The following is a 115343-nucleotide window of genomic DNA, read 5'->3' as shown; positions in this document are numbered from 1 at the left end:
AGCCGCCGATCACCAGGCCCTGCATCTGGCCCTGCTCGCGGTCTCGGTGCTGCAGCTGGCCCGCGCCGTGGTCCCCGCGGTCGACGGCTGCTGTGCCCGGCTTCCGCAACCGGCGGAGGCGGTGCTCGACGATCTCGCGCGGGCGACGGCGCTGGCCGACTCCGATCCCGCGACCGCGACCAGCCATGTCGAAGCCGCCCGCCGGCACACGTCGATGCTGCTGGCGAACGCGCGGGAAAGAAACGAAGTGGTGCTGGCCGACGTCGTCCAAGCGTGCGTCGACGACCTGCAGCGGGTGATCGACCTGGGCCGGCGGTGAGGGTGCTCAGATTGAGCCGGTCAAATACTCCTGGACCAGCTTCTTGGGCGCGCGCGTCAGCCAGGCCTCGGTGATCAGCTCCTCGAGACCACGGACGTCGATCTTCGCCAGCTGGACCAGCACAGCGGGATAGCCGTCGAAGTGCGGGGTGGTGAAGTAGATGTCGGGCTCGTCGGCGACCAGCGCGAACTTGACGCCTTCGTCGGACACCCAGACGCCGAGGATGTCGCCCTCGGGCGCGTGGACCCCGTTGGCCACCAGCGCGGCGCGGTCCGACACGCGCAGCGGTCGCTCCCACGCCAGCAACTTCTTGCCGACCCTCCAGTCATGCGGTGACTGCTCGCAGGTGAGTGGCAGCTCACCCACGATCCGGGCGACGTCGTCCCAGGTGGCCACGCATCGATTGTGCTCCCGCTAGGGTGCGGTTGGAGCCATATTGGCTATCGGTCGCCCACCACGCATTCGGAGATATCAGGAGGTCAGTCGTGTCTTCTGCAGTGCATGAGCCGGACACCCGCCGCCATCGCGTCACCCACCGCACCCAGTACCGCTACTCGGACATCGTGACCAGCTCCTACGGCCGCGGTTTCCTGACGCCGCGCGACTCCCAGCGCCAGCGCTGCATCGCGCACCGCCTGACGATCGACCCGCCCCCTGCCGACAGCTCTACCAGCGTCGATGGGTACGGCAACATCAGTTCGTACTTCCATGTCACCGAGCCGCACACCGCCCTGACGGTCACCAGCGACTCCATCGTCGACGTCTATCCGGCGCCCCCGCAGCGCTACCGCAGCGGGCCGGCGCTGCAGCCCTGGGAAGCGGCCCGGCCGGCCGGGCGCCGGGGAGCGCTGGCCACCGAATTCGCCCTGGACCTGAATCCGCCGGAGATCACCGACGAGGTCCGCGACTATGCGGCGCCCAGTTTCGTACCCGAACGCCCGCTGATCGAGGTGCTGCGCGATCTCACGTCGCGGATTTACGCCGACTTCACCTACCGATCGGGGTCGACGACGATTTCCACCGGGGTCAATGAGGTTCTGGAGGCCCGGGAAGGGGTATGTCAAGACTTTGCACGGCTGGCGATCGCCTGCCTGCGAGCCAATGGGTTGGCGGCCAGTTATGTCTCGGGCTATCTGGCCACCGACCCGCCCCCCGGAAAGGAACGAATGATCGGCATCGACGCGACCCATGCCTGGGCCGCGGTGTGGACCCCGCAGGAACCCGGCCAGTTCGAGTGGCTTGGGCTAGATCCCACCAATGACCAGATGGTCGACCAGCGCTACATCATCGTGGGGCGGGGCCGTGACTACGCCGACGTCCCACCGCTGCGCGGCATCATCTACACCGACTCCGAGCGCAGCGTGATCGACGTGGCCGTCGACGTGGTGCCCTTCGAAGGGGACGAACTCCATGCGTGATTTCAATTGCCCCAACTGTGGACAGCGGCTGACGTTCGAGAACTCCACCTGCTTGAATTGTGGCAGTGCGCTGGGGTTCTCACTCGATCAGATGGCTCTGCTGGTGATCACCGACGGCGAGGCCAGCGAGAAGCCCGGCTTCGTCAGCGCCTCCGAGTACGAGCTGTGCGCTAATCGTCAAGTCGCCGTGTGTAATTGGCTGGTGCCCGTCAACAACCCGCGGCTGCTGTGCGCATCGTGTGTATTGACCACCGAACGGCCCAACGATGCCGACTCGGTCGGCCTGGCCGAGTTCGCGGCGGCCGAGGCCGCCAAGCGGCGTCTGGTCGTCGAGTTGCACGAGCTGAGGCTGCCGGTCATCGGCCGCGATGAGGACCCCGATTACGGGCTGGCCTTCCGGTTATTGTCCAGTGGGCAGGAAAAGGTGATGACTGGCCACGAAAATGGCGTCATCACAATCGATTTGGCCGAGGGCGACGACGTGCACCGCGAGCAGCTACGGGTCGAGATGGACGAGCCCTACCGGACGTTGCTCGGGCACTTTCGTCACGAGGTCGGGCACTACTACTTTTACCGCCTCATCACGTCGGACGATTACCTGCGGCGGTTCAACGAGTTGTTCGGCGATCCCGATGCCGACTATCAGGAAGCGCTGGATCGGCATTACAACCAGGGTGCACCGGAGGGCTGGCAGGAGAGTTTCGTGTCGTCGTACGCGACGATGCACCCGGCCGAGGATTGGGCCGAGACGTTCGCCCACTACCTGCACATCCGCGACACCCTGGACACCTGCGCGTGGTCCGGATTCGCGCCGGCCTCGGCGACCTTTGATCGACCACCGTTGGGCCCCAGCGCCTTTGGTGCCATCATCGACTTGTGGCTGCCGCTGTCGTGGTCGCTGAACATGGTGAACCGCTCGATGGGCCACGACGACCTGTACCCGTTCGTGCTGCCGGCACCGGTGCTGGAGAAGATGCAGTTCATTCACGACGTCGTCGAAGAGGTGACGTCGGACGCCACGGCAGCCGTCGCGGGCTAGGCCGGCATCACCCGTCGTTCGTCCGGGCCCCACAGCGGCTGCATGCCGCCGGGCAGGGTCAGCTGCGTCTCGGTGATGACGCCGGCCAGGTCGCGCAACTCGGTGTGGATCGTGGCGAGCAGATCGGCCAGCTCTTCGCGGTGTCCGTCGACGGCTACTTCCAGCTCGGCGGGGTCCGAGCGGCGCAGCAGCGTGCTGATCTCCTCCACGGTCCGCTCCGGACGCGACGACCCAGACGCGCTGGGCAGGTCTTTGAGGTTGGCCCGTAGCCGCTCCAGCTGATAGAGCAGCGAGCGCGGGTTTTTCGGGTCGAACAGCATCAGTTCGGTCACCGCGGCGATGCTGACCTGACCGACGGTGCGGCGCCGGTAGATGACCGACGATTCGCAGGCCACCAGCGTCGACTCGATGATGGTCTGCTCGGCATCCGCGCTGCGGACCGTCGTGAGCGTGGCGCCCAGCAATGCGGTCAGCCACAGGCCACGTTCGATCCGCTTGCCGATGTCCATCATCGTCCAGCCCGCGTCGCGCACCATCGACTCGCCGGCCACCCCTGACAGCGTCAGCATCCCGGCCAGGGTGCGTCCGTGCGCCGACGCGAGCCGGGTGTCGGCCTCGGCCAGCGACTGCGGCGGCTCGGGCCGGTGCGCGAGTCCGCGCTCCAGGTTGGCCAGCACCACCCAGGTGTCGTTGGACATCTGGTCGCGCACCGCCCTGGCGGCCAGGGCGAGGCCCTCCACGGACTGGATCAGAGATCCTGCCCGGTCCGGGTCGAAGGTCAACGCCCACAAGGTCGACGGGACGATCGCGATCATCTCGGCGTGGTCGTTGTCGGCCCCGGTGTCGCTGCCGGTGATGTGGCCCAGGGCGGCCATCAGCACCGGCACGACCTCGCTCTCCTCGGTGTCCTGGTGGTGGCGGTAGACGTGGAAGCGGTCGCGGGCGGCCATCAGCAGCCGGGCCGTGCTTTCCGCCCGCTCGCCGTAGCGGCCGATCCAGAACAGGTCGGACAGCACACGCGGCGAGCTCACGCCCCAGGTGCCCGCGGCGGTCTTGACCGGTTGCGCCTCGGTCGGCAACGTGATGGTCTCCGCTCGCACACGTTCGGTCGGGCGAACCCAAACATCTTTAGCTGCAACAGTTTTCAGCTCATAAGCGGCGGGACCCGGAGCCAGCACGTAGCCGATGCCACCGATCATCGGGGCGTAGCCGCTGCGCTGGGCGACCGTGAACAGCCGCATGCCCACGCCCGCCGACGACAGCACTCCGGCGTGGTCGGTCGGTGCGGAGGAGAATTGGGGCAGCTCCTGGCCGGCCCACTGCCACGGCATGCTCTCGATCTGTGCGGCGAGTCCGGCCAGCTGTGTCGACGAAAGCGTCGGTCCGACAAGGGTTTCCCCGCCGACTGTGGATTTGATCAACAGCGACGAGAGGTTGGCCAGCAGGTGCGAACGTTCCTTTTCGATGCCTCCCCAGTACACCGGCGCCGTGTTCAGCAGCGGGGCTTCGCCGAGCAGTCGCTCCGCCAGCTCGGGCAGAAAGCGCAGCACCCCAGGGCTTTCCAGGACCCCGCTGCCCAGCGTGTTGACGACGGTCACGGTGCCGCGGCGTTGCGCCTCCACCAAACCCACCACCCCGAGCCGGGAATCGGCGCGCAGATCCAGCGGGTCGGCGTAGAGCGCGTCCACGCGGCGAAGAACGACGTCGACCCGCTTCAGCGTCCCCAGCGAGCGCATCCAGAGTTTGCCGTCGCGGACCACCAAGTCGGCGCTTTCCACCAGCGGAAAACCCAGCAGCGTCGCGAGATACGCCTGGTCGAACGCGGTTTCGGAGTAGATGCCCGGGCTGAGCACCACGACCACCGGGTCTTGGGCGTCGTCGGGCGCGGAATCGATCAGCGCCAGCCGCAGCGCCTGCGCGAACGGTGTGTTGGGCCGCGGCGCGATCCGTTCGTAGAGATCCGGAATCGCGTGCGCCACCACGCGCCGATCCGCCAGCGCATAACCGGCGCCCGAGGGCGCCTGCGTCCAGTCGGCGTTGACCTCGAACGAGCCGCTGGGCAGCCGGCTCACATCACAGGCGTGCATGAACAATTGGTGGTGGCCCGGCACTTCGATTCCGCTGGCCGCGCGCACGTATCCGGGGTGGGCGAACACCAGCTCCGGGGGCAGCAAACCGTCGGTGAGCAGCTTGCGCGGCCCGTACAGGTCGGCCAGCACGGCATCGAGCAGCCGCGAGCGCTGCACCAGCCCCGCCTCGAGCACCTCCCAATCGGCCGCGGACACCACGATCGGCAGGGTGTCCAGGCTCCACGGCCGCGGTTCGAGAGCGTGGCCGCTGGCGGGATCGACTTCGGTGTAGGTGATCCCGTCGTTGTCGATGAGGCTGTGCACCACCGAGCGCAGCTGATTCAGCCCGGTCCGGCCACGTTCGGCGACCGTGTCGGCCAGCTCGGTCCAGGCCGGGCGCACGTGTCCGTCTTCGCCGAGGAATTCGTCGTAGCCGGCTCCCAGTGAGCCGGTGGGGCGCACCTCGAACAGTGCTTCCTGGGCGCGCGCGGTCCGGTACCCGGCCAGCAGTCGATCGGCGTCGTAATGCTCGGCCGGAACCGCCGACGGGTCGAGTGCCATCTAGATGCCAGTTTCCGAAGACGCCATCACCGCTGCACGGTACGCACGCGCCGCAGGTCGAGAATGCCCGGCGCGCCGACATCGGTGAATATCCGGGCCTGCTTCTCCCGGATGCCGGGCAGGTCCAATTTGCCCGGGGTGAAGCCGAGAGCCTCGAACCGTCTGGCTCGCCGCGATTCGGCGGCAACGGCGTTGACGGGTGGCTCCTCGTAGGCCATGCCGCCCGGATGCGAGACGTGATAGGTGCAGCCGCCACGCGAGGTGCCCGACGTCAGGTCGATCAGCTCGAACTGCAATGGCACGTCGGTGGTGATCGTCGGATGCAGCGCGCTGGGCGGCTGCCACGCCTTGTACCGCACCCCGCCCACGTGGATGTCGGGGTTGTCGGTGGCCAGCAACGGGACCGGATAACCGTTGCAGGTCACCACGTAGCGGTGCCGGTCGGCGCCGATGATGCGGACCTGCAGACGCTCCACCGAGGAGTCGACGTAGCGGGCGGTGCCCGTCGCGGTGGCTTCCTCGCCGAGGGTGTTCCACGGCTCGATCGCTCCGCGCAGCTCGATCTCGACGCCGTCGAAGACGGCGGTACCGATGCGTGGGAACCGGAATTCGGTGAACGGGTCCAGCCAGCTGGTCTCGAACGCGATACCGTGCGCGCGCAGGTCGGCAGCGACGTCGGCGATGTCGTGAATCAGGAAGTGCGGCAACAGGTATCGGCCGTGCAGGTTAGCCCCGTGCCGGATCAGCGGGGCGCGCAGCGGCTCGTCCCAGAACCAGGCCACCAGCGAGCGCACCAGCAGCGACTGCACCATCGCCATCCGCAGGTGCGGCGGCATCTCGAAACCACGCAGCTCCAGCAGGCCGAGCCGGCCACGCGGGCTGTCGGGGCTGTAGAGCTTGTCGATGCAGAACTCGGCGCGGTGGGTGTTGCCCGTGACGTCGGTCAGCAGGTGCCGCAGCGCGCGGTCGGTCACCCACGGTTTGGCGGCCCCGCCCGCCGAGAGCCGGGCGATCTCGGCGAACGCGATCTCGAGCTCATACAGCGCCTCGGCGCGGCCCTCGTCGACCCGTGGCGCCTGCGACGTGGTGCCGACGAAGCGGCCGGCGAACAGGTAGGACAGCGACGGGTGCCGCTGCCAGTAGGTCAGCAGCGAGACCAGCAGGTCCGGGCGGCGCAGCAGCGGCGAGTCCGCCGGAGTCACGCCGCCGAGCGTGATGTGGTTGCCGCCCCCGGTGCCGCCGTGGCTGCCGTCGATGTCGAACGACTCCGTGGACAGGCGGGCCAATCGTGCTTGCTCGTACAGCGTTTCGAGCTGCTGGCGCTGTTCGCCGAAACTGGCGGTGGGCGCGATGTTGACTTCGATCACGCCGGGGTCGGGCGTGATCGTCGTCGACTGCAGCCGCGGGTCCGGCGGCGGGCCGTAACCCTCGATGACGACTGGGCTGCGGGTTTTGGCGGCCGCGGACTCGATGCGGGCGATGAGGTCGACGAAGTGTTCCAGCGCCTCGGTGGGCGGGATGAACACGTAGAGCAGCCCGTCGCGGGCCTCGGCGACCATCGCGGTCGGCGGCGCGGTGTCCGGGTCTTCCACCGGCGCGGTGGTCGACTCCGCCGGCAAGGTGTGCGACACGGCGGTGGGATCGACGCCGAACGACGGCCGCGGCGGTTTCCAGCTGATCGAATTCAGGGGCAGCCGCAGCCCTGCGGGCGAATCTCCCTCGAGCAGCACGACGCGGCCGCGGCGCAACTTCCAATTCGCGCTGGCCCAGCCCAGGTCGTCGTCGCGGCGGTGCAGTGGCAGCACGAATGCGGCTGGGGCCGTGGTGGTTTCGTCGAGGTGAGCCAGTAGTGCCGCGCGCGCCTGGGCGTCGTCGTCGGCGAGGTCGTCGCCGGGCTGCACCGCGTCGCCCTGCGGGAGGCGGACTTTGACCGCCAGCCGGGCCAACGGGTCCTCGAAGGCGGGCCGCACCTGGGACAGCGGCAATCCCAGGCCTTCGGCGACCTCGGCGAGGATCTTGTAGGCCGTCTCGTTGTCCGCGGTCGTGCTCGTCGGCTGGGCCGCCCAGGGGTCGGCCAGCAGCGCGTCGTCGGTCCACAGTGGCAACCCGTCGGTGCGCCAGTACAGCCCGATCTGCCAGCGCGGCAACGGTTCTCCTGGATACCACCGACCCTGGCCGCGATGGATCAGCCCCTGCGGAGCCCACACCGCTTTGAGCCGGGCGGCCAGCGCGGACGCGCGCTCTCGTTTGTGCGGACCGTCTGCGGCGGTCGTCCACTCCTTGTCGACCTGGTTGTCCACCGACACGAAAGTCGGTTCACCGCCGACCGTCAGCCGGACATCGGCGGCGACGAGCCGCTCGTCGACACCGCGGCCGACCGCGCAGATGGTCTCCCACGCTGCCTCCGCGTAGGGCCGGGTGACGCGCGGATCCTCGTGGATGCGGGTGACGGTGTTGGAGAACTCCAGGGTGGTTTGACACGGGTCGGTGCTGCCGGTGATGGGCGCAGCGCTCGAGGGATGCGGGGTGGCCGCCAGCGGGATGTGGCCTTCCCCGGCGAACAGCCCCGACGTGGGATCGAGCCCGATCCAGCCCGCGCCGGGGATGTACACCTCGGTCCACGCGTGCAGGTCGGTGAAATCTGCCGCGGGCCCCGACGGCCCGTCGAGGGCTTCCACGTCGGAGGCCAGTTGCACCAGATAGCCGGACACGAACCGGGCGGCCAGGCCGACCTGGCGCAGGATCGACACCAGCAACCACGCCGAATCGCGGCACGATCCGACACCGGTGCGCAGCGTGAAATCCGGTGTCTGGACGCCGGGTTCCATCCGCAGGCTGTAGGCCACGTCGGCGTTGACCGCATGGTTGAGCGCGACCAGGAAGTCGATGGTGCGGGTGCCGTCGGGCACCGAGAAGTTCTCCACCCAAGCCCGCGCCAGCTCGCCGGGGCCCGACCCTTCGATGTCCTCGTCGACCGGGCGCAGATAGGGCTTGAGATCGTCGGCGAGCGCCTTGGGGTAGATCAACCCCGAAGCGGGAGGCCATGTTTCGGCCCAGTCTTCGATGAAGAAGTCGAAGGGATTGATCACCTTGAGGTCGGCGATCAGGCCGACGGTGATCGTCAACTGCCGCATCGGGTTCGGAAACACAAGCCGGGCAAGGAAATTGCCGAGCGCGTCCTGCTGCCAGTTGATGAAGTGCTCGGCGGGCTCGACGCGCAGCGAGTAGGCCTCGATGGGCGTGCGCGAGTGCGGAGCCGGGCGCAACCGCACCACGTGCGGGAACACTCCGACCAGCCGGTCAAAGGTGTAGCTGGTGCGATGCTCCAGCGCAACTTTGATGCTCATAACCGCTGATCTCATCACAAGGGCCGCAGCGCCGCAGCGCGCCACGACCGTGCGGAGCCGGGTCGGCTACGCGGACAGCGGCCCCGGTGGCGGGCCGGCGGGCGGTCCGGGCTGGTAGCCGGGCTGCTGCACCGGCACCACCTGACCACCCGAAAGCTTGCGGTAGGAGTACGTCAGGATGAGCGCCACGAGCGGGGCGGCCACCACGAGGCCGACACCGCACAACAGCGCACCGACGATAATCGTGGCCATCGTCACCAACCACACCAGCAGGGCGTTGAGGAAATTCGAGGCGACCAACGAGAAGCCCGAGGCGAACCCCTTGAAGGCGTTCTCCCCGCGATCGACCACGAACAGAATGATGAACTGGGTGAAGATCCCCACGATGATGCCGGGCAGGAAGCACGCGGCATAGCCGACCGAAGTGACGATGCTGACCAGGATCGCGGCGAGAAACGCCATGCCGAGGTTGCGTGGCTTGAAGAACGATCCGATGCTCACCGGCCGGCCGTCCGCGAGGTCGAGGCATCCGGAGAAGAACGCGGCCTGGGCATACGCGGTCACAATCAGGGAGACGACGTAGCCGAGCCCGGCGACGGCCATACCGGTGGGACTGAGATTCGCCGCGAACGCGAAGTCGTAGTCGGAGGAATCGTATGGGGTCACGTTCGAGCTCATGTTCTGGCCCACAAAGTTCAGCGCGGACGACGCGGCGAACAGCAGACCGAAAACCAGGGTGGGAACGATCAGCGCGACGGCGTTCTTGGTGAACGTGTTCCAGGCCCAGCTGAAGGCGTCACCCACGCTGAATTGCGGCTTGGCCGGGCCGCCGTAGCCCGGGGGCGGTCCGTAGCCGGGAGGAGGCGCGCCGTACCCGGGGGGTGCGCCGTAGCCGGGCGGCGGTGCGCCGTAGCCGGGAGGTGGGGCGCCGTAGCCGGGCGGGGGCGCGCTTCCGGGAGGTGGGCCGTAGCCCGGAGGAGTGGGGCTGCCGCCGAGAGGTTCGGCGGAATCGCCTGGGTGTTCGGGGGGCTGGCTCATGTTGTCGTCCTAACGTGCACGCGCGGAACTTGGATTGGACTTTGCCTGCCTAGGCGAGCTGTTGTCCGGGTGGGGGCCCGGTGGGCGGTCCCGCCGGGTAACCGGGCTGCGCCAGCTCAACGACCTGACCGCCGGAAAGCTTGCGGTAGGTGTAGACCTGGATGAGCGCGGCGACCGGGATGGCCGCGATCATGCCCACCCCGCACAGCAGCTCGCCGACCAGCACCACCGCGTACTGCACCAGCCACGACAGCAGCGCAGGGACGAGGTTGGCCCGCGTCGTCGCGATGCTGGCCTTGATGGATTCCACCGGTGACAGCGATCGGTCGACGACGAACGGGATGGCGAACAAGGTGACGAACGCAAAGACGATGCCGGGGATGATGCACAGGATTGATCCGACCACGGTGCCGAGCGCGATCAGCAACGCGACGACGAACACGGCACCGACATTGCGTGGTTTGAAGAACGTGCCGATCGTCACCGGCTTGCCGTCGGCGATGTCCAGGCAGCCGGTCGTCACTCCCGCGTGCATGTAGATCGCGGCGATGAACAGCAGCACGTAGCCGACGACCATGACCGCGATGGACGCCGGGCCGTATGCGATGTCCACGCCGCTGGTCGTCTCGCCGTAGCTGTCGGTGTAGGTGGTGCTCGTGCTCTCACCGAAAACCATCGGCAGCAGCGCGGCGATCAGGGCGAAGATGGTGATCACCGCGACGTAGATCAAGACCGGAACGACCAGTGTGGCGACGTTCTGCTGGAACTTGCCCCACGCCCACTTGAACGCCTGGGCGACGTCGAACTGCGGGGACGCCGGATTCCCGTAGCCGCCGAAACCGGGCGGCGGCGGGTAGCCCGACGGCGGTGCCCCGTAGCCGGGTGGCGGGGGAGGGGGCGCTCCGTAGCCGGGAGGTGGCGCTGCGTAGCCGGCAGGCGGCTGACCGTAGCCCGGCGGCGGCGGCGGGGCGCCATAGCCCGGCGCGGCGTGCTGGGGTGGTGGCGCGTAACCCGGGGGGTTCTGGTCGCCAGCGAAGGGTTCGGCCGGGTCGCCTGACTGTTCAGGGGGCTGGCTCATTTGCCGTCCTAATTTGCTGTTGGAATAGCTTGCTGGGCACGCGCGCGGAACTAGGCAACCCGGAACTTAGCAAATATGCGGCGGGGGAGCGAGGATTGGGCTTCGGATGTTTCGGGGCTTGTTTCGGAGCCCCTTGCCGGGGTCTGTTTCGGATCCCAGCGGCCAATACGCGTACCTGTCCCAGCTGCGTGGTATGCCTGAAGCCGTGTCCGACGGTCTGTTTGACCTGCCCGGCGAATCGCGGACGGCCAACGACGCCCTGAGCGTGTCGGCCGGCGCGCCGCTGGCGGTGCGGATGCGCCCGGCATCGCTGGACGAAGTCGTCGGGCAGGACCACTTATTGGCGCCCGGCTCGCCGCTGCGCCGCCTGGTCGAGGGCTCGGGGGTGGCCTCGGCCATCTTGTACGGGCCGCCGGGCAGCGGCAAGACGACGTTGGCGGCGCTGGTCTCGCGCGCGACCGGCCGCCGATTCGAAGCGCTGTCGGCGTTGTCGGCGGGGGTCAAGGACGTCCGGGCGGTCATCGACAGCGCACGCAAGGCCCTCCTTTCCGGTGAGCAGACGGTGCTGTTCATCGACGAGGTGCACCGATTCTCCAAAACCCAGCAGGACGCGTTGCTGTCCGCCGTGGAGAACCGGGTGGTGTTGCTGGTGGCGGCGACGACCGAGAACCCGTCGTTCTCGGTGGTGGCGCCGCTGCTGTCGCGATCGCTGATCTTGCAGCTGCGCCCGCTGACGGCCGACGACATCCGGACCGTGGTGCAGCGCGCCATCGACGATCCGCGGGGGCTGGGCGGCCAGATCGGCGTGCAGCCCGACGCCGTCGACCTGCTGGTGCAATTGGCCGCCGGAGACGCCCGCCGCGCGCTGACCGCGCTGGAAGTCGCCTCGGAAACGGTCGAGGCGGGCGGCGAGCTGACGGTGGCGGCCGTCGAGCAGTCACTGGACAAAGCCGCCGTGCGCTACGACCGTGACGGCGATCAGCACTACGACGTCATCAGCGCGTTCATCAAATCGGTGCGTGGCTCCGATGTCGACGCGGCGCTGCACTATCTGGCCCGCATGCTGGTCGCGGGAGAGGACCCGCGGTTCGTCGCGCGCCGGCTGATGATCCTGGCCAGCGAGGACATCGGGATGGCCGATCCGACGGCGCTGCAGATCGCGGTCGCCGCCGCACAGACCGTGGCGCTGATCGGCATGCCCGAGGCGCAACTGACGTTGGCGCACGCCACTATTCACCTGGCCACCGCCCCGAAGTCGAACGCGGTGACCACCGCACTGGCCGCGGCGATGAACGACATCAAGGCCGGCAAGGCGGGTCTGGTTCCGGCGCATCTGCGCGACGGTCACTACTCGGGAGCGGCCGCGCTGGGCAACGCGCAGGGCTACAAATACGCGCACGACCACCCGGATGGTGTTGTCGCGCAACAATATCCGCCGGACGAGCTGACCGGCGTCGACTATTACCGGCCCACCGGGCGCGGCGTCGAACGTGAGATCGGCGGACGGCTGGAACGGTTGCGCGCGATCATCCGCAAGAAGGGACGGCCATGAAAACCTTCACCGACGAGGAGATGGGCCAACTCCTGCCTTCCGCGAGGACCTACAGCGTCGTCATCCTCGAGCAAGGCCCGAATTTCGACGACGTTACGACCCCGGCGATCGTGTGGGAGCACGGCCGGCGCAATTTTGGGTTGCGCGACGACGGAGTGCTGGCGGTGGTGCTGCCGGTCACCGACTCTTCCGCTGTCTGCGGCATCGGGGTGTTCGATGCAACGGTCGAGGAGACCGTCGCGATGATGAACGACGACCCGGGGGTGGCGGCCGGCGTCTTCACCTATCAGGTGCATCCTAGCCGCGGATTCCCCGGCGACTCGCTGCCCTGAGCTGTTGCCAGCCGCTCGGCGAACGGCCGCCCTCAGACCAGGTCGGCCACTTTCACGTTGGCGATCGCCAGCTCGAACTCGGCCACGTCGACGATCTCGGCGCCCAGGTCGCGGGCTCGCCGGCTGCGCAGCTCGCTGGCCGCGTCGCTGTTGCGGGCCATCGCCTCGGGGCTGTCGAACGTCGTGCACAACACCGCCCGCCGGCAGGTGGGGTGGTCGACCAGCAGGCTGGCGTTGCAGAAACCCTCGAGGTCCTCCATCTCCGGAACGACGACCAATTGGTAGAAGTCGAGGGAGCGCTCGAGCTGGTCGGGCACGATCTTGACCCAGGTGGCCCGCACCGCGGCACCCTCGTGCGACGGCTGGCGACGGTTCAGGAAGGCCACGCTCCATTCCTGCACGCTCGCGCTGCCGTCGAACATCAACGCGATGTGGTCGCGGATGATGGCCACCCGCTCGGCGCTGGCGCGCATCTCCCGGATGCTCTCCCATGAGCTGGTGGCGATGCAGCGGCCGGATTGCCGATCGACCAACAGCGAAAGGCCGACACAACCCTCAAGCTCCTCCATGGCGGGCACCACGACCTCGCGACAATGCGCGATTCCGGCGTCGATCGACTCGGGTTGTCCCTCGATGGTGAAAGAACGTGCGAACACGGATGGACCCCTAACTTCCTCGGGGCAACGCCCCCTGCGTTGCGTCGCCAACGGCCCCCGGCAAATAACCTTCCTCCTCCCCGCTACCGCTGGCAATGGCTTCCCGCAGTGTTCTCGCCGTGTTCTCCGGCTGTGGCCGCGCTCACAAACGATTGGCTGGTCAGCGTGGTCGCGCCGTACGCTTGATCGGATGCAGACGGATGTGCTCGAGGTGGACACCAGCAGTCGTCGCATCGTGGACCTGACCGATGCGGTGCGCAGGTTCTGCTTCTCCTATGGCGACGGTCTGTGCAACGTGTTCGTCCCGCACGCGACGGCCGGCGTGGCGATCATCGAAACCGGCGCCGGATCCGACGACGACCTGGTCGACACCCTGGAACGGCTGTTGCCCCGCGACGACCGCTACCGGCACGCGCACGGCTCGGCCGGACACGGTGCCGACCACGTGCTGCCGGCGATCGTCGCGCCGTCGGTGACGCTGCCGGTCGCGGCCGGCGAGCCGCAGCTGGGCACCTGGCAAAGCGTCGTCTTGGTCGACCTCAACCGGGACAACCCGCGCCGCTCGGTGCGGTTGAGCTTTCTGGAGGGTTAGCTACCGGGTAGGGGACGGCGCCGGGACCGGTACTGTGAGCGGTCGAAACGCGTCGTTGGACAGCTGATAGGAAGAAGCGGAAAACAAGTGCAGACACACGAGATCAGGAAGCGATTTCTTGATCACTTCGTGAAGGCGGGCCACACCGAGGTGCCGAGCGCATCGGTGATCCTCGACGACCCCAACCTGCTGTTCGTCAACGCCGGCATGGTCCAGTTCGTGCCGTTCTTCCTGGGTGCGCGCACCCCGCCGTACGCGACGGCCACCAGCATCCAGAAGTGCATCCGCACGCCGGATATCGACGAGGTGGGCATCACCACCCGGCACAACACCTTCTTCCAGATGGCCGGCAATTTCTCGTTCGGCGACTACTTCAAGCGCGAGGCCATCGAGCTGGCCTGGTCCTTGCTGACCACGTCCGTCGCTGACGGCGGTTACGGCTTGGACCCCGAAAAGATCTGGACCACAGTCTTTTTCGACGATGACGAGGCCATGCAGCTGTGGCAGGAGATCGCCGGGCTGCCCGCGGAGCGGATCCAGCGACGCGGCATGGCGGACAACTACTGGTCGATGGGCATCCCCGGACCATGTGGCCCGTCGTCGGAGATCTACTACGACCGTGGCCCGGAATTCGGCGTCGAGGGCGGCCCGATCGCCAACGAGGACCGCTACATCGAGATCTGGAATCTCGTGTTCATGCAGAACGAGCGCGGCGAGGGAACCGGCAAGGAAGACTTCGAGATCCTTGGACCGTTGCCGCGCAAGAACATTGACACCGGCATGGGTGTGGAGCGGGTCGCGTTCATCCTGCAGGGCGTGCACAACGTGTACGAGACCGACCTGTTGCGCCCGGTCATCGACATGGTGGCAGCGCGCGCCCCGCGCGGCTACGACGCCGGTCACCACGACGACGACGTGCGCTACCGCGTGATCGCCGACCACAGCCGCACCGCCGCGATCCTGATCGGCGACGGCGTGAGCCCGGGCAACGACGGCCGCGGCTACGTACTGCGCCGGCTGCTGCGCAGGGTGATCCGCTCGGCCAAGCTGCTGGGCATCGACGGCCCGATCGTCGGCGACCTGATGACCACGGTGCGCGACGCGATGGGCCCGTCCTATCCCGAACTCGTCGCCGATTTCGACCGGATCAAGCGCATCGCCGTCGCCGAGGAAACCGCGTTCAACAGAACCCTGGCGTCGGGCTCGAAGCTGTTCGACGACGTGGCCGGCGCCACCAAAGCTGCCGGGGCCAAAGTTGTTTCCGGTTCGGACGCCTTCACCCTGCACGACACCTACGGCTTCCCGATCGAGCTCACCCTCGAGATGGCGTCGGAGGCCGGCCTGCAGGTCGACGAACTCGGCTTCCGGGAGCTGATGGCCGAGCAGCGCCGCCGCGCCAAGGCCGACGCCGCCGCCCGCAAACACGCGCACGCCGACCTGACCGCGTACCGCGAGCTGGTCGACGCCGGCCCGACGGAGTTCACCGGCTTCGACGAGTTGAGCTCGCAGGCAAGAATTTTGGGCATCTTCGTCGACGGCAAGCGGGTCCCGGTGGTCGCGCACGGCGGGCAGGGCGCCGAGCCGGCCGATCGAGTCGAGCTGATCCTGGACCGCACGCCGCTGTACGCGGAATCCGGTGGCCAGATCGCCGACGAGGGGACCATCAGCGGAACCGGAGCCGGCGAGAGCGCCCGGGCGGCGGTCACCGATGTGCAGAAAATTGCCAAAACCCTTTGGGTGCATCGGGTTAACGTCGAGTCCGGTGAGTTCGTCGAGGGCGACACTGTGATCGCGGCGGTGGACGCCGGCTGGCGCAAGGGCGCTACCCAGGGCCACTCGGGCACCCACATGGTGCACGCCGCACTACGACAAGTATTGGGCCCCAACGCCGTTCAGGCTGGATCACTGAACCGTCCGGGCTACCTGCGCTTCGACTTCAACTGGCAGGGGGCGCTGACCGACGAACAGCGCAGCCAGATCGAAGAAGTCACCAACGAGGCCGTGCAGGCCGACTTCGAGGTGCACACCTTCAACGAATCGCTGGAGAAGGCCAAGGCGATGGGCGCGATGGCGCTGTTCGGCGAGGCCTACCCCGACGAAGTGCGGGTGGTGGAGATCGGCGGCCCGTTCTCGCTGGAGCTGTGCGGTGGAACCCACGTGCACAACTCGGCGCAGATCGGCCCCGTGACGATCCTCGGCGAGTCGTCGATCGGCTCGGGGGTGCGCCGGGTGGAGGCCTACGTGGGGCTGGAGTCGTTCCGGCACCTGGCCAAGGAGCGGGCGCTGATGGCGGGGCTGGCGTCTTCGCTGAAGGTGCCCTCGGAGGAAGTGCCCGCCCGGGTGGCCACCCTTGTCGAGCGGCTCAAGGCCGCCGAGAAGGAACTCGAACGCGCCCGGCTGGCCGCTGCGTTGGCCGCGGCGGTCAATGCCGCGGCCGGCGCGGAGCGGATCGGTAACGTCCGTGTGGTGGCGCAGCGGATGGCGGGCGGGATGACGGCGGCCGATCTGCGTTCCCTCGTCGGTGACATCAAGGGCAAGCTGGGCAGCGATCCCGCGGTGGTCGCGCTGATCGCCGAAGGCGAGAACGAAACGGTGCCCTACGCCGTCGCCGCCAATCCGGCCGCCCAAGATCTTGGGCTGCGCGCCAACGACCTGGTCAAACAGCTCGCGATGGCCGTCGACGGCCGCGGCGGCGGCAAGCCCGACCTGGCGCAGGGCTCCGGGAAGAACCCGACCGGCATTGACGCGGCGCTGGAAGCCGTCCGCTCCGAGATCGCCGTGATAGCGCAGGTCGGTTGAGTGGCATTGGCAGAGCATCGGTTGCCCGACCGGCCCGGCGACCCTAACCAGGACCCCGGGCGGGGCCGGCGGCTCGGCGTCGACGTGGGCAGTGTGCGCATCGGCGTGGCCGCCAGCGATCCCGACGGCATCCTGGCCACACCGCTGGAGACCGTGCGCCGGGACCGTTCCGGCAAGCACGTCCGACGGCTGGCCGAACTCGTCCGCGAGCTGGAAGCCGTCGAGGTCGTCGTCGGGTTGCCCCGGACGCTGGCCGACCGCACCGGGCCGTCGGCGCTCGACGCGATCGAGATGGCCGAGGCGCTGGGACAGCGAGTGGCGCCCACGCCGGTCCGGCTTGCCGACGAGCGACTGACCACCGTCAGCGCGCAGCGTGCCCTGCGTGAGGCGGGAGTGCGGGCCAAGGAGCAGCGGGCGGTGATCGACCAGGCGGCGGCCGTCGCGATCCTGCAGAGCTGGCTCGATCAGCGCCGGGCGACGCTGGCCCAGTCGGGGGATGTCATCGATGGTCGATAGCGCACGCGACGAACGGGCCGAGCCGGCCGCGGTCGGCCCACCCCGGCAGCGGATGAGCCGGATGGCCCGCATCCAGGCCGAGCGCGGCCGTCGACGCCGCCGCTTCACCGGGCGCATCGTGCTGGGCGTGCTCGTCGTGATCGTGGTGGCCGCGGTGTTTGTCGGCTCCAAAATGTGGCACACGATGTTCGGCGCCGGCGACGACTACAGCGGAGACGGCAAGCGCGACATCGTGATTCAGATACAGGCCGGCGACTCGACGACGATGGTCGGCGAGACGCTGCACAACCAGGGTGTGATCAAGACGGTCCGAGCGTTCATCAACGCCGCGCACGGCAACGCCGCGATCAACTCGATCCAGCCGGGCTTCTACCGGCTGCGCACCGAAATCCCGGCCGATTCGGCCGTCGCGCGGCTGACCGACCCCGGCAACCGGGTGGGCAAGCTGGTCATTCCGGAAGGGCGTCAGCTCGACGACACCACCGACATGAAGACCAACAAGGTCAACCCGGGAATCCTGACGCTGATCTCCCGCGCCAGCTGCGTGGACCTCGACGGCAACACGCACTGCGTCTCGGTGCAGGACCTGCGCGCGGCGGCGGGCAACACCCCGCCCAACGTGTTGTCGGTGCCGGCCTGGGCGATTCAGCCGGTCACCGAGCTGGGCACCGACCACCGCCGCCTCGAGGGCCTGATCGCGCCGGGAACCTTCAACGTCGATCCGTCGGCCTCCCCGCAGAACATCCTGGCCAACCTGATCAGCGCGGGAGCCGCGACGTACATGCAGTCCGGCCTGGTGGACAGCGCACAGGCCATGAAGCTGTCGCCCTACGACATCCTCGTGGTGGCCTCGCTGGTGCAGCAGGAATCCAACTCGCAGGACTTCGCGAAGGTGGCGCAGGTCATCTACAACCGGCTGAACGCCCACCACACACTGGAATTCGACTCGACGGTGAACTATCCGCTGGACCGCCGCGAGGTGGCTACCAGCGATGCCGACCGGGCGCAGAAGACGCCCTGGAACACCTACGTCTCACCCGGTCTGCCCGCCACGGCGATCTGCTCGCCCGGCATCGACGCGCTGCGCGCCGCCGAGCACCCCGAGCCGGGTGACTGGTTGTACTTCGTCACGATCGACGCCCAGGGGACCACGCTGTTCACCAAGGACTACAAGCAGCATTTGGCCAACATCGAGCTGGCTAAGCACAACGGTGTCCTCGACAGCACGCCCCGCTAGCGCGGGCCCGAGAAAAGCGGCCGTCCTCGGGTCGCCGATCGCCCATTCCAAATCCCCGCAACTGCACCTGGCCGCCTATCGCGCGCTGGGCCTGGACGGCTGGACCTACGAGCGCATCGAGTGCGGCGCCGAGGAGCTGCCGGGCGTCGTCGGCGGGTTCGGGCCGGAATGGGTCGGCGTGTCGGTGACCGCGCCGGGCAAGTTCGCCGCGCTGGGATTCGCCGACGAGCGCACCGAACGCGCCGAGCAGGTGGGGTCGGCCAACACCCTGGTGCGCACGCCGCAGGGCTGGCGGGCCGACAACACCGACATCGACGGCGTCAGTGGCGCGATCGGCTCGGCCTCGGGATGGGCGCTGGTCTGTGGATCGGGTGGCACCGCGCCGGCGGCCGTCGTGGGCTTGGCGCAGCTCGGCGTCAGCGGCATCACGGTGGTGGCGCGTAACCCGCAGAAGGCGGCCCGGCTGGTGGAACTCGGAACGCGCATCGGCGTGCCGACCCGGTTCTGCGGGCTGGGTGAGGACGCGTTGAGCGACGAGGTGGCGACCGCGGAGGTGCTGGTCAGCACGATCCCGGCCGACGTGGCATCGCGGTATGCCGGTGCTTTCGCGCCGATTCCGGTGCTGCTGGACGCCGTCTACGACCCCTGGCCCACCCCGCTGGCCGCCGCGGTGGCCGACGCGGGCGGGCGGGTGATCAACGGCCTGCAGATGCTGCTGCACCAGGCCTTCGCGCAGGTGGAACAGTTCACCGGACTGCCCGCCCCCCGCGAAGCGATGACTTGCGCGCTGGCCGCCCTGGACTAGCGTCCCGCGGGTGCGGGCAACGGCGGCGGTGGTGGTGATGATGTGGCTGCTCCTGCTGAGCTGCTATGACCTTCGGCACCGCCGGTTGCCCAACCTGCTGACGCTGCCCGGGGCCGGTGTGATCCTGGTGGCCGCCGGTTGTGCCGGCCGTGGATTGCCCGCGCTGGCCGGGGCCGCGGCATTGACCGGGCTGTATCTGCTGGTGCACCTGATCGCGCCGGCCGGGATGGGAGCCGGCGACGTGAAGCTGGCGATCGGCGTGGGCGGGCTGGCCGGCTGCTTCGGCGTCGCGGTGTGGTTTGTGGCCGCTTTGGCCGCACCGCTGCTGACCGCCGCAGTGGGCGCGGCATTGCACGGCGCCGTGCCGCACGGTCCGTCGATGTGCCTGGCCACCGCGGCCGCGGCAGGATTGGCCCTGCTCGGCTGAGTACTTAGGTGCGGCCCGAGTGTGCGTCCACGGCGTCAGGTGTGCGTCCAGCGTGGCAAAAGCACGCAAAACCCGCCCTGGACGCACCCGCGAAGCCCAGGATGCACGCGGCACCGTGGCGAAACCGGGCCGCGCATCATGGGAGAATGGGACCCGTGTTGCGTTGGATCACCGCGGGGGAGTCCCATGGCCGCGCGTTGGTAGCCGTGGTCGAAGGCATGGTCGCGGGCGTGGAGATCACCTCCACCGAAATCGGCGACCAGTTGGCCCGTCGCCGCCTCGGTTACGGCCGCGGCGCGCGCATGCAGTTCGAACGCGACCAGGTGACCGTGCTGGCCGGGGTGCGCCACGGCGTGACCCTGGGCGGTCCGATCGCCATCGAGATCGGCAACACCGAGTGGCCGAAGTGGGAAACCGTGATGGCCACCGACCCGGTCGACCCCGCTGAGCTCGCCGACATCGCACGCAACGCGCCGCTCACCCGGCCGCGGCCCGGGCATGCCGACTACGCCGGCATGCTCAAGTACGGCTTCGACGACGCCCGCCCGGTGCTGGAGCGTGCCAGCGCGCGGGAGACCGCCGCCCGTGTCGCGGCTGGAACCGTCGCCCGGTCGTTCCTGCGCCAGGCGCTCGGCGTCGAGGTGCTCTCGCACGTCATCGCGATCGGCCCGTCGCAGCCCTACGACGGGCCGCCGCCCGGCCCCGACGACCTGGCGGCGATCGACGCCAGCCCGGTGCGCGCCTTCGACAAGGCCGCCGAGCAGGCGATGATCGCCGAGATCGAGGCCGCCAAGAAGGACGGCGACACCCTGGGCGGGGTGGTGGAAGTCGTGGCGCTGGGCCTGCCGGTCGGGCTGGGCTCGTTCACCAGCGGCGACAACCGCCTGGACAGCCAGCTGGCCGCCGCCGTGATGGGCATCCAGGCGATCAAGGGTGTGGAGATCGGCGACGGCTTCCAGACCGCGCGACGCCGCGGCAGTCAGGCCCACGACGAGATGTACCCGGGGCCCGACGGCGTGATCCGCTCGACCAACCGGGCCGGCGGCCTGGAAGGCGGCATGACCAACGGGCAGGTGCTGCGGGTGCGGGCGGCGATGAAGCCGATCTCGACCGTGCCGCGGGCGCTGGCCACCGTCGACATGGCCACCGGTGACGAGGCCGTCGCCATCCACCAGCGCTCCGACGTGTGCGCGGTGCCCGCCGCCGGCGTCGTCGTCGAGACCATGGTGGCGCTGGTGCTGGCCCGGGCCGCGCTGGACAAGTTCGGCGGCGATTCGCTGGCCGAAACCCGGCGCAACATCAAGGCGTACCAACGCGCGGTCGCCGAGCACGAAACACCGGCCGCGCGCGCCGAGGCGTCCGGGTAGGCGCGCGGTGACCCCCAGGGCGGTACTCGTCGGATTGCCGGGCTCGGGCAAGTCGACCATCGGGCGCCGGCTGTCCAAGGCGATGGGCGTCGGCTACGTCGACACCGACGTGCTGATCGAGCAGCAGACCGGCCGCACCATCGCCGACATCTTCGCCACCGACGGGGAACAGGAATTCCGCCGCATCGAGGAGGAAGTGATACGCGCGGCGCTGGCCACCCACGACGGGGTCGTGTCGCTCGGCGGCGGTGCGGTCACCACGGCCGGGGTGTGCGATGCGCTCGCCGGCCACACCGTCATCTACCTGGAGATCGGCGCCCGCGAAGGGGTGCGACGCACCGGCGGCACCTCCGCGCGGCCCCTGCTGGCCGGCGGAAACCGCGCCGAGAAATACCGCGCCCTGATGGCGCAACGCATTCCGCTGTACCGGCGCGTCGCGACCATCCGGGTCGACACCAACCGCCGCAACCCCGGCGCGGTGGTGCGCTACATCATGTCGCGGCTGCCCCTGCAAACCACCCAACAGCCGGTCACACCCGGCACCCCGAACGCCAGCAAGGCAACCACATGACAGAACCCACCCCACCGGTCACCGTGCAGGTGGCCGTCGACCCGCCGTACCCGGTGGTGATCGGCACCGGATTGCTGACCGAGCTGGGCGAACTGCTCGGCGGCCGGCACCGGGTCGCTATCCTGCACCAACCGGTCCTGGCGCAGACCGCCGAGGCGATCCGCAGCCACCTGGCCGACCAGGGCGTCGACGCGCATCGCATCGAGATCCCCGACGCCGAGGCCGGCAAAGACCTGCCGGTCGTCGGATTCATCTGGGAAGTGTTGGGCCGCATCGGAATTGACCGCAAGGACGCGCTGGTCAGTCTCGGCGGCGGCGCGGCCACCGACGTCGCGGGCTTCGCGGCCGCCACCTGGCTGCGCGGCGTCTCGATCGTGCATGTGCCGACGACCTTGCTGGGCATGGTCGACGCGGCAGTGGGCGGCAAGACCGGCATCAACACCGAGGCGGGCAAGAACCTGGTCGGCGCCTTTCATCAGCCGCTCGCCGTTCTCGTCGACCTGGCCACCCTGGAAACCTTGCCGCACAACGAGATCGTGGCCGGAATGGCCGAAGTCGTGAAGGCCGGGTTCATCGCCGATCCGGTGATCCTCGACCTGATCGAGGCCGACCCGCAAGCCTCCCTTGACCCCAAGGGTGCCGTGATGCCGGAGCTGATCCGTCGCGCGATCGCGGTCAAGGCCGAGGTGGTCGCCGCCGACGAGAAAGAATCCGAGCTGCGCGAGATCCTGAACTATGGCCACACGTTGGGGCACGCCATCGAGCGCCGGGAGCGTTACCAGTGGCGGCACGGCGCCGCGGTGTCGGTGGGCCTGGTGTTCGCCGCCGAGCTCGCCCGGCTCACCGGCCGGCTCGACGACGAGACCGCCGCGCGTCATCGCGCCATCCTGACCTCGCTGGGCCTGCCGGTCAGCTATGACCCCGACGCGCTGCCCCAGTTGCTGGAATACATGGCCGGAGACAAGAAATCCCGGGCCGGCGTGCTGCGGTTCGTGGTTCTCGACGGGCTGGCCAAGCCGGGCCGGCTGGTGGGACCGGACCCGGGCCTGCTGGTGACGGCCTACGCGGGAGTGTGTGCGCCATGACAGTCAACGTTCTCAACGGCCCCAACCTGGGCCGGCTGGGCCGCCGCGAGCCCGAGGTCTACGGCGACACCACGCACGATCAGCTGGCCGCGCTCATCGAACGCGAGGCCACCGCGCTCGGGCTCAAAGCCGTTGTGCGGCAAAGCGATAGCGAAGCCGAATTGCTGGACTGGATACACGCGGCCGCCGATGCGGGAGAGCCGGTGATCCTCAATGCCGGCGGCCTGACCCACACCTCGGTGGCGTTGCGTGATGCCTGTGCCGAACTTCGGGCGCCGCTGATCGAGGTGCACATCTCCAATGTGCATGCGCGCGAGGAGTTTCGGCGTCACTCGTATCTGAGCCCGGTGGCGACCGGAGTGATCGTCGGGCTGGGCGTCGAAGGCTACCTGCTCGCGCTGCGCTACCTGGCGAAGGCTAGCGACTAGTCCTTCTTGCCCCACTGCGAACTCGGCCATTCCGATTCCGGGCCCGCGTGCTTCGGGTCGGATTCGGTGCGAATCACCTCGGTTTTGTCGTCGTCCGCACGGGTCGGAATCACCTCGGTTTTGGCCTCATCGGCACGAGTCGGGATCGTTTCGGTGGGCGCCTCGCGTTCGGCGGTGGCCACCGCCGAGGTCTGGGCCTGGGCTCCCGGGTGCTGCACCGGAACCTCGCCCGTCGGCGCCTCGTCGGCGCTGGCGGCAGCGAACACGTCGGTGTCCGCCCGCTCCTCGTCTGCTCCGGTGCCGCGGTCGGCCGGGGGATTGCGGTCGATCCGCCAGCGGCCGACGGCCACGCCGATGATGCCGGGCAGGAAGACGCACAGCGCGGTGAACGCCGCGAACGTCGTCACCTCGTTGATCAGGCCCCCGGTGTAGAGGCCCTTGTAGAACAGCGCGATGAGCCACGAGACGGCCCCGCTCACAATCCCGGCGAACAGCCCGGCCAGCAGCCAGGTCATCGCCAGATCCGCCCGGCGATCCGGATCCGCGTGGGCTTTCGCGTCGGCCCGGCCGTCCATCACCCCCCACACGCTCACGGCGATGACGAACAGAAGAAGCAGTACGACACTTACCAGCGCGGCCTGTGTCTGCCACGCGTTGATGATCGCCCCCTGAAACAACCGGACAACAACCATCAGCCCAGCGAACGCCAATCCACGCAGCATCCAGTTACTCATGGCCAATCAGCGTAGCGAGTACCGTCGTGAGTCGTGACACATTCCCAGCGTCGAGACAATCTAAAACGCCAGATCGCGGCCAGTGGGCTGGACGCGATGCTGGTCACGGACCTGATTAACGTGCGTTATCTGTCAGGTTTCTCCGGATCCAACGGCGCGTTGCTGGTCTTCGCCGACGATCGCGAAGCAGTTTTGGCCACCGACGGCCGTTACCGCACCCAGGCCGCCGCTCAGGCGCCCGATCTCGAGGTCGCCATCGAGCGGGCCGTCGGGCGCCACCTGGCGGGGCAGGCGGCGCAGGCCGGCGTGTCCAAGCTGGGCTTCGAAAGCAATGTGGTCACGGTGGACGGTTTCGACGCCCTGACCAACGAGGTCGGCGAGCACGGCGGTGCGACCGAGCTGGTGCGGGCCGCCGGAATGGTCGAGGCGCTGCGCGAGATCAAGGATGCCGGCGAAGTGGCGCTGCTGCGACTGGCCTGCGAGGCCGCCGACGCCGCACTCAAAGACCTGGTGGCGCGGGGCGGCCTACGCCCCGGCCGCACCGAGCGTGAGGTGAGCCGCGAGCTCGAGGCCTTGATGCTCGATCACGGCGCCGACGCGATCTCGTTCGAGACCATCGTGGCCGCCGGACCGAATTCGGCGATCCCGCACCACCGGCCGACCGACGCGGTCCTCGCCGACGGCGATTTCGTCAAGATCGACTTCGGCGCGCTGGTCGCCGGTTATCACTCCGACATGACCCGCACCTTCGTGCTGAGCAAGGCCGCGGACTGGCAGCTGGAGCTCTACCAACTGGTCGCCGAGTCGCAGCGAGCCGGCCGGGAGGCGCTGCGGCCGGGCGCCGATCTGCGTGAGGTGGACGGCGCGGCGCGCCAGGTGATCGTCGATGCCGGCTACGGCGAGCAGTTCAGCCACGGCTTGGGGCACGGGGTAGGTCTGCAGATCCACGAGGCACCGGGGATCGGCGCAACGTCGTCCGGGACTTTGCTGGCCGGTTCGGTGGTGACGGTGGAGCCCGGCGTCTACTTGCCCGGCCGCGGCGGTGTGCGCATCGAAGACACCTTGGTCGTGGGCGACCAGCCGGCCGCGGCCGAACTACTGACCCGGTTCCCCAAGGAGCTGGCCATCCTGACGTAGCCGCGGCTCGGGCCCGGATGACTGGGTAGGATTCGGGAAATGGCCTACCTAGCTCTCGTCGCCGTCTACGTAGTCGCCGCATGCACCGCTCTGGCCGGGTTCTGGCTCACCGCCGTGTTGTTCGTCGGCCACGACTACGACGCCACCGGGGTCGTCATGACGGCCGTTCGCAAGGTGGCCGGGCGGGGCCCGATTCTGATCGCGGCCGGCGTAGGCCTGGGTTTGCTGGGCAACCTCGCCGCGAACCATCTGCCCCCGGCGCCCGCCTCCGACCTGGTGGCGCCGTCTCACCCGTCGGACCTGTGCGATCTCAACGACGGCCTTTTCGGCCTGTGCGGCGCCGGCCAGTTGCGCTAGCCGCGCGGTTAGTGGCGCACCGCAGCGCGGGTAAGCTGCATCCGGTGCTGTTCTGCTCGCACCGTTTGCGGCGGAACCCCGCTGCCGGGCAGCCGCCCGGCCTTGGAGAACAAGCCCTGTAAATTGGCCTTCCTGTAGGAGATAGAGCGACCGTGGCATCGACTGCCGACTTCAAGAACGGACTGGTGCTGGTGATCGACGGCCAGCTGTGGCAGATCATCGAGTTTCAGCACGTCAAGCCGGGTAAAGGTCCGGCCTTCGTGCGTACCAAGCTGAAGAACGTGCTCTCGGGCAAGGTCGTCGACAAGACCTACAACGCCGGCGTGAAGGTGGACACCGCCACCGTCGACCGCCGCGATGCCACCTATCTGTACCGCGACGGCTCGGACTTCGTGTTCATGGACAGCCAGGACTACGAGCAGCACCCGCTACCGGAATCGCTGGTCGGCGACGCCGCCCGGTTCCTGCTGGAGGGCCTGCCGGTGCAGGTGGCCTTCCACAACGGCGCACCCCTGTACCTCGAGTTGCCGGTGTCGGTCGAACTCGTCGTCACCCACACCGAGCCGGGCCTGCAGGGCGACCGGTCCAGCGCCGGCACCAAGCCCGCGACCGTGGAGACCGGTGCGGAACTGCAGGTGCCGTTGTTCATCAACACCGGCGACAAACTCAAGGTGGATTCGCGCGACGGCAGCTACCTGGGTCGGGTCAACGCCTGACCATGCCGGACGGGAAATCGCCCAGGCCCACCAAAGGGCGTCACCATGCCCGTAAGCGCGCCGTGGACTTGCTGTTCGAAGCCGAGGCTCGCGGCCTGACCCCGGTCGAGGTGGCCGACGCGCGGATCGCGCTGGCGCAGGCCAACCCCGACGTCAAGGCACTGCACCCGTATACCGTCGCGGTGGCGCACGGCGTCGGCGACCAGTTCGCCCACATCGACGACCTGATCAGCACCCACTTGCAGGGCTGGACGCTGGACCGGCTGCCCGCAGTCGACCGCGCGATCCTGCGAGTCGCGGTGTGGGAGCTGTTGTATGCCGACGACGTGCCGGAGCCGGTCGCGGTCGACGAGGCCGTGCAACTGGCCAAGGAGTTGTCGACCGACGAATCTCCGGGCTTCGTCAATGGTGTCCTGGGCCAGGTCATGCTGGTGACGCCGCAGATCCGGGCCGCGGCCAAGGCCATGCGAGGCAGCCAGGAAACGTGACCCGACTGGAACTCCGCGTCTTCGTCGCCGCCTTCCTGGCTGCGACGGTGGTGCTGGGTGCGGTGATCTGTGCCGCGTACGGGTGGACCATCGTCGCCTCGGCGCTCTCGATCTATGCGCTGGGCGTGGGCGCCTGGCTGTATCACTCGATCGAACGGCTGATCGTCGCCCGCCGCATCAGCACGGTACGAGCGGCGGCCAAGCCGCTGCAGCCGTTGTTGCCGGTGATGGCCGCGATCATGGGTCTCACCCAGGCGGTGGTGCGCTCGCTCACCGACGTCGGCGACCTGCCGGTACGACGGTGGGAGCTGCCTCGGCGGCGAGTCGTCGACAGCGACGAAACCGAGCGCTGACCGACTACCGGCGATCCTGAGCGAAAAGATCGCGCACGCAGGCCAGACCGGATAACAATGAGGACGCGCGCTGATTCGTACGAGTCGTTTAGGTCGGTGTCGGGAAATATTCACTGCGGTAGCCGAGTATCGGACACCATCACAGAACAGGTGACGACATGAATCCCTACAGTGCCTACACGCGACGGCTGCGGGTCTCCGCGCTGGCGGCAGTGGCCAATCCGTCGTATACCCGCATCGACACCTGGAACCTGCTCGACGACGCATGCCGTCACCTCGCCGAGGTGGACCTGGCCGGGCTGGACAAGACGCACGAGGTGGCGAAGGTCAGGCGGCTGATGGACCGCCTCGGCGCCTACGAGCGGTACTGGCTGTATCCCGGGGCCGACAATCTGGCGACCTACCGCTCCCACCTCGACGGCCTGTCCACGGTGCGGCTGGCCGAGGAGGTGTCGCTCGCGGTGCGTCTGCTCAGCGAATACGGCGACCGCACAGCACTTTTCGACACGTCCACCCCACTGGCCGACCAGGAGTTGGTGGCCCAGGCCAAGCAGCAGCAGTTCTACACCGTGTTGCTCGCCGACGACTCGCCGAATACCGGACCCGACTGCCTGGCCGAAGCCCTGCGGGCGTTGCGCTGCCCGTCTGACGACGTGCAATTCGAGCTGCTGGTGGTGCCCAGCGTCGAGGACGCCATCACCGCCGTCGCGTTGAACGGCGAGATTCAGGCCGCGATCATCCGCCACGACGTGGCACTGCGTTCGCGTGACCGGGTGCCGTTGATGAACACCCTGCTGGGCGCCACCGACGATGCGGTCGGACGCGACAGCGGCAGCGACTGCCTCGAATGTGGCGACTGGATCCGTGAATTGCGGCCGCATATCGACCTTTATCTGCTCACCGACGAGTCGATCGCGGCGGGCAACGACGAGGAAAACGACGTCTACGACCGGACGTTCTACCGGCTCAACGACGTCACCGATCTGTACAGCACGGTACTGGCTGGTCTGCGAAATCGTTTCGCCACACCGTTTTTCGATGCTTTGCGGGCGTACGCGGATTCGCCGGTCGGGCAATTCCACGCGCTGCCCGTCGCCCGCGGTGCCAGCATCTTCAACTCCCGGTCACTGCAGGACATGGGGGAGTTCTACGGCCGCAACATCTTCATGGCCGAGACTTCGACCACGTCGGGCGGCCTGGACTCGCTGCTGGACCCGCACGGCAACATCAAGAAGGCGATGGACAAGGCCGCACGCACCTGGCACTCCAACCAGACCTACTTCGTCACCAACGGGACGTCGACGGCCAACAAGATCGTGGTGCAGTCGCTGACCCGGCCGGGCGACATCGTGCTGATCGACCGCAACTGCCACAAGTCGCACCACTACGGCTTGGTGCTGGCCGGGGCCTACCCGCTCTATCTCGATGCTTATCCGCTGCCGCAGTTCGCGATCTACGGGGCCGTGCCGCTGGACACGATCAAGAAGGCGCTGCTGGACCTGGAGGCGGCTGGCCAGCTGGACAAGGTGCGCATGCTGTTGGTGACCAACTGCATCTTCGACGGCGTCGTGTACAACCCGCTGCGGGTGATGGAGGAGGTGTTGGCGATCAAGCCGGACATCTGCTTCCTGTGGGACGAGGCGTGGTACGCGTTCGCGACGGCCGTTCCGTGGGCCCGGCAACGCACCGCGATGGTGGCGGCGGACCGCTTGGAGCAGATGCTGGCATCGCCGGAATACGCTGCGGAATACCGTGATTGGGCCGCAAAGATGGAGGGGATCCCCCGGTCGGAGTGGGTCAACCACCGGTTGCTGCCCGACCCGGCCAAGGCGCGGGTGCGGGTGTACGCGACGCACTCCACGCACAAGTCGCTCTCGGCGTTCCGGCAGGCGTCGATGATCCATGTGCGCGACCGCGACTTCAATTCGCGCGCTCGCGACGCGTTCGGTGAGGCGTTCCTGACGCACACCTCGACCTCGCCCAATCAGCAACTGCTGGCCTCGCTGGACCTGGCGCGCCGGCAGGTCGACATCGAGGGATTTCAGTTGGTCCGCCAGACGTACGACATGGCACTGGTGTTCCGGCACCGCGTCCGCAAGGACCGGCTGATCAGCAAGTGGTTCCGCATCCTCGACGAGGCCGACCTGGTGCCCGAGGAGTTCCGGGCATCGGCGGTCAGCTCGTACCGCGAAGTCCGGCAGGGCGCGCTGGCCGAGTGGAACGAAGCCTGGCGGTCCGATCAGTTCGTGCTGGATCCGACGCGCGTCACCCTGTTCCTCGGCAACACCGGGATGAACGGCTACGACTTCCGCGAGAAGATCCTGATGGACCGGTTCGGGATCCAGATCAACAAGACGTCGATCAACAGTGTGCTGCTGATCTTCACGATCGGTGTCACCTGGTCGAGCGTGCATCACCTGCTCGACGTGTTGCGCCGGGTCGCCACCGATCTCGATCGGGAGCGGGAGTTGGCCAGTGTGGCCGACTGGACGCTGCACCAGCGCCGCGTCGAGGAGATCACCGAGGATCTGCCGCACCTGCCCGACTTCAGCGAATTCGATATCGCGTTCCGCCCGGTGGATGCCTGCGCGTTTGGTGACATGCGGGCGGCGTTCTACGCCGGCTACGAGGAGTCCGACCGCGAGTACGTGCAGATCGGCAGCGCCGGTCGGCGGATCGCCGAGGGCCGCAAGCTGGTATCCACCACGTTCGTGGTGCCCTACCCGCCCGGTTTCCCGGTGCTGGTTCCGGGGCAGGTCGTCTCCAAGGAGATCCTGTATTTCCTGGCGCAGCTCGACGTGAAGGAAATCCACGGTTACAACCCGGATCTCGGGCTGTCGGTGTTCACCGCGGAGGCACTGGACCGGCTGGAGGCCCAGCGCAGCGCGGCGTCCGCCGCGGTCGGGTCGGTGTTCCCGGGCTTCGAGCTGCCCGCGGACACGTCGGTGCTCAACGGCGCGCGCAACGGTGGTCGCGTCCAGCCGGCCGTCACCGAAGACGCCTGACGTTCCGGGCGGCTCACGGTCGCCAGGGGTTAAGCGATCAACGACCTGACGATTTGCCCGCCTCTGAGCGACTCTGCCCGTGCGCGTAGTGCGAGCACGCGTTGATGGATTCGATGCTCGGTGCCGCGCGGCATCCAGCCAGGCCCGTACCGGCCGCGGGCCAATCGCACTACTCGTACATAGCGGATTTCCCAACGCAACGCGTCGGAAATCGACTTCGACGGGCGCTCGCCGGCGTCGAAGTTGTGGTGCGCCAGCGCCTGGATCAATTCGGGGACTGTCGCAGCACCGTGCAGGGCCAGATGCCACGTGAGCACATAGCGGAGTTCAATTCCGCGGAGTCGTAACGAGTTGGTCGTCATCCTCCGAACTGTTCCACTGCACGCCGACATCCTCGGCGTTGTCGCTCGGAGGCGGGCAAAACGTCGTGTCCTGCGTCGCGCGACGGGGCGGCCGGGGCGAAAGTTCGGCTCACCGCGATCACAAAGGCGCCGCTTTTGCGTAGGTGGCGCAATAGTCGAAGGGCCCTGGGTTTTAGCTGGTCGTGCCCGAATGTGAACCGGCGCAATACTCACGGCCGCCGGTCAGGCCCGGATTCGCGCCCCCGAAAATGCCCTTGAGCTGCATTAGCGTGGCGGCGTGGCTGAGGCGATACCCATTCGCGGACCCCGGGCCGACCGTGCCCGCCGGGTCGCCGACGTGTTGCGTCAGCAGATTCATGCCGCCGCCTATCCGGACGGTCTGCCCGCCGAAAGCGAGCTGGCAGCCGAATTCACGGTGTCGCGCAACACCATCCGCGAGGCCTTGGGCATCCTCAAGCACGAGGGCCTGATCGACCGTGGACCCAAGGTCGGCACCCATGTCGCACAACGCAAGTACGACCACCGGATCGACTCACTGCTCGGGCTGAAGGAAACCTTCAAGCACGTCGGCGAAGTCCGCAACGAGGTGCGCGCCGCCATGCTGGTGGTGGCTCCGCCGGCGGTGGCCAGCCGGCTCCAACTCGGGCCTGGCCAGCAGGCGGTGTTCATCGAGCGGTTGCGCTACCTCGGCGACCTGCCGCTGAGCCTCGACCTGACCTACCTGACCCCGGATATCGGCACCCAGATCCTGGATCACCCGCTGGAACAGCAAGACCTTTTCGCGCTGATCGAGCAGGTGAGCGGTGGCCGGCTGGGCTCGGCATCGCTGGCTCTGGAGGCGATCCCGGCCGATGCCCATTCCGCGGCCACCCTGCACGTGCCCGACGGCTCGGCGCTGCTGATGCTCGAGCGCCTCACCAGCCTTGCCGACGGCAGGCCCGTCGACCTCGAGTACATCCGGATGCGCGGCGATCGAATCACCATGCGCGGCCACCTAATAAGGAGTAAGCCATGACGCTGGTCAACAACAACCGAGTCGACGTGCCGGTCACGATCGACGAGTCGCTGTGTATCGACGGCTGCACCCTCTGCGTCGACGTCTGTCCGCTCGACGCGCTCGCCATCGACCCAGAGACCAACAAGGCGTACATGCACGTCGACGAATGCTGGTACTGCGGCCCCTGCGCCGCCCGCTGCCCGACCGGAGCCGTCACGGTCAATATGCCCTATCTACTTCGCTGAAATAACCTACAGCCCAGGATCTTTCATGAAACGACACGCTTTTGCGCTGTTGTCGGTAGCGGCCGTCATCGTCATGGCCGTGTCCGGCTGCTCGCTGGAATCATTTTCGGCGTCCTCCGGTGTGGTCAACGTCGTCATCGGTTATCAGTCCAAGACCATCAACACCGTGACCGCCGGGACGTTGCTGCGCGCCCAGGGCTACCTGGAACATCGGCTCGCCGACATCACCACCCGCACCGGCACCAAATACGCGGTCCGGTGGCAGGATTACGACACCGGGGCCCCGATCACCGCTCAGATGCTGGCCGAGAAGATCGACATCGGCTCGATGGGGGATTACCCCATGCTGATCAACGGCTCCAAGACGCAGACCAACCCGCGGGCGAAAACCGAAATCGTCTCGATCACCGGCTATAACCCCAAGGGCGCACTGAACATGGTTGTGGTGGCACCCGGTTCGTCGGCCGCCACGTTGAACGACCTGGCCGGTTCCAAGGTCTCGGCCAGCGTCGGATCGGCGGGCCACGGCACGCTGGTGCGGGCCCTGGACAGGGGTGGCATCACGGGCGTCGAGGTACTCAACCAGCAGCCGCAGATCGGCGCTTCTGCACTGGAATCTGGTCAGGTACAAGGCCTTTCGCAATTCGTTGCCTGGCCGGGGCTGTTGGTGTACCAGGGCAAGGCCAAACTGCTGTACGACGGCGCCGAGCTGAACCTGCCCACCCTGCACGGCGTGGTGGTGCGCCGATCCTATGCGGCGTCGCATCCGGAGGTGCTGGGCGCGTTCCTGCAAGCGCAACTGGATGCCACCGACTTCCTCAACCAGAAGCCGCTGGAGGCGGCCCGCATCGTCGCCCAGGCCAGCGGATTGCCGCAGGAAGTGGTGTACCTCTACAACGGCCCCGGCGGCACGTCCTTCGACACCACGCTCAAACCGTCACTGGTCGAAGCGCTGAAAAACGATGTGCCATACCTGAAGTCGATCGGCGACTTCGCCGACCTCGACGTGGCGGGCTTCGTTCAGGACGCGCCGCTGCGTGCCGTGTTCGGCGCACGCGGCCGCAACTACGACGCGACTCGGGCCGCGACCGCCAACCCGTCCCTGCTCAACGGGGACCCCGCGCAGGCCAGCGAGCTGTGGCTGGACGGAACCGATACCACCCAGACACTGGCCAATCCGGGCAGCCTGCTGCGGGCCGTGCGGGACGCGACCGCGCACGGTGTCAAGGTCCGTGCCGCCTATGTCCCCGACGCCGAGCTGGGCACCCGGTGGTTCGCCGATAAGGCGGTCTGGGTGCAAGACGGCCAGAACTACCTGCCGTTCGGAACCCCGGCCGGCGCGCATCGCTATCTCACCGCCCATCCCGGCGGCGCCATCGTGAACTACCAACAGGCCCTTGGAGGTTCAGCATGACTGCTTTCCTGACCGGCGATCCGGCCGCACCGGTCACCGGCCACGTCGCCGACGTGGTGCCGGTGGCCGGCACCCCGCGGCGCGTCACGTCGCCTTGGCAGTGGCGGCTGCTGCGGCTCGCCTCGGTCGCCGCCGCGATCGGGTTGTGGCAACTGCTCACCGCCGACAAGGTGCGCCTGCTGTTGCGCTTCGACACTCTGCCCACCGTCACCGAGATCGTCCACGCGCTGGGGCGCCGGCTCGGAACCTACGAGTACTGGCTTGACCTGGCGCAGTCGCTGATCCGCATTCTGACCGGTTTCGGGCTGGCCGCGGTGATCGGTGTCGCAACGGGCGTGCTACTGGGCCGTTCCCGGTTGTTCGCCAACACCTTTGGTCCACTGGCCGAATTGGCCAGGCCCATCCCCGCGATCGCGATGGTTCCGGTGGCGATCCTGCTGTTCCCGACCGACGAGGCCGGGATCGTGTTCATCACCTTCCTCGCGGCCTACTTTCCGATCATGGTCAGCACCCGGCATGCGGTCCGGGCGCTGCCCACGCTGTGGGAGGACTCGGTGCGCACCCTCGGTGGCAACCGGTGGGACGTGCTGAAACAGGTGGTGTTGCCGGGCATTCTGCCGGGTGTGTTCGGCGGCTTGTCGGTCGGCATGGGGGTGGCGTGGATCTGCGTGATCTCCGCCGAGATGATCTCCGGCCGCCTCGGCATCGGCTATCGCACCTGGCAGGACTACACCGTGCTGGCCTACCCGCAAGTGTTCGTCGGCATCATCACGATCGGTGTGCTCGGGTTCGCCACAGCCGCCGCCGTCGAAGTCGTCGGCCGCCGGGTGACCAGCTGGCTGCCGCGTGCCCAGGAGGAACAGCGATGACCGTCGGTATGAGTCTTGAACTGGATCGAGTTCGCTTGTCCTACACCGGAGATCCGGTGATCGACGGGCTGAGCCTGTCGGTGCGCCCGGGCGAGATCCTGGTGCTGACCGGTCCCTCGGGATGCGGCAAGTCGACGGTGCTGCGCGCCCTGACGGGCCTGCTGCGCCCCGACGCCGGCCGCGTGCTGGCCGACGGTGCCGACGTGACCACGACGTCGGGCGACCGCGGCATGGTGTTCCAGGACAACGCCTTGCTGCCGTGGCGCACCGTGCGGTCCAACATCGAGTTGGCCCTGCGGCTTCGGGGTGTGCCACGATCCGGGCGCCGCGCGGAGGCAGACCGCTGGATCGCCGAACTCGGCCTCACCGGCTTCGGCGACTACTTGCCCAAGAGCCTGTCCGGGGGCATGCGACAGCGCGTCCAGCTGGCCCGCGGCCTGGCGGGGACGCCGCGTGCGGTGATGATGGACGAGCCGTTCGGCGCGTTGGACACCCAAACCCGTACGGCCATGCAGCGACTGCTGATTGACACCTGGAGCGCACATCCGACCACGATCGTCTTCGTCACCCACGACGTCGACGAGGCGCTGCTGCTGGGTGACCGCATCGCCGTGCTGGGCAAGGCCGGTCAGCCGCTGCGTGCCCTGATTGATGTGCCGGACCCGCGAGTCGACCGGCAGCGCACCGCGCTGCGTACCGAAGTGATTGCGGCCCTGGATCATTCGGCGGTCGCGGCATGATGGAGATTCCAGACATGACGCCGGTGCGTCTGGACTGTGACGTGCTGGTCATCGGCGGTGGGACCGCCGGAACGATGGCGGCACTGTCGGCCGCCGAGAACGGCGCGCAGGTCCTGCTTTTGGAGAAGGCCCACGTGCGGCACTCCGGCGCGCTGGCGATGGGCATGGACGGGGTCAACAACGCCGTCATCCCGGGCAAGGCCGAGCCGGAGGACTACGTCGCGGAGATCACCCGTGCCAACGACGGTATCGTCAACCAGCGCACCATCTATCAGACGGCCAGCCGCGGATTCGCGATGGTGCAGCGACTCGAGCGCTATGGGGTGAAGTTCGAGAAGGACGAGCACGGCGAGTACGCGGTGCGCCGAGTGCACCGTTCGGGTTCCTACGTGTTGCCGATGCCCGAGGGCAAGGATGTCAAGAAGGCGCTGTACCGGGTGCTGCGGCAACGGTCGATGCGCGAGAAGATCCAGATCGAGAACCGCCTGATGCCGGTGCGGGTGCTCGTCGCCGACGGCCGTGCCGTCGGGGCCGCGGCATTGAACACGCGCACCGGCGAATTCGTCGCGATCGGCGCCAAGGCGGTGATCCTGTCGACCGGGGCGTGCGGCCGGCTTGGACTGCCCGCGTCCGGCTACCTGTACGGCACCTACGAGAACCCGACCAACGCCGGCGACGGGTACGCGATGGCCTACCACGCGGGCGCCGAACTGTCCGGCATCGAGTGTTTCCAGGTCAACCCGTTGATCAAGGACTACAACGGCCCGGCCTGTGCGTATGTCGCGAACCCATTCGGCGGCTACCAGGTGAACGCGGACGGTGAGCGGTTCGTTGACTCCGACTACTGGTCGGGGCAGATGATGTCCGAGGTCAAGAGCGAAATCGACTCCGCACGCGGGCCGATCTATCTCAAGGTGTCCCACTTGCCGGACGAGACGCTCACCGCGCTGGAAAACATCCTGCACACCACGGAGCGGCCTACCCGTGGCACCTTCCACGCCAACCGCGGCCACGACTATCGCACCCACGACATCGAGATGCACATCTCCGAAATCGGTTTGTGCAGTGGACATTCCGCATCCGGAGTCTGGGTCGATGAACACGCCCGGACCACGGTGCCGGGGCTGTACGCCGCGGGAGACCTGGCGTGTGTCCCGCACAACTACATGATCGGGGCTTTCGTGTTCGGCGACCTCGCCGGCGCGCACGCCGCCTCGACACGCTCGGAAGTGGCTGCGCCACAGCAACTCCCGCAGGATCAACTCGCCGAAGCGCACGAGCTGATCTACCGGCCGCTGCGACACCCGGACGGGCCGCCGCAGCCGCAGGTGGAGTACAAGCTGCGACGGTTCGTCAACGACTATGTGGCCCCACCGAAGACGGCGGCCAAGCTGTCGATCGCGGTGCGCACCTTCGACCGGATGCAAGACGAGATCGCCGCGATGGGGGCCCGCAATCCGCACGAGCTGATGCGCGCGGTCGAGGTGTCGTTCATCCGGGACTGCGCCGAGATGGCCGCGCGATCCTCGTTGACCCGGACCGAATCCCGTTGGGGCCTCTACCACGAACGCGCCGACATGCCGGTCCGCGACGACAGCGAGTGGGGCTATCACCTGAATCTGCGCAAGGGTCCTGACGGACAGATGCGCTTCCTCAAGCGTCCCGTGGCCCCGTACCTGGTGTCGGTCCCTGAGTTGGACGGTTTGCCGCCGGTGGACCAGACGGTGCACGAGGTGGCGCAGCCGCCACTGGTCGGCGGCAAGGCCCCGGCCACTGCGGGCTCACGAATCGCAACGGCGGCAACCACATTCGATCCGCCCTCACCGCGGATCGCCGAGGTGCTCGCCCTCGAGGAGCCGACGATCGCCGATCTGCAGCCGTATCTGGCCGACGCCGATCCCGGAGTGCGCCGCACCGCCGTGGCGACGCTCACCGAGTACATTCCCGACGGTTATGCGCCCGCGCTGTTCGCCGCGCTCGACGACGCCGACCCCGGGGTGCGCCGCACCAGCGCCGAGGGGATTCGCGAACTGGTCGAGGTACTGCCTGACCCGGGCGGCGCCGAGCCCTATCTGCGGTCGGTCGACACGGTGGTGCGGGCGGCCGCGGTCTACCTGCTGTCCGCACGCCGCGCCGGTGCGGCCGGCCAATACCGCCGCGCGCTCGACGATTCCGACCACCGGGTGCGGATCGAGGCGGTGCGGGCGCTGGTTTCGGTCGACGACGTCGACGGGGTCCAGGCGGCCACCCGCGACGAGAGCCGCGAGGTCCGCATCGCCGCTGCCGCCGGCTTGGCCACGATGCGCGCCGGCGGCGCGGCGGTCAGCGCGTTGATCGCCGATGCCGATCCGCTGGTGCGCGCGGCCGCACTCGCGGCTCTCGGCGAATTAGGCTGCAGTCAAGACGATTTCGCGGCTGTTGAGCGCGCATTGGAGGCGCCGGCGTGGCAGATCCGCGAGGGCGCGGCGCGTGCGCTCAAGGGTGCTGCGACCGAACTCGCGGTGCCGAGACTGGCCGATGCGCTCTGCGATGCGCACCTCGACGTGCGCAAGGCGGCCGTCCTCAGCCTGACCCGCTGGGCCGACCAGGCCGCGGCCCGTGACGCGCTCGGCATCGCGCTGAAAGACAGCGACGCCGACGTGCGGGCCTATGCGCGCCGGGCGTTGGAGGCCCAGAACACGTAGCCGGCAACAGCGCACGCTCAGCGCAGGGCCATGCCGTAGAGCAGGGCGTCCCGCGGCTCGGGTCCGATGGTGGGGTAGACGGCGTGGCGTTGCAGCCGGGCCTCGAGGGCGAACCCGGCTCGCTCCAGCAATTGCGCAGACCGCAGATTGTCGACCGCGCAGGTCGCCCAGACGCGCAGCAGCTCGGGGTCGGCGCGCAGCGCGGTCAGCAGCATGTCCAGCACCTCGGACATCAGACCCTTGCCCCACCATTTCCGGCCGAGGCAATAGCCGATCTCGACCGAATCGAGCGCCGAGCGCCGGCAGCTGGTCAGCCCGATGACCTCACCGCTGTGCCGCAGCTCGACGGCCCAGGTTCGCTCTTCGTCACTGGCGTTGAGTTTCTCGGCGATCACTCGCCGCGTGGTCGCCACGTCGGGGTGTGGAGACCACAGCAGATATTTCGTGACCGCACGATCGCGGGCGACCCGTTGGTACAGCGCCCCGGCGTCCGCGAGCGTGGGCAACCGCAGGATTAGGCGCGGGCCGACGATGCGATCGGGCGGGTGGTCGGCCACGGTGCTAAAGGTCGAGCGCTTGATAGGTGCGGCGGACGAATTTCGGTTGTACCGCTTGCAGTTTCGCGAGCGTGGTGTTACCGGCCACGGCTGCCGCAACGTCTGCGGACATGTCCGGCATATTCTGGACCAGATACAGCAGAACCAGATCGGCGGCCGGGTCGGCCTGCCACCACGTCCCGTACGCACCGGGCCAGCTGAACGTGCCGAGCCCGCCCGGCCCGAACAGCGCGGCGCTCTTGGCCGGATCGGTCACCACCGACAGGTTGAGCCCGAACCCGCGGCCCACCCAGTACGGCGCGCCCAGGAAGTTGTGTCGCTTGTGTTCGTCGGTGAGCCGGTCGGTCCGCATGAGGCGCACCGATTCGGGCGATAGGACCCGCACGCCGTCGACCGTCCCGTCGCCCAGCAGCATCCGCACGAAACGCAGGTAGTCGTCGGCTGTCGACAACAATCCGCCGCCGGCGTTGGGGAAGCTGGGCGGCGTGATGTGCGGCGGCCCCATCACGTCATGGTGCAGCCGGCTCTGTCCGTCGAGCCGGTACATGGTCGCCGCGCGGCGGCGGCCTTCCGGGGACACCGCGAACCCCGTGTCGGGCATGCCGACCGGGCCCAGCACCCGTTCGTCGAGGACCTGGTCGAACGGTTTGCCCTCGATGCGCGCCGCGATGACGCCGAGCAGGTCGATGGAGTGGCTGTAGGTCATCCGTTCGCCGGGCTGATGCACCAGCGGGAGCTTGGCCAGCTCGCTGACCCACACGTCCGGACCCTGATTGAACGGCAGCCGCTGGTAGGCCCGCGAGATCGGCCCGGATACCGAGAACCCGTAGGCCAGTCCGCTGGTATGGGTCAGCAGGTCCTCGATCAGGATCGCCCGGTTGACCGGGTGCGTGCGGTCCAGCGGACCGCGCGGGTCGTCGAGCACCCGCAGGTCGGCCAGCTCGGGTACCCAGTGCGTGATCGGTTCTTTGAGCGTCAGCTTGCCCTCGTCGACCATGCTCATGATCGCGGCGACCGTGACCGGTTTGGTCATCGACGCGATGCGAAATAGTGTGTCTCGCTGCATCGGCAAGCCGGCGTCGACATCGCGGTAGCCGATCTCGTTGACCTGCAGGACTTCTCCGTGCTGCCATACCACCGTCACCGCACCGGCGAGCAGGCCGGCATCACACGCCTCGCGGATGGAGGTCTGATTGCCATCGAGATTCACCCGGTCAGGGTAGCCCGCGCCCAGTTAGCCGTGCTGCGCGCGTAGGTCGCAGGACCCCTGTTGGTGCTCCGGATGTTGGGGCTGAACAAAGGAACGAAGGTGACGGCGGGTCTGGTGATCCGGCGGCCCGGCGTCACCGTCGGTATGTTTGCCCCGGGTGTAGTCGCCCTGCCACTGGACTTGCTCACCGGCGTTGAGCCGCGCCAGCTGCTCGGTTTGCTTTGCCGTACTGCGGGAATCGAGAAACACCTGATACTTGCGGTGTAGTTCCGCATCGGACTCGATGCTCTTGAGTTCGGGGGCGAATTCTTCGAGCTCGCCGCGGCGTTGCGGGACGATCATGCAGATCGGCTCGTCGACCTCGAATCGCACCGGCATCAGTTTGCGGGTGAATTTCCAGCTCATGCTGAAACTCGCGCTTGTCCAGTCGGTTTCGACGATGCCCTCCAGCGCGCAGAGGGCGTCTTTCGGATAGTTCGCCGGCCCGCGGACCAACAGGTTGTAGCCGGGGGGAGTGCGAAACAGCATGGGCAGATGCCAGGTCAGGATCCCGTTGCCGAAGTGGCTGGTGGGCAGCAGCTGACCGGTGTTGCGCTGATGGGGTGCGATGATCACGTCCACCCCGTCTTCCTGCCCCATCCAAGTGGCGGTGAACGCGCACGGATTGCGCAGCTCCCAACCACTTTGGTTCGCGATCAGCATCGGCAGACACCGATTCGGCCAACCGGTCCGGGTCTTCGACATCTCGGGCATCCACGTCCGGCTGATCGGTGCCGGACCAATCGGGGGCGCGTTGTCACGGGTAGTGAACCCGATCAACGGACGAGGCGTGCCGTTGGGCGTGTCACTCACGTGCGCCAGACTATGAGGGCAACCTGGGAGTTCCCCAAAACCGGCGTTAAGCCTGGTCATCGCCGGACAACACCGGCTGTCGGCGCTCTACTGCGGCTTCTCGCCGGGTGGGAGTGCAAAGGGACGAAGGCGGCGACGGGTCTGATGATCCGGTGCCCCGGCTTCTCCGTCTCGGTGTTTGCCCCGGGTGTAGTCACCCTGCCAGTCCACTCGTTCGCCGGCGGCCACCCGTGCCAGTTGCTCGGCATGCTTTGCCGCGTCACGTTCGCGAAGAAACAACTCGTGTTTGCGCTGCAGCTCTGGATCGGCTGCGATGGGCCTGATTTCGGGAGCGAACTCTTCCAGCTCCCCGCGGCGCTGCGGGACGATCATGCAGATCGGCTCGTCGACCTCGAATCGCACCGGCATGGATTTGCGGGTGATTTTCCAGTTGATACTGAAACTAGCGCTGGCCCAGTCGGTTTCGACGACGCCCTCCAACGCGCACACGCCGTCTTTCGGGTAATTCGCCGGTCCGCGGACCAACAGGTTGTAGCCCGGGGGAGTGCGAAACAGCATCGGCAGACGCCAGGTGAAGATGCCGTTGCCGAAATGGCCGGCTGGCAGGAACTGATTCGCGACGTAGCGATCGGGTTCGATCATGACGTCCATACCCTCTTGGGCTATCCAGGTGGCGGTGAAGGCGCACGGATTGCGCAGTTCCCAACCGCTCTGGTTGGCGATCAGCATCGGTAAACACCGACTGGGCCAACCCTTGTCCGCCTCTGACTGCGCCGTCATCCACGCCCGGCTCGCCGGTGCCGGGGTGATCGGGGGCGCGTTGTCGCCGGTGATGAATCCGATCAGCGGGCGGACTGGCCCATCGGCGTTGTCACTCACGCGAGTCAGATTAGCTGCGAACCCATCGTCATGCCCACGGCGAGTCGGCGCCGGAAAAAGGGAGCCGGGGGCAACGTCCCGGCACGCCATCTCGAGGCCAAAGTTTCATAACGGTTTCGGTTGCGCAAAGTTGCTGCAGCTACCCCGCGATGCGCGGGCCGATATCGCCTGTTTGGGCCTTAGTGTGGCTGCTATGGCCGGACTGAACAATCACGTGAAGCGCTGTCGCACAGCGCTTCACGCAGCCGTGTCGGCAGTGCTGGTCGCCAGCCTCGGACTCGCCGTCACCCCCGCGGCTCACGCGGCTGCGGCCATGGCGACGTTGCAGGTGGAACATACCTGGCAGACCGGTTTCATCGCCCACTTCACCGTCACCAACCCGAACATGTCGCCGATGGCCGACTGGCGGATTGACTTCGACATGCCCGCGGGACAGTCCGTCTTGCACGCGTGGAACAGCACCGTCACCCAATCCGGCACGCACTATGTGGTCACGCCCGCGAATTGGGATCGCGAGATTGCACCTGGTGGTACGGCCACGGGTGGTTTCCGGGGCGCACTGAGCGGTACCTACACCCCGCCGTCGAATTGTGTGGTCAACGGGCAATATCCCTGCACCGTCGGGTAGCCGCCGAGCATCATTCGGCGGTGGGTGCACTGGCCGCGTACTCGGCGGCCGGACGCCGATCGGCCGCGACTGGGCGAGCGGGCCGCGGCGCGGCGTGGGTGCGGACCTGGCGGGGCCACCAGAACCAGCGTCCCAGCAGTGTCGCCGCGGCCGGCATCATGAATGAGCGCACGATCAGGGTGTCGAACAACAACCCGATCATGATCGTGGTGCCGATTTGGCCGACAACGCGCAGATCACTGGTCCCCATCGCGCCCATCGTGAACGCGAACACCAGGCCGGCGGTGGTGACGACGCCGCCGGTGCTGCCCATCGACCGGATCATTCCCGTCTTGAGCCCGGCGCCGATTTCTTCCCGGAACCGCGCGGCCAGCAACAGGTTGTAGTCCGATCCGACGGCCAGCATCACGATGATGGCCATCGCGAGCACCAGCCAGTGCAGCGGCATGTGCAGCATGTGCTGCCAGATCAGCACCGACAGGCCGAACGACGAGCCCAACGAGATCGTGACCGTACCCACGATCACGGCGGAGGCGACCACACTTGCGGTGATCGCCAGCATGATCATGAAGATCAGACACAGTGACGCGATCGCCGCGATCATCAGGTCATACATGGACCCGTCGCGTTCGTCTTTGTCGGTGGACGCCGTGCCGGTCAGATAGATGTTGGCGGCCGCCAGGGGAGTGCCCTTCACGGCCTCGTCGGCGGCCTGCCGGATGCCGTCGATATGTGAAATGCCCTCGGCCGTCTCGGGATCGCCCTTGTGCGTGATGAAGAACCGCGCCGAGCTGCCATCGGGGGACAGGAACATGCTCAGACCCCGCTTGAAGTCCGGATTTTCGAACGCCTCGGGCGGAAGGTAGAAGAAGTCGTCGTTTTTGGCGCCGTCGAAGGCCTGTCCCATCACGGTCGTGTTGCGGGTCAGCGCGTCCATCTGGGTGATCAACCCCGAGAAGGTGCTGGTCGCGGTCTGAGCGAGATCCTTGACGGTCTGCATCGCCGCGATCAGCGGGGGCATCTGCGCCAGCATCTGCGGCATGATCCTGTCGAGTTGATCGGTGTTGACTGCCAGGTTGCCGACGTCTTCGCTAAGCCGGTCGATGCCGTCGACCCCGTCGAACAACGACCGCAGCGACCAGCACAGCGGAATGTCGAAACAGTGTCGCTCCCAATAGAAATAGCTTCGGACCGGCCGCCAGAAGTCTTCGAAATCGGAGAGGTGATCCCGCAATTCACCGGTGGTGTCCCGCATCCGCCTGGTGTCGCCTGCCATGCCGTGCGTCACGTTCGCCAGCTGCCGTGTCAGGTCCTGGATGTGCAACGAGACATCGATCATGTGTTGCAGCTCGTTGGTCATTCGGGACATGTCGGCCACCCGATTCCGCAGGTTCTTGAGGTTCTCGATCGTGACGGCACTTTGCGCGCTGATCTGGAACGGGATCGAGGCGTGGTCGATCGGCGAGCCCAGCGGCCGGGTAATGCCTTGCACCCGTGCGATACCCGGCGTGTGGAAAATGGTGCGGGCAATACGGTCCAGGACGAGCATGTCCGTCGGGTTGCGCAGGTCGTGATCGGCCTCGATCATCAGCAGCTCGGGCTCCATGCGGGCCGGCGCGAAGTGCCGGTCCGACGCCTGGAAGCCGATATTCGACGGGGTATCGGCCGGCAGGTAATAGCGCCCGTTGTAGCCGGTCTGGTAGCTCGGCAGGGCGATCAGACCGATCAGCGACACCAGGATCGAGGCGACGAGCACCGGGCCGGGCCACCGGACGACGATGGTACCGATCCGGCGCCAACGTCGGGTGCTCACAGTACGTTTGGGATCGAACGTTCCGAATCGGCTGGCGACGACGATGACGGCGGGCGCCAGGGTGAGCGAGGCAACGATCACCACCAGGACCGAGATCGAACACGGCCATCCGAGAGTGTTGAAGACCGGCAGCCGAGTGAAGCTCAGACAATACATCGCCCCCGCGACGGTCAACCCGGACCCCAGGATCACATGCGCCGTCCCGCGGAACATGTCGTAGTACGCGGCTTCTCGGTCCATGCCCGCAGTGCGGGCCTCCTGGTAGCGTCCAATCAGGAAGATGACGTAGTCCGTTGACGCTGCTATCGCAAGTGCCACAAGCACATTCACGGCGAACGTGGATAGGGCGATGACGTCGTTGTTGGCCAGGGTGGCGATGACGCCCTCGGCGGTGAGCAACTCAACACCCACCGTCAGCAGCACGAACAGCACGGTGGTCACCGAGCGATACGCGATGAACAGCATCAACGCGATCACGACCACGGTGATCAGGGTGATCTTTTCCAGGCTGCGGTCGCCGTAGGTGTGGGTATCGCCATTGAGCGGACCCGGTCCCGTCACGTAGGCCTTGATCCCGGGCGGTGGCGGCACGCTGTCCACGATGTGTTCGACGGCGACGACGGATTCGTTGGCCGCCGAGCTGCTTTGATCGCCGGTGAGGTACAGCTGGACATAGGCGGCTTTACCGTCGGCGCTCTGCGATCCCGCCGCGGTCAGGCTGTCACCCCAGAAGTTCTCCACATGCTCGACGTGAGCCCTGTCTTCGGAGAGTTTGGCGATCAGCGTGTCGTAAAAGCGATGCGCGCTGTCGCCCAGCTTGTCTCGGCCCTCCAGCAGCACCATTGCCGTGGTGTCGGAATTGAACTGCTGAAAATTCTTGCCGATGCGCTTCATCGCGATCAGCGACGGCGCGTCGTGGGCACTGTACGAGACGGCATGTGTTCCGGCGACTTCCGACAGCACTGGTGTGGCCGTGTTGAGCACGGCGCACAGCGCCACCCAAAACAGGATGATCGGCAGCGCCAGCCACCGGATGGTCCGGCCGGCCGCAACCCCCCGCGCACCGTCGCTCATGCGGATTTCACCAGGCAGCTGGTCGCAGCGTTGTGCGAACTCACCGTAAGCTCGTCGCGCACAACGCCATTGACGGTGATTCGGCATCCGAGACGGGCGCTGTCGCCTTGCGCCACAACATTGGCCACCACAGCACTGAGCGTGGTATCGATGCGCAGCGTCCATGGCACCGCTGCGTTTTCGACCTCCTGCGGCTGCGCGTCGGCATCCAGATAATGGATGCTCGCCGTCGCGCCTGGCGGGCCGAAGATCTCGTAGACGACGTGCTTGGGATTGAACGCGACGATCGCGTCTGCATTGCTCTTGCTTGAATCATGTTGATGTGAGCCGAAAACGCCGTGCAACCGGGAAACGATGATGGTACCGACCGCCATTACGACAACCATGACGATCGGTACCCAGATGCGTCGAAGAATGCCGGTCATGTGACCTTCACGGGGGTCACCGCACGCAGGGCCCGGGCGAATCCGCTGGCGAGATCCGCCATGTCGGCCCGCACCCAAACCAGCAGCGATTCACCTTGGGCGAAGCGGGGATTGAGGTCGAGATAGAAGCGCACATCGGGGTCGTGTTCGAGTCGCTGCAATCGCGAGGGGTCATGGGGCGCGGCCGACCGCACCACCCACGGGTTCTCGCTGACCTGCACGTAGTGCCTGCGCGGACTCAGTGCTCGCACCAGCGTCTCGACGTCGACCGGTGTCGGTCGCCTGCGGCTGGGGTAAATCGTCGGCATCGTCACTGCGAGCCGGCGGTAGGCCGCCGGGGTGCTGGCCCGGGTCAAGTAGGCCAGCGGTACGTGCGGTTCGCGCAGCCGGGCGCGGATGCCCTGGCCGAGGAAGAACAGCGAGGCCGATGGCCCGCCGCGATACTTCGATCGGAAGAATCCGCCGCCTCCCAGCACTGCGTGGGTGCGGCCGGCGTGCTCGATGCGGTCGATCGCGGCAAATGCAAAACCCGCGAGTTCGTCACGCGCCCCGTAGAAAAGCGCAAGGCGAACCCGGGCGGTGCCGAAGATCAGATCGTCGATTTCCTCGGGTGTGTGGCCGTGCAGGGTCTCGCTGTAGATGTTGTAGAGCTCGTCGGCCAGCGCACGACGGCGCGCGCTCTGCAGGCATTCCGATCGCAGGTATTCGCGCCGTGCGATGCGCTCGGCCGCGGGGGGAACGTCAGGAGTAGTGGTCTGCGCACAATCGATCGGGCCGAGCGATGCCGGGGGACACGACTCATTAGCACGCGAACTCGCGCTGCGCATGGAAACTCCTATTCGGATTTAATAAATGGCAGGCAAGTGCGGGGACTGCCCGCCTGCGCTAGAAATCTTTGCATTAGGGCGGAAGGTTTGCAACTGATAACTCTTGGTGAATTCACGCCGTCGCGTCAATGAAATCGACTGCGGAATCTGCTCATATCGGCTTTTGTCACGCCGCGCTCGCACATGCTTCGAAGCCGGGTAATGCCAGCTAAGCCTGGCGAATGACAGCGTGGCGGCCGGCCGTACGGCATCCTTGGACGCAATGATTAGCCCGCTTAAACTACTTGTCGATCATTGGTAACCGGGTATTCCGCTGGTATTGCCCTGAGTGGCTCCGAATTGTCACTATTATACGTAGATTCAACAGATTCGCTATTGATGTGAATTTCGCGATATCGCGATTATTCGGTGCAGCGCGGATAACCATTTTTGTTTCGGCGAGGTAGCGCGGTCATCACAGGCCGTCCTGCAGTACCGGGCGCGTCCCCTGTCGTCGGGCGAGTCGCGAAATGCTACGCTCCCCGACAGTCGACATCCTTTAACGATCCGTCCGGAGAGGCGGAGAAGGAGGTCAAGGTTTCGCATGAGTGCCGCGGGTGATTCCGCGTCCGGCCGCGAATTGATGTCGGCGGCCGACGTCGGTCGAACGATTTCCCGTATCGCCCACCAGATCATCGAAAAGACCGCACTGGATGGTCCCGACGCGCCACGCGTGGTGCTGCTGGGAATCCCGACCCGCGGGGTGAGCCTGGCCGCGCGGCTGGCCGCCAACATCGGTGAATTCTGCGGCGTCGACGTCGGTCATGGTGCCCTCGACATCACTTTGTACCGTGACGATTTGATGACCAAGCCGCCCCGGCCGCTGGAGGTCACCTCGATCCCGGCCGGTGGCATCGACGACGCATTGGTGATTCTGGTCGACGACGTGTTGTATTCCGGTCGCTCGGTGCGCTCCGCGCTGGACGCGCTGCGCGACGTCGGCAGGCCGCGAGCCGTGCAGCTGGCGGTGCTGGTCGACCGCGGCCATCGCGAGCTGCCGATACGCGCCGACTACGTGGGTAAGAACGTGCCGACCGCGCGCAACGAGAGCGTGCACGTCCAGCTGCGCGAGCACGACGGCCGCGACGGCGTCGTCATTGGGAGGGACTCCGAATGAAGCCAGAGTCATGACCAGACATCTGCTGGCCGCCGGCGACCTCAGCCGCGACGATGCCACCGCGATCCTGGACGACGCCGACCGGTTCGCACAGGCGCTGGTCGGGCGCGAGGTCAAGAAACTCCCCACCCTGCGCGGGCGCACCGTCGTCACGATGTTCTACGAGAACTCCACCCGCACCCGGGTGTCGTTCGAGGTGGCCGGGAAGTGGATGAGCGCCGACGTGATCAACGTCAGCTCGTCCGGGTCGTCGGTGAGCAAAGGGGAGTCGTTGCGCGACACCGCATTGACGCTGCACGCGGCCGGTGCCGACGCACTGATCATCCGGCACCCGGCCTCCGGTGCCGCGCACCTGCTGGCCGACTGGACCGCGCACTCCAACAGCGAACACGGTGGCCCGTCGGTGATCAACGCCGGCGACGGCACCCACGAACATCCGACACAGGCGCTGCTGGACGCGCTGACCATCCGCCAGCGGCTCGGCCAGATCGAGGGCCGGCGCGTGGTGATCGTCGGCGACATCCTGCACAGCCGGGTTGCGCGCTCCAACGTGATGCTGCTGGCCACGCTGGGCGCCGAGGTGGTGCTGGTGGCGCCGCCGACCCTGTTGCCGGTCGGTGTCGACGGCTGGCCGGCCACCGTCTCCTATGACTTCGACGCCGAGCTGCCCGCCGCCGACGCCGTGCTGATGCTGCGGGTACAGGCCGAGCGGATGAATGGCGGGTTCTTCCCGTCGGTGCGCGAATACTCGGTGCGCTATGGCCTTTCGGACCGGCGCCAGGCCATGCTGGGAAGCCACGCGGTGGTGCTGCACCCCGGCCCGATGGTGCGCGGCATGGAGATCGCGTCCTCGGTCGCGGACTCGTCGCAATCCGCGGTACTGCAACAGGTTTCCAACGGCGTGCACGTGCGGATGGCCGTGCTGTTCCATGTGCTGGTGGGGGCGGAGGACATCGCGGCATGAGTGTGCTGATCCGTGGGGTTCGGTTGTACGGGGAAGGCGACCGCGTCGACGTGCTGGTCGATGACGGTCAGATCGCCGACATCGGGCCGAAACTGCAGATCCCCGACACGGCCGACGTCATCGACGCTACGGATCACGTGCTGCTGCCGGGATTCGTCGACCTGCACACCCACCTGCGCGAGCCCGGCCGCGAATACGCCGAGGATATCGAAACAGGTTCAGCGGCAGCCGCTTTGGGCGGATACACGGCGGTGTTCGCGATGGCGAACACCACGCCGGTGGCCGACAGCCCGGTGGTCACCGATCACGTCTGGCATCGCGGCCAGCAAGTCGGCCTGGTGGACGTGCACCCCGTCGGCGCGGTCACCGTCGGGCTGGCCGGAGCAGAGCTCACCGAGATGGGCATGATGGCCGCGGGTATCGCACAGGTGCGGATGTTCTCCGACGACGGCAACTGCGTGCACGATCCGCTGATTATGCGTCGCGCCCTGGAATACGCCACCGGGCTGGGCGTGCTGATCGCCCAGCATGCCGAGGAGCCGCGGCTGACCGTCGGGGCGGTGGCGCACGAAGGGCCCGCGGCCGCCCGGCTCGGACTCGCGGGATGGCCCAGGGCCGCCGAGGAATCGATCGTCGCGCGTGACGCGCTGCTGGCCCGCGACGCCGGCGCTCGGGTGCACATCTGTCATGCCTCCACCGCTGGCACCGTCGAACTTCTGAAATGGGCTAAGGGCCAAGGTATTTCGATCACCGCCGAGGTGACACCGCATCACCTGCTGCTCGACGACACCCGGCTGGCCGGCTACGACGGGGTGAACCGGGTAAATCCGCCGCTGCGTGAGGCGTCCGACACGATCGCGTTGCGTCAAGCGCTGGCCGACGGGGTAATCGACTGTGTGGCCACCGATCATGCCCCGCACGCCGAACACGAGAAGTGTTGTGAGTTCTCCGCTGCCCGCCCCGGCATGCTCGGGCTGCAGACGGCGCTGTCGGTGGTGGTGCAGACGATGGTGGCGCCCGGGCTGCTCAGCTGGCGCGAGGTCGCCCGGGTGATGAGTGAAAACCCGGCGCGCATAGTCGGATTGCCCGATCACGGCCGGCCGCTGGAGGTGGGGGAGCCGGCCAACCTGACCGTGGTGGACCCCGATGCGACCTGGACGGTCACCGGTAGTGATCTGGCCAGTCGCTCCGCCAACACGCCTTACGAGTCGATGACCTTGCCCGCCACCGTGACGGCCACGTTGCTGCGCGGAAAGATCACCGCTCGGGATGGGAAGAGCCCGGCATGAACTCTGCAACGCTGGTGGGGTCGCTGATCTTCGCGGCAGTGCTGGTGGTGGTCATCGCGGTGGTCATCCAGCTGATGATGGTGGGCTGGCGCCGGCGGGCGCAGCGCCAGCAGGATCTGATCGGCACCCTGCCCGACATGCCCGACGAGGTGGGCGCGGCGAGCACCACACTGCGGGGCGTCTATGTCGGGTCGACGCTGGCCCCGGAACCCAATGAGCGGGTCACGGCCGGTGATCTCGGGTACCGCAGCAAGGCAGTGCTCAGCCGCTACCCCGAGGGCATCCTGCTGGAGCGCATCCGCGCCAATCCGATTTGGATTCCGCAGAACGCGATCTCGGAGGTGCGCACCGAACGCGTAATGGCCGGCAAGCTTGCCTCCCGGAGTGGGATCTTGGCCATCCGCTGGCGGCTGCCGTCGGGCGTCGAAATCGACACCGGGTTCCGGGCGGGCAATCGCGACGAATACGACGGGTGGCTGGAGGATGCAGCGTGACGGGTAAGGCGCAACTGGTACTCGAGGACGGTCGCGTCTTCACGGGTTGGCCGTTCGGCGAGATCGGCCAGACCCTCGGAGAGGCCGTGTTTTCCACGGGCATGTCGGGCTATCAGGAGACGCTGACCGACCCTAGCTATCACCGGCAAATCGTGGTGGCCACCGCGCCGCAGATCGGCAACACCGGGTGGAACGGCGAGGACGCCGAAAGCCGGGGCGACAAAATCTGGGTTGCCGGTTACGCGGTCCGCGACCCGTCGCCGCGCGCCTCCAACTGGCGTGCCACTTCGACTCTCGAGGACGAGCTGATCCGCCAGCACATCGTCGGGATCGCCGGCATCGACACCCGGGCGGTGGTGCGCCATCTGCGCAGCCGCGGCTCGATGAAGGCCGGGGTGTTCTCCGGTGACGCGCTGGCCGAGCCGGACGAGTTGCTGGCGCGGGTGCGCGACCAACAGTCGATGCTCGGCGCCGACCTCGCTGGCGAGGTCAGCACCCCGGGCGCCTACGTCGTAGAACCCGAAGGGCCGCAGCGATTTACGGTTGCCGCCCTAGACCTCGGAATCAAAACCAACACGCCACGCAACTTCGCCCGGCGCGGAATCCGCAGCCACGTGTTGCCGGCGTCGGCCACCTTCGCCCAGATCGCCGAGATCAAGCCGGACGGGGTGTTCTTGTCCAACGGTCCCGGTGATCCAGCTACCGCCGACCATGTCGTCGCGCTCACTCGCGAGGTGCTGAACGCCGGAATCCCGTTGTTCGGCATCTGTTTCGGCAATCAGATCCTGGGCCGGGCGCTCGGCCTGTCCACCTACAAAATGGTCTTCGGACACCGGGGCATCAACATCCCGGTCATCGACCACGCCACCGGGCGGGTCGCGGTGACCGCCCAAAACCACGGCTTCGCACTCGAGGGTGAGGCCGGCCAGCGGTTCGACACGCCGTTCGGCCAGGCGATCGTCAGCCACACCTGCGCAAACGACGGAGTAGTGGAGGGTGTCAAACTGCTTGATGGACGGGCATTTTCGGTGCAATACCATCCGGAGGCTGCCGCCGGTCCGCACGACGCGGAGTATCTCTTCGACCAGTTCGCCGAACTGATGGCTTACCAAGACAACGGAAGGGGCCGCTAGTGCCACGTCGCACCGACCTCAACCACGTGCTGGTGATCGGCTCCGGACCGATCGTCATCGGTCAAGCCTGCGAATTCGACTACTCGGGCACTCAGGCATGCCGGGTGCTGCGGGCCGAAGGCCTGCAGGTCAGCCTGGTGAACTCCAACCCGGCCACGATCATGACCGACCCGGAGTACGCCGACCACACCTACGTCGAACCCATCACCGCCGCCTTCGTGGAAAAGGTGATCGTCCAGCAGGCCGCGCGCGGCAACAAGATCGACGCCCTGCTGGCGACCCTGGGCGGGCAGACCGCGCTCAACACCGCGGTCGCGCTGTACGAGAACGGGGCGCTGGAGCGCCACGGCGTCGAGCTGATCGGTGCCGACTTCGACGCCATCCAGCGTGGCGAGGACCGGCAGATGTTCAAAGACATCGTCGCCAAGGTCGGCGGTGAATCCGCACGCAGCCGAGTGTGTTTCACGATGGACGAGGTCCGGGAGACGGTCGAGGAGCTCGGTCTGCCGGTCGTCGTGCGACCCAGCTTCACGATGGGCGGCCTGGGCTCAGGCATGGCGCGCTCGGTCGAGGAGGTCGATCGAATGGCCGGCGCCGGCCTGGCCGCCAGCCCCAGCGCCAACGTGTTGATCGAGGAATCGATTTACGGCTGGAAAGAATTCGAGCTCGAGCTGATGCGCGACGGCAACGACAACGTCGTCGTGGTGTGCTCGATCGAGAACGTCGACCCGATGGGTGTGCACACCGGGGACTCGGTGACCGTCGCGCCGGCCATGACGCTGACCGACCGGGAATACCAGCGGATGCGCGACCTGGGCATCGCGATCCTGCGTGAGGTCGGCGTCGACACCGGCGGCTGCAACATCCAGTTCGCGATCAACCCCGCCGATGGCCGGCTGATCGTCATCGAGATGAACCCGCGGGTATCCCGTTCCAGCGCACTGGCTTCCAAGGCCACCGGCTTCCCGATCGCCAAGATCGCCGCCAAGCTGGCCATCGGCTACACCCTCGGCGAGATCGTCAACGACATCACCAAGGAAACGCCCGCCTGCTTCGAGCCCACCCTGGACTATGTCGTGGTCAAGGCGCCGCGGTTCGCCTTCGAGAAGTTCCCGGGAGCCGACCCCACCTTGACCACCACGATGAAATCCGTCGGCGAGGCGATGTCGTTGGGCCGCAACTTCGTCGAGGCGCTCGGCAAGGTGATGCGCTCGCTGGAGACCGATCGGGCCGGCTTCTGGACCACCCCGGACCCCGACGGCGACGTCGAAGAGGTGTTGACCCGGCTGCAGACGCCGACCGAAGGCCGGCTGTATGACATCGAGCTGGCCTTGCGCCTTGGTTCTTCGGTGGAGCGGGTTGCCGAGGCCAGCGGGGTAGACCCGTGGTTCGTCGCGCAGATCGGCGAGCTGGTGGCGCTGCGCGCGGAGCTGGCAGCCGCCCCGGTGCTCGAATCCGATCTGCTGCGCCGCGCCAAGCACAGCGGGTTGTCAGACCGCCAGATCGCAGCGCTGCGACCGGAATTGGCCGGGGAGGGTGGCGTGCGCTCGCTGCGTGGGCGCCTTGGCATCCACCCGGTGTACAAGACGGTCGACACCTGCGCCGCCGAGTTCGAGGCCAAGACTCCCTATCACTACAGCAGCTACGAACTCGACCCCGCCGCCGAGACCGAGGTCACCCCGCAGACCGAAAAGCCCAAGGTGCTGATCCTCGGCTCGGGACCGAACCGGATCGGGCAGGGCATCGAGTTCGACTACAGCTGTGTGCACGCGGCAACCACGTTGAGCCAAGCCGGTTTTGAAACCGTGATGGTCAACTGCAACCCCGAGACGGTGTCCACCGACTACGACACCGCCGACCGGCTCTACTTCGAGCCCCTTACCTTCGAGGATGTCCTCGAGGTTTTTCGCGCCGAGGCGGAGTCGGCCAGCGGCGGTCCGGGCGTGGTGGGCGTCATCGTGCAACTCGGCGGTCAGACCCCGCTCGGGCTGGCTCAGCGGCTCGCCGATGCCGGTGTTCCGATCGTGGGCACCCCGCCGGAGGCCATCGACCTGGCCGAGGACCGCGGTGCCTTCGGCGACGTGCTGACGGCGGCCGGACTGCCGGCCCCGAAGTACGGCACCGCAACGACTTTCGCGCAGGCCCGCCGGATCGCCGACGAGATCGGTTACCCGGTGCTGGTGCGGCCGTCCTACGTGCTGGGCGGGCGCGGCATGGAGATCGTCTATGACGAGGAGACGCTGAAGAGCTACATCACCCGCGCCACCCAGTTGTCTCCCGAACACCCGGTGCTCGTCGACCGCTTCCTCGAGGACGCGGTCGAAATCGACGTCGACGCACTGTGTGACGGCTCCGAGGTGTACATCGGCGGCATCATGGAGCACATCGAGGAGGCCGGTATTCACTCCGGTGACTCGGCTTGCGCGCTGCCGCCGGTCACGCTGGGCCGCAGCGACATCGAGAAGGTCCGCCGGGCGACCGAAGCCATCGCGCACGGCATCGGTGTGGTCGGATTGCTCAACGTGCAGTACGCGCTCAAGGACGATGTGCTCTACGTCCTGGAGGCCAATCCGCGGGCCAGCCGTACCGTGCCGTTCGTGTCCAAGGCCACTGCGATCCCGCTGGCCAAAGCGTGTGCACGAATCATGTTGGGCACCACCATCTCCCAGCTTCGGGAAGAGGGATTGTTGGCTCCGACCGGGGACGGGGCCAACGCCGCCCAATATGCCCCGATCGCGGTCAAGGAGGCGGTGTTGCCGTTCCATCGGTTCCGCCGTGCCGACGGCTCGGCCATCGATTCGCTGCTGGGTCCGGAGATGAAATCCACCGGCGAGGTGATGGGCATCGACCGCGACTTCGGCAGCGCCTTCGCCAAGAGCCAGACCGCCGCCTACGGCTCGTTGCCGGCCGAAGGCACTATTTTCGTGTCGGTCGCGAACCGCGACAAGCGGTCGCTGGTGTTCCCCGTCAAGCGGCTGGCCGATCTGGGCTTCCGGGTGCTGGCTACCGAAGGGACCGCGGAGATGTTGCGCCGCAACGGAATTCCCTGTGACGAGGTGCGCAAGCACTTCGAACCACCGCAGCCGGGACGGCCCGAGATGTCGGCGGTCGACGCGATCAAGGCGGGTGAGGTCGACATGGTGATCAACACGCCGTACGGGAACTCCGGTCCGCGCATCGACGGATACGAAATCCGTTCCGTCGCAGTGTCGGTCAACATTCCCTGTGTGACGACCGTGCAGGGTGCGTCGGCCGCCGTGCAGGGCATCGAGGCCGGCATCCGCGGTGACATCGGGGTGCGTTCACTACAGGAGCTGCACAGCATGATCGGACTCGGCGGTGCAACCGAAAAGGACACTCGATGACCGGGTTTGGCGTCCGGCTGGCCGAGGCCAAGGCGCGCCGCGGGCCGTTGTGTCTGGGGATCGACCCGCACCCCGAGTTGCTGCGGGCCTGGGAACTGCCCGCCACCGCCGACGGTGTGGCCAAGTTCTGCGACATCTGTGTGGAGGCCTTTTCCGGCTTCGCCGTCGTCAAGCCGCAGGTGGCCTTCTTCGAGTCGTACGGCTCGGCCGGCTACGCGGTGCTGGAACGCACGATCGCCGCGCTGCGCTCGGCCGGGGTGCTGGTGCTGGCCGACGCCAAGCGCGGGGATATCGGCACCACGATGGCGGCCTACGCCGCGGCCTGGGCCGGCGATTCACCGCTGGCCGCCGATGCCGTGACCGCCTCGCCGTATCTGGGGTTCGGCTCGTTGCGCCCGCTGCTGGAAGCCGCCGCGGCGCACGACCGCGGGGTGTTCGTGGTGGCGGCGAGTTCCAACCCGGAGGGCGCGACCGTGCAGCGTGCCACCTTCGACGGCCGCACGGTGTCCCAACTGGTCATCGACCAGGCGGCGGTGGTCAACCGGTCGTCGAACCCGAACGAGCCCGGATACGTCGGCGTGGTTCTGGGCGCCACGGTTTTCGAGGCGCCCGACGTCAGCGCGCTGGGCGGGCCGGTGCTCGTTCCGGGCGTCGGTGTGCAGGGCGGCCGTCCTGAGGCCCTGGCGGGCCTGGGTGGGGCCGCTGCGGGCCAATTGCTGCCCGCGGTGGCACGCGAGGTGCTGCGCGCCGGACCGAGCGTCTCGGACCTGCGGGCGGCGGGCCAACGGATGCTGGACTCCGTCGCTTATCTCGGTGTGCAATAGCGCGTCGGCCGGCGCCCCGGTTAACAGCGTCGGAATCTTTCCCCACTGACTTCCGCCCGACTACCAGGTGTTTGTCCGCGCCGCGACACGCGCGACACGCCATGGCAAATCGTGATGCCCGGCACGAGGCCCTGCGGCTATCCGTCGGCGCCGATTACCACCCTCGGTCACCTGGCCGCCGATACCGTATCGCACGGGCATAAACCGCAGCTAGAGGCCATGATTTGGATGCTCGCGCCGGGGACCCGACGGCCGCCGACGTGCCGAGTCCGGGAGCTCCCAGCGATGCCGAAGCATGCCGCTGAGAGCAGGTGTGGGCGCGGCACAAGCTGGGCATTTAACCTCTTAACCAGGGGGTCGGGTTAGATTTCGTCAGGAAGCGTGAGTACGGTCGTCTCCGCTGGGCCCAAGTACCCGGCAGAGACACGAGATTGATCTAGATACGGAGGAATCGTGGCCCTTCCCCAGTTGACCGACGAGCAGCGCGCGGCCGCGTTGGAGAAGGCGGCTGCCGCACGTCGAGCACGAGCTGAGCTGAAAGACCGTCTCAAGCGCGGTGGCACCAACCTGACCCAGGTGCTCAAGGACGCCGAGAGTGATGAAGTCCTGGGCAAGATGAAGGTGTCTGCGCTGCTTGAGGCATTGCCGAAGGTGGGCAAGGTCAAGGCGCAGGAAATCATGACCGAGCTGGAGATCGCGCCGACCCGCCGTCTGCGTGGTCTGGGCGACCGTCAGCGCAAGGCCCTGCTGGAAAAGTTCGGCTCCGCTTAGTTCGCCGACGATGCAGGCCGAAAGGCCTGAGGAGAAGGCGGACCAGCAAGCACGACCGACCTGCGGCGATGCAGGCCAGTTGGCCTATGGGCGTGCCGACTCAGGGGCGTCGGTGAACGTCGACGAAGGACCGGACGCCGAGCACCGCGCACGTCCTGCGCCATCCGGCACGGGGCGTGTGGTGGTGCTGTCCGGTCCCTCAGCGGTCGGCAAGTCAACAGTGGTCCGGTGCCTGCGAGAGCGGGTACCGAACCTGCATTTCAGTGTCTCGGCCACGACGCGGGCGCCGCGGCCGGGTGAAGTCGACGGCGTCGACTATCACTTCGTCAGTCCGGCCCGTTTCCAGCAACTCATCGACGCGGGCGCCCTGCTGGAGTGGGCCGAAATCCACGGTGGCCTGCAGCGATCGGGCACCCCGGCGGCGCCGATCCGGGCCGCGACGGGCGCGGGTTTTCCGGTGCTCATCGAGGTGGACCTGGCCGGCGCCAGGGCGATCAAAAAGGCGATGCCGGAGGCCATCACCGTGTTCCTGGCCCCGCCCAGCTGGGCGGATCTGGAGGCCAGGCTGCGCGGGCGTGGCACCGAAACACCGGAGGCCATGGCGCGCCGGCTGGAGACCGCACGCGAGGAACTGGCAGCTCAAGACGACTTCGACCGGGTCGTGGTCAACAGTCAATTGGAGTCTGCGTGCGCGGAATTGGTATCCTTGCTGGTGGGAAACGCGTCTGGGGCGGCTTGAGCCGACTCGCCAGACGCGATCAAGAATCAAAGTTTCCAGCTGTGTCAACCGCTCTTCAACGAGACCGAGCGCCAGGAGAAAGTCTTACGTGAGTATTTCGCAGTCCGACGCGTCGCTGACCGCCGTGGATCAATTCGATCCTTCGGCGGGCGGACAGCGCGCCTACGACACCCCGCTGGGCATCACCAACCCGCCTATCGACGAATTGCTCGACCGCGTGTCGAGCAAGTACGCGCTGGTGATCTACGCGGCCAAACGCGCCCGGCAGATCAACGATTACTACAACCAGCTCGGCGAGGGCATCCTCGAGTACGTCGGCCCGCTGGTCGAGCCGGGGCTGCAGGAAAAGCCGCTCTCGATCGCGATGCGTGAGATCCACGCCGACCTGCTCGAGCACACCGAGGGCGAGTAACAGGACAGGGCCGGGCGCTGTGGTCAGGTCTGAGAGCCGCTTCAACGAGGAAGGGCCGGCGTAGGTGGATCGCAAGCGGATCGTCGTCGGTGTCTCCGGTGGTATCGCCGCCTACAAGGCGTGCACCGTCGTCCGGCAGCTCGCCGAGGCGGGCCATGAGGTCCGCGTCATCCCGACCGAATCCGCGCTGCGCTTTGTCGGCGCCGCCACGTTCGAGGCCCTGTCCGGGCAGCCGGTGCACACCGGCGTCTTCACCGACGTCGCCGAGGTGCCGCACGTCCGGCTCGGTCAGCAGGCCGACCTGGTCGTGGTGGCACCGGCCACCGCGGACCTGTTGGCCCGCGCCGTCCATGGCCGCGCCGACGACCTGCTGACCGCGACGCTGCTGACGGCGCGATGTCCGGTGCTGTTCGCCCCGGCGATGCACACCGAGATGTGGTTACACCCGGCCACCGTCGACAACGTGGCGACATTGCGCCGTCGGGGCGCGGTGGTGCTGGAACCGGCGTTTGGGCGGCTCACCGGCGCGGACAGCGGCAAAGGACGGCTTCCCGAGGCCGAAGAGATCACCACGCTGGCCCAGCTGCTGCTCGAGCGCGGCGACGCGCTGCCCTACGACCTGGCCGGTCGCAAGCTGCTGGTGACCGCCGGCGGCACCCGCGAGCCGATCGATCCGGTTCGCTTCATCGGCAATCGCAGCTCCGGCAAGCAGGGCTACGCCGTCGCACGGGTCGCCGCTCAGCGCGGCGCCGAGGTCACGTTGATCGCCGGCCACACCGTCGGGCTCATCGACCCGGCCGGTGTCGAGGTGGTGCACATCAGCTCGGCGCAACAGCTCGCCGATGCGGTGTCCAAGCACGCGCCCGCGGCCGACGTGTTGGTGATGGCGGCCGCGGTCGCTGACTTCCGGCCCGCACGTGTTGCCGCCGCAAAGATCAAAAAGGGTCCCAACGATGCCGACGACGCCCCGACCATCGAGTTGGTGCGCAACGACGACGTGCTGGCCGGCACGGTCCGTGCGCGAGCGCACGGGGAGCTGCCCAAGATGCGGGCCATCGTCGGGTTCGCCGCCGAGACCGGCGACGCCAATGGCGACGTGCTGTTCCACGCGCGAGCGAAGTTGCGGCGCAAGGGATGTGACCTGTTGGTGGTCAACGCGGTCGGCGACGGCCGCGCGTTCGAGGTGGACAGCAACGACGGCTGGCTGCTGGCGTCCGACGGAACCGAGGCCGCGCTGCAGCACGGATCCAAGACGCTGATGGCCAGTCGCATCGTTGACGCCATCGTCACTTTTCTGCAGGGCGAGAGCGGATAGCCCGCTCGATGCGCTCAGCGGATGGTTGCTAGAAAGGTTGCAATCACGACCGGCTTCGCCGGTCGGGCTGCAGACGCTTAAAATAATTTGTCTAACTAACATTTAGGCAAGACGGAAGGATGACAGGGTGAGCGAAAAGGGTCGGCTGTTTACCAGTGAGTCGGTGACCGAGGGGCATCCCGACAAGATCTGCGACGCGATCAGCGACTCGGTCCTCGACGCGCTTCTGGCGGAGGATCCCCGCTCACGTGTCGCGGTCGAGACGCTGGTGACCACCGGGCAGGTGCATGTGGTCGGCGAGGTCACCACGACCGCCAAGGCGGCGTTCGCCGACATCACCAACACGGTGCGCGCGCGCATCCTCGAGATCGGCTACGACCACTCCGACAAGGGCTTCGACGGCCTGACCTGCGGTGTGAACATCGGCATCGGCGCGCAGTCGCCCGACATCGCCCAGGGCGTCGACACCGCCCACGAGGCCCGCGTCGAGGGCGCGGCGGACCCGCTGGACTCCCAGGGCGCCGGCGACCAGGGCCTGATGTTCGGTTACGCGATCAACGACACCCCGGAGCGGATGCCGCTGCCCATCGCGCTGGCCCACCGGCTGTCGCGCAAGCTCACCGAGGTCCGCAAGAACGGGACACTGCCCTACCTGCGTCCGGACGGCAAGACGCAGGTCACCATCGCCTACGAGGACGACGTCCCGGTCCGGCTGGACACCGTGGTCGTCTCCACCCAGCACGCCGACGGCATCGACCTGGAGAAGACGCTGGACCCCGACATCCGTCGGCACGTGCTGCAGACCGTGCTCGAGGAGCTGGGCCACGACACCCTGGACTCGTCGGGAACGCGGGTGCTGGTCAACCCGACCGGCAAGTTCGTGCTCGGCGGGCCGATGGGCGACGCGGGCCTGACCGGCCGCAAGATCATCGTCGACACCTACGGCGGCTGGGCGCGCCACGGCGGGGGCGCCTTCTCCGGCAAGGATCCGTCCAAGGTGGACCGGTCGGCGGCGTACGCGATGCGCTGGGTGGCCAAAAACATCGTCGCCGCCGGGCTGGCGGAGCGCGTCGAGGTGCAGGTGGCCTACGCGATCGGCAAGGCCGCCCCGGTCGGGCTGTTCATCGAGACGTTCGGCACCGCGACCGTCGACCCGGTCAAGATCGAGAAGATCGTGCCCGAGGTGTTCGACCTGCGGCCCGGCGCGATCGTTCGGGACCTGGACCTGCTGCGCCCGATCTACGCGCAGACCGCGGCGTACGGCCACTTCGGCCGTACCGACGTCGAGCTGCCGTGGGAGCAGCTGAACAAGGTCGACGACCTCAAGCGCGCCATCTAGCCCGGCAGGGGGTGATCGGCGTCCAGCGCGGGTAGTCCGTCGATGCTGTGCAGATTGCGTCCGATGGAGCGCTGGTAGGTTTCGGCGCTCGCCTTGGTGTGATAGGTGTCGAGCACCGGCCGTTCGTCGACGAGCTCGTAGTACGGCACCGCGTATCCGCAGGCGTCGGCGATCCGCTCGACGGCGATGACGATAGCGGCCCGCACGCCCGCATGCTGCCCGTCGAAATGTGTTAGCAGACTGGGGAATTCGGCGTCGTCCGGGCGCACCACGCGTCCGGTGCCGAACAGTCGCAGGATCCGCGAGTTTCGGGTGAACGAGCAGAACATCAGGGTGATCCGGCCGTTGTCGCGCAGGTGCGCGATTGTTTCCACGCCGCTGCCGAACAGATCGAGGTACGCCACGCGGTGATCGTCGAGTACCGCGAAGGTGTCGCGATATCCCTTGGGGGAGAGGTTGATTCGGCCGCCTTCGGACGGGGCGGTGGCGACGAAGAACATGGCCTGGCTGTCGATGAATTCGCGCAGCGACTCGTCCAGACGCGAAAACTCCTTGGCCACGCCGCAAGCTTAGCGTCGCCCGTTCAGCGGGCGCGGATCAACCGGCCGTGCGCGATCAGTGAACCGACTTGCTTGAGCCGCTTGCTGCGGACGCTGACGTCGTAGGCCTGGATATGGTCGACGGCGGCCAGGCGCTGCGCCAGGTAGTCGTACAGATGTGCCGGCCCGCGGCAGATCACGACGACCATCAGGTTGTCGGGTCCGCTGACCGTGGCGACCGAGGCGACCTCGTCGTGCCGCACGATCTGCTCGGCCACCGCTGCCAGGTGGCACGGGGCAACCGATATCCAGACGATCGCGTTGAGCATGAAGCCGAGCCGCTCCGGCAGTACGTCGAGATCGTAGGCGAGCGTGCCGCCGGCCTGCAGGGCGCGCAACCGTCGCTTGACGCGGGCCGGTGACCACCCGGTCAGCGCGGCCAGTGCGCTGTCGGCAATGCGGCCGTCGTCGGCCAGCGCATCGAGCAGGGGCTGATCCTCGGCCGTTGGCCCGGTGGGCTGATCCGGCTGCGCTCGGTCCGCTGGCCGCAGCGCGTCGACCTGCTGGGAGTCCAACAGCTGCCCGTAGCCGGTCCAGTGCGCGTACATCGGTGCGCCGAATACGTTGAGTACCAGATCGACCCGCATATCCAGGACGGCCGAGGTGCGAGGCAGCCGGTGCAGCAACCCCGCCTCGGAGCTGTCGAGGGGGGCACGGACCACGCAGACGAGTTCGGTGCCCCCGGACAACGCGTTGACGTGAGTGACCTCGGGCCGGCGGACCAATGCGTCGGCAAGCCGGACCAGGTCATCGGGTTTCGCATGTACCCGGACCACCCATTGGCATTCGCCGTGCACCCGAGGGTTGACCACGCCGACCACGCGCAGCACACCGTCGCGGCGCAGGGCACGGTAGCGGCGTGCCACGGTCTGTTCACCGGTACCCACGACCTCGGCAATGCGCCGGAACGACGCCCGCGGCGACAGCTGTAGCGCATGCAGAATTTGAGCGTCAAGAGCTTGCATTGTGACGAAAAATCTACATATTTCCTGAGCAATTCGCCTATTTCTGACGTCAAACCGGGTTGCTCTGGCCAAATTCAGCGACAGCACCGACGATGAAGTGCACGTTCTTCGAGAAAGTGAGCGCCCCAATGGAATTGACCGGTAACACGATCCTGGTGACCGGCGGCGAGGTGGCGCCGCCACGGGTGCGCACGGAGATGGACGGTACGCGGGGCGACGATGCGATCGACGCCGACGAGTTCGTCACGCAAGTGCTCGCCGGGCTGTCCGCACAGCCTCGCGCCGGCGAAGTCGTGGTCGACGCCGCCCGCGCGGTGCGCTACGCCGAACGCGAGGGCCGCTACGGTCGGACCCTGGCCGCCCTCAATGCCAATATCCACGCGCAGGACGTGCTGTGAAACTGGGAATCGGCCTGCCGAACCACGTCGCCGACGTCGCCGGGCCCGCCATCACCCAATGGGCGCGCCGCAGCGCAGAGCGCGGCTTCGAATCCGTCACGGCAATCGACCGGCTGTTCTACCCGAGCGTCGACCCGCTGATCGCGCTGGCCACCGCGGCCGGCGCGACCGACGAACTGACCCTGGTGACCAATGTCCTACTGGCCCCGATGTATCCGGTGGTTCCGCTGGCCAAGCAACTGGCCAGCCTGGCCCGGGTCTGCGGCGGTCGGCTTGTCGTCGGACTGGGCGTGGGCAACCGGCGCGACGAATACGCCAGCACCGGCGCCGACTTCCACCGGCGGGGCCGGATACTCGACGAACAGATCGAGCGGCTGCGCAGCCTGTGGGCCGGCGCACCGGTTGCCGACGACACCGCGCTATCTCCCGCACCCGGGCGGATCCCGCTGCTGTTCGGCGGCCGGTCCGCGGCCACGGTGCGGCGGGTGATCGCCGCCGGTGACGGGTGGGCGGCCGGGGCCGTGCGCCACTACGACGAACAGGCCGAATTGGCGCAGCGCATCCGCATCGGCTGGCAGGCCGCAGGCCGGCCCGGGCGCCCCTACCTGCAAGCATCGGTGAACTTCGGACTTGGGCCGGCCGTCGCAGCGGGCCGGGACCACTTGGCCCGCTACTACGGATTTATCCCGGAATACGCGCAAGTCAACGTCGCCGATATGGTCTGCTCCGCGGCCGACGCCCGCGATACGGTCAGTCGGTACCGGGACCTCGGCTTCGACCGGCTGCTGTTCCACCCGACGACCGAGGGGCTCGAGCAGGTCGATCTGCTCGCGGACGCGATTCTCTAGAGCCCCCGAGGCGCGGCAGCGCCGGTGAATCGATAGTCGTCCAGGTCGAAGCGACGGCTGCGCCAGTACGCCTCCACCGTGGTGGCCGGACGTAGCGGCACGTCACCGTTCTTGTCGAAGTAGTAGCTGTTGGCCAGTCGGCAGCTGTCCTGCCAGAAGATCTGGCGGTGCCGCTTGCGCATCATCTCGTCGAAGTAGCGGCCGTTGGCGGCTTCGGTCACCTCGACGCGTGTCGCGCCGGTGCGCCGGGCCCGCTTGAGGCATCGCACGATGTGGTGGGTCTGCGTCTCGATCAGCGCGAAATACGAAGAGCCGACGTAACCGTAGGGGCCCATGACGCTGAACATATTCGGGAATCCCGGCACGCTGACGCCCTCATAGGCCTGCAGCCGGTGAGAGTCCCAGAACTCGGTCAGCGTGATGCCGCCGCTGCCGGTGATCGAGAAGGTCGGCATGTTGTCGGCGTCCATCACCTTGAAACCGGTCGCCAGCACCAGCACGTCGATCTGGTGATTCTCACCGTCGGTGGTGGCGACCGCCCCCGGCGTGATCTTGTCGATCGGCTCGGTGATTAGCCGCACGTTCTCACGGTTGAACGTGGCCAGATATCCGTTATGGAAGCCCGGTCGTTTGCATCCGACCGCGTACCGCGGGGTGAGTTGTTCGCGCACGTGCGGGTCGTCGACCTGTTGGCGCAGATATCGGCGACCGGCGTCGCCCATCGGCTTGGCCAGCGGAACCAGCGTGAAGTACTGGGCGGCGATCGTGAAGGTCAGTTCGACGAACGCTTGACTGAGCAGCCGCTGGGCGACCTTACCGCCCGGAATCCGCATCGCGGCGCGCACCGGCGCGGGCAGCGCAACGTCGAACTTGGGGAAGCACCAGATCGGTGTGCGCTGAAATACGGTGAGCTGATCGACAATTGGCGCGATCTCCGGAATGACCTGCACGGCCGAGGCGCCGGTTCCGATGACCGCGACGCGCTTGCCGGTCAAGTCCTTGCTGTGATCCCAGCGTGCGGTGTGCATGGTGGTGCCGTCGAAGGAGTCCACGCCGTCGATGTCGGGCAGGTTCGGCACGGTCAGCACGCCGCTGGCGCTGATCAGGAACCTGGCGGTGACCACGCCGCCCGGATCGGTCTGCACGCGCCACAGCGCCCGCTCGTCGTCGAACTCGGCGGAAATCACCTTGGTGTTCAACCGGATTCGCGATCTGATGGAGTATTTGTCGACGCAGTGTTCGGCGTAGGCCTTCAGCTCGGCGCCCGGCGCATAGGTGCGCGACCAATGCCGGCTCTGCTCGAACGAGTACTGGTAGGAGAACGACGGAATATCCACGCCGATCCCGGGATAGGTGTTCCAGTGCCAGGTGCCGCCGACCCCGTCGCCGGCTTCGATCACGAGGTAATCGGAGAGTCCGGCCTTATCGAGCTTGATCGCGGCGCCGATGCCGGAGAATCCGGCTCCGACGATCACGGTGTGGTAGTCGGGCGCCATCTGCTAGGGGTACAGCGCCTTCCGTAGCGCCGTCAACCCGCGGTCGGTGGCCGCGGCGGCCGCGGGAATCACCGGGGCGAAGTTGACGAAGCCGTGCACCAGGGTCGGCTCGTTGCTCAGCTCCGCCGCCACGCCCGCGGCATTGAGCAGCTCGGCGTAGCGCGCACCGTCGTCGCGCAGCGGGTCGTGTTCGGCGGTGCCGATGAAGGCCGGCGGCAAACCCGACAGGTCCGCGTTGGCCGGCGCAAGCGTGGCCGGCAGCACCGTCGGGTCGGTGACGTCGATCTCCGGGGGCAGATACCAGGCCAGGAAGGCCTCGATCACCTCGCGGTCCAGGATGGGCGCAAAGGCGTTCTCGGTGTGCGACGGCAGCGAAAGATCGGCGGTCACCACCGGATACCACAGCAACTGGAACACCAGGTCCGGCCCGGCGTTGTCGCGGGCCAGCACCGCCAGGACCGCGGCCAGGTTGCCGCCGGCCGAATCCCCGGCCACCGCGATGCGGCTCGGGTCGCCGCCCAGTTCGCCGGCGTGCGCGCCGACCCACTGCAGCGCGGCCCAGGCGTCGTTGACCCCGGCGGGATACGGATGCTCCGGCGCGAGCCGGTAGTCCACCGACACCACGATGGCCTCGGCGCCGACCGCGTGCGCGCGGGCAACGTGGTCGTGAGTGTCCAGGTCGCCCAGACAAAAGCCGCCGCCGTGGAAGAACACGACGACGGGGGAGGTCTCGGCCGGAGTGGGCGGCCAATAGATCCGGACCGCGATGTCGCTGTGCTCGCCGTGGCCGATCGTTCGGTCTTCAATGCGCAGGTCGGGCAGCAATTCCTGCGGCACCTTGAGCATCTTGAGCCGCTCGCGCGCGAGCTCGACACCATCGTCCGCGTTGAACGTCGTCGGGAACAGATCGAGCAACGCTTTGAACGTCGGGTCGATCTCAGGCCGGGCGGTGGGCTCAGTCATTCGTCCACCGTACGCCTGTTGTTCACCTGTACAGCGCATTCCTCAGTGCCGCGAGCCCCCGCTCCGCCCCGGCCGTGGCGGCGGGAACCACGCCCGCATAGCCGAGGTAGCCGTGCACCATCGTCTCGGCGTTGTGCACCTCGGCAGGTACGCCCGCGGCGGCCAACGCCTTGCCGTAGGTGATGCCGTCGTCGCGCAACGGGTCGTAGCCGGCGACGCCGATGTAGGCCGGTGGCAGGCCGGCCAGATTCTTCGCTCGCCCCGGCGCCATACCCACCGGTGGATTGGACAGGTCGAGATCGCCTGCGTACCAACGAGAGAACTGCGCGATGGCCCTGGTGTCGAGAATCGGAGCGGTCGCGTTTTCGGCAAACGACGGCAGCGACTGGTCCCACATCACCGACGGGTACCACAACAGCTGGAACGCAATCGGCGGTCCGCCTTCGTCGCGGGTCTGCTGGGCGAGGGCCGCGGCGATGTTGCCGCCCGCCGAATCCCCGGCAACGGCCAGCCGGGCGGTGTCGGCACCCAGCTCCGCGCCGTGCTCGGCGACCCACCGCGTTGCGGCCCAAGCGTCTTGGACGGCAGCGGGATACGGGTGCTCGGGAGCCAGCCGGTAATCCACGGACACCACGATCGCGTCGGCGCCCACCGCATGCTCGCGGGCGGTGCCGTCGTGGGTGTCCAGGTCGCCGATCACGAACCCGCCGCCGTGGAAGAAGACGACGACGGGCAACAGGGCGTCACCGGAACCGGTTGGCGGCCAATAGATTCTGATGGCGATAGCACCGGCCGAGCCGTCGATGGTGCGGTCCTCGACGCGCAATTCGGGGTGCACCGGCCGGCGCGGCAGATCGCGGAACCGCTGGCGCGCAGCCTCGATGCCGTCGTCGGTGGATAGCCGGAACGGAACCGCGTCGAGTACCTTCAGCAAGATGGGGTCGATAGGAGGTTTCTCGTCGGCTTTGTCAAAGCTGGGCATGGAGGTACCGTACGCACCCCGCGTGCTGGCCGGCTGCTGGGTGGCGGCGTGCTGGGCGGGCATCGGCTACGGCGTGTTCCTGACCGTGGTCGCGGTGCAGTCGCCGCCGGGAACCGTACTCACCGGGCATTGGGTGCTGCAGCCGCCGTTCAAGGCACTGATGGCCGTGTTGCTGACCGTGGCCGCGTTCGCGCATCCCATCGTCAGCGAGCGGCGCTGGCTGATGCCGGCGATGCTGCTCAGCGCCACCGGCGACTGGTTACTGGCAATCCCGTGGTGGACGATGTCATTTGTCTTGGGGCTGGCGGCATTTCTGTGCGCGCACCTGTGCATCATGGGCGCGCTGGCTCCCTTGGTGGTTAAAGAGTCGCTAACGCGGACTCGCATCGCGGTGATGGCGGTGCTGTGCGTGACGGCAATCGCCCTGCTGGTGTGGTTCTGGCCGCATCTGGGTCCGGAGAACTTGACGATTCCGGTGACCGTGTACGTGGTCGTGCTGACCGCGATGGCGTGCACCGCGATAGCGGCCCGGCTGCCGACGATCTGGGTGCCGGTGGGGGCGGCGTGCTTCATGGCATCGGACGCGATGATCGCGATCGGTCGGTTCATCCTGGGCAATGAGGCGCTGGCAGTGCCGACCTGGTGGCTCTACGCCGCGGCCCTGATCCTGATCACGGCGGGATTCTTCTTCGGTCGCGACGTTGCCGCCTCTGACGATGACCGCGAGCCTGTCGAGGGCTGACTGTCGGTGGTCGCCGCTACGGTGTGGCCACGGACGGTAACGATGGTGGTTGACAACACTTTTGGTGACTCGAGCGCGCGATGAACACCGCGCGCGCACCCCTCGAAACCGAACCGATCGCCCGGGTCCTGCCGATGCTGTCGGTACCACACCTGGATCGCGAGTTCGATTACCTGGTGTCGGCCGAGCAGTCCGACGACGCCCAGCCGGGGGTTCGGGTGCGGGTCCGGTTTCACGGTCGCCTGGTCGACGGGTTCGTGCAGGAGCGCCGTAACGACACCGACCACGTCGGCAAGCTGGGCTGGCTCGATCGCGTCGTGTCCGCCGAACCGGTGCTCACCCCGGAGATCCGCCGGCTGGTCGATGCCGTCGCGGCGCGTTACGCCGGGACCCGCCCGGACGTGTTGCGGCTGGCCATCCCGGCCCGGCACGCCAGAGTGGAGCGCGAACCCACCGCGATCGGGCCGCCGCCGGTCGTGGCGTCCGTCGACCCGTCCTGCTGGGCGATGTACCGAAGCGGCGATCAGTTCCTGACCGCGCTGGCCGAGTCGCGGGCCGCGCGTGCGGTGTGGCAGGCGCTGCCGGGGGAGCAGTGGGCGGACCGGTTCGCCGAGGCGGCCGCGCAGACGGTGCGCAGCGGGCGCGCGGCGCTGGCGATCGTGCCCGATCAGCGGGATCTGGACGCGCTGTGGCTGGCCGCGACTACCCGAATCGACGAAGACAGCGTGATCGCGCTGTCCGCGGGCCTGGGACCGGCGGCACGCTACCGGCGCTGGCTGGCGGCTTTGCGGGGTAAGGCGCGGCTGGTGATCGGCACGCGCAGTGCGGTTTTCGCCCCGCTGAACGACATGGGGCTGGTCATGGTCTGGTCCGACGCCGACGACAGCCTCGCCGAGCCGCGGGCGCCGTACCCGCACGCCCGCGAGGTCGCGATGCTGCGTGCGCATCAGGCGCGATGCGCCGCGCTGATCGGCGGTTACGCCCGCACCGCCGAGGCTCAGGCCCTGGTGCGCAGCGGCTGGGCCCACGACATCGTCGCGACGCGGCCGGTGGTGCGGGCCCACACGCCGCGGGTGGTCGCCCTCGACGACACCGGGTACGCCGACGAACGCGACCCGGCGGCGCGCACCGCGCGGATTCCGTCCATCGCGCTGCGCGCCGCCCGGTCGTCGCTTCAGGCGGGGGCGCCGGTGCTGATCCAGGTGCCGCGCCGGGGGTATGTGCCGTCGCTGGCCTGCGGACGGTGCCGCACCATAGCCCGGTGCCGACATTGCACCGGGCCGCTGTCGTTGCAGGAGCGCGGACCCGGGGCGGTGTGCCGCTGGTGCGGCCGCGCCGAGCCGGCACTGCGGTGTGCCCGGTGCGGGTCGGAGTCGGTCCGCGCCGTGGTGGTCGGGGCCCGGCGCACCGCCGAGGAGCTGGGCCGTGCCTTTGCCGGCACGCAGGTCATCACCTCCTCGGGCGACGCGATCGTGGCCGAGGTCGCCGCCCATCCGGCGCTGGTGGTCGCCACGCCGGGCGCCGAACCCCGCGCGGACGGTGGGTACGGCGCGGCGCTGCTGCTGGACACCTGGGCATTGCTGGGCCGACAGGATCTGCGCGCCGCTGAGGACGCGCTGTGGCGCTGGATGAGTGCGGCGGCGCTGGTGCGGCCCCGCGGCGACGGCGGCGTGGTGACGGTGATCGCCGAATCCTCCATTCCCACAGTGCAATCGCTGATCCGCTGGGATCCGGTGGGCCACGCGGACGCGGAGTTGACGGCCCGCAGTGAGGTCGGCCTGCCGCCCAGTGTGCATATGGCGGCCATCGACGGCAGCGCCGACGCGGTGGCCGCCTTGCTCCAAGAAGCCGAATTGCCTGATGGCGCAGAGCAACTCGGGCCGGTCGACCTGCCGCCCGGGGTGCGCCGGCCACCGGGCACACCGCCCGGCGTCCCGGTGATCAGGATGCTGGTGCGCGTCCGCCGGGAGCAGGGTCTGGAGTTGGCGGCCAGCCTGCGGCGCGGTGTCGGCGTGCTCAGCGCCCGGCAATCACACGAACCGGCGCGGGTGCAGATCGACCCGCCGCAAATTGGTTAGCTGCGGTCGACTGGGCCGATCGCTTACCGTAGCGATAGTATTCATGAGCAATAGTTCCTTCCTACGGCATTCGTAGGCTGTCAAAGGCCTTACCGAAGGCTGACAAAAAGCCTGACAAAAGGGGAGCCACGATGTCCACGGAAAACACGATGGAAGCCGGCGAGTCGCTGGACGTGATCACCGACGCGTTGCTCACCGCGTCGCGGTTGCTGGTCAGTATGTCGGCCCGGTCAATTGCGCAGGTCGACGAGAACATCACCATCGCGCAGTTCCGCACCCTGGTGATCCTCTCCAACCGGGGTCCGGTCAACCTGGCCACGCTGGCCAACCTGCTGGGCGTGCAACCGTCGGCCACTGGACGCATGGTCGACCGGCTCGTCGCCGCCGGGCTGATCGACCGTCTGCCGCACCCCACGTCTCGCCGTGAGCTGATCGCGGCCCTGACCAAGCGCGGTCGCGAGGTGGTGCGTCGGGTCACCGCCTACCGGCGTGCCGAAATCGCCGCCATCGTCGAGAAGATGCCGGCGGCCGAGCGTCACGGGCTGGTGCGGGCCCTGACGGCCTTCACCGCGGCCGGCGGAGAGCCCGACGCCAACCTGGACATCGACTTATGAAGGGCCTTAAGCCTTTTCGGCGGTGAAGAGTAGGTATTCCCACCGCATCGTGCCGTCGGCCAGATATTCCTCGGCCAGTTCGATCAGTTGCGCGTCCAGCTCGGCGGCCAGCACCCGATTGCCGCCGATGTTGGCGTAGGCCTCGATCGTCGGACCGTAGTGATTCTTGAAGTACTCGTGAACGGCTGTGGCACAGTCGAATCGGTTGACCTCTAACATGCCCCGCACCGCTGCGACACGACGAATGCGCTCGCTGAGCAATCCGGTGACATAGCTTTCGCGTCCCCATAGGGCGGCCGGAGCAACGGCCGGCGAGAGACTCGGGCGATAGGGCCGGATCGTCGCCAGCATCCGGCCGAAGAAACCGTGTGGGGTCCAGCTGATTACGCCAATCGTTCCGCCGGGCCGACAGACTCGGGCCAGTTCGTCGGCCGCCAGCCGGTGGTTGGGTGCGAATTGCACACCGATCGCCGACATCACGACGTCGAATTCGCCGTCGCCGAACGGCAGCGCATGCGCGTTGGCCTCCCGGTAGTCCAGCGTCAGCCCTTGCGCCGCGGCCCGCTTTCGGGACCGCGCCAGCAGTTCCGGGGTGAGATCGGTGGACACGACGGTGGCACCCGTTTTGGCGGCGGGCAGCGAGATATTGCCCGAGCCCGCGGCGACGTCGAGCACCCGGGTGCCGGGGCCAATGCCGGTGGCGGCGACCAGAATCGGGCCCAGGGGCGCCATCACCTCCTCGGCCATCAACGCATAGTCGCCCAGCGCCCACATGGCGCGATGGGTGGCCGCGAGGTCTTCCGGGATGGTCACGTCGAGAGTCATCAGTCCTCCTGGGTGTTGTGAACAAAGCTGCGCACCCGACGTCGTTGTCGCCGGCGGCGCCTGCCGCCGTGATTATGTCCGCTAGAAACAGTATGCATACGCAACCATCTGTCCGCCAGTAGCCGGGCGGACCGCGGTTCTTAGACTGTCCGGGTGCGTCTTGTCTTCGCCGGCACCCCCGAACCCGCGCTGCCCGCGCTGCGGCGCCTCATCGAGTCACCCCGTCACGAGGTTGTTGCCGTACTGACCCGGCCCGACGCCGCGTCCGGGCGGCGCGCCAAGCCGGAGGCGTCACCGGTGGCCCGCGAGGCGATCGACCACGGCATTCCCGTGCTACGCCCGCAGCGCCCGAACTCGCCGGAGTTTGTCGCCGAACTGTCGGAGTTCGCCCCGCAGTGCTGCCCGGTGGTGGCCTACGGAGCGCTGCTGCGCGACGGCCTGCTCGCGGTGCCGGCGCACGGCTGGGTGAACCTGCACTTTTCGTTGCTGCCGGCCTGGCGCGGTGCGGCGCCCGTCCAGGCCGCGATCGCCGCTGGGGACGCGATCACCGGGGCGACGACGTTTCAAATAGAACCCAGCCTGGACTCCGGACCGGTGTACGGCGTTGTGACCGAGACGATTCGGCCGACGGATACGTCGGGCGATCTGCTTGAGCGACTTGCTATTTCGGGTGCAGTCCTGCTGTCGGCCACGCTGGACGGCATTGCCGACGGGACGCTCACCCCGCAACCGCAACCTTCCGACGGCATCAGCATCGCGCCGAAGATCACCGTCGAGGAAGCCCGGGTGCGCTGGGATCTGCCGGCCGCGGTGGTCGAGCGCCGGATCCGCGCCGTCACACCCAACCCGGGGGCCTGGACGATGATCGGCGACCAGCGGATCAAACTGGGACCGGTGCAGATCGAAACAGAGGCTCCAGAGTCGTTGCCCCCCGGCGTCATTCACGTGGACCGCAAGAGCGTGCGGGTCGGCACCGGCTCGGAACCCGTGCGGCTGGGCCAGCTTCAGCCGCCCGGCAAGAAACTCATGAACGCCGTCGATTGGGCGCGCGGTGCCCGTCTGGACGCCGCCGCGCGGGCCTCATGAGCCCAGCACCGAAACAGGGCCGGCCGCCCAACAGACGCAAGCCCCTGGATCCGGCCCGGGCCGCCACCTTCCAGGTGTTGCGAGCCGTCAGCGAGCGCGACGCCTACGCGAACCTGGCCCTGCCCGCGCTGCTGCGCGAGCGCGGTATCACCGGACGCGACGCGGCGTTCGCCACCGAGCTGACCTACGGCACCTGCCGCACCCGCGGCCTGCTCGACGCGGTCATCGGCGCCGCCGCCGGACGTCCGCCGGAGGCGATCGACCCGGTGCTGCTCGACCTGCTGCGGATGGGCAGTTACCAATTGCTGCGCACCCGGGTCGACGCGCACGCTGCGGTGTCGACCACCGTCGAACAGGCTGGTATCGAATTCGATTCGGCGCGAGCCGGTTTCGTCAATGGCGTGTTGCGGACGATCTCCCGGCGAGACGAGAAGTCCTGGATGGACGAGCTGGCGCCCGACCCGGCACGCGATCCGGTCGGCCACGCCGCGTTCGTGCACGCGCACCCGCGCTGGATCGCCCAGGCGTTCGCCGACGCACTGGGTGCCGACGCCGGTGAACTCGAGGCGGTCCTTGCCAGCGACGACGCACGGCCCCAGGTGCACCTGGCCGCGCGCCCTGGCGTGCTCAGCGCGGCGGAACTGGCCGAGGCGGTCGGCGGCAACGTCGGCCGCTACTCGCCGTACGCGGTGTACCTGCCAGGTGGCGACCCCGGGCAGCTGGCGCCGGTGCGCGACGCGCAAGCGCTGGTTCAGGACGAGGGCAGCCAATTGGTGGCCCGCGCGCTGACACTGGCGCCGGTCGACGACGACGCCGGGCGCTGGCTCGATCTGTGCGCCGGCCCCGGCGGCAAGACCGCGCTGCTGGCCGCCCTGGCCGTCGAGCACGGGGCCCGGGTCACGGCGGTCGAGCCGTCGTCAGCTCGCGCGGACCTCGTCGTCGAGAACACCCGCGGGCTGGACGTCGACGTGCTGCGGGTCGACGGTCGCCACAGTGGCCTCGAGCCCGGCTTCGACCGGGTGCTCGTCGACGTGCCGTGCACCGGGCTGGGCGCGCTGCGCCGCCGGCCCGAGGCCCGTTGGCGCCGGCAGCCGGCCGATGTGCCGGCGCTGGCCAAGCTGCAGCGCGAACTGCTGGCCGCCGCGATCGCGCTGACCCGCCCCGGCGGCGTGGTGCTCTATTCGACCTGTTCGCCGCATCTCGCCGAAACCGTGGGCGTGGTGGCCGACGCACTGCGCCGTCATCCGGTGCAGGCGCTGGATACCCGGCCACTGTTCGAGCCGGCGGAGCTGGGGGACGGGCCGCACGTGCAGCTGTGGCCGCACCGGCACGGCACCGACGCGATGTTCGCCGCGGCGCTGCGTCGCGTAGCGGGGTAACGCCGCGCTGCGCCACCTTCGGCACCCTCAGTAGTCTGGCGCACATGGCTGGCAGCACCGCTGGACCCCTGATAGCTCCGTCGATCCTGGCCGCCGATTTCGCCCGGCTCGCCGACGAGGCGGCGGCCGTGGTCGGTGCCGACTGGCTGCACGTCGATGTGATGGACAACCATTTCGTGCCCAACCTGACGATCGGTCTGCCGGTGGTGGAGAGCCTGCTGGCCGCCACGCGCATTCCGATGGACTGCCACTTGATGATCGACGACCCGGACCGGTGGGCGCCGCCGTACGCCGAGGCCGGCGCCTACAACGTGACCTTCCACGCCGAGGCCACCGACAACCCGATCGGCGTGGCCCGCGATATCCGGGCCGCGGGCGCGAAGGCCGGAATCAGCGTCAAGCCGGGCACGCCGCTGGAGCCGTACCTGGAAATCCTGCCGCAGTTCGACACCCTGCTGATCATGTCGGTCGAGCCGGGCTTCGGCGGCCAGAGCTTCATCCCCGAGGTGCTGAGCAAGGTCCGCATCGTGCGCAAGATGGTGGACGCGGGGGAGTTGACGATCCTGGTCGAGATCGACGGCGGCATCAACGCCGACACAATCGAACAGGCCGCCGAGGCCGGGGTCGACTGCTTCGTCGCCGGTTCCGCGGTCTACGGCGCGCAGGACCCCGAGGGCGCGATCGAGGCGCTGCGGCGCCAGGCCGGCGCCGCGTCGCCCCATCTACGGCTGTGAGTGGCCAGCCTGTCGAAAGCCTGGACGCCGCAATGCGTTTGGCGATCGAACAGTCGTATCTGGTCAAGGGCGGCAGCTATCCTAATCCTCCGGTCGGAGCGGTGATTCTGGATGCCGGCGGTCACATTGTCGGCGTCGGCGGCACCGAGCCGGCCGGTGGCGACCACGCCGAGGTGCTGGCGCTGCGCCGCGCCGGCGCCCTGGCGGTCGGTGGCACCGCGGTGGTCACGCTGGAGCCCTGCAATCACTACGGCAAGACGCCGCCCTGCGTGAACGCGCTGATCGATGCCGGCGTGCGCACCGTCGTGTACGCCGTCACCGATCCGAACGAGATCGCCGCGGGCGGCGCGGCGCGGCTGCGGGAAGCGGGTGTGCAGGTGACGTCCGGCGTGCTGGCCGACGAGGTCGCCGGCGGGCCGCTGCGCGAGTGGCTGCACAAGCAGCGGACCGGATTGCCGCATGTGACCTGGAAATACGCCAGCAGCCTGGACGGTCGCAGTGCGGCCGCCGACGGCACCAGCCGGTGGATTTCCAGCGAGGCCGCCCGCTTGGACCTGCACCGCCGCCGCGCCGCCGCCGACGCGATCGTCGTCGGGACCGGCACCGTCCTGGCCGACGATCCGGCGTTGACCGCCCGGCTGCCAGACGGCTCGCTGGCAGCCAAACAGCCGCTGCGCGTCGTGGTCGGTATGCGCGAAATACATTCCGAGGCAAAGGTTCTCAACGACGATTCGCGCACCATGGTGATTCGAACCCGCGATCCGCTGGAGGTGCTCAAGGCGCTATCGGACCGCACCGACGTGCTGCTGGAGGGCGGTCCCACCCTGGCGAGCGCCTTCCTGCGGGTAGACGCGATCGACCGGATCCTGACCTACGTCGCCCCGATGCTGCTGGGTGGACCCGTCACCGCCGTCGGCGACGTCGGGGTGCCCACCATCGCGCGGGCGTTGCGCTGGCGCTTCGACGGCGCCGACCGGATCGGCCCGGATCTGCTGCTCAGCCTGGTGCCGCAGCGCGGCGAACCACGCAGCTAGCGCTCACCCAACGCGACGGGTTCGGGCTCGGCGACTTCCGGCTCCTCGGCGTGTTCCTTGCGGCTGCCGAGCAGCAGGCCCAGCAGCGCGCCCACCACACAGATGACGACGGTGGCCGCGAAGATGTCGCCGTACATCAGTGCGAACGCCTTCAGATACAAGGTGGCTTGGGCCGCGATTCGTTGCAGCAGCGTCGCGTCGGGCGGGATCGCCGCGGAAAGTCCGGCGATGATCTGGTTGAACCGGTACAGCCCCCACGCGCTGAGCGCCGCGACGCCGATCAGCATGCCCGTCATCCGGGCCACCACCACCGCCGCCGACGCGATGCCGTGCTGGGCCGACGGCACCACCCGCAGCGCGGCCGAGGTCAGCGGGCCGATCACCAGGCCGAGTCCCAGACCAGCAACCAACAGGTCCGTGTGAATCAGCGGCAGGCTGACCCCGAAAATGTCGTGATGCTGGGTCATCACGTCCATGCGCCAGTAGTGAATCAGCCAATAGCCATAGGCCGCGATCAGCAGCCCGATGAAGGTCATCGCCCGGTCGCCGATCCGGGTCGCGATGAATCCGCCCAGCACCGCCCCGATCGGCAGCGCGATCAGGAACCACAGCAGCAGGCCGGCGGCCTGTGACTGCGACATTTGCAGCACGCCCTGGCCGAACAGCTCGACGTTGACCAGGGTCACCATCAGTGCGGCGCCCGCGGCCACCGACGCGCCCAGCGAGGCCAGGAACGGCCGGAAATGCACCCCGCTGGGCTCGATCAGCCGGGTGCGCGAGAAGCGCTCCCAGAGGATGAACACCACCCCGACCACCACGGCCCCGATCACTAGGGGCAGCCCGTAGCTGGGCAGGATCGTCTTGCCGTCGGGCGCCGGGTTGTACAGCCCGATGACCGCCAGCCCCAGCGCGACGGCGAGTAGCACACCACCGACGACGTCGACCTTTTCCGGCTCCTCGGCGCGCTGGTGTGACGGCAGGCTGAACTGGATCATCACCATCGCGATCAAGGTCAGCGGCACGTTGATCCAGAACACGTAGCGCCAGTCGTGGAACAACCAGACGATGAAGATCCCGTAGAGCGGACCGAGCACGCTGCCGAGCTCCTGCGCGGCACCGATGCCGCCCAGCACGCTGGCGCGGTTGCGTTGCGCCCACAAATCGGCGCCGAGGGCCAGCGTGACCGGCAACAGCGCACCGCTGGCGATGCCCTGGACGGTGCGGCCGGCGACCAGCAGGTGGAAATCGCCCCAGTGCCCGGCCAGCGCGGTGACCACCGAGCCGACGATGAACAGCGCCAGGCTGATCTGCAGCACCAGTTTGCGGCCGAAGCGATCCGAGGCCCGACCCAGCAGCGGCATCGCCGCGATATAGCCGAGCAGGTACATCGTGATGATCCAGGTGATGCGCTGCAGCTGGTTCACCGGGATATGAACGTCGCTCATGATGTCGCGCATGATCGTGACGACGACATAGGCGTCCAGGGCGCCCAGCAGTACGGCGAGGCTGCCGGCGCTGATCGCGATTCCGCGTCCTGCTCGCATGCTCATCAGCTGACCGGAGGCTTGGTGACGGTGACCGGTTTGCCCCAGTCCGACAGCGTGATCTGGACCGAATTGCCCTGGCTCTTCTGCAAGTTGGCCTGGACCAGCTGATGGTCACCGCTTTCCTGAATCCAGACCGTGGCCGGGAGCGGCTGGCTCGCGCTCATGCTGGGGATGACTTTGTTCACCGCATCGGGGGCGACATTTCCGCTGATCTTGATCGTGGTCTGGCCGTTGATCGTCTCGCGGTCCTCGGCCTTGGCGTTGGTGAAGTTCGCCAGCACGTTGGCCAGACCGTTGTCGGGGCTCAGCAGCACCGAGACGTCGTAGACGTCCGAGGCCTTGCCGAAGTCGCTCCACTTGTTCGGGGTGAGCGTGGCGTACAGCACCGAGTCGTAGACGACAAAGTTGGCGTCGATGTCGGAGCCCGCCATCGACAGCTGCGCATTACCCGACGCGGCGGTGCTTGGGACCGTGGTCAGGTCGCCGGTGAGCTGCTTGATCGGCAGTCCGGGAATCTTGCCCTGCGTCGACAGCACCAGGTGCACGCTCTTGACGGTCTTGGTGACTTCGGCGGACTGCTTGACCAGATTCGTGGCGTCGGGCAACGGGCCACCGCTGGGCTTCGAACCCGACGAGCAGCCCGCGATTAAGGCGGTGGCAAGGGTCAGGGAAGCGAGGACGGCCGTGAGACGGCGGCGTGTCTGCATACCGTGCATCGTAGAGGAGCGGGGTGAGCGGACTGCCGCACGCGGGGTGTCCTCGGGCCCGCGACGAGGGCGTTTCGCGTGTCGGTCGTGGCCGCTCACCAGGCAAAGCACCGGCGAATTAGCCTGATGGAATGTTCACCGGAATTGTCGAGGAACTCGGAGAGGTCACCGGCCGTGACGTACTCGCTGACGCCGCCCGCCTGACCATCCGCGGGCCCGTGGTCACGGCCGACGCGGGCCACGGGGATTCGATCGCCGTCAACGGGGTGTGCCTGACGGTCGTCGAGTTGCTCGCCGATGGCCAATTCACCGCCGACGTGATGGCCGAGACGCTGGACCGGTCCAACCTGGGCGCTCTGCAGGTCGGCAAGCGGGTCAATCTGGAGCGGGCCGCCGCGGTCAACAGCCGGCTCGGCGGGCACATCGTGCAGGGGCATGTCGACGGCACCGGCCAGGTGGTGGCCCGCACGCCGTCGGAACACTGGGAAGTGGTGCGTATCGAGATTCCCGCGGCGGTGGCCCGCTATGTCGTGGAGAAAGGGTCGATCACCGTCGACGGGATTTCTCTCACGGTTTCCGGGCTCGGCGCGCAACCGCGCGACTGGTTCGAGGTCTCGCTGATCCCGACCACGCGGGAAATGACCACCCTCGGCGCAGCCCCGGTCGGCACCGAGGTCAACCTCGAAGTCGACGTGATCGCGAAATATGTGGAGCGTTTGATGACGGCGAGAAACCAATGAGGATCGTCGCCGCGATCGGCGCCGGCGCCGTGCTGTGCATGGCGTCGGTGTGGGGCAGTGCCACCGCTGACGCCAACGCGAATCAGGAACAACAGGCGTGTGCACTGATGGACGATCCCGCCGGTCATGATTTGGGCTATCAGCCCGCCGAGTATGCCTTCATGGTGTTGCGCGGCCAGATGACGGCCGGCGACGCGCGAAACGTGATCGCGCTGGCGACCCAGGACTTCTGCCCCAATCACGTCATGGATCTGCCGGCCAGCTGGCGTTAGCGGCCAAATCCGCTGTCCCGCAAGCGAATTAGCGGGCTCGGACGGCCGGTGCAGGGCCATCGAGGGCGGGGCGACTCGCCGTTTATCGGTGATGCACCGGGTGGCAATCGCCGGAGCCCGAAGATTGCATTTTGGTAACAATAGTCACGATCCCACTACACCATGGCGACACGCCTGTTCTAAATCCCCACGCAGCCGTTTGCAGGTCCATACTCATCGCATAGGCCGGCCGCCTTTTCAACGCGAAGGAGCTGCAGAAATGTCCGTCGAAAGGTTGGCCGAGGCCGTCTACGAAGACCTCGCATTCGAAGCCGTAGCGACCCTTGCCGGCCGTAAGGCCGATGCGCAATCGCGAGCGGTGTGGAGTAAGGAAGTCAACGACACCACCCTGACGATCGTCGAGCACCGGGTGCGCGACTACACGAGTTACGAGTTGGTCGGGGACGACGGGCGCGATGTGTCGCTCGGGCGGTTTTCCAGTTACCCCGCCGCCACCGCCGCGGTGAGCAAGTGGACGCACTTCATCGAGGCCGGCGGTTCGGTCGGTCGGTGGTTGGCCCACTACGCGGTCGATTGTGGTGGCGGCGTGGTAATCCAGATGCCGGTGCGGCACACCGTTTAGCGGTTCCGGAGCAGGTCTTAGCCCGGCCGCGTGTGCACTGACGGCGTCGAGTGTGCACTCAGGGTGGCGACACGCCGAGACATCCCGCCGCCGCTGCACACCGCAAACCGTGAATGCACCCGCGTTGCCGCTCCCAGACCTTGCGGGATATCGATCGTCGTGCGCTCAACAATTCTGGTAACAATCGTCACAATGCGCGTGCTCCTCGAGGCGTGCCGGTACGCGGTCGTCGCAGGTCAGAGCGGGCGCTGACAAGCCCGAAGGCCGGCACACGCAGGCACGACGGCGCATGCTAGCCGTGGCCGCCCGCAACGCCGCGCGAACTCGCGACGTGCCATCCGTGTGGCGCCCGAAGAAGGGGCAATAACGCGGCGCCCCGCGTGGTTCATACTTGATGCAATGCGCGGACTTCGCGTGTTGCTCGGCACGACAGCAAGGCAGCACAGATGACGAGGTTGGACTCCGTCGAGAGGGCGGTTGCCGACATCGCGGCCGGTAAGGCCGTCGTCGTCATCGATGACGAGGAACGGGAGAACGAGGGCGACCTGATCTTCGCGGCCGAAAAGGCGACGCCGGAGATGGTGGCGTTCATGGTGCGCTACACCTCGGGCTACCTGTGCGTCCCGCTGGACGGCGCGATCTGCGACAAGCTGGGCCTGTTGCCGATGTATGCGCTCAACCAGGACAAGCACGGCACCGCCTACACCGTCACCGTCGATGCGAGAAACGGTGTGGGCACTGGGATTTCGGCGTCCGACCGCGCCACCACGATGCGGTTGCTGGCCGATCCCGGCAGCGTCGCCGAAGACTTCACCCGCCCCGGCCATGTGGTTCCGTTGCGGGCCAAGGACGGCGGCGTGCTGCGCCGGCCCGGCCACACCGAGGCCGCCGTCGACCTGGCCCGGATGGCGGGCCTGCAACCCGCCGGCGCGATCTGCGAAATCGTCAGCCAGAAGGACGAGGGCTCGATGGCCCAGACCGACGAGTTGCGCGTGTTCGCCGACGAACACGATCTCGCGCTGATCACCATCGCCGACATCATCGAATGGCGACGCAAGCACGAAAAGCACATCGAGCGGATCGCCGAGGCACGCATCCCGACCCGGCACGGCGAGTTCCGCGCCATCGGGTACGCCAGCATTTACGAGGAAGTCGAACACGTCGCTCTGGTCCGCGGTGACATCGCCGGGCCGAGCGGCGAGGGCGACGACGTCTTGGTGCGGGTGCACTCCGAGTGCCTGACCGGTGACGTGTTCGGCTCACGGCGATGCGATTGCGGACCCCAGCTCGACGCGGCGATGGCGATGGTCGCGCGAGAGGGCCGCGGCGTGGTGCTCTACATGCGCGGCCACGAGGGCCGCGGCATCGGCCTGATGCACAAATTGCAGGCTTACCAGCTGCAAGACGCCGGCGAAGACACCGTGGACGCCAACCTCAAACTCGGATTACCAGCCGACGCAAGGGATTACGGAATCGGCGCGCAGATCCTGTGCGACCTTGGCGTGCGGTCGATGCGGCTGCTGACCAACAATCCGGCCAAGCGGGTCGGGCTGGACGGCTACGGGCTGCACATCATCGAGCGCGTCTCGCTGCCGGTGCGGGCCAATGCCGAGAACATTCGCTACCTGATGACCAAACGCGACAAGATGGGACACGATTTGGCCGGGCTGGACGACTTCCACGAATCCGTCCATCTGCCAGGCGAATTCGGCGGTGCTTTGTGAGTGGAGGCGGCGAGCCGGAAGTCAAAGCACTCGACGCCTCCGATCTTCGCCTCGGCATCGTGGCCAGCTCGTGGCACGGACCCATCTGCGACGCGCTGCTTGCCGGCGCCCGCAAGGTAGCCGCGGACTCGGGCGTCGTCAATCCGACGGTGGTGCGGGTGCACGGGGCGGTGGAACTTCCGGTAGTGGCTCAGGAGCTGGCCCGCAACCACGATGCCGTCGTCGCCCTCGGTGTAGTGATCCGCGGCGCCACACCACATTTCGAGTATGTTTGCGATGCGGTAACCCAAGGTTTGACCCGGGTCTCGCTGGATGCCGCCACGCCGGTCGGCAACGGCGTGCTCACCACCAATACCGAGCAGCAGGCCCTGGACCGGGCCGGGCTGCCGTCGTCGGCGGAGGACAAGGGCGCTCAGGCGGCCGGAGCCGCGCTGACCGCCGCACTGACGTTGCGTGACCTGCGCGCCCGGTCGTGAGCCGGGTGTCCTCCCAGCAGGGATGGGATGTCGAACTGCGTCCGCATTGGACGCCGCTATTTGCCTATGGCGCAGCGTTTCTGGTCGCGGCGGCTCACATCGCGGGCGGCTTGCTGCTCAAAATGGGTTCCAGCGGAGTGGTCTTCCAGACCGCCGACCAGGTCGCGATGGCGGTGCTGGGACTGGTCATCGCCGCCCTCATCCTCTTGTTCACCCGACCCCGGTTGCGCGTCGGGCCCGCCGGACTCTCGGTGCGAAACCTGTTGGGAGACAGGCTAGTGGCTTGGTCAGAGCTGATCGATGTGTCGTTTCCGGCCGGCAGCCGCTGGGCTCACATCGACCTGCCCGACGACGAGTACATCCCGGTGATGGCGATCCAGTCCGTCGATAAGGACCGGGCCGTGGCCGCGATGGATTCGGTGCGGTCGCTGCTGGCCCGCTACCGGCCTGACCTGCGCGCGCACTGAACAACACGAGCGACGACATTGCCGTAGGATCGCCCGATGGCACGTCAACTGCGGGGGGCCGTCGCATCGTTGCTGATCGCGATCACGATGGGCGCGTGCACCACCTCGGTCAGCGGCCGCGCGGTTCGGGCTCCCCAGCAATCCACACCCGGTGGCCCGACGTCCGCCTCCCCGTCGCCGGCGGGGATTCCGGCACGCGACTTGCTGCTGCAGGATGGCGAAACCACGCCGTTGGGTGTGGCGAGCGCGGTCCCGGTGGGCGACACCTACTTCACTAGCGTCCAGCCGCCCGAATGCTCCGCGGCGCTGCTGTTCAAGGGTTCGCCGCTGCGCCCGCCCCGCTCCACCGACCACGCCGAATCGGAATACAAGTTCAGCGGGCCGGCGCTCTACGCCGAATCCGCCGACGTGTACGACACGAAGTTGAACTCCCACGAGGTCGTGTGGAAGGGCTTCGGCGCGGTGTCGAAGTGCCACGGCGAAGCCATCGGCCATTCGTCGCTCGGCGATTTTCGGCCGATGCGGCTAGGTTCTTTCGGCACGCCGTCGAGCGGCATCCTGGTATGGACCATGACGCGCCCGGACTGGACCTGCGACTACGGGCTGGTCGTGGTGCCGCGCATCGCGCTGCTGCTGTCGGCCTGCGACTCCAAACCCGGATTCCCGATGGCCGAGTGGGCGGCGAAACGACGAGCGCAGCTAGACAGCCGACCTGCCTGATACGGAGGTCAGTAGTTCTTGCAGCTGATCATCATCTGCCGGAAGATCGGGAACGCCTGGTCGGCTCCCGGGTTGTTCTGGATCGCCTTCAGCAGGTTCACCCGCTGGTCCGGCGTCGATGCCATGAACTGCTGCAGGAATTGCTGGTTCGGCGGCGACTGGTCCAGGTACTGAGCGGCCATCGGGTTTTCCGCGTGCACCGCCCGCATCGCCTGGTCATACGTGCAGGTCGTGTTCACCATCGGGCCGATGTCGGGGGTGGCCGATGCGATCCCCGCCCCGGCGCTCAACGACAATGCCAGGCACCCAACCCCTACGGCCAGCCCGGCCAACGGTCGTTTGCTCATTTGTAAGCTCCCTCCAGCTGTTGCCACCCACTGTAGCGTCACAAGCTAACCGGTTGCTTAGCCCGAACCGGGTGCTCCCAAACCGGCAGGCGCGTTCGCGTCGGGCGAAAAGCCGTCGATTTCCGCCACGCGATCCCGATCCGCCGCGGCCCGTTTAGCGGCTACTAGCCTGGATACGTGCCAGATCCCGCCACTTATCGTCCCGCTCCCGGATCCATTCCGGTCGAGCCGGGCGTCTACCGATTCCGGGACACGCACGGGCGGGTGATCTATGTCGGCAAGGCCAAAAGCCTGCGCAGTCGGTTGACGTCATACTTCGCCGACGTCGCCAACCTGCACCCGCGCACCCGGCAGATGGTGACCACCGCCGCCAAGGTCGAGTGGACGGTGGTCAACACCGAAGTCGAGGCGTTGCAGCTGGAGTACAACTGGATCAAGGAATTTGACCCACGTTTCAACGTCCGTTACCGCGACGACAAGTCCTACCCCGTGCTGGCCGTGACCCTCAACGAGGAATTTCCCCGGCTGATGGTCTACCGCGGCCCGCGCCGCAAGGGCGTTCGCTATTTCGGCCCGTACTCGCACGCGTGGGCGATTCGGGAGACGCTGGATCTGCTGACCCGGGTGTTCCCGGCGCGAACCTGTTCCGGCGGAGTATTCAAGCGGCACAAGCAGATCGACCGTCCCTGTCTGCTCGGGTACATCGACAAATGCTCGGCCCCCTGTATCGGCAGGGTCAGCGAGGAGCAACACCGCCGGATCGTCACCGACTTCTGCGACTTCCTGTCCGGCAAGACCGACCGGTTTGCCCGTGAGCTGGAACAGCAAATGCACGCGGCATCCGAGCAACTCGACTTCGAACGCGCGGCACGGCTTCGCGACGACATCGGCGCCCTCAAACGGGCGATGGAGAAGCAGGCCGTGGTGCTTGGTGACGGCACCGACGCCGACGTGGTGGCGTTCGCCGACGACGAGCTCGAGGCGGCGGTGCAGGTGTTCCACGTCCGCGGCGGCAGGGTCCGTGGTCAGCGTGGTTGGATCGTTGAAAAGGCCGCTGACCCAGGCGATTCCGGCGAAGAGCAGTTGGTCGAGCAGTTCCTGACGCAGTTCTACGGCGACCAGGCGGAGCTGGATGGTGCCGCCGACGAATCGGTCAATCCGGTTCCGCGTGAGGTGTTGGTGCCGTGCCTGCCGTCCAACGCAGAGGAGTTGGCCAGCTGGTTGTCCGGACTGCGTGGCTCGCGGGTCGTGCTGCGGGTACCGCGTCGCGGCGACAAGCGGGCACTGGCCGAGACCGTGCAACGCAACGCGAAAGAGGCGCTGCAGCAACACAAACTGAAGCGAGCCGGCGACTTCAACGCCAGATCCGCGGCGCTGCAGAACATTCAGGACGCGCTGGGGCTGGCCGACGCGCCGCTGCGCATCGAGTGTATCGACATCAGCCACGTCCAGGGCACCGACGTGGTGGGTTCGCTGGTGGTTTTCGAGGACGGCCTGCCGCGCAAGTCGGACTACCGGCACTTCGGAATCCGGGAAGCGGCCGGGCAGGGGCGCTCCGACGACGTCGCGTCCATCGCCGAGGTGACCCGGCGGCGCTTCCTGCGCCACCTGAGTGATCAAAGCGATCCGAATATGCTTTCCCCGGAAGGCAAATCACGCCGGTTCGCCTATCCGCCCAACCTGTATGTCGTCGACGGCGGGGCGCCGCAAGTCAACGCGGCCAGCGCCGTGCTCGAAGAGCTCGGGATCACCGACGTCGCCGTGATCGGGTTGGCCAAACGGCTGGAAGAGGTGTGGGTGCCCTCAGAGCCGGATCCGGTGATCATGCCGCGCAACAGCGAGGGACTTTATTTGCTGCAGCGGGTGCGTGACGAGGCGCACCGGTTCGCGATCACTTACCATCGCAGCAAGAGATCCAAGCGAATGACCGCCTCAGCGCTGGATTCGGTGCCAGGATTGGGAGAACATCGCCGTAAGGCGCTGGTCACTCACTTCGGATCGATAGCCCGCCTCAAGGAGGCCACCGTCGACCAGATCACCGCCGTGCCGGGTATCGGCGTGGCAACGGCCACGGCCGTCCTCGAGGCGCTACGACCGGCCGAGCAAGCCGAACCAGCCGAGCAACCGGGAGCCTCGGCATGACGAGTCACGACAGCGAGCAGCGATCGGTGCGCGCGGAGCGGGGCGACGGCCACCCGGGTGACACCGCGGGGATCGACGTCGTTCTGGTCACCGGATTGTCGGGCGCCGGGCGGGGTACCGCGGCCAAGGTGCTCGAGGACCTTGGCTGGTATGTCGCCGACAACCTGCCGCCCCAGCTGATCACCCGGATGGTGGATTTCGGGCTGGCGGCCGGCTCGCGGATCACTCAGCTCGCCGTCGTGATGGACGTGCGGTCGCGCGGATTCACCGGCGACCTCGACGAGGTCCGCAACGAATTGGCCACCCGCAACATCAATCCGCGGGTGGTGTTCATGGAAGCCTCCGACGACATGCTGGTGCGCCGCTACGAACAGAACCGCCGCAGCCACCCGTTGCAGGGGCAGCAGACGCTTGCCGAGGGCATCGCGGCCGAGCGCCGGATGCTGGCACAGGTTCGCGCCACCGCGGATCTGATCATCGACACGTCCACCCTGTCGGTACGGAGTCTGCGGGAAAGCATCGAGCGTGCCTTCGGCGGTGAAGCGAGCACCTCGACCAGCGTCACCGTCGAGTCGTTCGGGTTCAAGTACGGCCTGCCGATGGACGCCGACATGGTGATGGATGTGCGGTTTCTGCCGAACCCGCACTGGGTCGACGAATTGCGGCCACACACCGGCCAGCACCCCGCTGTGCGTGACTATGTGTTGGGCCAACCGGGGGCGGCGGAGTTTCTCGACGCTTACCATCGACTGCTATCTCTGGTTGTCGACGGCTACCGCCGGGAGGGCAAGCGCTACATGACGGTCGCGATCGGCTGCACCGGCGGCAAACATCGCAGCGTTGCGATCGCGGAGGCATTGATGCAGTTGTTGAGGGCCGACGAGCAACTGTCGGTGCGGGTGCTGCACCGGGATCTGGGCCGCGAATGAGTCCACCACAGAGCGAGGGCATCGTCGCGCTGGGCGGTGGACACGGCTTGTATGCGACGTTGTCGGCGGCGCGCCGGCTGACGCCGTACGTCACCGCCGTGGTGACCGTCGCCGACGACGGCGGCTCGTCGGGCCGGCTGCGCAGCGAATTGGACGTGGTACCGCCGGGTGATCTGCGAATGGCGTTGGCGGCGTTGGCATCTGACAGTCCGTACGGGCGACTGTGGGCGACCATCCTGCAACACCGATTCGGCGGCAGTGGTGCCCTGGCCGGCCATCCGATCGGCAACCTGCTGCTGGCCGGCCTGACGGAGGTGCTGGCCGATCCGGTCGCGGCCCTCGACGAGCTGGGGCGCATCCTCGGCGTCAAGGGCCGCGTGCTGCCGATGTGCCCGATCGCGCTGCAGATCGAGGCCGACGTGTCCGGCCTGGAGGCCGACCCGCGGATGTTCCGGGTGATCCGCGGTCAGGTCGCGATCGCGACCACCCCGGGCAAGGTGCGCCGGGTGCGGCTGCTGCCGCCGGATCCGCCGGCGACCCGGCAGGCTGTCGACGCGATCATGGCCGCCGACTTGGTGGTGCTGGGACCCGGATCCTGGTTCACCAGCGTGATCCCGCACGTGCTGGTTCCCGGGCTGGTCGCGGCGCTGCGCGCCACCTCGGCCCGCCGCGCCCTGGTGCTGAACCTGGTGGCCGAACCAGGGGAGACGGCCGGGTTCTCGGTGGAGCGCCATCTGCACGTACTGGCCCAGCACGCCCCCGGGTTCACCGTCAACGACATCATCATCGACGCCGATCGGGTGCCCAGCGAGCGTGAACGCGAGCAACTGCGCCGCACCGCGACCCTGTTGAAGGCCGAGGTCCACTTCGCCGACGTGTCCCGACCTGGTACACCTTTACATGATCCGGGCAAACTTGCGGCGGTCCTGGACGGGGTCCGAACGGGCCGCGCGGGTCCGGCAGCGCCTTCGGCGAAGGCCACCGCGGAGATTCGGGTTGACGGTGAAAGTTCGGCGACGGGCGTGAACGGACCAGCTGGCAGCGGACCAAGGGGTGACGACGCGTGGCGATGACGACCGAAGTCAAGGACGAGTTGAGCCGCTTGGTAGTGAAGTCGGTCAGCGCGCGTCGAGCCGAGGTCACCTCCTTGCTGCGCTTTGCCGGTGGGTTGCACATCGTGGGTGGCCGGGTGGTCGTCGAGGCCGAGGTCGACCTGGGCAACATCGCCCGCCGGCTGCGCAAGGACATTTTCGACCTCTATGGCTACAACGCGGTCGTGCATGTGTTGTCGGCCAGCGGGATTCGCAAGAGCACCCGGTACGTGCTGCGGGTGGCCAACGACGGCGAGGCGCTGGCCCGCCAGACCGGGCTGCTCGACATGCGGGGGCGTCCGGTGCGGGGACTGCCGGCCCAGGTGGTCGGCGGCAGCATCGGGGACGCCGAAGCCGCGTGGCGCGGCGCCTTTTTGGCGCACGGATCGCTGACCGAGCCCGGACGTTCGTCCGCGCTGGAGGTCAGCTGCCCGGGCCCGGAGGCGGCGCTGGCGTTGGTGGGAGCGGCACGGCGGCTCGGCGTCAGCGCCAAGGCCCGCGAGGTGCGCGGTGCCGATCGGGTGGTGGTGCGCGACGGCGAAGCGATCGGCGCGCTGCTGACCCGAATGGGCGCCCAGGACACCCGGCTGGTGTGGGAGGAACGCCGGATGCGCCGCGAGGTCCGGGCGACCGCCAACCGGCTGGCCAACTTCGACGATGCCAACCTGCGCCGCTCGGCACGGGCCGCCGTTGCAGCGGCGGCCCGGGTGGAGCGGGCGCTGGAGATCCTCGGCGACACCGTTCCCGACCATCTGGCCACGGCTGGCAAGCTGCGCGTGGAGCACCGGCAGGCCTCGCTGGAGGAGCTGGGCCGGCTCGCCGATCCCCCGATGACCAAAGACGCTGTGGCTGGCCGCATTCGGCGATTGCTGTCGATGGCCGACCGCAAGGCGAAGGTCGAAGGCATCCCCGACACCGAGTCGGCCGTGACACCTGACCTGTTGGAGGATGCTTAACTAGCTCCGACTGGGGGCGCCTCCCAGCCGCGCAGCGGCGAGGGCAGGCGGGGAGACTGGGGGCGCACGGTGGGATTGTTGCGGATTGCTCGACTTGATTTGCCGGCGAGGACTACGGTCATCGCATGAAGCGGCTTTCGAGCGTTGATGCGGCGTTTTGGTCTGCGGAAACTGCGGGCTGGCATATGCATGTCGGTGCCCTGGCGCTGTGCGATCCCAGCGGCGCACCGGAGTACAGCTTTGCGCGACTTCGGGAACTGCTGATCGAGCGGCTGACCGAACTGCCGCAGTTGCGCTGGCGGGTCACCGGAGCGCCGCTCGGACTGGACCGGCCGTGGTTCGTCGAAGACGAGGACCTCGACGTCGACTTCCATCTGCGCCGCATCGCGGTGCCCGCTCCCGGCGGTCGCCGCGAGCTCGAGGAACTGGTCGGTCGGCTGATGTCCTACAAGCTGGACCGGGCGCGGCCGCTGTGGGAGCTGTGGGTGATCGAGGGCGTCGAGGGCGGCCGGGTCGCGACGCTGACCAAGATGCACCATGCGATCGTCGACGGGGTCTCCGGCGCCGGGCTGGGTGAAATCCTGTTGGACGTCACGCCGGAACCCCGCCCGCCGCAACGGGAGACGGTGGGGTCGCTGGTCGGAGCCAAGATTCCGGGAATCGAGCGGCGGGCGGTGGGCGCGCTGATCAACGTCGGCGTCAAAACGCCGTTCCGGATCGCGCGACTGGTGGAGCAGACGGTGCGCCAGCAGGTCGCCGCGCTGGGTCTGACCAGCAGACCGCCGCGCTTCTTCGAGGCGCCCAAGACCCGGTTCAACGCACCCGTCTCGCCGCACCGGCGGGTCACCGGCGCCCGCGTCGAGCTGGCCCGTGCCAAGGCGGTCAAGGACGCCTACGGCGTCAAGCTCAACGACGTCGTGCTGGCGCTGGTGGCCGGCGCCGCCCGCGAATATCTACAGAAACGTGGTGAGCTGCCGGCCAAACCGCTGATCGCCCAGATCCCGGTCTCCACCCGCACCGACGCGGATAAGGACGACGTCGGCAACAAGATCAGCTCGATGACGGCATCGCTTGCCACCGATATCGATGATCCCGCTGAGCGGTTGCGGGCCATCCACGAAAGCACCCAGAGCGCCAAGGAAATGGCGGAGGCGCTGTCGGCGCATCAGATCATGGGCCTGACCGAGACGACCCCGCCCGGCCTGTTGCAGCTGGCCGCGCGCGCGTACACGGCCACCGGTCTGTCGCGAAACCTGGCTCCGCTCAACCTGGTCGTCTCGAATGTTCCCGGTCCGCCGATGCCGCTGTACATGGCCGGTGCGAAGCTGCAATCGCTGGTGCCGCTTGGCCCGCCGGTGATGGATATCGCGCTCAACATCACCTGCTTCTCCTACACGGACTACCTGGACTTCGGTTTCGTGACGACGCCGGAGGTTGCCAACGATATCGACGACATGGCCGATGCGATCGAACCGGCGCTGACCGAACTCGAGAAAGCGATCGACCTGGGCTAGTCGCGGGGTAGGTAGGTCGTCGCGTACACCCAGGACAAGAACCGCGCCACGGCTTCGGCCGACTTGTGCGCCCGCGGGGAACCGAAGATGTCGAAAGCGTGCTGAGCGTTGGGCAATTCGGCGTAGGCCACGGGTGACTTCGACACCGCCCGTAACTCCTCGACGAACTCGCGTGATTCGGCCACCGGGATGAGCGAGTCGTCGGTGCCGTGCAGCACGAAAAACGGTGGTGCGTCGGCGCGTACGTACCGGATCGGTGACGCATCGAAATAGATGTGCGAGTGGGTGCTGAGTTTGCGCTTGACCACTAGCCTTTCCAGCACCTCGACGAACTCGGCGCGCCCGGGTTCCTCGGTGGAATACCAGTCGTAACGTCCATAGAATGGCACCGCGGCCGCCACCGACGTGTCGGCATCTTCGAAGCCGGGCTGGAATTTGGGATCGTTCGGAGTCAGAGCCGCCAGCGCCGACAGATGGCCGCCGGCCGAACCGCCGCTGATGGCAACGAAATTCGGGTCGCCACCATAGGCCGCGATGTTCTCCTTGACCCACGCCAATGCGCGCTTGACGTCGACGATATGGTCGGGCCACGTGTACCGCGGAGCGACGCGGTAGTTCATCGACACGCAGATCCAGCCGCGCGAAACCAGGTGACTCATCAAGGGATACGCCTGCGGGCGGCGCCACCCGATCATCCACGCGCCGCCGGGCACCTGCAGCAGCACCGGCGCCTTGCCGTCGCGTGGTAGGTCGCGGCGGCGCCAGACGTCGGCCAGGTTGGAGCGTCCGTGCGGGCCGTAGCGCACGATATTCTCTTTCTCCACGAAGCGACGCCGTGCCCCGGTGGTGCGCAGGGGCGGGTTGCGCCGGCCCCGGCGCGTGGGCTCGGCGGGCAACGCTTTGAGTTCTTCGGTGTAGTCGGGACCGAGCTGGTCGGTCAGGGACGACTCCAGCACCGGGCCGGGCGTGGTGGCACCCCGGTAGCCGATCGCTGCCAGGATCGCCCAGGACGCGGCCGTCAACGCCAGCGCCGCTTTGCCTTTCGGTCCGGCGAAGTCTCCCCGGCGGGCGCGCCGCGCGGCATCCAGCATGGAGGCGCCGGCGTAGAGGCCAGGCACCTCCGAGGTCGGCCAGCCGAACCAGAACACCGCGATCGAGGCGTAGGGATTGCGGCTGACCGGATGGAATCCGTTGGCGGCGTTAAGCAGCTCGACGGCCGCGCGCAGCAGCGGCCTGCTTTTGAAGACGCGCATCAGCCCCCCGTACGTGATTGCAGTTCGGTCCGCAGAATTTTGCCGGTGCTGCCACGGGGCAGCTCGTCGAGAACCGAAATCTCGCGTGGCACTTTGTAGTTGGCGAGGTTGTCGCGAACGTGCTGTTTGAGCGTCTCGGGTGTGGCGGCCGAGCCGGGGCTCAGTACCACGAACGCCGCCAGTCGCTGTCCGTACTGCTCATCGTCCACGCCGATCACCGCGGCCTCGGCTACCTCCGGGTGCGCGGCAAGGGTTTTCTCCACCTCGATCGGGTAGATGTTCTCGCCGCCGGACACGATCATCTCGTCGTCACGGCCGACGACGAACAGCCGGCCGGCCTCGTCGAGATAGCCGACGTCGCCCGACGACATGAAGCCGGCGTGGAAATCCTTTGTCTTGCCCGAGGTGTACCCGTCGAACTGGGTGTCGTTGCGCACGTAGATGGTGCCGACCTCTCCGGTGGGCATCTCGTTGAATTCCGGGTCCAGGATTCGGATCTCGGTTCCGCCGGCCGGCCTGCCCGCGGTGTCGGGCGCGGCACGCAGATCCGCCGGTGTGGCCGTCGCGATCATGCCCGCCTCGGTCGCGTTGTAGTTGTTGTAGATCACGTCGCCGAACTGATCCATGAACGCGATGACCACGTCGGGCCGCATGCGCGAACCCGACGCTGCTGCGAAACGTAATGACTTGCCGCTGTAGCGGTTTCGGACATCCTCGGGCAGTTCCATGATGCGGTCGAACATCACCGGTACAACGGCCAGGCCGGTCGCCTGATGGCGGTCGACGAGTTCTAGGGTGGCCTCCGGGTCGAACTTGCGCCGGGTGACGATCGTGCAGGCCATCGACGCGGCGAAGATCAGCTGCGAGAAACCCCACGCGTGGAACATCGGCGCCACGATCACGATCGTTTCCTCCGCACGCCACGGCGTGCGGTCCAGGATCGCCTTGAGTGTGCCGATGCCAGCGCCGCCGCCAGATTGCTTGGCGCCCTTGGGACTTCCGGTGGTACCGGAGGTCAGCAGGATCATTTTGCCCTTGCGGCCGGTCCGCTGCGGATGCTGGCCGAGATGTTCGGCGATCAGCTTTTCCACGGTCAGCTCGTGTTCGCCCTCGGTCCAGGCCACGATGCGGGTGGCGTCGGGCTTGTCGGCCAGCGCGCGGTCCACCGTCGCGGTGAACTCCTCGTCATAGATGGCGATGTCGACGCCCTCACGGTTGACCACTTCGGCCATCGCGGGGCCGGCGAACGACGTGTTGAGCAGCACGACGTCGGAGCCGATCCGGTTGGCGGCCACCAACGCCTCGATGAAGCCGCGGTGATTGCGGCACATGATCCCGATCACCTGCGGCTGGCCCGACGGCAAGGCTTGCAGTGCGGCCGCCAGTGCGTTGATCCGCTCGTCGAGCTGCCGCCAGGTCAGCGTGCCGAGTTCGTCGATCACGGCGGGGCGGTCCGGGCAGCGCTGAGCGGCGCCGGCGAAACCGACCGTCATGCCCATGCCCTCGCGACGCATCGCGGCGGCCATCTTCAGGTATCGGTCGGGCCGCATCGGCGCGATCATTCGGGCGCGCCGCAACGTCGCCAAGACGCCCACGGCGTCGCGAGCTTGGTTCAGGGGAGATGGCATGGCTCAGCCCAGGATCGGGAAACGGCGCTTGGCGGCGAGGTCGTTGAGGGCTTCCTGCATCACTGAGCGCACGTGCTCGTCGACCGCGTCGATGTCGGGGTCCTCGCCGAACTGCGCGGCGATGTCGATGGGTTCCAGCACCTGCGTGACGATCTTGGTGGGTAACGGCACGTTCGGCGGAACGACGGCGCTGAGCCCGAACGGGAAGCCGAACGAGACCGGCAGGATGGCGCTGCGCAGCAACCGCTTGATCCCCAGCCGCTCGGCCAGCCAGGTGCCGCGGGTGAGGTAGAGCTGGGTCTCCTGGCCACCGATGGACACCGCGGGAACGATCGGTACGCCGGCTTCGATCGCGGTGCGGACGTATCCCTTGCGGCCGTTGAAGTCGATGACGTTCTCCGACGCGGTCGGCCGGTAGGCGTCGTAGTCACCGCCGGGAAAGACGACCACCACACCGCCGGACCGCAACGCCTGGGCGGCGTTGCGCCGGTTGGCCCGGATGTAGCCGGTGCGCCGGAACAGCCCGCCCGTCACGCCCAGGAACAGGATGTCGTGACTCAGCGTGTAGACCGGCCGGTCGTACCCGAACTTCTCGTAGAAGTCGACGCTGAAGATCGGGACATCCATCGGGAACATGCCGCCGGAGTGGTTGCCGACCACCAGCGCCCCACCGGGCGGGAAAGAGTCCAGGCCGTGCACCTCGGAGCGGAAATACCTCTTCAAGACCGGGCGCATCACGCTCATCAGGCGCTTGGTCAGGCCGGGGTCGAATTTACCGATCTCGGGGTCTGCACTGTCGCTCGCGCCCACTTCGCTCACCGATGCCCCCTTTGGCGTCGCTCGAGAGTTCCCGCGTTGAGTCCCTAGATGGTAGCTAGGGCTTTGGATTGGATGGCCAACAGGCAAACAGTCTTACCTTCGGAGTCCCGGTCGCGCACAGTGGTGGATGCGGCATAACGGGACGGAAGGTGGCCGGCATGGTCGATGTTATTGCGGACCCGATGTCGGTGATCGCCCGGGAGATGGACCGTATCCGCGAGGACTTCATCGCCGAGGTCTTCGACGAGATCAAGGCCGAGAATCGGGACCTCGACTACGACGCCGCCATGCTGGATCTGTGGCGGGCCAGCCTCACCGACAGTGTGGTCGCCGGTATCGACTTCTTGGCCAAGGGTGCGACGGACTGGTTGGAGGCCCCGGCGGCGTCGGTCGCCTACGTGCGGGCCGCCGCGCGGCGCGACGTTCCGTTGTCGGTGCTGGTGCGGGCCCACCGCATCGTGCACTCGCGTTTCCTGGAGGCGGCGACACGGTTCGTGGCACTGGTAGAGCCGGCGCGGCAGGTGCCGACGATCGTCGACCTGGTGTCTCGATCGGCGAGCTTCGTCGACGCCGTGGCCGATCAGTTGACCGTCTCCTATGAGCTGGAGCGCGACGAATGCGTCGGCGACCGGGGCGGCCGACAGCCGGTCGATGAGGCGCGCGACAACATCCCGATCGCCGCGCAGGTGGCCGACAGCGTGTTGACGTATCCGTTGGACGGTGTGCACATCGCCGCGGCGCTGTGGGTCGACGAGCTCATGGCGCCCGCGGAGGTGGTGGCGTCGTTCGATCGGGTGCGACGCGCGGTCGGCGCCGCAGTGGGCGCGGTGAACGGCACGTTGCTGGTGCCGACGCATGACCGCGAGGCGCGGTTGTGGTTTGCGCTCGACGATTCTGGCAAACCGGAGATCGACCAGTCCCGGGTGCGAACGGCTTTCGAGTCCACGGGAGTGCGAGCCGGTCTGGCATTTGGCCGGGTACAAGACGGGCAAAGCGGATTCCGGGCATCGCTGAAACAGGCGGAGCGGGTGAAGGCGGTCGCTTTTGCCGGCCGATCGGAGGCCAGGGTGGTTTTCTACCGAGAGGTTGCGCCAATTGCGTTGATGGCAGGCGACTTGGACGAGCTGCGCTGCTTTGTCACCGATGTGCTCGGCGAGCTCGGGGACGACGACGAGCGCACCGGATGGTTGCGCGAAACGTTGCGCGAATTTCTATCCAGAAACCGAAGCCACGTTGCGACTGCTGAGGTAATGCAGTTGCCCCCCAACATCATTCGGGAGGCCGTGACGCGGGCCATGCACCTATGTGGGCACAGTTTCGACGATCCCGACGCGGTGTTGCGAGTGCAGATCGCGCTGGAGGTCTGCCGGTGGATGGCGCCGGCGTTATTGCACATGGCTCACGAATGTTGTTAGGAGCCACCAGCTCTGAGCCGTCGAAGTAGTCACCGCCTCCCAGCGGCTGACCTGGCGTTTATGCCCTGCTAGCAAAAGCGACCTAGTGTTGGTCGCCGAAGGATATGGCGCTGGCCGGATTCGGGGGGTTATGGTTACCGCGCTAAATAGTGAACAGCCGGTTGAGAGAAGAAGAGATGGACTTCGCTGGTTTGTCTGACGAGCGTGATGCACGCTCGGTCGCAGCGCACAGCTCGAGTGGTGCCCGTGACCGTCGCGGGCACCATTCTCGCGGTGCCGCGGTCCGTCGCGTTCCGGGGCATGTCCGGCAATCGGGGCCGCCGGTGACTGCCGGCCGGACTGTCGCTGCATCGGATCGCGCAACGGTTGTGGCCGACACCGCGGATCAGCGCCAGGCCGACTACTTTCTGCGTCTGTTGACCCAGAACCGCCGTCTGATCGACCAGCGGATCGAGGGTTACCACAAGGCGATTGCCGTAGCCGAAGCCAGAGGCGATGCCGAAAGCGCATGTGTCTTTCGCCGCACCGCTCGCATCGAGGAGCAGGAGCGCAAGGCGCTCGACAGCCTGATCGAGAACCTGCAGCGCCGATTTGTGGTCCAGCCCACAGTTGACCTGCCGCGGGGGCCGCGGCTGGTGGTCCGCTAGACCGCAATCACCGGTCTCAACCGCGCCGCCGGCCTGAGGCGGCGCGTTCCAACTCGGCTTTTGGCCTTCGTGGGTTCGGGACTGTTACCAGTTCAGCAACCGTTGCTACTACTGATCTAGGCTGACGCCCAGTGGTTCAACACCAGACTTACCGAGGGAGAGACAAGTGACGGTCCGAGTAGGTATCAACGGCTTCGGTCGCATCGGACGTAATTTCTATCGGGCGTTGCTTGCCCAGCGGGAGCAGGGCGGCGCCGATATCGAGGTGGTGGCGGTCAACGACCTCACCGATAACGCCACGCTTGCGCATCTGCTGAAATTCGACTCGATCCTGGGCCGGTTGCCCCACGATGTGACCCTTGAAGGTGAGGACACCATTGTGGTCGGCCCGGCCAAGATCAAAGCCCTGGAGGTCCGTGAGGGTCCGGCCGCGCTGCCGTGGGGTGATTTGGGTGTCGACGTCGTCGTCGAGTCCACCGGTATCTTCACCAACGCGGCCAAGGCCCGGGGCCACCTGGAGGCCGGTGCGAAGAAGGTGATCATCTCGGCTCCGGCGACCGACGAGGACATCACCATCGTGCTGGGGGTCAACGACGACAAGTACGACGGCAGCCAGAACATCATCTCCAACGCCTCGTGCACCACGAACTGTCTGGGTCCGGTCGCCAAGGTCCTGCACGACGAGTTCGGCATCGTCAAGGGCCTGATGACCACGATCCACGCCTACACCCAGGACCAGAACCTGCAGGACGGCCCGCACAAGGACCTGCGCCGTGCGCGTGCGGCCGCGCTGAACATCGTGCCGACCTCCACCGGTGCGGCCAAGGCCATCGGCCTGGTGTTGCCCGAATTGAAGGGCAAGCTCGACGGGTACGCGCTGCGGGTGCCGATCCCCACCGGCTCGGTCACCGACCTGACCGCCGAGCTGGCCAAGGCCGCCAGCGCCGAGCAGATCAACGCCGCGATGAAGGCCGCCGCCGAGGGCCCGCTCAAGGGCATCCTGAAGTACTACGACGCGCCGATCGTGTCCAGCGACATCGTCACCGACCCGCACAGCTCGATCTTCGACTCGGGCTTGACCAAGGTGATCGACAACCAGGCCAAGATCGTGTCGTGGTACGACAACGAGTGGGGATACTCCAACCGACTCGTTGACCTGGTCACACTGGTCGGCAAGTCGCTGTAAACCGTGAGCGTCCCAAACCTCGAAGACCTGCTGTCCGAGGGTGTTTCGGGTCGCGCCGTGCTGGTGCGCTCCGACCTCAATGTCCCGCTCAACGATGCCGGCGAAATCACCGACCAGGGCCGGATCACCGCGTCGGTCCCGACGCTGAAGGCACTGCTGGACGGCGGTGCCAAGGTGGTGGTGACCGCGCACCTGGGACGCCCGAAGGACGGGCCCGACCCGAAGCTGTCGCTGGCGCCGGTCGCGGCAGCGCTCGGTGAGCAGCTGGGCCGGCACGTGCAGCTGGCGGGCGACGTCGTCGGAACCGATGCGCTGGCGCGTGCCGAGGGCCTGACTGACGGCGACATCCTGTTACTGGAGAACATCCGCTTCGACCCGCGCGAGACCAGCAAGGACGACGGCGAGCGGTTGTCGTTGGCCAAGAAACTCGCCGAATTGGTCTGGCCAGGAGGGGCTTTCGTTTCCGATGGCTTCGGTGTGGTGCACCGCAAGCAGGCCTCGGTGTATGACATCGCCACGCTGCTGCCGCACTACGCCGGCAAGCTGGTGGCCGATGAGATCGCGGTGCTCGAACAGCTGACGAGCTCGACGCGGCGGCCCTACGCGGTGGTGCTCGGCGGGTCGAAGGTGTCGGACAAACTCGGCGTCATCGAGTCGCTCGCGACCAAGGCCGACAGCATCGTGATCGGGGGCGGAATGTGCTTCACTTTCCTTGCTGCACAAGGCTATTCGGTAGGAAAGTCGCTGCTCGAAGAGGATATGGTCGAGACCTGCCGCAACCTGCTGGACACCTACGTCGACGTGCTGCGACTGCCCGGCGACATCGTGGTCACCGAGAAGTTCAGTGCCGATTCGCCTCCGCAGTTTGTTGCCGCCAATGCGATTCCGGACGATCTGATGGGCCTGGACATCGGCCCGGGGTCGGTGAAACGTTTTGGGGCGCTGCTGTCCAACGCTGAGACCGTGTTCTGGAACGGCCCGATGGGCGTCTTCGAATTCCCGGCTTATGCGGCCGGTACTCGGGGGGTGGCCGAGGCGATCGTCGCGGCGACCGGCAAGGGCGCCTTCAGCGTGGTGGGCGGTGGAGATTCCGCCGCGGCCGTGCGTGCGCTCGGGATCCCCGAGGGCGCCTTCTCGCACATCTCGACCGGTGGTGGCGCGTCGCTGGAATACCTGGAGGGCAAGGAGTTGCCCGGCATCGAGGTGTTGGGGCGCCCCCAGCCGAGCGGAGGAGACTCGTGAGCCGTAAGCCCCTGATCGCCGGCAACTGGAAGATGAACCTCAATCACTTCGAGGCCATCGCGCTGGTGCAGAAGATCGCATTTGCGTTGCCGGACAAGTACTTTGACAAGGTCGATGTCACGGTGCTGCCGCCGTTCACCAACCTGCGCAGCGTGCAGACCCTGGTCGACGGCGACAAGCTGCGGCTGACCTATGGCGCCCAGGACCTGTCGCAGCACGACTCCGGCGCCTACACCGGCGACATCAGCGGCACTTTCCTGGCCAAGCTGGGTTGCACCTTCGTGGTCGTCGGCCATTCGGAGCGGCGGACCTACCACCACGAGGACGACGCGCTGGTGGCCGCCAAAGCCGCCGCCGCGCTCAAGAACGGCCTGACCCCGATCGTGTGCGTCGGCGAGCACCTCGACATCCGGGAGGCCGGCGAGCATGTGAGCCACTGCGAGAAGCAGGTGCGTGAGTCGCTGGCCGGTCTGTCGGCCGAGCAGATCGGTCAGGTCGTGATCGCCTACGAGCCGGTCTGGGCGATCGGCACCGGCCGGGTGGCCAGCGCCGCAGACGCCCAGGAGGTCTGCGCGGCGATCCGCCGGCAGCTGGGCGAACTGGCGACACCCAAGATCGCCGACACCGTGCGGGTGCTCTACGGCGGCTCGGTCAACGCCAAGAACATCGGCGAGATCGTCGCGCAAGACGACGTCGACGGCGGGCTGGTCGGGGGAGCGTCGCTGGAGGGCGAGCAATTCGCGACCTTGGCGGCCATCGCCGCCGGTGGCCCGCTGCCCTAGTGTCGTTGTGGCCGAGCCGGACCGGTAGAACTCAGCCGGCGTGGGCTAGCGCGCGATTGCGTGCGTCGATGGCTTCCTGAGTGGCCGGAACCAGGAGGTCCCCGCCCGGACCGGCAGTGCCCTGCGCGTACCTGACGTGCGGGCGTTGATCACGCTCATATTGAGCGAACGCTGCATCCAGATCGTCGGCGTTCTCGGCCAATGCCTTTGCCAGTAGCCATGTTCCGGTGATGGCGAGGCTGGTTCCCCGCCCGGACATCGGGGATGCGCAGTGAGCCGCGTCGCCGACGAGCACGACCCGTCCCCGGTGCCACGACGGCATGTCGATCTGGCTCACGGAGTCGAAGTACAGTTCCGGGTCACGGCATGCCGCGTCGAGCAGTTCGGGCACCTGCCAGCGGCCGTGTCCGCCGAACTCGTCGGTGAGGATGCGCTTCTGCGCATCGAGGTCGTGGTAGTCGTAGTCGATCCAGGATGAGCGGAACTCCAGCACCGCCAGCGCCACGTCGCGATAGGTGACAATCCCGGCCATGTGGCCCGGGAAGTTGTAGATCGGGTTGGGGTCACCGGTCACGTGGTAGCGCGGCAAATTCGCCAGCGCGACGTAGAAGCCGAGATGACGCAGATACTGACGCTCAGGCCCGAAAATGAGCCGGCGCGTGGCAGAGTGCAGACCATCGGCACCCACTACCAGGTCATAGCGGGCCCGCTCGCCAGAGGCAAACAGTACGTCGACGCCGCGGCCGTCATCGCGCAGTTCGGTGACGGACTCGCCGAACCTCAACGCCACGGACGGCCCTAGACCAGTGCGCAGTACGTGCGCCAAGTCTTCTCGTGGGATTTCGGTGTCGTCAGCCGTGTCGTTGATCTCCGTGAGCGGTAGCTCGGCCACCCGGTCGCCGTTGCCGTTGACGAAGCAACCGCGTTGCGTCATGTCGACCTGCCGGGCCCGGATCTCATCGAGGATGCCCATCTGTTGGGCAACGGCCAATGACTCGCCACGGATGTCGATCGGTGATCCGTTGACCCGAAGATGTTGTGCGCGTTCGACAATGGTGACCTCATGCCCGGCGTTGCCCAGATTGATGCCCGCGGACAGCCCAGCCATGCCCGCGCCGGAAACCAGAATGCGCATGAGTAAACCCTTCGGATATAGGAAACATGGTGTATCCAATGAACGATAGCGATCGGCATTAGGAAACGCAATGCCTCTTATCTGTGCGCCTCGCCGCTCAAAGCCCGGTTGCGCGCGTCGATCTCGTCCTGAGTGGCGGGGGCCAGCAGGTCGCCACCGGGCGCAGCCGTCGCCTGGCAGCGGATCACGTGCGGCCGCTGATCGCGTTCGTATTGGTCCCACGCCCGGCCGAGGTCGCCGGGGTGCTCGCGCAACGCCCGTGCGAGGAACCAGGCGCCGGTCAAGGCCAGGCTGGTCCCGCGTCCGGAGAGGGTCGAGGCGCAGTGCGCGGCATCTCCCACGAGAACGACGCGACCGTTGTGCCAATCCGGCATCTTGATCTGGCTCTCGGAGTCGAAGTAGAGCTGCGGGTCTTCGACGGCGGCGTCGACCAATTCAGGAACTCGCCACTCGTCGTGGCCGGCGAACGCGTCGGCCAGGATGCGCTTGCCTGCCGCGAGGTCGTGGTAGTCGTAGTCGATCCATGATGAGCGGAACATGAAGAACGCCGACGCTTTTGCGTTATAGGACATGATCCCGACGATGTGTCCCGGGAAGTTGTACATCGGGTTTACCCGATCACTCGGGGGATGGCCGGGCAGCGTCGCCATCCCGGTGTAGAAGCCGAGGTGGTGCAGGAACTGCCGCTGCGGCCCGAACGTGAGCCGCCGCACGGCCGAGTGCATTCCGTCCGCCCCGACGACGAGGTCGTAGCGGTCGGTTGCTCCCGAGGAGAACCGTACGTCGACGCCGGATTCACCGCCGTCGAGTGCGGCGATGGATTCGCGGAGCCGCAATTGCGTCGAGGGCCCCAGCCGATCGCGCAGGAGGTCGATGAGGTCGTCGCGGGCGATCTCGACGTCATCGGGACTGTCGTTGATCTCGTTCGCCGGCAGTTCCGCTACCACCGTGCCGTCGCGGTCGACGAATTGCACCCGCTCGGTCATGTCGATGCTGCGCTGGTGGATCTGCCCGAGCAGGCCCATCTTGTCGGCTACGTCGATCGAGTCCCCACGAATGTCGATCGGCGGCGCGCTGCCCCCCAAATGGTCCGTGCGCTCGACGATGGCGACGTCATGGCCGTCGACACCGAGGTTGATCGCGGTGCTCAGGCCCGCGACACCGGCACCGGAGATGAGAATGCGCATCAGAAGGCCTTGTCCCGGCGATAGGATCCATTGCGTATCCAATAAACGGTAGCGATCAGCCTTAGGGAACGCAATGCCTCTTACCTCTCACGCCGCTCCGCAGCGTCGGCGCGGTGCCGCGCTCGAAAACGCGCTGCTGAACGCGGCCTGGGACGAACTGGATGAACGCGGCTATGACGACTTCACCATCGATGGCGTCGCCGCTCGGGCCCGCACCAGTCGCGCGGTGCTGTACCGACGCTGGCCGGGAAAGCCGGAACTGGTGTACGCCGCGTTGATTGCCGCGACCAAGAAGGATCCACTTACGGTGCCGGACACCGGCAGTCTGCGGGGCGACGTGATCAATCTGCTGCGGCAGGCCAACAGCCAACGCGGCCATCTGGCCATCACCGTGATGACCCGGCTCGGCGGTTTCTACCGCGATACCGGTACCAACCTCGCCGAACTGCGCAACCTGCTGGAGCGTGAGAGCGGCGCCACCATGAACAAACTCATCGCGCGCGCCATCGCTCGCGGGGAAATCCGGCCCGGCCAGATCCATGGCCGAGTTGCACAGCTACCCACCGACCTGCTTCGCCACGACATATTGGTCACGTTGGCACCCCTGACGGACGAAGCCATTGAGGAGATTGTGGACGCGGTGTTCTTGCCCCTCGTCCGGCTGGGCGCCGACGACGACACCTAGGTGTGGCGGGCCGCGACGTCGTCAAGACCTTCCCGTCCGGGTCATCGGTCGGCCTCGCGAGGCGGGTTCCTGCAACCCGGTAAGCTGTCCGTCATGGTTTTGGCCTTACAGATCACCCTGGTGGTCACCAGCATCCTGGTGGTGCTGCTGGTGCTACTGCACCGCGCCAAGGGTGGTGGCCTGTCCACGCTGTTCGGCGGTGGTGTGCAGTCCAGCCTGTCCGGATCCACAGTGGTGGAGAAGAACCTGGACCGGCTGACGGTGTTCGTAGTGGGAATCTGGCTGGTGTGCATCATCGGCATGGCACTGCAGATCAAGTACCGCTGACCCGACGTTACTCGGCAAGCGGGTAACGCCGTGGGCACCGATACTGGATCGCATGGTTTCTGAGCCCGTCGCCGAGGTTGTTCCCGAGGCCGCGCTGGAGCCGATCGGTGCCGTGCAGCGGACCCGCGTCGGCCGCGAGGCAACCGAGCCGATGCGCGCCGACATCAGGATGCTCGGCACCATCCTCGGCGACACCGTGCGCGAGCAGAACGGCGACGAGGTATTCGAGTTGGTGGAACGCGCCCGGGTGGAATCCTTCCGGGTGCGCCGCTCCGAGATCGACCGGGCCGAGATCTCCCACATGTTCGACGGCATCGACATCCACTTGGCGATCCCGATCATCCGGGCGTTCAGCCACTTCGCGTTGCTGGCCAACGTCGCCGAAGACATCCACCGGGAGCGCCGGCGTCATATCCACGTCGACGCCGGCGAACCGCCGCAAGACAGCAGCCTGGCCGCCACCTACGCGAAACTGGATTCCGCGGAACTGGATTCGGCCACCGTGGCCGAGGCGCTCCAGGGTGCGCTCGTTTCTCCGGTCATCACCGCCCACCCCACCGAGACTCGCCGGCGCACCGTCTTCGTTGCCCAGCACCGGATCACCGAGCTGATGCGACTGCACGCCGAGGGGCACCGGGAAACCGGCGATGGCCGCAGCATCGAGCGTGAGCTGCGCCGCCAGGTGCTCACACTCTGGCAGACCGCGCTGATCCGGCTGTCCCGGCTGCAGATCACCGACGAAATCGACGTCGGCCTGCGGTATTACCAGGCCGCACTGTTCGAGGTGATCCCGCAGGTCAATTCCGGGGTTCGCGACGCGCTGCGCGCCCGCTGGCCCGGGGCTGAGCTGCTATCGGCGCCCATCCTGCAGCCCGGCTCGTGGATCGGCGGTGACCGCGACGGGAACCCGAACGTCACTGCCGCGGTGGTGCGCCGGGCCACCGCCAGCGCCGCGTTCACCGCGCTGGCGCATTACCTGGCTGAGCTCACCGAACTCGAGCAGGAGCTCTCGATGTCGGCGCGATTGATCAGTGTCACAACGGAATTGACGACTCTGGAGCAGAGCTGCCCGGAGCAGGCCAGGGCCGACGAGCCGTATCGGCGGGCCGTGCGGGTGATTCGTGGCCGGCTCAGTGCGACGGCCACCCAGATCCTGGATGACGAACCGCAGCAACTGCTCGACCTGGGCCTGGAACCGTACGCCACGCCGGACGAACTGAGGGTCGACCTCGACACCATCGACGATTCGCTGCGCACTCACGGCTGCGCCCTGCTGGCCGAAGATCGGCTGGGCCTATTGCGAGAAGGCGTGCACGTCTTCGGGTTTCACCTGTGCGGTCTGGACATGCGGCAAAACTCGGACGTGCACGAGGAAGTGGTCGCCGAGCTGCTGGCCTGGGCCGGGGTGCACCCGGACTACCGTTCGCTGCCCGAAGACGAGCGAGTCGAGCTGTTGGCGGATGAACTGACCACCCGGCGCCCGCTGCTCAGCGACCGTGCGGAGTTGTCCGAGCTGGCCCACCAGGAATTGAGCGTGGTCGAGGCCGCCGCCTTCGCCGTCAAGCGGTACGGTCCGGCGGCGGTGCCCAACTACGTCATCTCGATGTGTCAGTCCGTCTCGGACGTGCTGGAGGCCGCGCTGCTGCTGAAGGAAACGGGACTACTCGATGTTTCCGGGCCGCAACCCTATTGCCCGGTAGGCATTTCGCCGCTGTTCGAGACGATCGATGATCTGCACAACGGTGCGGCGATACTGCAGGCGATGCTGGAGCTGCCGATCTACCGGTCGTTGGTGGCCGCCCGCGGGGACAGCCAAGAGGTGATGCTCGGCTACTCCGACTCGAACAAGGACGGCGGTTATCTGACCGCGAACTGGGCGGTGTATCGGGCCGAGCTGGCGTTGGCAGAGGTGGCCCGCAAGACCGGAATTCGGTTGCGGCTCTTTCATGGCCGCGGCGGCACCGTCGGCCGCGGCGGTGGCCCCAGTTATCAGGCCATCCTGGCCCAGCCGCCCGGGGCGGTGAACGGTTCACTACGGCTGACCGAACAGGGCGAGGTGATCGCGGCCAAGTACGCCGAACCGCTGTTGGCGCAACGGAATCTGGAGAGCCTGGTGGCGGCCACGCTGGAGTCGACGCTGCTGGATGTGGAGGGCCTGGGCGACGAGGCCGAGCCGGCCTACGCGGTGCTCGACGAGATCGCGACGCTGGCCCGCGAGGCGTACTCCGAATTAGTCCACGAGACACCGGGTTTCGTCGAGTACTTCAAGGCGTCCACGCCGGTCAGTGAGATCGGGTCGCTGAACATCGGCAGCCGTCCGACCTCGCGCAAGCCGACCGAGTCGATCGCGGACCTTCGTGCCATTCCGTGGGTGCTGGCATGGAGCCAGTCGCGGGTGATGCTGCCCGGCTGGTATGGCACCGGATCGGCATTCGCAAAGTGGATCGCCGCGGGACCCGAAGGCGAGCGAGTCGAAGTCCTGCACGATCTGTATCAGCGGTGGCCGTTCTTCCGCAGCGTGTTGTCCAACATGGCGCAGGTGCTGGCCAAGAGCGACCTGGGGCTGGCGGCGCGATACGCGGAATTGGTGGCCGATGAGTCGTTGCGGCGCAGGGTGTTCGGCAAGATCGCCGACGAACATCAGCGGACGATCGCGATGCACAAGCTGATCACCGGGCAGGACGACCTGCTGGCCGACAACGCGGCGCTGGCTCGTTCGGTGTTCAACCGCTTCCCGTATCTAGAGCCGCTGAACCACCTGCAGGTGGAGCTGCTTCGGCGGTACCGCTCGGGCGACGACGACGAATTGGTGCAGCGCGGAATCCTGCTGACGATGAACGGGTTGGCCAGCGCGTTACGGAACAGCGGCTAGCGGGCATAGGGCAGGGGAGGAGGTCCCATGTCCGCATCGATGCCATCCGATCACACGTCGGCGATGACCCCGGCCCGCTTCGCCCAGAACGAGCTCTTCGAGCGGCTGGCACGTGGCGGGTTCGTGGTGAGCGGACTGCTGCACCTGGTCGTCGGATACCTCGCCATCCGAATCGCATTCGGCGAGGCCGGTACCGCCGATCAAACGGGCGCGCTGGCCACCCTGGCAAGCAAGCCGGGCGGGCCCGTCGCGCTGTGGTTCGCGGCCGCCGCTCTGCTGGTGCTAGGTCTGTGGCGGCTCGTCGAGACCGCCCTCGGCCGATCCAGCGACCAGCGGGACGGCGCGTCGTCGAGCGCACTGGATCGGGCTAAAGCATTCTCGCTCGCGGTCGTCTATGTCGCGCTGGCGTATTCGGCGCTCGGTTTCGCGCGCGGCGCCGGCAAGTCTGCCGGTCAGCAGAATTCGACGATCAGCGCGCGGCTGATGCAGAGCACGGTCGGCACGATTGCCCTGGTGGTCTGCGGCGTGATCGTCATCGCGGTGGGTGGCTACCACGTCTACAAGGGCGCCAGCCGCAACTTCGTCGACGATCTGGAAGGCAAGTCCGGCAACGTGGTCCGGCGTCTGGGCATCGTCGGCTACGTCGCCAAAGGGGTGGTGATCGCCGGCGCGGGCGTGCTGGTCATCGTCGCCGCATTGTTATCGCAGCCGGAGAAGGCCGCTGGGCTGGACGCGGCCCTCAAGACGCTGGGTGCTCAACCGTACGGACGGATTCTGCTGGTCGCCGCCGGCCTTGGCATCATCACCTACGGTTTCTACAGCTTCGCGATGGCCCGGCGGACCAAGATGTAGCGGTCGGCTAGCGCGCCGCGAAGTATCGGTGGCCGGAACGTCCCACGGCAGACCGGTGCCAGCGGCGTAGGGCGGTGCGGGCGCCGGCTCGGCGCCGGTCACGGCCTACCGCGTCGGCCGGTTGCGCAGCCGGTCCACCACACCGCGTAGCGCATGCTCGGTCACCGCCAGCGGCGACATCACCGTCTCGCCGACGCTCACGATGTAGTCGATGCGTCGGACGATCGCCTCCACTGGCTCCACCAGCGAGATCAGGCGTTTGGCGAGCTCGTCCAGGCTTTCCATCGTTCCTTCGAGGTGGTCCAAGCCGCCGTCCAGGCGCTCGACCGTGCCGTTCAACCGGGTCAGGGAACTGCTCAGCTCATTCATGGTTCTGCCGAGACTGTCGAGGACGTCCTCGACCTGCTCGACCGTCTTGTCGGCGTTCAGAGCAGCCTGAGTGAGCGTCTTGATCCGGTTTCGCTCAGGCCCGTTGCGCACCGATCTGTCTGCCATGTCGCTAATTATGACCGGGACGGAACCGGGGAAAACCTCTGAACATCGAATTGGTTGTGCAAAAACAACATTGTGACGGTGACCGGCGTGCCGGCCTGACCCGAGGCTGCGGCTGTGAGGTGACGCGGCGGCTGGAGGAGTACGCGGCCGGCTATGCCGACGCGAAGGCGAAGCGGGCGGGGTCCTAGGACCGGGCGGGCAGCTTGGCGGCGGCGTCCTCGTCGAGCAGCCAGAGCGTCGTCTCGAGCCCGATGGCACCCGCGGCCGGAATATCCACCGGCTTGGCGCCACCGATGGCGGCGGCGGCCGCATCGCCCTTGGCTGCTCCCGAGACCATCAGCCACACCTCACGGGAACGCCGGATCGCCGGGATCGTTAAGGTGATTCGTTGCGGCGGGGGCTTGGGGGAGTCGTCGACCGACACCACCATGCGGCTGGTCTCACGCACCGCTGCGGTGTCGGGGAACAGCGAGTTGATGTGGCCCTCGGGTCCCATGCCCAGCAGATGGACGTCGAAATTCGGTACCTGCTCGCCGGGCTCGGCGTTGGCGGCCAGTAGTTGTTCATAGGCGAGCGCCGCGGCGGCGAGATCGCTGCCGAATTCCCCGTCGCTGGCGGCCATCGGGTGCACGTTGCTCGCCGGGATGTCGATGTGATCAAGCAGGGCCTCGCGGGCCTGCTTCTCGTTGCGCTCGCCGTCGGCTAAAGGGACATAGCGTTCGTCGCCCCAGAAGAGGTGCACCTTCGACCAGTCGATCTGGTCGGCCTGAGCGCGCAGATATTTCAGCAGCCCGATGCCGTTACCGCCGCCGGTCAGCACGATCAGGGCGCGTCCGCGCGCCGCGACGGCGGCATGGATGGTCTCGACGAGCCGGCGGCCCGCCGCCTCGACCAATTGGTCGCCGTCCGGGAAAACTTCAACGGTTGTGCTCACGCGTATTGCACCTTATCGATTCCTTCGAGCGCGCTGAAGTAGACCTCGTCGGGGTCCAAGCGACGCATATCTTCGGCGAGACATTCACGGGTTTCCCTGCGCGCCAACGGAACGAGCGCATCCGGTCGGCCGGTCCGGCTCAGGGTCGCCGTCGTTCCCTCCTGCGGCCTGCTCAAGGTGATGGTTTCGCTCTTGCGCACCAGCTCGACTTTGAGCTCGCCGACCTCGCGGCGTACCGGCCCGTCGATCCGGCTGGCCAGCCAGCCCGCCAGGACGTCGAGCGAGGGTTCGGTGCGCAGACCGGAAACCAGCGCGGATTCGATCTTCTCGTGCGGTTTCTGGTCGACCGCGGAGGTGAGCAACGCCCGCCAGTAGGTGATCCGCGCCCAGGCCAGATCGGTGTCGCCGGCGGTGTATCCGGGTAACCGGCTCTTGATCGCCGACAGCGGGTCGTCGGTGTTGGTCGCATCGGTGATGCGGCGAATCGCCAACTTGCCCAACGGGTCTTGGGCGGGAACCGCGGGGGCGATATCGGGCCACCACACCACGACCGGGATATCGGGAAGCAGGAAAGGGATTACGACGCTGGCCGCGTGACCGGACAACGGGCCGGACAGCCGCAGCACCACCACCTCGCCGGCGCCGGCGTCGCCGCCGACTCGAACCTGAGCATCCAGGCGCGCATCATGGCCGTCGGTGTCGCCGGCCGCCACGACCAGGACCCGGCTGGGGTGTTCGTGGCTGGCGGCGTTGGCGGCCACGATGGCCTCTTCGAGCAGAGTGTCGTTGTCCGACTTGATGATCAGCGTCCCGACCCGGCCCATCATGACCACGCCGGCCTCTTCGCGCAGCGCGTCGAGCTTCTTGTTGACCGCGGTGGTGGTGGTGTCCAGCAGATCGACGATCACGGCCGCCGCCATTCGCGGCCGGTGCGGCGCAACATCTCATCCGCCGAGACCGGCCCCCAGGTGCCCGACTCGTATGGGTCGGGTTTTCCGTTCGACGCCCAATAGTCGAGGACGGGATCGAGTATCTGCCAAGCCAATTCGACCTCCTCGTTCACCGGGAACAGCGACGGCTCACCCAGCAGCACGTCCAAAATCAGCCGCTCATAGGCCTCGGGGGAGTCTTCGGCGAACGCCGAGCCGTAGGAGAAGTCCATGTTGACGTCGCGGACTTCCATCGAGCCCGGGACCTTGGAACCGAACCGCAGCGTGATGCCCTCGTCGGGCTGCACCCGGATGACCAGCGCGTTGGCGCCGAGCTCGTCGGTCATGGTGGCGTCGAACGGCAGATGCGGGGCGCGTTTGAAGACCAGGGCGATCTCGGTCACCCTGCGGCCCAATCGTTTTCCCGTGCGCAGGTAGAACGGCACCCCGGCCCAGCGGCGGGTGTCCACCTCGAGCGTGATGGCCGCGAAGGTTTCGGTGGTGGAGTCCTTGGAGAAGCCGTCCTCGTCGAGCAGTCCCACCACCTGCTGGCCGCCCTGCCAGCCGGCCGCATATTGGCCGCGGCTGGTGGTCTCGTCGATCGGCTGCGCGAGTTGGGTGGCGGAGAGGACCTTGATCTTCTCGGCCTGCAACGCCTGCGCATTGAAGCTCACCGGCTCTTCCATCGCGGTGAGCGCCAACAGCTGCATCAGGTGGTTCTGGATGACGTCGCGGGCCGCGCCGATACCGTCGTAGTAACCGGCGCGTCCGCCCAGCCCGATGTCCTCGGCCATCGTGATCTGCACGTGGTCGACGTAGTGCGCGTTCCAGATCGGGTCCCAGAGTTGATTGGCGAAGCGCAGCGCCAAGATGTTCTGGACCGTCTCCTTGCCGAGATAGTGGTCGATGCGGAACACCGACTCCTCGGGAAACACCGAGTTCACCACGTGGTTGAGATCGCAGGCACTCTTCAGGTCGTGGCCGAACGGCTTCTCGATGACGACCCGGCTCCAGCGGTCCTCTTGTGGGCGGGCCAGCCCGGAGGAGTGCAGCTGTTCGCACACCACCGGGAAGGACTTCGGCGGAATCGCCAGGTAGAACGCGTGATTGCCGCCGATCCCGCGCTCGACGTCGAGCTTGTCGAGTGTCTCCGCGAGCCGCGCGAACGCCTCGTCGTCGTCGAAGGCGCCCGACACGAACCGCAGTCCCTCGGCCAACCGTTCCCAAATGGCCTGCCGAAAGGGGGTGCGGCAGTACTGCTTGACGTCGTCGTGGATGACCTGGGCGAAGGCGTCATGATCCCAGTCCCGGCGGCCGAAGCCGACCAGCGAGAAGCTCGGTGGCAGCAGCCCGCGGTTGGCCAGGTCGTAGACCGCGGGCACCACCTTTTTGTGGGCCAGGTCGCCGGTGACGCCGAACAGCACCATGGCGCATGGCTCGGCGATCCTGGGCAGCCGCTTATCGTCTTTGTCCCGCAATGGGTTTTGCCATTGCGCGTTGTCCGCGCTCGGCGTCATTTGGTAGTGGTGCTCAGCTGCTTCTGTGTCTCGTCGAGCAACTCGGTCCACGATTCGACGAACTTCTCCACGCCTTCGTTCTCCAAGACCACAAACACGTCGGTCACGTCGATGCCGACCTCGGAGAGCTTGTCGAACACGCCCTGAGCCGCGTCGGCGGTGCCCGTGATGGTGTTGCCGCTGACCACGCCGTGGTCGGCGACGGCGTCAATCGTCTTCTCCGGCATGGTGTTCACCGTGAAGGGCGCGACCAGCTCGGTGACGTAAAGCGTGTCGGAGTAGTCGGGATTCTTGACACCGGTCGACGCCCACAGCGGCCGCTGCACGCGGGCACCGTCGGCCTTCAACGCCGCGAAGCGTTCGCCGTCGTCGAACACCTCCTGGTAGGCCGCGTAGGCCAGCCGGGCGTTGGCGACAGCGGCCTGGCCGCGCAAACCCAGTGCGTCCGGTGTGCCGATCGCTTCCAGGCGCTTGTCGATCTCGGTGTCCACCCGGGAGACGAAGAACGAAGCCACCGAGTGGATCTTGGACAGGTCGTGTCCGGCCTCGCGGGCCTTCTCCAGGCCGGCCAGGTAGGCGTCCATCACCTGGCGGTGCCGCTCGACGGAGAAGATCAGCGTGACGTTGACCGAAATCCCTTCGGCGAGAACGGCAGTGATGGCCGGGATGCCCGCCTTGGTGGCCGGGATCTTGATCAGCAGGTTCGGCCGGTCGACGATCTTCCACAGCTCGATGGCCTGCGCGGTGGTCTTGTCGGTTTCGGCGGCCAGTCGCGGGTCCACCTCGATGGACACTCGCCCGTCCACGCCGTCGGACGCCTCCCACTGTGGCCGCAGCACATCGCACGCGGTGCGCACGTCGTCAGTGGTGATGGTGCGGATGGTGGCGTCCACGTCCGCGCCCCGCTCGGCCAGCTCGGCGATCTGGGAGTCGTAGGTGTCGCCGTCGGCAAACGCCTTCTGGAAGATGGACGGGTTGGTGGTCACGCCGACGACACTCTTGGTGTCGATCAGCTCCTGCAGGTTGCCCGACTGCAGCCGCTGACGCGACAGGTCGTCAAGCCATACGGACACGCCCGCGGCGGCCAGCGCCGCGAGGTTGGGGTTCTGGGTCATCTGAATCAGCCTTTCTCAGTTGTCGACTACTTCTTCCGCGGCGGCAGCGACGGCCTCCGCGGTGAAGCCGAACTCACGGAACAATGTCTTGGCGTCGGCGGATTCGCCGTAGTGCTCGATCGAAACGATCTTCCCGGTGTCGCCGACGAGCTTGTGCCACGGCTGCGCGATGCCTGCCTCGACGGCCACCCGCGCCGAGACCGACGGCGGCAGCACGCTGTCGCGGTACTCGGCCGGCTGGGACTCGAACCATTCGACACAGGGCATCGACACCACCCGAGCGAGGATGTCCTTGTCCGCCAACAGCTTTGCGGCGTCGACCGCAAGCTGGACCTCGGAGCCGGTGGCGATCAGAACGACGTCGGGTTCTTCGTCGCCCTCGTTGCTCAGCACATAGCCACCGCGGGCGACGCCCTCGATGTTGGTGCCCTCGAGGACCGGCACACCCTGACGGGTCAGGATCAGGCCGACCGGTCCGCTTCCGTTGCCGCGTGCCAGGATCGTGCGCCACGCGTAGGCCGTTTCGTTGGCATCGGCCGGACGCACCACCGACAGCTTCGGGATGGCCCGCAGCGCTGCCAGGTGCTCGATGGGTTGGTGGGTCGGACCGTCCTCGCCCAGACCGATGGAGTCGTGCGTCCACACGTAGATGGTGTCGATGTCCATCAGCGACGCCAGCCGCACCGCGGGGCGCATGTAGTCCGAGAACTGCAGGAAGGTACCGCCGTAGGCACGGGTCGGGCCGTGCAGCACGATGCCGGACAGGATCGACCCCATCGCGTGTTCGCGAATACCGAAGTGCAGGGTGCGGCCGTACCAGTCGGCCGTGTAGTCCTTCGTCGTGATCGACGGTGGGCCAAAGGATTTCACGCCATCCATGGTGGTGTTGTTGCTGCCCGCCAGGTCGGCCGAACCGCCCCACAGCTCGGGGAGCTTCGGTCCCAGCGCGGAGAGCACCTTGCCCGACGCCGCGCGGGTGGCCAGCGCCTTGGATCCGGGCTCCCAGTACGGGATGTCGGCGTCCCAGCCGTCGGGCAGTTCCTCCGCCGTCAACCGGTCCAGCAGCGCCTTGCGCTCGGGTTCCCGCTGCGCCCAGGCGTCGAACTCCGCTTGCCACTTCTCGTGCGCCTCTTTGCCGCGGTCCACCAGCTTGCGGGTGTGGGCGATGACGTCGTCGCGCACCTCGAAGGTCTTGTCGGGGTCGAACCCGAGAATCTTCTTGACCTCCGCGATCTCTTCGTCGCCCAGCGCCGCGCCGTGCGCCTTGCCGGTGTTCATCAGGTTCGGTGCCGGGTAGCCGATGATGGTGCGCAGCGAGATGAACGACGGCTTGTCGATGACGGCCTTGGCGTTGGCGATGGCCTCCTCGATACCGACGACGTTCTCCCCACCCTCGACTTCCTGCACGTGCCAGCCGTAGGCGCGGTAGCGCGCCGCGGTGTCCTCGCACAACGCGATGTCGGTGTCGTCCTCGATCGAGATCTGATTGCGGTCGTAGAACACGATCAGATTGCCGAGCTGCTGCACCGCCGCCAGCGAGGACGCCTCGGAGGTGACGCCCTCCTCGATGTCGCCGTCGGAGGCGATCACGTAGATGTAGTGGTCGAACGGGCTTTCGCCGGGCGCGGCGTCCGGGTCGAACAGACCGCGCTCGTAGCGCGCCGCCATCGCCATGCCGACCGAGGACGCCAGACCCTGCCCGAGCGGACCGGTGGTGATCTCAACGCCCTTGGTGTGCCGAAACTCCGGGTGGCCCGGGGTCTTCGAGCCCCAGGTGCGCAGCGACTCGATGTCGGACAGTTCGAGGCCGAACCCGCCGAGGTAGAGCTGCAGGTACAACGTCAGGCTGCTGTGCCCTGCCGACAGGATGAATCTGTCCCGCCCCAACCAATGCGGATCGCTGGGATCGTGGGTCATGGCGCGCTGGAACAGCGTGTAGGCCAGCGGGGCCAGGCTCATCGCGGTCCCGGGGTGGCCATTGCCGACCTTCTGGACCGCGTCGGCGGCCAGCACTCGCACGGTGTCGACGGCGGCCGAGTCGATCTCGGCCCAGTCGTCTGGGTGCTGCGGTCGGGTCAGCGTGGAGATCTCTTCAAGAGTGGTCACAGGCGTCAGTCCTTGGGGTGGCCGTAAACAGAGCGCGGATCAGTCTTCACCCTAGTGCGGGAGTGGCAGCGTTTGCAGTGCGGGTTTGTGGGTAATCCCCGGTGCCGTCGTGGACATGACGCGCAGGCGTCGCCGAACTTGCGATCAGTGCCGTCGGCGGGAAATTCTGTGTGAATAGACCCTCGAGGCTGGCCGCGGTGACAGCGCGGTCTACCATCGTGCGTAGTAGATCCTGCGCCCCGCTGCGACCCCAAGGAGTTATTGCGTGAGCGTTCGCGGGCGCCTAGGGCCAACCCGAGCGCCGAGCCGAATACGCGGCACGGTGCTGGCTTATCTGGCGCTGACGAAGCCGCGCGTCATCGAGCTGCTACTGGTCACCGCGATACCCGCGATGCTGCTGGCTCACCGTGGCCACGTGGACCCGGTGCTGATCCTCAACACGCTGATCGGCGGGATGCTGGCGGCCGGCGGAGCCAACACGCTCAACTGCGTGGCCGACGCCGACATCGACAAGATGATGAAGCGGACCGCGCGGCGGCCGCTGGCCCGCGCCGCGGTGCCGACGCGAAACGCCCTGGCCCTGGGGCTGGTGCTGACGGTGAGCTCGTTCTGCTGGCTCTGGTGGACGACGAACCTGCTCTCGGGGTTACTGGCGCTCGCCACCATCGCGTTCTACGTGTTCGTCTACACGCTGCTGCTCAAGCGCCGCACGTCGCAAAACGTCGTGTGGGGCGGCGCGGCCGGCTGTATGCCGGTGATGATCGGCTGGTCGGCCGTCACCGGCACCATCGGCTGGCCGGCCCTGGCGATGTTCGCGATCATCTTCTTCTGGACGCCCCCGCACACCTGGGCGCTAGCGATGCGGTACAAGGACGACTACAAAGCGGCCGGCGTTCCGATGCTGCCCGCCGTGGCCACCGAGCGTCAGGTCACCAAGCAGATCCTGATCTACACCTGGCTGACCGTGCTGGCGACGATGGTGCTGGCGCTGGCCACCGGCTGGCTGTACACGGCGGTCGCCGTGGTGGCCGGGGTGTGGTTCCTGGCGATGGCCCACCAGCTGTACGCCGGGGTCCGCGCCGGCGAGCCGGTCAAGCCGCTGCGGCTGTTCCTGCAGTCGAACAATTACCTCGCGGTGGTGTTCTGCGCGCTGGCGGTCGACTCGGTGATCGCCTTGCCGACACTGCTCTGAGCCGGCCGGCGTACATCCCGTTCGTCACGTCGGCACCGCCTTTTTTGGGATCGGTAGCCGATCTTCGCGTATCTACTGGGTGCGCGACCGATTTGCATAGCCAAAACCGATGCAGCACAAAGGCCGCAGTTCGATACTGACTCTCAGCAGCAAAGCCTGCGGAAAAGGACATGGGGCCATGGAGCGCATGCGCATCGTCAAGAAGGTGATCGCCGCGGCACTGCTGTCGGGCGGTCTGGTGCTCACCGATTTCGGCCTGACCGCAGCCATCGCCGGCGCTCAACCCGGGCCGGTGCCGTTGGATGCCTGGCCCGGGTGTCCGAACGACCACCCGTCCGGGCCATGCCACTGGTGCCCGGGGCAACCATTGCCACCCACCGGCAATCACGTCACCAACCCGGTTGTTTGGGACAACAACATTTGCCACACCTATTACTACGTCTACTTCGGGCAAGGCAATGTGGCGCAGAACATTTGGGACGGCGAGAATCCGCCGCCGCCACCTCCACCGGCGCCGCCGGGCCTGATCAACAAAGACAACTGCCAGCAGATCCTCGGAATCTTCTGCCCTAAAGCCTGAATTCGCTTACGGCAGTAGCACAATCGAGCCAGCGGTCTTACGGCCCTGCAGGTCCTGGTGGGCGCGGGTCGCTTCGGCCAGTGGATAACGGCCGCCGACTTCGATGTTGATGGATCCGCCGGCCACCGCCTCGAACAATTCCTCGGCGCGCCAGTTGAACTCCTGTCCGGTGCGCATGAAGTGCACCAGCGCCGGGCGGGTCAGGAACACCGACCCCGCGGCGTTGAGCCGCTGCGGATCCACCGGCGGCACCGGCCCGCTGGAAGCGCCGAACAACGCCAGGGTTCCGCGCACGGCCAGGCTGGCCAGGCTGGCGTCGAACGTGGTTGCACCGACGCCGTCGTACACCGCGGCGACGCCGAGACCTCCGGTCAGTTCACGAATCCGCTGGCCGAACGCAGCGGCGTCGTCGGGGTAGGACAGCACCTCGTCGGCGCCGGCCTGCTTGGACATCTCGGCCTTCTGCGGCGTGGAGACGGTGGTGATGACCCGGGCGCCGAGTAGGTGTGCCCATTGGGTCAGGATCTGCCCGACGCCGCCGGCTCCGGCGTGCACCAGCACCGCGTCACCGGCCTGCACCGGATACACCGATTTCAGCAGGTAGTGCGCTGTCAATCCCTTCAGCAGCACCGACGCCGCGATCTCGGAGCTGACGCCGTCGGGCACCTCGGCAGTCAAATGTGCTGGCGCAGTGGAGAATTCAGCGTATGCGCCGGATGCGGCCGCCGACACCACCCGGTCGCCGACCCGGAAGCTCTCGGTTCCCTCGCCGAGGGCCGCGACGGTTCCGCACACCTCAGAGCCCAGGACGAACGGCACCTCGCGCGGGTATTGCCCGGATCGGAAATAGGTGTCAATGAAGTTGACGCCGATGGCCTCGGCCTGGATCAGCAGCTCGCCGGGGCCCGGCGAGGGTTGTGATGTGTCGACGTAACGAAGGACCTCGGGGCCGCCAGTTTCACTGACTTCGATTGCGTGCATGTGGATATCATGCCCGGGCATGAAGCTTGCCCGCCCGGACGTCTTCCACCCCGGCATTGTGCTGGCCGGATGCCGGCGGCACCCCGGCGACACCGGCCTGGTATCCGCGCTCCGAACGCGAGGCCTGCATGCTCGCTGGCTGCGCTGGGACGACTCCGAGGCCGTCGGCGCCGACCTGGTGATCCTGCGCGAAACCGTGGACGCCGACCGGCGCGAGGAGTTCCTCGCCTGGACCCGCCGCGTCAAGAACCTGCTGAATCCACCCGCGGTGGTCGCGTGGAATCTCGGTGCGCGATACCTGGACGACATCGAGAAAGCCGGTGTGCCAACGCTGCCGGGCGCGACGGCACGGTCGGTGCTGATCTTCTTCGGAGGGCAGCAGTCCCACGCTTGGCCGGTCGAGCCGGAGTTCGAGTCATGGGACCTCGGTCATGCGGCGATCGCCGCGGCGGCCGGACGTGCCGGTATTCGCGTCGGCGAACTGCTCTACGCGCGCGTCGACGTTTGCGACGCGCGGGTGGCCGGACTCGATGTGGTGGCGCCGTCGCTGGGTTGGCGGCAGCTGGGCGCCGCCGCACGCGAACAGGCCCAGCGCGCATTCGCCCTGGCCGTGGAATCAGCCTGCGAGCGGCTCGGGCTCGGCCCGTTCTCGCATCGAGGCCCATAGCGCGGCGGTCGCGGCGGTGCACGCCGCGGCACCCGCGACGTGGATGGCGACCAGGGCGGCGGGGACACCGGTGAAGTACTGCGTGGTGCCGACGGCCGCCTGCAGGCACACGAGTCCGAGCAACACGCCCAGCCGCAGCAGGATCGGCCGGGCCGCGCCGACCGCCAGCAGCCCGAAGCCCAGCCCGACCAACAGCGCGAGATAGGCGACCAGCAGCGACGAATGCATGTGTACCAGCGTGGTGATCTCGACTTTCAGCCGCGGCACCGTCCGGCTGGGGCTGCGGTCTCCCGCGTGCGGGCCGGCCGCGGTCACCAGCGTGCCGGTGACCAACACCACCGCCAGGTTCACCCCGGTCAGCGCCGTGAGCAGGCGCAGCGGCGCGGCCACCCGCTCG

The 115343-nt window shown here is 67.4% G+C and carries 110 protein-coding genes (2 of these 110 cut by a window edge); 73 read left to right on the top strand and 37 right to left on the bottom strand.

Translation table 11 applies throughout. The features are described 5' to 3' along the window. Positions 1-319 carry the 3' end of an FUSC family protein gene (locus tag AAHS21_RS17535; RefSeq protein ID WP_342928865.1) on the top strand. 746 nt of this gene lie to the left of the window's left edge, so 319 of the gene's 1065 nt are visible here — the last part of the coding sequence; the start codon falls outside the window, past its left edge; its stop codon occupies positions 317-319. A 6-nt stretch (positions 320-325) separates the two neighbouring features. Here AAHS21_RS17535 and AAHS21_RS17530 read toward each other — a convergent pair whose 3' ends face one another. Next, positions 326-715, bottom strand: coding sequence for an MmcQ/YjbR family DNA-binding protein (locus AAHS21_RS17530; RefSeq protein WP_342928864.1), 390 nt, complete (start codon positions 713-715; stop codon positions 326-328). A gap of 89 nt (positions 716-804) precedes the next feature. Here AAHS21_RS17530 and AAHS21_RS17525 point away from each other — a divergent pair, with 89 nt between their 5' ends. Both AAHS21_RS17525 and AAHS21_RS17520 read left to right on the top strand, forming a co-directional pair. Next, a complete protein-coding gene (locus AAHS21_RS17525) occupies positions 805-1737 on the top strand; it encodes a transglutaminase family protein (protein WP_342928863.1) in 933 nt (310 codons plus the stop codon). Then, positions 1730-2776: a putative zinc-binding metallopeptidase gene (locus AAHS21_RS17520; RefSeq protein ID WP_342928862.1), complete on the top strand. Its 1047-nt coding sequence runs from the start codon at positions 1730-1732 to the stop codon at positions 2774-2776. The genes AAHS21_RS17525 and AAHS21_RS17520 overlap by 8 nt, the downstream gene beginning before the upstream one ends. Here the strand turns inward: AAHS21_RS17520 and AAHS21_RS17515 are convergent. The 4 genes from AAHS21_RS17515 to AAHS21_RS17500 form a co-directional block, all read right to left on the bottom strand. Continuing rightward, entirely contained in the window at positions 2773-5406 is a 2634-nt protein-coding gene (locus AAHS21_RS17515; RefSeq protein WP_342928861.1) for a circularly permuted type 2 ATP-grasp protein, read from the bottom strand. The genes AAHS21_RS17520 and AAHS21_RS17515 overlap by 4 nt on opposite strands. Before the next feature lie 26 nt (positions 5407-5432). Next, entirely contained in the window at positions 5433-8753 is a 3321-nt protein-coding gene (locus AAHS21_RS17510) for a transglutaminase family protein (protein ID WP_342928860.1), read from the bottom strand. A 66-nt stretch (positions 8754-8819) separates the two neighbouring features. Next, positions 8820-9791 carry a hypothetical protein gene (locus AAHS21_RS17505; protein WP_342928859.1) on the bottom strand — a complete coding sequence of 324 codons (972 nt, stop codon included), beginning with the start codon at positions 9789-9791 and terminating at the stop codon, positions 8820-8822. Positions 9792-9840: 49 nt separating this feature from the next. Further along, positions 9841-10869, bottom strand: a complete 1029-nt coding sequence (locus tag AAHS21_RS17500; RefSeq protein ID WP_342928858.1) for a hypothetical protein — start codon at positions 10867-10869, stop codon at positions 9841-9843. 193 nt (positions 10870-11062) lie between these two features. On the opposite strand from AAHS21_RS17500, the gene AAHS21_RS17495 reads away from it, so the two are divergent. Continuing rightward, entirely contained in the window at positions 11063-12421 is a 1359-nt protein-coding gene (locus AAHS21_RS17495; RefSeq protein WP_342928857.1) for a replication-associated recombination protein A, read from the top strand. Continuing rightward, the gene (locus tag AAHS21_RS17490) at positions 12418-12753 is read left to right on the top strand and encodes a hypothetical protein (RefSeq protein ID WP_342928856.1); all 336 of its coding nucleotides are present in this window, start codon (positions 12418-12420) and stop codon (positions 12751-12753) included. The genes AAHS21_RS17495 and AAHS21_RS17490 overlap by 4 nt, the downstream gene beginning before the upstream one ends. 32 nt (positions 12754-12785) lie before the next feature. On the opposite strand, the gene AAHS21_RS17485 is transcribed toward AAHS21_RS17490, so the two are convergent. After that, complete coding sequence (locus AAHS21_RS17485; protein ID WP_342928855.1) at positions 12786-13409, bottom strand: hypothetical protein; 624 nt, start codon at positions 13407-13409, stop codon at positions 12786-12788. Positions 13410-13611: 202 nt separating this feature from the next. Between AAHS21_RS17485 and AAHS21_RS17480 the strand changes: the two genes are divergently transcribed. The 10 genes from AAHS21_RS17480 to aroQ all read left to right on the top strand — a co-directional run bounded on the left by AAHS21_RS17480 (position 13612) and on the right by aroQ (position 23236). Next, positions 13612-14001 carry a secondary thiamine-phosphate synthase enzyme YjbQ gene (locus AAHS21_RS17480; protein WP_342928963.1) on the top strand — a complete coding sequence of 130 codons (390 nt, stop codon included), beginning with the start codon at positions 13612-13614 and terminating at the stop codon, positions 13999-14001. Positions 14002-14088: 87 nt separating this feature from the next. Then, the gene (gene alaS / locus AAHS21_RS17475) at positions 14089-16800 is read left to right on the top strand and encodes an alanine--tRNA ligase (RefSeq protein WP_342928854.1); all 2712 of its coding nucleotides are present in this window, start codon (positions 14089-14091) and stop codon (positions 16798-16800) included. Next, positions 16801-17316, top strand: a complete 516-nt coding sequence (gene ruvX, locus AAHS21_RS17470; protein WP_342928853.1) for a Holliday junction resolvase RuvX — start codon at positions 16801-16803, stop codon at positions 17314-17316. After that, complete coding sequence (locus tag AAHS21_RS17465) at positions 17306-18553, top strand: endolytic transglycosylase MltG (protein ID WP_342928852.1); 1248 nt, start codon at positions 17306-17308, stop codon at positions 18551-18553. Before ruvX ends, AAHS21_RS17465 begins: the two co-directional genes overlap by 11 nt. After that, positions 18528-19358: a shikimate dehydrogenase gene (locus AAHS21_RS17460; protein WP_342928851.1), complete on the top strand. Its 831-nt coding sequence runs from the start codon at positions 18528-18530 to the stop codon at positions 19356-19358. Before AAHS21_RS17465 ends, AAHS21_RS17460 begins: the two co-directional genes overlap by 26 nt. Before the next feature lie 37 nt (positions 19359-19395). Then, positions 19396-19785: an A24 family peptidase gene (locus AAHS21_RS17455; RefSeq protein ID WP_342928962.1), complete on the top strand. Its 390-nt coding sequence runs from the start codon at positions 19396-19398 to the stop codon at positions 19783-19785. 155 nt (positions 19786-19940) lie between these two features. Continuing rightward, complete coding sequence (aroC, locus tag AAHS21_RS17450; RefSeq protein ID WP_342928961.1) at positions 19941-21152, top strand: chorismate synthase; 1212 nt, start codon at positions 19941-19943, stop codon at positions 21150-21152. Positions 21153-21159: 7 nt separating this feature from the next. Next, positions 21160-21723: a shikimate kinase gene (locus tag AAHS21_RS17445; protein WP_342928850.1), complete on the top strand. Its 564-nt coding sequence runs from the start codon at positions 21160-21162 to the stop codon at positions 21721-21723. Next, a complete protein-coding gene (gene aroB, locus AAHS21_RS17440; protein ID WP_342928849.1) occupies positions 21720-22808 on the top strand; it encodes a 3-dehydroquinate synthase in 1089 nt (362 codons plus the stop codon). The genes AAHS21_RS17445 and aroB overlap by 4 nt, the downstream gene beginning before the upstream one ends. Next, the gene (gene aroQ, locus AAHS21_RS17435; RefSeq protein ID WP_342928848.1) at positions 22796-23236 is read left to right on the top strand and encodes a type II 3-dehydroquinate dehydratase; all 441 of its coding nucleotides are present in this window, start codon (positions 22796-22798) and stop codon (positions 23234-23236) included. Before aroB ends, aroQ begins: the two co-directional genes overlap by 13 nt. Here the strand turns inward: aroQ and AAHS21_RS17430 are convergent. Next, positions 23233-23970, bottom strand: coding sequence for a B-4DMT family transporter (locus AAHS21_RS17430; RefSeq protein ID WP_342928847.1), 738 nt, complete (start codon positions 23968-23970; stop codon positions 23233-23235). The genes aroQ and AAHS21_RS17430 overlap by 4 nt on opposite strands. A 33-nt stretch (positions 23971-24003) precedes the next feature. Here AAHS21_RS17430 and AAHS21_RS17425 point away from each other — a divergent pair, with 33 nt between their 5' ends. The 6 genes from AAHS21_RS17425 (at position 24004) to AAHS21_RS17400 (ending at position 30026) form a co-directional block, all read left to right on the top strand. Next, on the top strand, positions 24004-25107 hold the full coding sequence (locus AAHS21_RS17425; RefSeq protein WP_342928846.1) for a Xaa-Pro peptidase family protein: 1104 nt from the start codon (positions 24004-24006) through the stop codon (positions 25105-25107). 39 nt (positions 25108-25146) lie between these two features. After that, positions 25147-25464 (top strand): hypothetical protein, encoded by a 318-nt coding sequence (locus AAHS21_RS17420; RefSeq protein WP_342928845.1) that lies wholly within the window; start codon positions 25147-25149, stop codon positions 25462-25464. A gap of 152 nt (positions 25465-25616) precedes the next feature. Next, the gene (gene efp / locus AAHS21_RS17415) at positions 25617-26180 is read left to right on the top strand and encodes an elongation factor P (protein WP_036468528.1); all 564 of its coding nucleotides are present in this window, start codon (positions 25617-25619) and stop codon (positions 26178-26180) included. 2 nt (positions 26181-26182) lie between these two features. Next, on the top strand, positions 26183-26668 hold the full coding sequence (gene nusB / locus AAHS21_RS17410; protein ID WP_342928844.1) for a transcription antitermination factor NusB: 486 nt from the start codon (positions 26183-26185) through the stop codon (positions 26666-26668). Beyond that, positions 26665-27021: an antitermination protein NusB gene (locus AAHS21_RS17405; protein WP_342928843.1), complete on the top strand. Its 357-nt coding sequence runs from the start codon at positions 26665-26667 to the stop codon at positions 27019-27021. Before nusB ends, AAHS21_RS17405 begins: the two co-directional genes overlap by 4 nt. A gap of 158 nt (positions 27022-27179) precedes the next feature. Continuing rightward, positions 27180-30026, top strand: coding sequence for an aminotransferase class I/II-fold pyridoxal phosphate-dependent enzyme (locus AAHS21_RS17400; RefSeq protein ID WP_342928842.1), 2847 nt, complete (start codon positions 27180-27182; stop codon positions 30024-30026). Positions 30027-30055: 29 nt separating this feature from the next. Here AAHS21_RS17400 and AAHS21_RS17395 read toward each other — a convergent pair whose 3' ends face one another. Continuing rightward, positions 30056-30388, bottom strand: a complete 333-nt coding sequence (locus tag AAHS21_RS17395; RefSeq protein ID WP_342928841.1) for a hypothetical protein — start codon at positions 30386-30388, stop codon at positions 30056-30058. A gap of 277 nt (positions 30389-30665) precedes the next feature. Here AAHS21_RS17395 and AAHS21_RS17390 point away from each other — a divergent pair, with 277 nt between their 5' ends. The 6 genes from AAHS21_RS17390 to AAHS21_RS17365 are packed head-to-tail and all read left to right on the top strand — an operon-like array spanning position 30666 to position 37337. Further along, positions 30666-31403 (top strand): GntR family transcriptional regulator, encoded by a 738-nt coding sequence (locus AAHS21_RS17390; protein ID WP_342928840.1) that lies wholly within the window; start codon positions 30666-30668, stop codon positions 31401-31403. Next, on the top strand, positions 31400-31630 hold the full coding sequence (locus AAHS21_RS17385; RefSeq protein ID WP_342928839.1) for a 4Fe-4S dicluster domain-containing protein: 231 nt from the start codon (positions 31400-31402) through the stop codon (positions 31628-31630). The genes AAHS21_RS17390 and AAHS21_RS17385 overlap by 4 nt, the downstream gene beginning before the upstream one ends. Positions 31631-31655: 25 nt before the next feature. After that, positions 31656-33044 (top strand): ABC transporter substrate-binding protein, encoded by a 1389-nt coding sequence (locus tag AAHS21_RS17380; RefSeq protein ID WP_342928838.1) that lies wholly within the window; start codon positions 31656-31658, stop codon positions 33042-33044. Continuing rightward, complete coding sequence (locus AAHS21_RS17375; protein WP_342928837.1) at positions 33041-33913, top strand: ABC transporter permease; 873 nt, start codon at positions 33041-33043, stop codon at positions 33911-33913. The genes AAHS21_RS17380 and AAHS21_RS17375 overlap by 4 nt, the downstream gene beginning before the upstream one ends. After that, positions 33910-34653 carry an ABC transporter ATP-binding protein gene (locus AAHS21_RS17370; RefSeq protein WP_342928836.1) on the top strand — a complete coding sequence of 248 codons (744 nt, stop codon included), beginning with the start codon at positions 33910-33912 and terminating at the stop codon, positions 34651-34653. Before AAHS21_RS17375 ends, AAHS21_RS17370 begins: the two co-directional genes overlap by 4 nt. Continuing rightward, on the top strand, positions 34650-37337 hold the full coding sequence (locus AAHS21_RS17365) for a fumarate reductase/succinate dehydrogenase flavoprotein subunit (RefSeq protein WP_342928835.1): 2688 nt from the start codon (positions 34650-34652) through the stop codon (positions 37335-37337). The genes AAHS21_RS17370 and AAHS21_RS17365 overlap by 4 nt, the downstream gene beginning before the upstream one ends. A gap of 17 nt (positions 37338-37354) precedes the next feature. Here the strand turns inward: AAHS21_RS17365 and AAHS21_RS17360 are convergent, their stop codons facing one another. The 4 genes from AAHS21_RS17360 to AAHS21_RS17345 form a co-directional block, all read right to left on the bottom strand. Continuing rightward, positions 37355-37894, bottom strand: a complete 540-nt coding sequence (locus AAHS21_RS17360; RefSeq protein ID WP_342928834.1) for a GNAT family N-acetyltransferase — start codon at positions 37892-37894, stop codon at positions 37355-37357. A gap of 4 nt (positions 37895-37898) precedes the next feature. Further along, positions 37899-39104 (bottom strand): serine hydrolase domain-containing protein, encoded by a 1206-nt coding sequence (locus AAHS21_RS17355; RefSeq protein WP_342928833.1) that lies wholly within the window; start codon positions 39102-39104, stop codon positions 37899-37901. Between the two features lie 24 nt (positions 39105-39128). Then, entirely contained in the window at positions 39129-39956 is an 828-nt protein-coding gene (locus AAHS21_RS17350) for a DUF6065 family protein (protein WP_342928832.1), read from the bottom strand. Between the two features lie 87 nt (positions 39957-40043). Continuing rightward, positions 40044-40835 carry a DUF6065 family protein gene (locus tag AAHS21_RS17345; protein WP_342928831.1) on the bottom strand — a complete coding sequence of 264 codons (792 nt, stop codon included), beginning with the start codon at positions 40833-40835 and terminating at the stop codon, positions 40044-40046. A 193-nt stretch (positions 40836-41028) separates the two neighbouring features. On the opposite strand from AAHS21_RS17345, the gene AAHS21_RS17340 reads away from it, so the two are divergent. Continuing rightward, positions 41029-41463: a cellulose-binding domain-containing protein gene (locus AAHS21_RS17340; protein WP_342928830.1), complete on the top strand. Its 435-nt coding sequence runs from the start codon at positions 41029-41031 to the stop codon at positions 41461-41463. Between the two features lie 10 nt (positions 41464-41473). Here AAHS21_RS17340 and AAHS21_RS17335 read toward each other — a convergent pair whose 3' ends face one another. The 3 genes from AAHS21_RS17335 to AAHS21_RS17325 are packed head-to-tail and all read right to left on the bottom strand — an operon-like array spanning position 41474 to position 45602. After that, on the bottom strand, positions 41474-44350 hold the full coding sequence (locus tag AAHS21_RS17335) for an MMPL family transporter (protein ID WP_342928829.1): 2877 nt from the start codon (positions 44348-44350) through the stop codon (positions 41474-41476). Then, positions 44347-44775 carry an MmpS family transport accessory protein gene (locus AAHS21_RS17330; RefSeq protein WP_342928828.1) on the bottom strand — a complete coding sequence of 143 codons (429 nt, stop codon included), beginning with the start codon at positions 44773-44775 and terminating at the stop codon, positions 44347-44349. Before AAHS21_RS17330 ends, AAHS21_RS17335 begins: the two co-directional genes overlap by 4 nt. Further along, complete coding sequence (locus tag AAHS21_RS17325) at positions 44772-45602, bottom strand: hypothetical protein (RefSeq protein ID WP_342928827.1); 831 nt, start codon at positions 45600-45602, stop codon at positions 44772-44774. Before AAHS21_RS17325 ends, AAHS21_RS17330 begins: the two co-directional genes overlap by 4 nt. A 583-nt stretch (positions 45603-46185) precedes the next feature. Between AAHS21_RS17325 and pyrR the strand changes: the two genes are divergently transcribed. The 12 genes from pyrR (at position 46186) to metK (ending at position 59403) form a co-directional block, all read left to right on the top strand. Then, positions 46186-46758 carry a bifunctional pyr operon transcriptional regulator/uracil phosphoribosyltransferase PyrR gene (gene pyrR, locus AAHS21_RS17320; RefSeq protein ID WP_342928826.1) on the top strand — a complete coding sequence of 191 codons (573 nt, stop codon included), beginning with the start codon at positions 46186-46188 and terminating at the stop codon, positions 46756-46758. Between the two features lie 10 nt (positions 46759-46768). Beyond that, complete coding sequence (locus tag AAHS21_RS17315; RefSeq protein WP_342928825.1) at positions 46769-47722, top strand: aspartate carbamoyltransferase catalytic subunit; 954 nt, start codon at positions 46769-46771, stop codon at positions 47720-47722. Beyond that, positions 47719-49011 (top strand): dihydroorotase, encoded by a 1293-nt coding sequence (locus AAHS21_RS17310; RefSeq protein WP_342928824.1) that lies wholly within the window; start codon positions 47719-47721, stop codon positions 49009-49011. The genes AAHS21_RS17315 and AAHS21_RS17310 overlap by 4 nt, the downstream gene beginning before the upstream one ends. Next, entirely contained in the window at positions 49008-49505 is a 498-nt protein-coding gene (locus tag AAHS21_RS17305; protein ID WP_342928823.1) for a transporter, read from the top strand. Before AAHS21_RS17310 ends, AAHS21_RS17305 begins: the two co-directional genes overlap by 4 nt. After that, the gene (gene carA / locus AAHS21_RS17300; protein WP_342928822.1) at positions 49502-50638 is read left to right on the top strand and encodes a glutamine-hydrolyzing carbamoyl-phosphate synthase small subunit; all 1137 of its coding nucleotides are present in this window, start codon (positions 49502-49504) and stop codon (positions 50636-50638) included. Before AAHS21_RS17305 ends, carA begins: the two co-directional genes overlap by 4 nt. Then, on the top strand, positions 50638-54003 hold the full coding sequence (gene carB, locus AAHS21_RS17295; protein ID WP_342928821.1) for a carbamoyl-phosphate synthase large subunit: 3366 nt from the start codon (positions 50638-50640) through the stop codon (positions 54001-54003). The genes carA and carB overlap by 1 nt, the downstream gene beginning before the upstream one ends. Continuing rightward, a complete protein-coding gene (gene pyrF / locus AAHS21_RS17290; RefSeq protein WP_342928820.1) occupies positions 54000-54827 on the top strand; it encodes an orotidine-5'-phosphate decarboxylase in 828 nt (275 codons plus the stop codon). Before carB ends, pyrF begins: the two co-directional genes overlap by 4 nt. A gap of 453 nt (positions 54828-55280) precedes the next feature. Next, a complete protein-coding gene (gene mihF / locus AAHS21_RS17285; protein ID WP_003407240.1) occupies positions 55281-55598 on the top strand; it encodes an integration host factor, actinobacterial type in 318 nt (105 codons plus the stop codon). Positions 55599-55710: 112 nt separating this feature from the next. Further along, complete coding sequence (gene gmk / locus AAHS21_RS17280) at positions 55711-56337, top strand: guanylate kinase (RefSeq protein ID WP_342928819.1); 627 nt, start codon at positions 55711-55713, stop codon at positions 56335-56337. 88 nt (positions 56338-56425) lie between these two features. Beyond that, entirely contained in the window at positions 56426-56749 is a 324-nt protein-coding gene (rpoZ, locus tag AAHS21_RS17275; RefSeq protein ID WP_342928818.1) for a DNA-directed RNA polymerase subunit omega, read from the top strand. A 64-nt stretch (positions 56750-56813) separates the two neighbouring features. Beyond that, positions 56814-58064 carry a bifunctional phosphopantothenoylcysteine decarboxylase/phosphopantothenate--cysteine ligase CoaBC gene (coaBC, locus tag AAHS21_RS17270; protein WP_342928817.1) on the top strand — a complete coding sequence of 417 codons (1251 nt, stop codon included), beginning with the start codon at positions 56814-56816 and terminating at the stop codon, positions 58062-58064. A 127-nt stretch (positions 58065-58191) separates the two neighbouring features. Then, on the top strand, positions 58192-59403 hold the full coding sequence (metK, locus tag AAHS21_RS17265; RefSeq protein ID WP_342928816.1) for a methionine adenosyltransferase: 1212 nt from the start codon (positions 58192-58194) through the stop codon (positions 59401-59403). Here metK and AAHS21_RS17260 read toward each other — a convergent pair. Continuing rightward, positions 59400-59963, bottom strand: coding sequence for a pyridoxamine 5'-phosphate oxidase family protein (locus AAHS21_RS17260; protein WP_342928815.1), 564 nt, complete (start codon positions 59961-59963; stop codon positions 59400-59402). The genes metK and AAHS21_RS17260 overlap by 4 nt on opposite strands. Before the next feature lie 23 nt (positions 59964-59986). Next, the gene (locus AAHS21_RS17255; protein WP_342928814.1) at positions 59987-60967 is read right to left on the bottom strand and encodes an Lrp/AsnC family transcriptional regulator; all 981 of its coding nucleotides are present in this window, start codon (positions 60965-60967) and stop codon (positions 59987-59989) included. 128 nt (positions 60968-61095) lie between these two features. On the opposite strand from AAHS21_RS17255, the gene AAHS21_RS17250 reads away from it, so the two are divergent. Both AAHS21_RS17250 and AAHS21_RS17245 read left to right on the top strand, forming a co-directional pair. Further along, positions 61096-61365 (top strand): hypothetical protein, encoded by a 270-nt coding sequence (locus AAHS21_RS17250; RefSeq protein WP_342928813.1) that lies wholly within the window; start codon positions 61096-61098, stop codon positions 61363-61365. Next, complete coding sequence (locus tag AAHS21_RS17245; protein WP_342928812.1) at positions 61362-62213, top strand: LLM class flavin-dependent oxidoreductase; 852 nt, start codon at positions 61362-61364, stop codon at positions 62211-62213. Before AAHS21_RS17250 ends, AAHS21_RS17245 begins: the two co-directional genes overlap by 4 nt. Here AAHS21_RS17245 and AAHS21_RS17240 read toward each other — a convergent pair. The 3 genes from AAHS21_RS17240 to AAHS21_RS17230 are packed head-to-tail and all read right to left on the bottom strand — an operon-like array spanning position 62210 to position 65654. Further along, the gene (locus tag AAHS21_RS17240; RefSeq protein ID WP_342928811.1) at positions 62210-63709 is read right to left on the bottom strand and encodes an NAD(P)/FAD-dependent oxidoreductase; all 1500 of its coding nucleotides are present in this window, start codon (positions 63707-63709) and stop codon (positions 62210-62212) included. The genes AAHS21_RS17245 and AAHS21_RS17240 overlap by 4 nt on opposite strands. A 3-nt stretch (positions 63710-63712) precedes the next feature. After that, a complete protein-coding gene (locus tag AAHS21_RS17235; protein WP_342928810.1) occupies positions 63713-64672 on the bottom strand; it encodes an alpha/beta hydrolase in 960 nt (319 codons plus the stop codon). A 22-nt stretch (positions 64673-64694) separates the two neighbouring features. Further along, complete coding sequence (locus AAHS21_RS17230) at positions 64695-65654, bottom strand: alpha/beta hydrolase (RefSeq protein ID WP_342928809.1); 960 nt, start codon at positions 65652-65654, stop codon at positions 64695-64697. On the opposite strand from AAHS21_RS17230, the gene AAHS21_RS17225 reads away from it, so the two are divergent. The 3 genes from AAHS21_RS17225 (at position 65653) to AAHS21_RS17215 (ending at position 69088) form a co-directional block, all read left to right on the top strand. Beyond that, positions 65653-66396 carry a lysoplasmalogenase gene (locus tag AAHS21_RS17225; protein WP_342928808.1) on the top strand — a complete coding sequence of 248 codons (744 nt, stop codon included), beginning with the start codon at positions 65653-65655 and terminating at the stop codon, positions 66394-66396. The genes AAHS21_RS17230 and AAHS21_RS17225 overlap by 2 nt on opposite strands. A gap of 80 nt (positions 66397-66476) precedes the next feature. Then, positions 66477-68474 (top strand): primosomal protein N', encoded by a 1998-nt coding sequence (locus AAHS21_RS17220; RefSeq protein ID WP_342928807.1) that lies wholly within the window; start codon positions 66477-66479, stop codon positions 68472-68474. Between the two features lie 131 nt (positions 68475-68605). After that, positions 68606-69088, top strand: coding sequence for a MarR family transcriptional regulator (locus AAHS21_RS17215; RefSeq protein ID WP_342928806.1), 483 nt, complete (start codon positions 68606-68608; stop codon positions 69086-69088). A 6-nt stretch (positions 69089-69094) separates the two neighbouring features. Here the strand turns inward: AAHS21_RS17215 and AAHS21_RS17210 are convergent, their stop codons facing one another. Further along, positions 69095-69913, bottom strand: coding sequence for a class I SAM-dependent methyltransferase (locus AAHS21_RS17210; RefSeq protein ID WP_342928805.1), 819 nt, complete (start codon positions 69911-69913; stop codon positions 69095-69097). A 153-nt stretch (positions 69914-70066) separates the two neighbouring features. On the opposite strand from AAHS21_RS17210, the gene fmt reads away from it, so the two are divergent. Genes fmt through ribD form a run of 4 tightly spaced genes read left to right on the top strand, consistent with a single transcriptional unit; the run spans position 70067 to position 74146 of the window. Beyond that, entirely contained in the window at positions 70067-70999 is a 933-nt protein-coding gene (gene fmt / locus AAHS21_RS17205) for a methionyl-tRNA formyltransferase (protein ID WP_342928804.1), read from the top strand. After that, positions 70996-72378, top strand: a complete 1383-nt coding sequence (locus AAHS21_RS17200) for an rRNA small subunit methyltransferase B (RefSeq protein WP_342928803.1) — start codon at positions 70996-70998, stop codon at positions 72376-72378. The genes fmt and AAHS21_RS17200 overlap by 4 nt, the downstream gene beginning before the upstream one ends. A gap of 35 nt (positions 72379-72413) precedes the next feature. Beyond that, positions 72414-73112, top strand: coding sequence for a ribulose-phosphate 3-epimerase (gene rpe, locus AAHS21_RS17195; RefSeq protein WP_342928960.1), 699 nt, complete (start codon positions 72414-72416; stop codon positions 73110-73112). Beyond that, a complete protein-coding gene (gene ribD, locus AAHS21_RS17190; protein ID WP_342928802.1) occupies positions 73109-74146 on the top strand; it encodes a bifunctional diaminohydroxyphosphoribosylaminopyrimidine deaminase/5-amino-6-(5-phosphoribosylamino)uracil reductase RibD in 1038 nt (345 codons plus the stop codon). The genes rpe and ribD overlap by 4 nt, the downstream gene beginning before the upstream one ends. Here ribD and AAHS21_RS17185 read toward each other — a convergent pair. Continuing rightward, positions 74143-75690: an MFS transporter gene (locus tag AAHS21_RS17185; RefSeq protein ID WP_342928959.1), complete on the bottom strand. Its 1548-nt coding sequence runs from the start codon at positions 75688-75690 to the stop codon at positions 74143-74145. The two genes, ribD and AAHS21_RS17185, sit on opposite strands and share 4 nt — an antisense overlap. Positions 75691-75695: 5 nt before the next feature. Next, entirely contained in the window at positions 75696-76400 is a 705-nt protein-coding gene (locus AAHS21_RS17180; protein ID WP_342928801.1) for an LppX_LprAFG lipoprotein, read from the bottom strand. A 131-nt stretch (positions 76401-76531) separates the two neighbouring features. Between AAHS21_RS17180 and AAHS21_RS17175 the strand changes: the two genes are divergently transcribed. The 7 genes from AAHS21_RS17175 to AAHS21_RS17145 all read left to right on the top strand — a co-directional run bounded on the left by AAHS21_RS17175 (position 76532) and on the right by AAHS21_RS17145 (position 81421). Continuing rightward, positions 76532-77140, top strand: a complete 609-nt coding sequence (locus AAHS21_RS17175; RefSeq protein WP_342928800.1) for a riboflavin synthase — start codon at positions 76532-76534, stop codon at positions 77138-77140. Continuing rightward, on the top strand, positions 77137-77412 hold the full coding sequence (locus AAHS21_RS17170) for a hypothetical protein (protein WP_342928799.1): 276 nt from the start codon (positions 77137-77139) through the stop codon (positions 77410-77412). The genes AAHS21_RS17175 and AAHS21_RS17170 overlap by 4 nt, the downstream gene beginning before the upstream one ends. A gap of 259 nt (positions 77413-77671) precedes the next feature. Continuing rightward, positions 77672-78034 carry a hypothetical protein gene (locus tag AAHS21_RS17165; protein ID WP_342928798.1) on the top strand — a complete coding sequence of 121 codons (363 nt, stop codon included), beginning with the start codon at positions 77672-77674 and terminating at the stop codon, positions 78032-78034. A gap of 446 nt (positions 78035-78480) precedes the next feature. Continuing rightward, entirely contained in the window at positions 78481-79758 is a 1278-nt protein-coding gene (locus tag AAHS21_RS17160; RefSeq protein WP_342928797.1) for a bifunctional 3,4-dihydroxy-2-butanone-4-phosphate synthase/GTP cyclohydrolase II, read from the top strand. Beyond that, positions 79755-80234, top strand: coding sequence for a 6,7-dimethyl-8-ribityllumazine synthase (gene ribH, locus AAHS21_RS17155; RefSeq protein WP_342928796.1), 480 nt, complete (start codon positions 79755-79757; stop codon positions 80232-80234). The genes AAHS21_RS17160 and ribH overlap by 4 nt, the downstream gene beginning before the upstream one ends. Before the next feature lie 5 nt (positions 80235-80239). Then, positions 80240-80701: a PH domain-containing protein gene (locus AAHS21_RS17150; RefSeq protein ID WP_342928795.1), complete on the top strand. Its 462-nt coding sequence runs from the start codon at positions 80240-80242 to the stop codon at positions 80699-80701. Positions 80702-80737: 36 nt separating this feature from the next. Further along, complete coding sequence (locus tag AAHS21_RS17145) at positions 80738-81421, top strand: hypothetical protein (protein WP_342928794.1); 684 nt, start codon at positions 80738-80740, stop codon at positions 81419-81421. 8 nt (positions 81422-81429) lie between these two features. On the opposite strand, the gene AAHS21_RS17140 is transcribed toward AAHS21_RS17145, so the two are convergent. Further along, on the bottom strand, positions 81430-81768 hold the full coding sequence (locus tag AAHS21_RS17140; RefSeq protein WP_090601560.1) for a hemophore-related protein: 339 nt from the start codon (positions 81766-81768) through the stop codon (positions 81430-81432). A 177-nt stretch (positions 81769-81945) separates the two neighbouring features. Between AAHS21_RS17140 and uvrC the strand changes: the two genes are divergently transcribed. From uvrC to AAHS21_RS17115, 5 genes are all read left to right on the top strand, one after another. Further along, positions 81946-83910 (top strand): excinuclease ABC subunit UvrC, encoded by a 1965-nt coding sequence (gene uvrC, locus AAHS21_RS17135; RefSeq protein ID WP_342928793.1) that lies wholly within the window; start codon positions 81946-81948, stop codon positions 83908-83910. After that, positions 83907-84839 carry an RNase adapter RapZ gene (rapZ, locus tag AAHS21_RS17130; RefSeq protein ID WP_342928792.1) on the top strand — a complete coding sequence of 311 codons (933 nt, stop codon included), beginning with the start codon at positions 83907-83909 and terminating at the stop codon, positions 84837-84839. The genes uvrC and rapZ overlap by 4 nt, the downstream gene beginning before the upstream one ends. Continuing rightward, complete coding sequence (locus AAHS21_RS17125; protein WP_342928791.1) at positions 84836-85912, top strand: YvcK family protein; 1077 nt, start codon at positions 84836-84838, stop codon at positions 85910-85912. The genes rapZ and AAHS21_RS17125 overlap by 4 nt, the downstream gene beginning before the upstream one ends. Beyond that, positions 85909-86886 (top strand): DNA-binding protein WhiA, encoded by a 978-nt coding sequence (gene whiA, locus AAHS21_RS17120; RefSeq protein WP_342928958.1) that lies wholly within the window; start codon positions 85909-85911, stop codon positions 86884-86886. Before AAHS21_RS17125 ends, whiA begins: the two co-directional genes overlap by 4 nt. A 125-nt stretch (positions 86887-87011) precedes the next feature. Further along, positions 87012-88400 carry a wax ester/triacylglycerol synthase family O-acyltransferase gene (locus AAHS21_RS17115; protein ID WP_342928790.1) on the top strand — a complete coding sequence of 463 codons (1389 nt, stop codon included), beginning with the start codon at positions 87012-87014 and terminating at the stop codon, positions 88398-88400. Here the strand turns inward: AAHS21_RS17115 and AAHS21_RS17110 are convergent. The 3 genes from AAHS21_RS17110 to AAHS21_RS17100 are packed head-to-tail and all read right to left on the bottom strand — an operon-like array spanning position 88397 to position 92025. After that, positions 88397-89653, bottom strand: a complete 1257-nt coding sequence (locus AAHS21_RS17110) for an alpha/beta hydrolase (protein ID WP_342928789.1) — start codon at positions 89651-89653, stop codon at positions 88397-88399. The two genes, AAHS21_RS17115 and AAHS21_RS17110, sit on opposite strands and share 4 nt — an antisense overlap. After that, positions 89653-91281, bottom strand: coding sequence for an acyl-CoA ligase FadD12 (gene fadD12, locus AAHS21_RS17105; RefSeq protein WP_342928788.1), 1629 nt, complete (start codon positions 91279-91281; stop codon positions 89653-89655). Before fadD12 ends, AAHS21_RS17110 begins: the two co-directional genes overlap by 1 nt. Before the next feature lie 3 nt (positions 91282-91284). Further along, complete coding sequence (locus AAHS21_RS17100) at positions 91285-92025, bottom strand: lysophospholipid acyltransferase family protein (protein WP_342928957.1); 741 nt, start codon at positions 92023-92025, stop codon at positions 91285-91287. 233 nt (positions 92026-92258) lie between these two features. On the opposite strand from AAHS21_RS17100, the gene AAHS21_RS17095 reads away from it, so the two are divergent. From AAHS21_RS17095 to tpiA, 5 genes are all read left to right on the top strand, one after another. After that, positions 92259-93515: a helix-turn-helix domain-containing protein gene (locus AAHS21_RS17095; protein ID WP_342928787.1), complete on the top strand. Its 1257-nt coding sequence runs from the start codon at positions 92259-92261 to the stop codon at positions 93513-93515. Between the two features lie 368 nt (positions 93516-93883). Further along, the gene (locus AAHS21_RS17090) at positions 93884-94162 is read left to right on the top strand and encodes a hypothetical protein (RefSeq protein ID WP_342928786.1); all 279 of its coding nucleotides are present in this window, start codon (positions 93884-93886) and stop codon (positions 94160-94162) included. Positions 94163-94328: 166 nt separating this feature from the next. Further along, positions 94329-95348 carry a type I glyceraldehyde-3-phosphate dehydrogenase gene (gene gap, locus AAHS21_RS17085; RefSeq protein WP_342928785.1) on the top strand — a complete coding sequence of 340 codons (1020 nt, stop codon included), beginning with the start codon at positions 94329-94331 and terminating at the stop codon, positions 95346-95348. 3 nt (positions 95349-95351) lie between these two features. Continuing rightward, the gene (locus AAHS21_RS17080; RefSeq protein WP_342928784.1) at positions 95352-96590 is read left to right on the top strand and encodes a phosphoglycerate kinase; all 1239 of its coding nucleotides are present in this window, start codon (positions 95352-95354) and stop codon (positions 96588-96590) included. Beyond that, positions 96587-97372 (top strand): triose-phosphate isomerase, encoded by a 786-nt coding sequence (tpiA, locus tag AAHS21_RS17075; protein ID WP_342928783.1) that lies wholly within the window; start codon positions 96587-96589, stop codon positions 97370-97372. The genes AAHS21_RS17080 and tpiA overlap by 4 nt, the downstream gene beginning before the upstream one ends. Positions 97373-97403: 31 nt before the next feature. Here the strand turns inward: tpiA and AAHS21_RS17070 are convergent, their stop codons facing one another. Both AAHS21_RS17070 and AAHS21_RS17065 read right to left on the bottom strand, forming a co-directional pair. Continuing rightward, complete coding sequence (locus AAHS21_RS17070) at positions 97404-98507, bottom strand: FAD-dependent monooxygenase (RefSeq protein WP_342928782.1); 1104 nt, start codon at positions 98505-98507, stop codon at positions 97404-97406. Positions 98508-98584: 77 nt separating this feature from the next. Next, entirely contained in the window at positions 98585-99694 is a 1110-nt protein-coding gene (locus tag AAHS21_RS17065; RefSeq protein ID WP_342928781.1) for an FAD-dependent monooxygenase, read from the bottom strand. 73 nt (positions 99695-99767) lie between these two features. Between AAHS21_RS17065 and AAHS21_RS17060 the strand changes: the two genes are divergently transcribed. The 4 genes from AAHS21_RS17060 (at position 99768) to AAHS21_RS17045 (ending at position 104430) form a co-directional block, all read left to right on the top strand. Then, positions 99768-100379 (top strand): TetR/AcrR family transcriptional regulator, encoded by a 612-nt coding sequence (locus tag AAHS21_RS17060; protein ID WP_342928780.1) that lies wholly within the window; start codon positions 99768-99770, stop codon positions 100377-100379. Between the two features lie 93 nt (positions 100380-100472). Further along, complete coding sequence (gene secG, locus AAHS21_RS17055) at positions 100473-100706, top strand: preprotein translocase subunit SecG (RefSeq protein WP_036468630.1); 234 nt, start codon at positions 100473-100475, stop codon at positions 100704-100706. 52 nt (positions 100707-100758) lie between these two features. Next, on the top strand, positions 100759-103578 hold the full coding sequence (ppc, locus tag AAHS21_RS17050) for a phosphoenolpyruvate carboxylase (protein WP_342928779.1): 2820 nt from the start codon (positions 100759-100761) through the stop codon (positions 103576-103578). A 27-nt stretch (positions 103579-103605) separates the two neighbouring features. Continuing rightward, positions 103606-104430, top strand: coding sequence for a DUF1206 domain-containing protein (locus AAHS21_RS17045; RefSeq protein WP_342928778.1), 825 nt, complete (start codon positions 103606-103608; stop codon positions 104428-104430). Positions 104431-104535: 105 nt separating this feature from the next. Here the strand turns inward: AAHS21_RS17045 and AAHS21_RS17040 are convergent, their stop codons facing one another. The 6 genes from AAHS21_RS17040 to tkt form a co-directional block, all read right to left on the bottom strand. Beyond that, positions 104536-104934: an ATPase gene (locus AAHS21_RS17040; RefSeq protein WP_342928956.1), complete on the bottom strand. Its 399-nt coding sequence runs from the start codon at positions 104932-104934 to the stop codon at positions 104536-104538. A 175-nt stretch (positions 104935-105109) separates the two neighbouring features. Then, positions 105110-105859 (bottom strand): 6-phosphogluconolactonase, encoded by a 750-nt coding sequence (gene pgl, locus AAHS21_RS17035; RefSeq protein WP_342928777.1) that lies wholly within the window; start codon positions 105857-105859, stop codon positions 105110-105112. Then, positions 105856-106767, bottom strand: a complete 912-nt coding sequence (gene opcA / locus AAHS21_RS17030; protein ID WP_342928955.1) for a glucose-6-phosphate dehydrogenase assembly protein OpcA — start codon at positions 106765-106767, stop codon at positions 105856-105858. The genes pgl and opcA overlap by 4 nt, the downstream gene beginning before the upstream one ends. Beyond that, on the bottom strand, positions 106764-108305 hold the full coding sequence (gene zwf, locus AAHS21_RS17025) for a glucose-6-phosphate dehydrogenase (RefSeq protein ID WP_342928776.1): 1542 nt from the start codon (positions 108303-108305) through the stop codon (positions 106764-106766). Before zwf ends, opcA begins: the two co-directional genes overlap by 4 nt. After that, positions 108302-109420 (bottom strand): transaldolase, encoded by a 1119-nt coding sequence (gene tal / locus AAHS21_RS17020; RefSeq protein WP_342928775.1) that lies wholly within the window; start codon positions 109418-109420, stop codon positions 108302-108304. Before tal ends, zwf begins: the two co-directional genes overlap by 4 nt. Positions 109421-109435: 15 nt before the next feature. Further along, positions 109436-111526 (bottom strand): transketolase, encoded by a 2091-nt coding sequence (tkt, locus tag AAHS21_RS17015; RefSeq protein WP_342928774.1) that lies wholly within the window; start codon positions 111524-111526, stop codon positions 109436-109438. Between the two features lie 265 nt (positions 111527-111791). On the opposite strand from tkt, the gene AAHS21_RS17010 reads away from it, so the two are divergent. Next, a complete protein-coding gene (locus tag AAHS21_RS17010; protein WP_342928773.1) occupies positions 111792-112718 on the top strand; it encodes a heme o synthase in 927 nt (308 codons plus the stop codon). Between the two features lie 178 nt (positions 112719-112896). Further along, a complete protein-coding gene (locus tag AAHS21_RS17005) occupies positions 112897-113298 on the top strand; it encodes a hypothetical protein (RefSeq protein ID WP_342928772.1) in 402 nt (133 codons plus the stop codon). A 6-nt stretch (positions 113299-113304) separates the two neighbouring features. Here the strand turns inward: AAHS21_RS17005 and AAHS21_RS17000 are convergent, their stop codons facing one another. Next, positions 113305-114279 carry a quinone oxidoreductase gene (locus AAHS21_RS17000; protein WP_342928771.1) on the bottom strand — a complete coding sequence of 325 codons (975 nt, stop codon included), beginning with the start codon at positions 114277-114279 and terminating at the stop codon, positions 113305-113307. 19 nt (positions 114280-114298) lie between these two features. On the opposite strand from AAHS21_RS17000, the gene AAHS21_RS16995 reads away from it, so the two are divergent. Next, positions 114299-114946: a hypothetical protein gene (locus AAHS21_RS16995; RefSeq protein WP_342928770.1), complete on the top strand. Its 648-nt coding sequence runs from the start codon at positions 114299-114301 to the stop codon at positions 114944-114946. On the opposite strand, the gene AAHS21_RS16990 is transcribed toward AAHS21_RS16995, so the two are convergent. Further along, a protein-coding gene (locus AAHS21_RS16990) for a heme A synthase (RefSeq protein WP_342928954.1) crosses the window boundary here: on the bottom strand, positions 114896-115343 show its 3' portion. The gene runs 488 nt beyond the window's last position; 448 of the gene's 936 nt are visible here — the last part of the coding sequence; the start codon falls outside the window, past its right edge — the gene reads right to left on this strand; it ends in the stop codon at positions 114896-114898. The genes AAHS21_RS16995 and AAHS21_RS16990 overlap by 51 nt on opposite strands.

Origin of the sequence: Mycobacterium sp. 050272, from assembly GCF_039023525.1 — a bacterium.
Taxonomy (GTDB): Bacteria; Actinomycetota; Actinomycetes; order Mycobacteriales; family Mycobacteriaceae; genus Mycobacterium.
This window is presented reverse-complemented; position numbering and strand designations above follow the sequence as displayed.

What these genes read in the sequence shown, in the direction of transcription:
- AAHS21_RS17520 (WP_342928862.1), top strand. Translation starts at nt 1,730, where the DNA reads ATGCGTGATTTCAATTGCCCCAACTGTGGACAGCGGCTGACGTTCGAG.
- AAHS21_RS17515 (WP_342928861.1), bottom strand. Translation starts at nt 5,406, where the DNA reads ATGGCACTCGACCCGTCGGCGGTTCCGGCCGAGCATTACGACGCCGAT.
- AAHS21_RS17510 (WP_342928860.1), bottom strand. Translation starts at nt 8,753, where the DNA reads ATGAGCATCAAAGTTGCGCTGGAGCATCGCACCAGCTACACCTTTGAC.
- AAHS21_RS17505 (WP_342928859.1), bottom strand. Translation starts at nt 9,791, where the DNA reads ATGAGCCAGCCCCCCGAACACCCAGGCGATTCCGCCGAACCTCTCGGC.
- AAHS21_RS17500 (WP_342928858.1), bottom strand. Translation starts at nt 10,869, where the DNA reads ATGAGCCAGCCCCCTGAACAGTCAGGCGACCCGGCCGAACCCTTCGCT.
- AAHS21_RS17495 (WP_342928857.1), top strand. Translation starts at nt 11,063, where the DNA reads ATGCCTGAAGCCGTGTCCGACGGTCTGTTTGACCTGCCCGGCGAATCG.
- AAHS21_RS17490 (WP_342928856.1), top strand. Translation starts at nt 12,418, where the DNA reads ATGAAAACCTTCACCGACGAGGAGATGGGCCAACTCCTGCCTTCCGCG.
- AAHS21_RS17465 (WP_342928852.1), top strand. Translation starts at nt 17,306, where the DNA reads ATGGTCGATAGCGCACGCGACGAACGGGCCGAGCCGGCCGCGGTCGGC.
- AAHS21_RS17455 (WP_342928962.1), top strand. Translation starts at nt 19,396, where the DNA reads ATGATGTGGCTGCTCCTGCTGAGCTGCTATGACCTTCGGCACCGCCGG.
- aroB (WP_342928849.1), top strand. Translation starts at nt 21,720, where the DNA reads ATGACAGAACCCACCCCACCGGTCACCGTGCAGGTGGCCGTCGACCCG.
- AAHS21_RS17430 (WP_342928847.1), bottom strand. Translation starts at nt 23,970, where the DNA reads ATGAGTAACTGGATGCTGCGTGGATTGGCGTTCGCTGGGCTGATGGTT.
- AAHS21_RS17420 (WP_342928845.1), top strand. Translation starts at nt 25,147, where the DNA reads ATGGCCTACCTAGCTCTCGTCGCCGTCTACGTAGTCGCCGCATGCACC.
- nusB (WP_342928844.1), top strand. Translation starts at nt 26,183, where the DNA reads ATGCCGGACGGGAAATCGCCCAGGCCCACCAAAGGGCGTCACCATGCC.
- AAHS21_RS17400 (WP_342928842.1), top strand. Translation starts at nt 27,180, where the DNA reads ATGAATCCCTACAGTGCCTACACGCGACGGCTGCGGGTCTCCGCGCTG.
- AAHS21_RS17395 (WP_342928841.1), bottom strand. Translation starts at nt 30,388, where the DNA reads ATGACGACCAACTCGTTACGACTCCGCGGAATTGAACTCCGCTATGTG.
- AAHS21_RS17385 (WP_342928839.1), top strand. Translation starts at nt 31,400, where the DNA reads ATGACGCTGGTCAACAACAACCGAGTCGACGTGCCGGTCACGATCGAC.
- AAHS21_RS17380 (WP_342928838.1), top strand. Translation starts at nt 31,656, where the DNA reads ATGAAACGACACGCTTTTGCGCTGTTGTCGGTAGCGGCCGTCATCGTC.
- AAHS21_RS17375 (WP_342928837.1), top strand. Translation starts at nt 33,041, where the DNA reads ATGACTGCTTTCCTGACCGGCGATCCGGCCGCACCGGTCACCGGCCAC.
- AAHS21_RS17370 (WP_342928836.1), top strand. Translation starts at nt 33,910, where the DNA reads ATGACCGTCGGTATGAGTCTTGAACTGGATCGAGTTCGCTTGTCCTAC.
- AAHS21_RS17365 (WP_342928835.1), top strand. Translation starts at nt 34,650, where the DNA reads ATGATGGAGATTCCAGACATGACGCCGGTGCGTCTGGACTGTGACGTG.
- AAHS21_RS17340 (WP_342928830.1), top strand. Translation starts at nt 41,029, where the DNA reads ATGGCCGGACTGAACAATCACGTGAAGCGCTGTCGCACAGCGCTTCAC.
- AAHS21_RS17335 (WP_342928829.1), bottom strand. Translation starts at nt 44,350, where the DNA reads ATGAGCGACGGTGCGCGGGGGGTTGCGGCCGGCCGGACCATCCGGTGG.
- AAHS21_RS17330 (WP_342928828.1), bottom strand. Translation starts at nt 44,775, where the DNA reads ATGACCGGCATTCTTCGACGCATCTGGGTACCGATCGTCATGGTTGTC.
- AAHS21_RS17325 (WP_342928827.1), bottom strand. Translation starts at nt 45,602, where the DNA reads ATGCGCAGCGCGAGTTCGCGTGCTAATGAGTCGTGTCCCCCGGCATCG.
- pyrR (WP_342928826.1), top strand. Translation starts at nt 46,186, where the DNA reads ATGAGTGCCGCGGGTGATTCCGCGTCCGGCCGCGAATTGATGTCGGCG.
- AAHS21_RS17315 (WP_342928825.1), top strand. Translation starts at nt 46,769, where the DNA reads ATGACCAGACATCTGCTGGCCGCCGGCGACCTCAGCCGCGACGATGCC.
- AAHS21_RS17310 (WP_342928824.1), top strand. Translation starts at nt 47,719, where the DNA reads ATGAGTGTGCTGATCCGTGGGGTTCGGTTGTACGGGGAAGGCGACCGC.
- AAHS21_RS17305 (WP_342928823.1), top strand. Translation starts at nt 49,008, where the DNA reads ATGAACTCTGCAACGCTGGTGGGGTCGCTGATCTTCGCGGCAGTGCTG.
- pyrF (WP_342928820.1), top strand. Translation starts at nt 54,000, where the DNA reads ATGACCGGGTTTGGCGTCCGGCTGGCCGAGGCCAAGGCGCGCCGCGGG.
- AAHS21_RS17255 (WP_342928814.1), bottom strand. Translation starts at nt 60,967, where the DNA reads ATGCAAGCTCTTGACGCTCAAATTCTGCATGCGCTACAGCTGTCGCCG.
- AAHS21_RS17250 (WP_342928813.1), top strand. Translation starts at nt 61,096, where the DNA reads ATGGAATTGACCGGTAACACGATCCTGGTGACCGGCGGCGAGGTGGCG.
- AAHS21_RS17240 (WP_342928811.1), bottom strand. Translation starts at nt 63,709, where the DNA reads ATGGCGCCCGACTACCACACCGTGATCGTCGGAGCCGGATTCTCCGGC.
- AAHS21_RS17235 (WP_342928810.1), bottom strand. Translation starts at nt 64,672, where the DNA reads ATGACTGAGCCCACCGCCCGGCCTGAGATCGACCCGACGTTCAAAGCG.
- AAHS21_RS17225 (WP_342928808.1), top strand. Translation starts at nt 65,653, where the DNA reads ATGGAGGTACCGTACGCACCCCGCGTGCTGGCCGGCTGCTGGGTGGCG.
- AAHS21_RS17230 (WP_342928809.1), bottom strand. Translation starts at nt 65,654, where the DNA reads ATGCCCAGCTTTGACAAAGCCGACGAGAAACCTCCTATCGACCCCATC.
- AAHS21_RS17220 (WP_342928807.1), top strand. Translation starts at nt 66,477, where the DNA reads ATGAACACCGCGCGCGCACCCCTCGAAACCGAACCGATCGCCCGGGTC.
- AAHS21_RS17215 (WP_342928806.1), top strand. Translation starts at nt 68,606, where the DNA reads ATGTCCACGGAAAACACGATGGAAGCCGGCGAGTCGCTGGACGTGATC.
- AAHS21_RS17210 (WP_342928805.1), bottom strand. Translation starts at nt 69,913, where the DNA reads ATGACTCTCGACGTGACCATCCCGGAAGACCTCGCGGCCACCCATCGC.
- AAHS21_RS17200 (WP_342928803.1), top strand. Translation starts at nt 70,996, where the DNA reads ATGAGCCCAGCACCGAAACAGGGCCGGCCGCCCAACAGACGCAAGCCC.
- AAHS21_RS17185 (WP_342928959.1), bottom strand. Translation starts at nt 75,690, where the DNA reads ATGCGAGCAGGACGCGGAATCGCGATCAGCGCCGGCAGCCTCGCCGTA.
- AAHS21_RS17180 (WP_342928801.1), bottom strand. Translation starts at nt 76,400, where the DNA reads ATGCAGACACGCCGCCGTCTCACGGCCGTCCTCGCTTCCCTGACCCTT.
- AAHS21_RS17175 (WP_342928800.1), top strand. Translation starts at nt 76,532, where the DNA reads ATGTTCACCGGAATTGTCGAGGAACTCGGAGAGGTCACCGGCCGTGAC.
- AAHS21_RS17170 (WP_342928799.1), top strand. Translation starts at nt 77,137, where the DNA reads ATGAGGATCGTCGCCGCGATCGGCGCCGGCGCCGTGCTGTGCATGGCG.
- AAHS21_RS17165 (WP_342928798.1), top strand. Translation starts at nt 77,672, where the DNA reads ATGTCCGTCGAAAGGTTGGCCGAGGCCGTCTACGAAGACCTCGCATTC.
- AAHS21_RS17160 (WP_342928797.1), top strand. Translation starts at nt 78,481, where the DNA reads ATGACGAGGTTGGACTCCGTCGAGAGGGCGGTTGCCGACATCGCGGCC.
- AAHS21_RS17145 (WP_342928794.1), top strand. Translation starts at nt 80,738, where the DNA reads ATGGCACGTCAACTGCGGGGGGCCGTCGCATCGTTGCTGATCGCGATC.
- AAHS21_RS17140 (WP_090601560.1), bottom strand. Translation starts at nt 81,768, where the DNA reads ATGAGCAAACGACCGTTGGCCGGGCTGGCCGTAGGGGTTGGGTGCCTG.
- rapZ (WP_342928792.1), top strand. Translation starts at nt 83,907, where the DNA reads ATGACGAGTCACGACAGCGAGCAGCGATCGGTGCGCGCGGAGCGGGGC.
- AAHS21_RS17125 (WP_342928791.1), top strand. Translation starts at nt 84,836, where the DNA reads ATGAGTCCACCACAGAGCGAGGGCATCGTCGCGCTGGGCGGTGGACAC.
- whiA (WP_342928958.1), top strand. Translation starts at nt 85,909, where the DNA reads ATGACGACCGAAGTCAAGGACGAGTTGAGCCGCTTGGTAGTGAAGTCG.
- AAHS21_RS17115 (WP_342928790.1), top strand. Translation starts at nt 87,012, where the DNA reads ATGAAGCGGCTTTCGAGCGTTGATGCGGCGTTTTGGTCTGCGGAAACT.
- AAHS21_RS17110 (WP_342928789.1), bottom strand. Translation starts at nt 89,653, where the DNA reads ATGCGCGTCTTCAAAAGCAGGCCGCTGCTGCGCGCGGCCGTCGAGCTG.
- fadD12 (WP_342928788.1), bottom strand. Translation starts at nt 91,281, where the DNA reads ATGCCATCTCCCCTGAACCAAGCTCGCGACGCCGTGGGCGTCTTGGCG.
- AAHS21_RS17100 (WP_342928957.1), bottom strand. Translation starts at nt 92,025, where the DNA reads ATGAGCGTGATGCGCCCGGTCTTGAAGAGGTATTTCCGCTCCGAGGTG.
- AAHS21_RS17095 (WP_342928787.1), top strand. Translation starts at nt 92,259, where the DNA reads ATGGTCGATGTTATTGCGGACCCGATGTCGGTGATCGCCCGGGAGATG.
- AAHS21_RS17070 (WP_342928782.1), bottom strand. Translation starts at nt 98,507, where the DNA reads ATGCGCATTCTGGTTTCCGGCGCGGGCATGGCTGGGCTGTCCGCGGGC.
- AAHS21_RS17065 (WP_342928781.1), bottom strand. Translation starts at nt 99,694, where the DNA reads ATGCGCATTCTCATCTCCGGTGCCGGTGTCGCGGGCCTGAGCACCGCG.
- AAHS21_RS17060 (WP_342928780.1), top strand. Translation starts at nt 99,768, where the DNA reads ATGCCTCTTACCTCTCACGCCGCTCCGCAGCGTCGGCGCGGTGCCGCG.
- secG (WP_036468630.1), top strand. Translation starts at nt 100,473, where the DNA reads ATGGTTTTGGCCTTACAGATCACCCTGGTGGTCACCAGCATCCTGGTG.
- ppc (WP_342928779.1), top strand. Translation starts at nt 100,759, where the DNA reads ATGGTTTCTGAGCCCGTCGCCGAGGTTGTTCCCGAGGCCGCGCTGGAG.
- AAHS21_RS17045 (WP_342928778.1), top strand. Translation starts at nt 103,606, where the DNA reads ATGTCCGCATCGATGCCATCCGATCACACGTCGGCGATGACCCCGGCC.
- zwf (WP_342928776.1), bottom strand. Translation starts at nt 108,305, where the DNA reads ATGACGCCGAGCGCGGACAACGCGCAATGGCAAAACCCATTGCGGGAC.
- tal (WP_342928775.1), bottom strand. Translation starts at nt 109,420, where the DNA reads ATGACCCAGAACCCCAACCTCGCGGCGCTGGCCGCCGCGGGCGTGTCC.
- AAHS21_RS17005 (WP_342928772.1), top strand. Translation starts at nt 112,897, where the DNA reads ATGGAGCGCATGCGCATCGTCAAGAAGGTGATCGCCGCGGCACTGCTG.
- AAHS21_RS17000 (WP_342928771.1), bottom strand. Translation starts at nt 114,279, where the DNA reads ATGCACGCAATCGAAGTCAGTGAAACTGGCGGCCCCGAGGTCCTTCGT.
- AAHS21_RS16995 (WP_342928770.1), top strand. Translation starts at nt 114,299, where the DNA reads ATGAAGCTTGCCCGCCCGGACGTCTTCCACCCCGGCATTGTGCTGGCC.